The organism is Chryseobacterium sp. CS2K3 (genome assembly GCF_059515185.1).
The window spans coordinates 1-115,343 of record NZ_JCAKRW010000003.1 but is presented as its reverse complement, the minus strand read 5'-3'; the positions used below and the strand labels follow the sequence as shown (position 1 = coordinate 115,343).

The 115,343-nt window shown below is 35.1% G+C and carries 102 protein-coding genes (1 of these 102 running past the window's edge); 53 read left to right on the top strand and 49 right to left on the bottom strand.

What is annotated here, in order from left to right; translation table 11 throughout:
• Positions 1-1,507, top strand: the 3' portion of a protein-coding gene (locus AC5YGG_RS05875; RefSeq protein ID WP_496143544.1) for an alpha/beta hydrolase family protein. 896 nt of this gene lie to the left of the window's left edge; the window shows 1,507 of its 2,403 coding nt (coding positions 897-2,403); its start codon lies beyond the left edge, outside the window; its stop codon occupies positions 1,505-1,507.
• A gap of 61 nt (positions 1,508-1,568) precedes the next feature.
• Here AC5YGG_RS05875 and AC5YGG_RS05870 read toward each other — a convergent pair whose 3' ends face one another.
• Positions 1,569-2,258: an HAD family hydrolase gene (locus tag AC5YGG_RS05870; RefSeq protein ID WP_496143543.1), complete on the bottom strand. Its 690-nt coding sequence runs from the start codon at positions 2,256-2,258 to the stop codon at positions 1,569-1,571.
• 75 nt (positions 2,259-2,333) lie between these two features.
• Between AC5YGG_RS05870 and AC5YGG_RS05865 the strand changes: the two genes are divergently transcribed.
• Positions 2,334-2,894 carry a Crp/Fnr family transcriptional regulator gene (locus tag AC5YGG_RS05865; protein WP_496143541.1) on the top strand — a complete coding sequence of 187 codons (561 nt, stop codon included), beginning with the start codon at positions 2,334-2,336 and terminating at the stop codon, positions 2,892-2,894.
• Positions 2,895-3,172: 278 nt separating this feature from the next.
• On the top strand, positions 3,173-3,676 hold the full coding sequence (locus AC5YGG_RS05860) for a GNAT family N-acetyltransferase (protein WP_496143540.1): 504 nt from the start codon (positions 3,173-3,175) through the stop codon (positions 3,674-3,676).
• A gap of 324 nt (positions 3,677-4,000) precedes the next feature.
• On the opposite strand, the gene AC5YGG_RS05855 is transcribed toward AC5YGG_RS05860, so the two are convergent.
• The 9 genes from AC5YGG_RS05855 to AC5YGG_RS05815 form a co-directional block, all read right to left on the bottom strand.
• Positions 4,001-5,362: an MATE family efflux transporter gene (locus AC5YGG_RS05855; protein ID WP_496143539.1), complete on the bottom strand. Its 1,362-nt coding sequence runs from the start codon at positions 5,360-5,362 to the stop codon at positions 4,001-4,003.
• A gap of 99 nt (positions 5,363-5,461) precedes the next feature.
• Positions 5,462-6,646, bottom strand: coding sequence for a sigma-54-dependent transcriptional regulator (locus tag AC5YGG_RS05850; protein ID WP_496143538.1), 1,185 nt, complete (start codon positions 6,644-6,646; stop codon positions 5,462-5,464).
• Positions 6,647-6,701: 55 nt separating this feature from the next.
• Entirely contained in the window at positions 6,702-7,361 is a 660-nt protein-coding gene (locus AC5YGG_RS05845) for a YggS family pyridoxal phosphate-dependent enzyme (RefSeq protein ID WP_496143537.1), read from the bottom strand.
• 62 nt (positions 7,362-7,423) lie between these two features.
• Entirely contained in the window at positions 7,424-8,284 is an 861-nt protein-coding gene (locus AC5YGG_RS05840) for a polysaccharide deacetylase family protein (RefSeq protein ID WP_496143536.1), read from the bottom strand.
• Between the two features lie 306 nt (positions 8,285-8,590).
• Positions 8,591-9,319 carry a DUF72 domain-containing protein gene (locus AC5YGG_RS05835; RefSeq protein ID WP_496143535.1) on the bottom strand — a complete coding sequence of 243 codons (729 nt, stop codon included), beginning with the start codon at positions 9,317-9,319 and terminating at the stop codon, positions 8,591-8,593.
• 4 nt (positions 9,320-9,323) lie between these two features.
• Entirely contained in the window at positions 9,324-12,185 is a 2,862-nt protein-coding gene (locus tag AC5YGG_RS05830; protein WP_496143534.1) for a heavy metal translocating P-type ATPase, read from the bottom strand.
• A gap of 252 nt (positions 12,186-12,437) precedes the next feature.
• On the bottom strand, positions 12,438-12,998 hold the full coding sequence (locus tag AC5YGG_RS05825) for a helix-turn-helix domain-containing protein (RefSeq protein WP_496143533.1): 561 nt from the start codon (positions 12,996-12,998) through the stop codon (positions 12,438-12,440).
• A complete protein-coding gene (locus AC5YGG_RS05820; protein WP_076553354.1) occupies positions 12,995-13,390 on the bottom strand; it encodes an acyl-CoA thioesterase in 396 nt (131 codons plus the stop codon). Before AC5YGG_RS05820 ends, AC5YGG_RS05825 begins: the two co-directional genes overlap by 4 nt.
• A gap of 97 nt (positions 13,391-13,487) precedes the next feature.
• On the bottom strand, positions 13,488-13,901 hold the full coding sequence (locus AC5YGG_RS05815; protein WP_496143531.1) for a DUF6157 family protein: 414 nt from the start codon (positions 13,899-13,901) through the stop codon (positions 13,488-13,490).
• A gap of 346 nt (positions 13,902-14,247) precedes the next feature.
• Between AC5YGG_RS05815 and rbp the strand changes: the two genes are divergently transcribed.
• A complete protein-coding gene (gene rbp, locus AC5YGG_RS05810; protein WP_065394644.1) occupies positions 14,248-14,610 on the top strand; it encodes an RNA-binding regulator in 363 nt (120 codons plus the stop codon).
• A gap of 32 nt (positions 14,611-14,642) precedes the next feature.
• Here rbp and AC5YGG_RS05805 read toward each other — a convergent pair whose 3' ends face one another.
• Together AC5YGG_RS05805 and AC5YGG_RS05800 are read right to left on the bottom strand one after the other, a co-directional pair.
• Positions 14,643-15,137 carry a BlaI/MecI/CopY family transcriptional regulator gene (locus tag AC5YGG_RS05805; protein WP_496143530.1) on the bottom strand — a complete coding sequence of 165 codons (495 nt, stop codon included), beginning with the start codon at positions 15,135-15,137 and terminating at the stop codon, positions 14,643-14,645.
• Positions 15,138-15,145: 8 nt separating this feature from the next.
• On the bottom strand, positions 15,146-15,748 hold the full coding sequence (locus AC5YGG_RS05800; RefSeq protein ID WP_496143528.1) for a phosphatase PAP2 family protein: 603 nt from the start codon (positions 15,746-15,748) through the stop codon (positions 15,146-15,148).
• A 499-nt stretch (positions 15,749-16,247) separates the two neighbouring features.
• Here AC5YGG_RS05800 and pdhA point away from each other — a divergent pair, with 499 nt between their 5' ends.
• The 11 genes from pdhA to AC5YGG_RS05745 all read left to right on the top strand — a co-directional run bounded on the left by pdhA (position 16,248) and on the right by AC5YGG_RS05745 (position 27,982).
• On the top strand, positions 16,248-17,249 hold the full coding sequence (pdhA, locus tag AC5YGG_RS05795; RefSeq protein ID WP_496143527.1) for a pyruvate dehydrogenase (acetyl-transferring) E1 component subunit alpha: 1,002 nt from the start codon (positions 16,248-16,250) through the stop codon (positions 17,247-17,249).
• A 108-nt stretch (positions 17,250-17,357) separates the two neighbouring features.
• Positions 17,358-18,956, top strand: coding sequence for a dihydrolipoamide acetyltransferase family protein (locus AC5YGG_RS05790; protein ID WP_496143525.1), 1,599 nt, complete (start codon positions 17,358-17,360; stop codon positions 18,954-18,956).
• 112 nt (positions 18,957-19,068) lie between these two features.
• A complete protein-coding gene (locus AC5YGG_RS05785; RefSeq protein ID WP_066699707.1) occupies positions 19,069-19,737 on the top strand; it encodes an ABC transporter ATP-binding protein in 669 nt (222 codons plus the stop codon).
• Between the two features lie 16 nt (positions 19,738-19,753).
• On the top strand, positions 19,754-20,332 hold the full coding sequence (locus AC5YGG_RS05780; RefSeq protein ID WP_496143522.1) for a murein L,D-transpeptidase catalytic domain-containing protein: 579 nt from the start codon (positions 19,754-19,756) through the stop codon (positions 20,330-20,332).
• A 12-nt stretch (positions 20,333-20,344) separates the two neighbouring features.
• Positions 20,345-21,103 carry a DUF6263 family protein gene (locus tag AC5YGG_RS05775; RefSeq protein ID WP_496143520.1) on the top strand — a complete coding sequence of 253 codons (759 nt, stop codon included), beginning with the start codon at positions 20,345-20,347 and terminating at the stop codon, positions 21,101-21,103.
• A 16-nt stretch (positions 21,104-21,119) separates the two neighbouring features.
• The gene (gene radC, locus AC5YGG_RS05770; protein WP_496143519.1) at positions 21,120-21,797 is read left to right on the top strand and encodes a RadC family protein; all 678 of its coding nucleotides are present in this window, start codon (positions 21,120-21,122) and stop codon (positions 21,795-21,797) included.
• Entirely contained in the window at positions 21,794-22,711 is a 918-nt protein-coding gene (locus AC5YGG_RS05765; protein WP_496143518.1) for a hypothetical protein, read from the top strand. Before radC ends, AC5YGG_RS05765 begins: the two co-directional genes overlap by 4 nt.
• Before the next feature lie 105 nt (positions 22,712-22,816).
• The gene (locus AC5YGG_RS05760; RefSeq protein ID WP_496143517.1) at positions 22,817-23,713 is read left to right on the top strand and encodes a phytanoyl-CoA dioxygenase family protein; all 897 of its coding nucleotides are present in this window, start codon (positions 22,817-22,819) and stop codon (positions 23,711-23,713) included.
• A 36-nt stretch (positions 23,714-23,749) separates the two neighbouring features.
• Positions 23,750-24,262 (top strand): DUF7935 family protein, encoded by a 513-nt coding sequence (locus AC5YGG_RS05755; RefSeq protein ID WP_076553366.1) that lies wholly within the window; start codon positions 23,750-23,752, stop codon positions 24,260-24,262.
• A gap of 18 nt (positions 24,263-24,280) precedes the next feature.
• On the top strand, positions 24,281-24,892 hold the full coding sequence (locus AC5YGG_RS05750; protein WP_496143516.1) for an inorganic pyrophosphatase: 612 nt from the start codon (positions 24,281-24,283) through the stop codon (positions 24,890-24,892).
• A 357-nt stretch (positions 24,893-25,249) separates the two neighbouring features.
• On the top strand, positions 25,250-27,982 hold the full coding sequence (locus AC5YGG_RS05745) for a sodium-translocating pyrophosphatase (protein WP_496143515.1): 2,733 nt from the start codon (positions 25,250-25,252) through the stop codon (positions 27,980-27,982).
• A gap of 277 nt (positions 27,983-28,259) precedes the next feature.
• Here AC5YGG_RS05745 and AC5YGG_RS05740 read toward each other — a convergent pair whose 3' ends face one another.
• The gene (locus AC5YGG_RS05740; RefSeq protein WP_496143513.1) at positions 28,260-29,399 is read right to left on the bottom strand and encodes an aminotransferase class I/II-fold pyridoxal phosphate-dependent enzyme; all 1,140 of its coding nucleotides are present in this window, start codon (positions 29,397-29,399) and stop codon (positions 28,260-28,262) included.
• 250 nt (positions 29,400-29,649) lie between these two features.
• Between AC5YGG_RS05740 and AC5YGG_RS05735 the strand changes: the two genes are divergently transcribed.
• The 3 genes from AC5YGG_RS05735 to AC5YGG_RS05725 all read left to right on the top strand — a co-directional run bounded on the left by AC5YGG_RS05735 (position 29,650) and on the right by AC5YGG_RS05725 (position 33,024).
• On the top strand, positions 29,650-30,687 hold the full coding sequence (locus AC5YGG_RS05735) for a M28 family metallopeptidase (protein WP_496143512.1): 1,038 nt from the start codon (positions 29,650-29,652) through the stop codon (positions 30,685-30,687).
• Positions 30,688-30,844: 157 nt separating this feature from the next.
• On the top strand, positions 30,845-31,345 hold the full coding sequence (locus AC5YGG_RS05730) for an endonuclease V (protein ID WP_496143511.1): 501 nt from the start codon (positions 30,845-30,847) through the stop codon (positions 31,343-31,345).
• Positions 31,346-31,722: 377 nt separating this feature from the next.
• Positions 31,723-33,024, top strand: coding sequence for a T9SS type A sorting domain-containing protein (locus tag AC5YGG_RS05725; RefSeq protein ID WP_496143510.1), 1,302 nt, complete (start codon positions 31,723-31,725; stop codon positions 33,022-33,024).
• 85 nt (positions 33,025-33,109) lie between these two features.
• On the opposite strand, the gene AC5YGG_RS05720 is transcribed toward AC5YGG_RS05725, so the two are convergent.
• Entirely contained in the window at positions 33,110-36,445 is a 3,336-nt protein-coding gene (locus AC5YGG_RS05720; protein WP_496143509.1) for a DEAD/DEAH box helicase, read from the bottom strand.
• Between the two features lie 173 nt (positions 36,446-36,618).
• Between AC5YGG_RS05720 and AC5YGG_RS05715 the strand changes: the two genes are divergently transcribed.
• Together AC5YGG_RS05715 and AC5YGG_RS05710 are read left to right on the top strand one after the other, a co-directional pair.
• Positions 36,619-37,416, top strand: a complete 798-nt coding sequence (locus AC5YGG_RS05715) for an SDR family oxidoreductase (RefSeq protein WP_496143508.1) — start codon at positions 36,619-36,621, stop codon at positions 37,414-37,416.
• Positions 37,417-37,491: 75 nt separating this feature from the next.
• Positions 37,492-38,406, top strand: a complete 915-nt coding sequence (locus tag AC5YGG_RS05710) for a helix-turn-helix domain-containing protein (RefSeq protein ID WP_496143507.1) — start codon at positions 37,492-37,494, stop codon at positions 38,404-38,406.
• A gap of 114 nt (positions 38,407-38,520) precedes the next feature.
• On the opposite strand, the gene AC5YGG_RS05705 is transcribed toward AC5YGG_RS05710, so the two are convergent.
• Together AC5YGG_RS05705 and AC5YGG_RS05700 are read right to left on the bottom strand one after the other, a co-directional pair.
• A complete protein-coding gene (locus tag AC5YGG_RS05705; protein WP_496143506.1) occupies positions 38,521-39,222 on the bottom strand; it encodes a hypothetical protein in 702 nt (233 codons plus the stop codon).
• A 591-nt stretch (positions 39,223-39,813) separates the two neighbouring features.
• Positions 39,814-40,659: a helix-turn-helix domain-containing protein gene (locus tag AC5YGG_RS05700; protein ID WP_496143504.1), complete on the bottom strand. Its 846-nt coding sequence runs from the start codon at positions 40,657-40,659 to the stop codon at positions 39,814-39,816.
• A gap of 202 nt (positions 40,660-40,861) precedes the next feature.
• On the opposite strand from AC5YGG_RS05700, the gene AC5YGG_RS05695 reads away from it, so the two are divergent.
• Positions 40,862-42,022 (top strand): MFS transporter, encoded by a 1,161-nt coding sequence (locus AC5YGG_RS05695; protein WP_496143503.1) that lies wholly within the window; start codon positions 40,862-40,864, stop codon positions 42,020-42,022.
• Between the two features lie 319 nt (positions 42,023-42,341).
• On the opposite strand, the gene AC5YGG_RS05690 is transcribed toward AC5YGG_RS05695, so the two are convergent.
• Positions 42,342-42,731 (bottom strand): hypothetical protein, encoded by a 390-nt coding sequence (locus AC5YGG_RS05690; RefSeq protein WP_496143501.1) that lies wholly within the window; start codon positions 42,729-42,731, stop codon positions 42,342-42,344.
• 28 nt (positions 42,732-42,759) lie between these two features.
• Positions 42,760-44,139 carry an MFS transporter gene (locus AC5YGG_RS05685; RefSeq protein ID WP_496143500.1) on the bottom strand — a complete coding sequence of 460 codons (1,380 nt, stop codon included), beginning with the start codon at positions 44,137-44,139 and terminating at the stop codon, positions 42,760-42,762.
• Positions 44,140-44,210: 71 nt separating this feature from the next.
• Between AC5YGG_RS05685 and AC5YGG_RS05680 the strand changes: the two genes are divergently transcribed.
• Positions 44,211-45,059, top strand: a complete 849-nt coding sequence (locus tag AC5YGG_RS05680) for an AraC family transcriptional regulator (RefSeq protein WP_496143499.1) — start codon at positions 44,211-44,213, stop codon at positions 45,057-45,059.
• Positions 45,060-45,074: 15 nt separating this feature from the next.
• Here the strand turns inward: AC5YGG_RS05680 and AC5YGG_RS05675 are convergent, their stop codons facing one another.
• Positions 45,075-45,434: a winged helix-turn-helix transcriptional regulator gene (locus tag AC5YGG_RS05675; protein WP_496143498.1), complete on the bottom strand. Its 360-nt coding sequence runs from the start codon at positions 45,432-45,434 to the stop codon at positions 45,075-45,077.
• Between the two features lie 205 nt (positions 45,435-45,639).
• On the opposite strand from AC5YGG_RS05675, the gene AC5YGG_RS05670 reads away from it, so the two are divergent.
• Positions 45,640-46,272 carry a nitroreductase family protein gene (locus AC5YGG_RS05670; protein WP_496143497.1) on the top strand — a complete coding sequence of 211 codons (633 nt, stop codon included), beginning with the start codon at positions 45,640-45,642 and terminating at the stop codon, positions 46,270-46,272.
• Positions 46,273-46,419: 147 nt separating this feature from the next.
• On the opposite strand, the gene AC5YGG_RS05665 is transcribed toward AC5YGG_RS05670, so the two are convergent.
• The 4 genes from AC5YGG_RS05665 to uvrA form a co-directional block, all read right to left on the bottom strand.
• Positions 46,420-46,653 carry a hypothetical protein gene (locus AC5YGG_RS05665; protein ID WP_496143495.1) on the bottom strand — a complete coding sequence of 78 codons (234 nt, stop codon included), beginning with the start codon at positions 46,651-46,653 and terminating at the stop codon, positions 46,420-46,422.
• A gap of 344 nt (positions 46,654-46,997) precedes the next feature.
• Positions 46,998-48,407: a S41 family peptidase gene (locus AC5YGG_RS05660; protein ID WP_496143494.1), complete on the bottom strand. Its 1,410-nt coding sequence runs from the start codon at positions 48,405-48,407 to the stop codon at positions 46,998-47,000.
• Positions 48,408-48,489: 82 nt separating this feature from the next.
• Positions 48,490-49,263 carry an alpha/beta hydrolase family protein gene (locus AC5YGG_RS05655; RefSeq protein ID WP_496143493.1) on the bottom strand — a complete coding sequence of 258 codons (774 nt, stop codon included), beginning with the start codon at positions 49,261-49,263 and terminating at the stop codon, positions 48,490-48,492.
• Positions 49,264-49,482: 219 nt separating this feature from the next.
• Entirely contained in the window at positions 49,483-52,275 is a 2,793-nt protein-coding gene (gene uvrA, locus AC5YGG_RS05650) for an excinuclease ABC subunit UvrA (RefSeq protein WP_496143491.1), read from the bottom strand.
• A gap of 639 nt (positions 52,276-52,914) precedes the next feature.
• Between uvrA and AC5YGG_RS05645 the strand changes: the two genes are divergently transcribed.
• Together AC5YGG_RS05645 and AC5YGG_RS05640 are read left to right on the top strand one after the other, a co-directional pair.
• Positions 52,915-54,726 (top strand): TonB-dependent receptor plug domain-containing protein, encoded by a 1,812-nt coding sequence (locus AC5YGG_RS05645; protein ID WP_496143490.1) that lies wholly within the window; start codon positions 52,915-52,917, stop codon positions 54,724-54,726.
• Between the two features lie 71 nt (positions 54,727-54,797).
• On the top strand, positions 54,798-55,514 hold the full coding sequence (locus AC5YGG_RS05640) for a DUF2490 domain-containing protein (protein WP_496143489.1): 717 nt from the start codon (positions 54,798-54,800) through the stop codon (positions 55,512-55,514).
• On the opposite strand, the gene AC5YGG_RS05635 is transcribed toward AC5YGG_RS05640, so the two are convergent.
• From AC5YGG_RS05635 to AC5YGG_RS05570, 14 genes are all read right to left on the bottom strand, one after another.
• Entirely contained in the window at positions 55,511-55,957 is a 447-nt protein-coding gene (locus AC5YGG_RS05635; RefSeq protein ID WP_496143488.1) for a phosphohydrolase, read from the bottom strand. The two genes, AC5YGG_RS05640 and AC5YGG_RS05635, sit on opposite strands and share 4 nt — an antisense overlap.
• 79 nt (positions 55,958-56,036) lie before the next feature.
• Entirely contained in the window at positions 56,037-56,372 is a 336-nt protein-coding gene (locus tag AC5YGG_RS05630; RefSeq protein WP_496143487.1) for a YegP family protein, read from the bottom strand.
• A 30-nt stretch (positions 56,373-56,402) separates the two neighbouring features.
• Entirely contained in the window at positions 56,403-56,714 is a 312-nt protein-coding gene (locus AC5YGG_RS05625) for a hypothetical protein (RefSeq protein ID WP_496143486.1), read from the bottom strand.
• A gap of 170 nt (positions 56,715-56,884) precedes the next feature.
• Positions 56,885-57,304 (bottom strand): hypothetical protein, encoded by a 420-nt coding sequence (locus tag AC5YGG_RS05620; RefSeq protein WP_496143485.1) that lies wholly within the window; start codon positions 57,302-57,304, stop codon positions 56,885-56,887.
• Positions 57,305-57,455: 151 nt separating this feature from the next.
• A complete protein-coding gene (locus tag AC5YGG_RS05615) occupies positions 57,456-59,234 on the bottom strand; it encodes an acyl-CoA dehydrogenase FadE (protein ID WP_496143483.1) in 1,779 nt (592 codons plus the stop codon).
• A 59-nt stretch (positions 59,235-59,293) separates the two neighbouring features.
• Positions 59,294-59,656 (bottom strand): four helix bundle protein, encoded by a 363-nt coding sequence (locus AC5YGG_RS05610; protein ID WP_496143482.1) that lies wholly within the window; start codon positions 59,654-59,656, stop codon positions 59,294-59,296.
• A 35-nt stretch (positions 59,657-59,691) separates the two neighbouring features.
• Positions 59,692-60,870: an acetyl-CoA C-acyltransferase gene (locus AC5YGG_RS05605; protein ID WP_066695279.1), complete on the bottom strand. Its 1,179-nt coding sequence runs from the start codon at positions 60,868-60,870 to the stop codon at positions 59,692-59,694.
• Between the two features lie 49 nt (positions 60,871-60,919).
• Entirely contained in the window at positions 60,920-61,273 is a 354-nt protein-coding gene (locus AC5YGG_RS05600) for a four helix bundle protein (protein WP_496143481.1), read from the bottom strand.
• Between the two features lie 39 nt (positions 61,274-61,312).
• On the bottom strand, positions 61,313-63,706 hold the full coding sequence (locus AC5YGG_RS05595) for a 3-hydroxyacyl-CoA dehydrogenase/enoyl-CoA hydratase family protein (RefSeq protein ID WP_496143480.1): 2,394 nt from the start codon (positions 63,704-63,706) through the stop codon (positions 61,313-61,315).
• A 54-nt stretch (positions 63,707-63,760) separates the two neighbouring features.
• The gene (locus AC5YGG_RS05590) at positions 63,761-64,213 is read right to left on the bottom strand and encodes a MarR family winged helix-turn-helix transcriptional regulator (RefSeq protein WP_065394831.1); all 453 of its coding nucleotides are present in this window, start codon (positions 64,211-64,213) and stop codon (positions 63,761-63,763) included.
• 165 nt (positions 64,214-64,378) lie between these two features.
• The gene (locus AC5YGG_RS05585; protein ID WP_496143479.1) at positions 64,379-65,302 is read right to left on the bottom strand and encodes an ABC transporter ATP-binding protein; all 924 of its coding nucleotides are present in this window, start codon (positions 65,300-65,302) and stop codon (positions 64,379-64,381) included.
• Between the two features lie 103 nt (positions 65,303-65,405).
• Positions 65,406-65,783 (bottom strand): GxxExxY protein, encoded by a 378-nt coding sequence (locus AC5YGG_RS05580; protein WP_496143875.1) that lies wholly within the window; start codon positions 65,781-65,783, stop codon positions 65,406-65,408.
• 425 nt (positions 65,784-66,208) lie between these two features.
• Entirely contained in the window at positions 66,209-67,180 is a 972-nt protein-coding gene (locus AC5YGG_RS05575) for a FecCD family ABC transporter permease (RefSeq protein ID WP_496143478.1), read from the bottom strand.
• Positions 67,181-67,204: 24 nt separating this feature from the next.
• On the bottom strand, positions 67,205-67,765 hold the full coding sequence (locus tag AC5YGG_RS05570) for a TlpA family protein disulfide reductase (RefSeq protein ID WP_496143477.1): 561 nt from the start codon (positions 67,763-67,765) through the stop codon (positions 67,205-67,207).
• A 32-nt stretch (positions 67,766-67,797) separates the two neighbouring features.
• Between AC5YGG_RS05570 and AC5YGG_RS05565 the strand changes: the two genes are divergently transcribed.
• The gene (locus AC5YGG_RS05565; protein WP_496143476.1) at positions 67,798-68,922 is read left to right on the top strand and encodes a 2Fe-2S iron-sulfur cluster-binding protein; all 1,125 of its coding nucleotides are present in this window, start codon (positions 67,798-67,800) and stop codon (positions 68,920-68,922) included.
• Positions 68,919-69,536 carry a SanA/YdcF family protein gene (locus AC5YGG_RS05560; protein ID WP_065394598.1) on the top strand — a complete coding sequence of 206 codons (618 nt, stop codon included), beginning with the start codon at positions 68,919-68,921 and terminating at the stop codon, positions 69,534-69,536. Before AC5YGG_RS05565 ends, AC5YGG_RS05560 begins: the two co-directional genes overlap by 4 nt.
• On the opposite strand, the gene tamL is transcribed toward AC5YGG_RS05560, so the two are convergent.
• The gene (gene tamL / locus AC5YGG_RS05555) at positions 69,533-72,133 is read right to left on the bottom strand and encodes a translocation and assembly module lipoprotein TamL (RefSeq protein WP_496143475.1); all 2,601 of its coding nucleotides are present in this window, start codon (positions 72,131-72,133) and stop codon (positions 69,533-69,535) included. The two genes, AC5YGG_RS05560 and tamL, sit on opposite strands and share 4 nt — an antisense overlap.
• Here tamL and AC5YGG_RS05550 point away from each other — a divergent pair.
• A complete protein-coding gene (locus AC5YGG_RS05550; protein WP_496143474.1) occupies positions 72,119-72,844 on the top strand; it encodes a TrmH family RNA methyltransferase in 726 nt (241 codons plus the stop codon). The two genes, tamL and AC5YGG_RS05550, sit on opposite strands and share 15 nt — an antisense overlap.
• Positions 72,845-72,915: 71 nt before the next feature.
• Here the strand turns inward: AC5YGG_RS05550 and AC5YGG_RS05545 are convergent, their stop codons facing one another.
• The 5 genes from AC5YGG_RS05545 to porQ all read right to left on the bottom strand — a co-directional run bounded on the left by AC5YGG_RS05545 (position 72,916) and on the right by porQ (position 75,992).
• Positions 72,916-73,413, bottom strand: a complete 498-nt coding sequence (locus tag AC5YGG_RS05545; protein WP_496143473.1) for a phosphoribosyl-ATP pyrophosphatase — start codon at positions 73,411-73,413, stop codon at positions 72,916-72,918.
• Entirely contained in the window at positions 73,406-73,726 is a 321-nt protein-coding gene (locus AC5YGG_RS05540; protein WP_065394594.1) for a phage holin family protein, read from the bottom strand. Before AC5YGG_RS05540 ends, AC5YGG_RS05545 begins: the two co-directional genes overlap by 8 nt.
• 79 nt (positions 73,727-73,805) lie before the next feature.
• A complete protein-coding gene (locus AC5YGG_RS05535; protein ID WP_065394593.1) occupies positions 73,806-74,156 on the bottom strand; it encodes a YtxH domain-containing protein in 351 nt (116 codons plus the stop codon).
• Between the two features lie 96 nt (positions 74,157-74,252).
• On the bottom strand, positions 74,253-74,927 hold the full coding sequence (gene cmk, locus AC5YGG_RS05530) for a (d)CMP kinase (protein ID WP_496143472.1): 675 nt from the start codon (positions 74,925-74,927) through the stop codon (positions 74,253-74,255).
• Between the two features lie 72 nt (positions 74,928-74,999).
• Complete coding sequence (porQ, locus tag AC5YGG_RS05525) at positions 75,000-75,992, bottom strand: type IX secretion system protein PorQ (protein ID WP_496143470.1); 993 nt, start codon at positions 75,990-75,992, stop codon at positions 75,000-75,002.
• Between the two features lie 168 nt (positions 75,993-76,160).
• Between porQ and pyrH the strand changes: the two genes are divergently transcribed.
• The 3 genes from pyrH (at position 76,161) to AC5YGG_RS05510 (ending at position 78,794) form a co-directional block, all read left to right on the top strand.
• Positions 76,161-76,868: a UMP kinase gene (gene pyrH, locus AC5YGG_RS05520; RefSeq protein WP_068943145.1), complete on the top strand. Its 708-nt coding sequence runs from the start codon at positions 76,161-76,163 to the stop codon at positions 76,866-76,868.
• Positions 76,869-76,983: 115 nt separating this feature from the next.
• The gene (gene frr / locus AC5YGG_RS05515) at positions 76,984-77,538 is read left to right on the top strand and encodes a ribosome recycling factor (RefSeq protein ID WP_496143469.1); all 555 of its coding nucleotides are present in this window, start codon (positions 76,984-76,986) and stop codon (positions 77,536-77,538) included.
• Between the two features lie 194 nt (positions 77,539-77,732).
• Positions 77,733-78,794, top strand: a complete 1,062-nt coding sequence (locus tag AC5YGG_RS05510) for a 3-oxoacyl-ACP synthase III family protein (RefSeq protein WP_496143468.1) — start codon at positions 77,733-77,735, stop codon at positions 78,792-78,794.
• A gap of 191 nt (positions 78,795-78,985) precedes the next feature.
• Here AC5YGG_RS05510 and AC5YGG_RS05505 read toward each other — a convergent pair whose 3' ends face one another.
• The 4 genes from AC5YGG_RS05505 to AC5YGG_RS05490 all read right to left on the bottom strand — a co-directional run bounded on the left by AC5YGG_RS05505 (position 78,986) and on the right by AC5YGG_RS05490 (position 84,569).
• Positions 78,986-80,443, bottom strand: coding sequence for an LptF/LptG family permease (locus AC5YGG_RS05505; RefSeq protein WP_496143467.1), 1,458 nt, complete (start codon positions 80,441-80,443; stop codon positions 78,986-78,988).
• A 108-nt stretch (positions 80,444-80,551) separates the two neighbouring features.
• The gene (gene lolA1, locus AC5YGG_RS05500) at positions 80,552-81,199 is read right to left on the bottom strand and encodes an outer membrane lipoprotein periplasmic chaperone LolA1 (RefSeq protein WP_496143466.1); all 648 of its coding nucleotides are present in this window, start codon (positions 81,197-81,199) and stop codon (positions 80,552-80,554) included.
• Between the two features lie 107 nt (positions 81,200-81,306).
• Positions 81,307-81,789: a hypothetical protein gene (locus tag AC5YGG_RS05495; RefSeq protein ID WP_496143465.1), complete on the bottom strand. Its 483-nt coding sequence runs from the start codon at positions 81,787-81,789 to the stop codon at positions 81,307-81,309.
• 191 nt (positions 81,790-81,980) lie between these two features.
• On the bottom strand, positions 81,981-84,569 hold the full coding sequence (locus AC5YGG_RS05490) for an FtsK/SpoIIIE family DNA translocase (protein WP_496143464.1): 2,589 nt from the start codon (positions 84,567-84,569) through the stop codon (positions 81,981-81,983).
• Positions 84,570-85,187: 618 nt separating this feature from the next.
• On the opposite strand from AC5YGG_RS05490, the gene AC5YGG_RS05485 reads away from it, so the two are divergent.
• The 7 genes from AC5YGG_RS05485 (at position 85,188) to AC5YGG_RS05455 (ending at position 94,211) form a co-directional block, all read left to right on the top strand.
• Positions 85,188-86,876 (top strand): DUF8202 domain-containing protein, encoded by a 1,689-nt coding sequence (locus tag AC5YGG_RS05485; RefSeq protein WP_496143462.1) that lies wholly within the window; start codon positions 85,188-85,190, stop codon positions 86,874-86,876.
• Between the two features lie 10 nt (positions 86,877-86,886).
• Positions 86,887-87,387, top strand: coding sequence for a phage tail-like protein (locus AC5YGG_RS05480; protein ID WP_496143461.1), 501 nt, complete (start codon positions 86,887-86,889; stop codon positions 87,385-87,387).
• Between the two features lie 111 nt (positions 87,388-87,498).
• Positions 87,499-88,149, top strand: coding sequence for a cysteine hydrolase family protein (locus AC5YGG_RS05475; protein ID WP_496143460.1), 651 nt, complete (start codon positions 87,499-87,501; stop codon positions 88,147-88,149).
• Positions 88,150-88,211: 62 nt separating this feature from the next.
• Complete coding sequence (locus tag AC5YGG_RS05470; protein ID WP_496143458.1) at positions 88,212-88,793, top strand: Crp/Fnr family transcriptional regulator; 582 nt, start codon at positions 88,212-88,214, stop codon at positions 88,791-88,793.
• Positions 88,794-89,370: 577 nt separating this feature from the next.
• Positions 89,371-92,646: a cytochrome c biogenesis protein gene (locus AC5YGG_RS05465; RefSeq protein WP_496143457.1), complete on the top strand. Its 3,276-nt coding sequence runs from the start codon at positions 89,371-89,373 to the stop codon at positions 92,644-92,646.
• A 445-nt stretch (positions 92,647-93,091) separates the two neighbouring features.
• A complete protein-coding gene (locus AC5YGG_RS05460) occupies positions 93,092-93,958 on the top strand; it encodes an SPFH domain-containing protein (protein WP_496143456.1) in 867 nt (288 codons plus the stop codon).
• Positions 93,959-94,022: 64 nt separating this feature from the next.
• Positions 94,023-94,211, top strand: a complete 189-nt coding sequence (locus AC5YGG_RS05455; protein WP_076553492.1) for a type II toxin-antitoxin system antitoxin — start codon at positions 94,023-94,025, stop codon at positions 94,209-94,211.
• A gap of 189 nt (positions 94,212-94,400) precedes the next feature.
• On the opposite strand, the gene AC5YGG_RS05450 is transcribed toward AC5YGG_RS05455, so the two are convergent.
• A complete protein-coding gene (locus AC5YGG_RS05450) occupies positions 94,401-94,550 on the bottom strand; it encodes a histidine kinase (RefSeq protein ID WP_068943159.1) in 150 nt (49 codons plus the stop codon).
• 135 nt (positions 94,551-94,685) lie between these two features.
• Between AC5YGG_RS05450 and amaB the strand changes: the two genes are divergently transcribed.
• The 15 genes from amaB to AC5YGG_RS05375 all read left to right on the top strand — a co-directional run bounded on the left by amaB (position 94,686) and on the right by AC5YGG_RS05375 (position 113,888).
• Positions 94,686-96,236, top strand: a complete 1,551-nt coding sequence (gene amaB, locus AC5YGG_RS05445; protein WP_496143455.1) for an L-piperidine-6-carboxylate dehydrogenase — start codon at positions 94,686-94,688, stop codon at positions 96,234-96,236.
• Positions 96,237-96,348: 112 nt separating this feature from the next.
• On the top strand, positions 96,349-97,674 hold the full coding sequence (lat, locus tag AC5YGG_RS05440) for an L-lysine 6-transaminase (RefSeq protein ID WP_496143454.1): 1,326 nt from the start codon (positions 96,349-96,351) through the stop codon (positions 97,672-97,674).
• Between the two features lie 61 nt (positions 97,675-97,735).
• Positions 97,736-97,963 carry a DUF2007 domain-containing protein gene (locus AC5YGG_RS05435; protein WP_496143453.1) on the top strand — a complete coding sequence of 76 codons (228 nt, stop codon included), beginning with the start codon at positions 97,736-97,738 and terminating at the stop codon, positions 97,961-97,963.
• A gap of 410 nt (positions 97,964-98,373) precedes the next feature.
• Positions 98,374-98,886: a GNAT family N-acetyltransferase gene (locus AC5YGG_RS05430; RefSeq protein ID WP_496143452.1), complete on the top strand. Its 513-nt coding sequence runs from the start codon at positions 98,374-98,376 to the stop codon at positions 98,884-98,886.
• A 116-nt stretch (positions 98,887-99,002) separates the two neighbouring features.
• Positions 99,003-99,458 carry a transcriptional regulator gene (locus AC5YGG_RS05425; protein WP_065394571.1) on the top strand — a complete coding sequence of 152 codons (456 nt, stop codon included), beginning with the start codon at positions 99,003-99,005 and terminating at the stop codon, positions 99,456-99,458.
• 1 nt (position 99,459) lies between these two features.
• Positions 99,460-100,644 carry an efflux RND transporter periplasmic adaptor subunit gene (locus tag AC5YGG_RS05420; RefSeq protein WP_496143451.1) on the top strand — a complete coding sequence of 395 codons (1,185 nt, stop codon included), beginning with the start codon at positions 99,460-99,462 and terminating at the stop codon, positions 100,642-100,644.
• Positions 100,644-103,790 carry an efflux RND transporter permease subunit gene (locus AC5YGG_RS05415; protein WP_496143450.1) on the top strand — a complete coding sequence of 1,049 codons (3,147 nt, stop codon included), beginning with the start codon at positions 100,644-100,646 and terminating at the stop codon, positions 103,788-103,790. The genes AC5YGG_RS05420 and AC5YGG_RS05415 overlap by 1 nt, the downstream gene beginning before the upstream one ends.
• 85 nt (positions 103,791-103,875) lie before the next feature.
• Positions 103,876-105,291 (top strand): efflux transporter outer membrane subunit, encoded by a 1,416-nt coding sequence (locus AC5YGG_RS05410; protein ID WP_496143448.1) that lies wholly within the window; start codon positions 103,876-103,878, stop codon positions 105,289-105,291.
• Positions 105,292-105,460: 169 nt separating this feature from the next.
• Entirely contained in the window at positions 105,461-105,949 is a 489-nt protein-coding gene (locus tag AC5YGG_RS05405; protein WP_496143447.1) for a GNAT family N-acetyltransferase, read from the top strand.
• A gap of 1 nt (position 105,950) precedes the next feature.
• Entirely contained in the window at positions 105,951-106,430 is a 480-nt protein-coding gene (locus tag AC5YGG_RS05400; RefSeq protein WP_496143446.1) for a MarR family transcriptional regulator, read from the top strand.
• Positions 106,431-106,759: 329 nt separating this feature from the next.
• A complete protein-coding gene (kdsA, locus tag AC5YGG_RS05395) occupies positions 106,760-107,569 on the top strand; it encodes a 3-deoxy-8-phosphooctulonate synthase (RefSeq protein ID WP_496143445.1) in 810 nt (269 codons plus the stop codon).
• A gap of 43 nt (positions 107,570-107,612) precedes the next feature.
• Entirely contained in the window at positions 107,613-109,853 is a 2,241-nt protein-coding gene (locus tag AC5YGG_RS05390) for a TonB-dependent receptor plug domain-containing protein (RefSeq protein ID WP_496143444.1), read from the top strand.
• 175 nt (positions 109,854-110,028) lie between these two features.
• Positions 110,029-110,409 (top strand): HYC_CC_PP family protein, encoded by a 381-nt coding sequence (locus tag AC5YGG_RS05385; RefSeq protein ID WP_496143443.1) that lies wholly within the window; start codon positions 110,029-110,031, stop codon positions 110,407-110,409.
• A gap of 116 nt (positions 110,410-110,525) precedes the next feature.
• On the top strand, positions 110,526-110,999 hold the full coding sequence (locus tag AC5YGG_RS05380) for a DUF3347 domain-containing protein (protein WP_496143442.1): 474 nt from the start codon (positions 110,526-110,528) through the stop codon (positions 110,997-110,999).
• Between the two features lie 90 nt (positions 111,000-111,089).
• Positions 111,090-113,888: a multicopper oxidase domain-containing protein gene (locus AC5YGG_RS05375; RefSeq protein ID WP_496143441.1), complete on the top strand. Its 2,799-nt coding sequence runs from the start codon at positions 111,090-111,092 to the stop codon at positions 113,886-113,888.
• 108 nt (positions 113,889-113,996) lie between these two features.
• On the opposite strand, the gene AC5YGG_RS05370 is transcribed toward AC5YGG_RS05375, so the two are convergent.
• Positions 113,997-115,115 (bottom strand): FAD-dependent monooxygenase, encoded by a 1,119-nt coding sequence (locus AC5YGG_RS05370; protein WP_496143440.1) that lies wholly within the window; start codon positions 115,113-115,115, stop codon positions 113,997-113,999.
• Positions 115,116-115,343: the final 228 nt, after the last annotated feature.

Sequence of the window (115,343 nt, the reverse complement as noted above, 5' to 3'; positions counted from 1 at the left end):
TAATGAAGTTCCTTTAACGGAAATTATGCCTAAAGGTTTTTCTTCGGTGAGAACAGGAAAGAGAAATATAACCTGGAGAAGTGATGCTCCGGCAACATTGGTTTTTACTGAAGCTCTTGATGATGGAGATCAGTATAAACCCGCAGAATACAGAGATGAAATTTTCACATGGGAAGCACCATTTACGTCCGTTCCAAAGCCTTTCTTCAAATTAAAACAGAGGTTTAAAGATATAACTTGGACGAATGATCATTATGCCGTAGTTTCTGAAGAGTGGTATGATACAAGAAATACAAAATCATTTCTGATTGATCTCAATAATGGGGAGTCAAAGATAATTGATGATAGGAATTCTCAGGATGTATATAATAATCCCGGGAAATTTAACAGGTCAAAAAATCAATTTGGCAGAAGCGTTATTGATATGAAAGGAGGCAAAGCTTATCTGATAGGAGAAGGGTTTACAAAAGATGGGCAGCATCCGTTTATTGATGAAATGGATATTAAATCTTTAAAGAAAAAAAGAGTATATACATCAAATCTTAAGAATGCTAAAGAAACCATTATTGATATTCTTAATCCTTCAAAAGGAGAGATTTTAACCACACAGGAATCTTCAAGTGTTTATCCGAATTTCTATAAGAAAAATATTAAATCCAATAAAGCTAAGGCAGTAACAGATTTTGCCAATCCTTTTGAAAGTATTAAAGATGTTTATAAAGAAGTAATTACGTATAAAAGAAATGATGGCGTTACCTTAAATGGGACACTTTATCTTCCTGCCAATTATGATAGAAAAGCAAAAAAAGAGAAATTACCTTTGCTGATCTGGGCTTACCCTAGAGAATACAAAGACAAAGATACTGCAGGACAAAGCACTCAGAATGATAACGAATTCACCTCTCCGTCTTACGGGTCTTTTGTATACTGGACAACTAAAGGATATGCTGTATTAGACCATGCCGCATTTCCTATTATTGGTGAAGGAAAAACAGAACCTAATGATACATTCATCACTCAGTTGGTGGCTAATGCAGATGCTGCAATCAATGCAGTAGATCATTTAGGATATATTGATAAAAAGAAAGTGGCTGTAGGAGGACATTCTTACGGTGCATTTATGACGGCTAACCTTTTGACACATTCCAAGCTTTTTGCTTGTGGTATTGCCAGAAGCGGGGCTTATAACAGAACTTTGACGCCTTTCGGATTTCAGAGTGAGCAGAGAAACTACTGGGATGTTCCGGAGGTTTATAATACAATGTCTCCGTTTATGAATGCAGACAAAATGAAAACTCCATTACTTCTGATCCATGGGGATGCAGATAACAACCCGGGAACTTTCACCCTGCAGACTGAGAGGTATTTTCAGGCTTTAAAAAACCTTGGAGCTCCGGTAAGAATGGTTCTGCTTCCAAAAGAATCCCACGGATATCAGGCTAAAGAGAATATTTTCCACGTTCTATGGGAAGAGGATCAGTTCCTTGAGAAATGTTTAAAAAAATAAAGATAAAAAGGCTGTCTCCATATGAGGCAGCCTTTTTATAAATTGTACTAAAATTTAATGATTAAAGAAATTGTAATACTTCATCAATGCTTTTCAGTTCCATAAAATGATCATGCTCCAGATGAATATCATGCTGTTCATGGCTCCAGGTAACATGATAAGGAATATGGGCTGCTGATCCTCCTATTTCCAATACCGGCAGAATATCAGATTTGATGGAATTTCCAAGCATTAGGAAGTTTTCTGCCTTGCAGTCAAGATGTTTTAAGAGCTTTTTATAATCACTTTCCTTTTTGTCGCTCATGATTTCAATATGATGGAAATATTCCTGTAACCCTGAGTTTTTCAATTTACGTTCCTGGTCCAGCAAGTCTCCTTTTGTAGCTACAACCAGTCTGTATTTTCCTTTTAAGTTTTCTAACGTTTCAGTAACCCCATCCAGCAATTCGATAGGTTTCTGAAGAAGTTCCTGCCCTAATTCAATAGCTTTATTGACTAATTGTAAAGAGGCTGTATTATTGGAAACTCTGCCGATTGTTTCAATCATACAGAGCATAAATCCCTTTACACCATAACCGTACAAATGGAGATTCTGCATTTCTGTTTTAAACAACTCCTGAGATACGGAATGCTGGGGAAGATAATCCTCAAGGAGCATACAAAACTCTTTCTCGGCTTCCTGAAAATAAGGTTCGTTGATCCAAAGGGTATCATCTGCATCAAAGGCAATTGTAGTAATATGATTATTCATTTTAGTTTTGTAAATTTCTGGTTCAAATTTCAACATAATAAATAAAACAGAAAAGGACAATTGTCCCGAGTGCATATGTTAAGGACCAATCAATCATTTTTAAGCTATCTTGAAGAGCTTTATAAGAAGCAGCATGGAGACAGTATTTTATTACAGTCTTTTTCAAAAGGTCAAAAATTACTGGTTCAGGATACATCTCTTTCCAGCATTTTGCTAATTAAAGAGGGGATTGTCAAATGCTATTTTACCGAAGAAAATGGTAAAGAGTATATTGTTGAATTTTTAGGGAGCGGTGAAATTCTGGGTGAAGTAGAACTCATTAAAAATATCCCATGCCTGTGTGGAATTGAAGCATTAACAGAAGTTGCGGTCTACACGATCAGTCTATCATATTTTAATGAATTGATTCAAAAAGATCTTATCCTGAATAACTTATTGTTAAACTCCTTTGCAGAACGTATTATCAATACTTCGAGCAGAGCTTCCTATCAACAGTTGTATACGGTAGAACATACACTTACGCAGTTGCTTAAAATGCAGTCTAAACAGAATATCCAGATTTCCAAAGAAGATATGGCTGCCTACCTCGGTATTGCAGTAAGAAGTTTAAACAGGATTCTGAAGGATCTAAAATAAATATTGTTGGAAAAGCTAAAACACCAAGAATTATGCAGTATTAAATTTTATCAGCGATAAAATCTTTGCGCCTTAAAGATACCCACTCCTAAAATACAATTGAGCCTTTGCTTATTCCAACACGAATGAATGATTAAATTATTTTATTAAATTTTAATATTGTTTTTATGGGGTTGATTTGGTTGTTTGTTTGTAAAACGACTTAATTATATGAAATAACTAGGGGGTGTGTCTTGAAAATTATTATTTTTGTATCATAAATGTTGAATGTAATATCCATGGGAGATTTAAAATTCAGGAACGCAGAATTAGCCGATTTAAATAAAATTGTAGCCATTTACAACTCTACCATCGCTTCAAGAATGGTGACGGCAGATGTAGAAGAAGTTTCTGTAGAAAGCAAAGAGAAGTGGTTTCACGAACATAATCCTGATACCCGACCACTTTGGATGGTAGAAGATTCTGATGGACATATTGTGGGATGGGTAAGCTTCAGTTCGTTCCATGAACGTCCTGCTTATAGCGGAACTGTAGAAGTAAGTATTTATCTTGATGAAAGCTGTAGAGGAAAAGGATATGGAAAAACAATTCTTCAATATTGTATTGACAATGCCGGAAAATTTGGAGTAATCAATCTGGTAGCCCTTATTTTCCTTCATAATGAGCCAAGCTTGAAGCTATTCAGACATTTTGGTTTTGAAGATTGGGGGACATTGCCGGATGTAGCTGTTTTGGATGGTATTGAAAGAAGTCTGAAGATTTTAGGTAAAAGAATCAAATAAAATAAAATAGAAAAGGTTATCTCATTGGGGATAGCCTTTTTCTTATTGTTTATTAAAGTCTCTCGCAGATTTAGCGGATTACGCAGATATTTATAGTGAATGTCAATGTATGTAAGTACGATTCTTATAAAGTCTAAGTGTATAAAATTTAATAGGGATATTCATCATAAAAGATTTGTCTACCATTGGCTTTTGCCCAAATATATTTAGAAGACAATGAAATTATTTTTAAAAATATTTTCTTCAGTTTACTTTTTGTATTGAAATCAGCTCAATCTAAGAGAAAATAAAAAGGCTGCTTCAGTTGAAACAGCCTTTAGTATATTATGCATTCTGCTTAATTCGTTTCGCAGACATATTTAAGAATCGTTTGACAAGGAAAACAGCAGATACTGTAAGTCCTAAGCCAAGAGCGATCCACATTCCGAAAGCTCCCATTTCCAGTGTTACACAGAAGAAATATCCTAAAGGAATAGTAATAACCCAATACGCAATGAAGGTGTAAATAGATGGTATTTTCACATCCTGTAACCCTCTCAGCATTCCTAAAGCAGTTACCTGAATTCCGTCAGAAAGCTGGAATAGAGCTGCAATGATCATTAGTTTTGAAGCTAAGGTAATAACTTCTACCTCTTCTTTTTTCGTAAAGAAAGTTGGTAAAATGTTTCTTCCCAGAATGAAAATCAATCCGCAGATACACATAAAGATAAAGGCAATCTTTAAATTATTGATCCCGACTTTTCTCAACTCCACAAAGTTTTGTTCACCCAGTTTTCTTCCAATCATTACGGTGGATGCTACACTGAATCCAACGCAAAGGTTGAAGGTAAATGAAGCCATACTAAGAGCGATCTGGTGAGAGGCAATATCATGAGCAGAAATCAATCCACAAATAAATGCAGCTCCGGCAAAAGCAGTTACTTCAAAGAACATTTGTAAAGCTGTAGGTAATCCTAACTTAACCATTTTATCAAACATTGCTTTTGAGAAGTTTTGCATTTTCAATGAGAAATCCTTGATATAACGTCTTGTTCTTTCTTCCTTAAGCAATACGAAATAAAGGAAAACTACCATAAATATTCTGGAAATCAAAGTAGCTAATGCAGATCCTTTAACCCCCATTGGCGGAATTCCCCAAAGTCCCTTTATGAAAACATAGTTTAAAACAATATTGATAACATTCGCAATAATAGTAGCTTTGGTAACCCCGATAGTATAAGATAATCCTTCCGACACCTCACGAAGAGTTTGAAAAGCCATAATTGGAATCATGCTGACCACCATAATACCTAAAAAGTCTACCGTATCAGGAATAATTTTTGCCGGTTGTCCGGTATGATAGAGTAGTGGCATCCCTAAAAGTAATACCATCATGAGGATAATCCCTACAAGCATGTTAATCATAAAACCATGACTGAATACTGAATTAATAGTATGGTGATCCTGTTTTGAATGTGCCTCTGAAACCAATGGAGGTATTGCAAATGAAAACCCAAGTGCAAGTACGAATATGGAGAAAAATACGGCATTCCCTAATGAGACAGATGCTAATGCGTCAGCACCTAAAAGTTTTCCGACAATAATATTGTCAAATAAATTCACTGAAACTTGCCCTACCTGGGTGAGCATCACAGGCAGAGCCAAAGTCAGGCATTCTTTTGTATAGTTTTTGTTTAAAAAATTCATAATATTTTAAGATTCATATAGTTTATAATTCAAATAGTCAAAAAAAAAGATTTGCAGTAACTATACTGCAAATCTTATATATTGTAAATAATAGGGTTATTATTTCCTTACAAAACTTGCAACGTCATCTGCAGAAACAGTATTTCCACCAAGAATAATTAATCTCTCAACAACATTCCTTAATTCTCTGATATTTCCAGTCCATGAAAGCGCTTTTAAAGCATCAATAGCCTTATCATCAAACTTTTTCATAGCAGTACCGTGCTCATCAGCAATCATACCGGAGAAATGTTCAACCAATAATTTAATATCCTCTTTTCTTTCATCCAATGGCGGAACATAGATTTCAATTACAGAAAGTCTGTGATAAAGGTCTTCTCTGAATTTTCCTTCCTCAATTTCTTTCTGCATGTTTTTGTTAGTTGCTGCGATTACTCTCACATCAACTTTTATTTCTTTATCACTTCCTACAGGAGAAACTTTGCTTTCCTGAAGCGCTCTTAATACTTTAGCCTGAGCGATAAGACTCATATCACCAATCTCGTCAAGGAAAATAGTTCCTCCGTTAGCCTGTTCGAATTTTCCTTGCTTATCTTTGATAGCCCCTGTAAAAGATCCTTTTACGTGTCCGAAAAGTTCAGATTCAATAAGCTCAGATGGAATAGCGGCACAGTTTACCTCTACCATCGGACCTCTTGCACGATCACTTTGGTTGTGAATAGCGTGAGCTACCAATTCTTTTCCGGCACCATTGGGTCCTGTAATCAAAACTCTTGCATCAGAAACAGCTACCTTTTCGATCATATCCTGGATCTTTTTCAGACCTGCAGACTCACCGATCATCTGGTATTTCTTGCTTACTTTCTTCTTTAACGTTTTGTTCTCAGTCTGAAGATTCTTGTTCTCTTTCTTCAACGTCTCTTTAGCCAGAGCATTTTTTACACTGGTGATAAGTCTGTTAATGTCAATTGGCTTGGAGATAAAGTCGTATGCACCCTCTTTCAAGCAGGAAACAGCAGAATCAATGTCAGCGTGACCAGAGATCATGATAAAAGTTGTTTCAGGCTTTAAGACAAGACTTTGTTTTAAAAGTTCAGTTCCTGAAAGTTTAGGCATCTTAATGTCAGAAATCACTAGGGCGAAATCTTCTTTTTCTACCTGTTTGTAACCTTCAAGGCCGTCTTCGGCGATAACAAATTCATAATCTGTAAGTTCATCAGACAGAATACTGTGAAGTACTCCCGAGATTGCTTTTTCGTCTTCTACTATAAGGATTTTTTGCATAGTCGCAAATTTAAATTTTTTGTTTCAATTATTAGCAAAAACCGTACCTAAAAATCTATTTAGAGTAGTCTCTTCTCCCGAAAATTGCAGATCCGACCCTCACTGAGTTAGCTCCACACTCAATAGCTACAGGAAAATCATCACTCATTCCCATTGATAAGGTTTTTAATGTTTTTCGTTGATTTAATTCATCGAAAAGACCTTTTAAAGTTAAAAATTCTTTTCTAACCTGTTCTTCATCATCTGTGAAAGTTGCCATTCCCATTAAGCCTGTAATGTCAACATGTGGAAAATTTCCATCAATATATTGTTGGAATATGTATTTTGCCTCTGTAATTTCAAGTCCGAACTTAGTATCTTCTGCCGCAATTTTTACCTGAAGCAAAACCTTGATCGTTCTGTCGTTTTTACCAGCCTCTTTATTGATCTCTGATAATAGTTTTTCAGAATCTACACTTTGTATGGTATCTATAAACGGAGCAATATATTTTACCTTATTAGTTTGTAAATGTCCAATCAGATGCCACTGAATATCGTCCGGCAGGAGTGGGGATTTCTCCATCAGTTCCTGAACCTTATTTTCTCCAAAAACTCTTTGTCCGAGATCATAAACTTCCTGAATAGCAGAAACCGGATGCGTTTTTGAAACCGCAACCAGTTGTACATCTGACGAAATTTGATCCTTTATAGCTTTATAATTTTCCTTAATACTCATAAATGCAAATTTCCGAAAATTCCGTGACAGTTCCCAGCCAAGAATATTTTTTACGGAAAATATTAATTTAAAACTTCGTTAATCTTTGGATATTGAGAGATTTTTCTGAATACAAACTTGTTGCTTTTCTGTAGTTTTTCAATAAAAAGATCTAGCTCGTTGATAGAATCTACATCTCTCAGATATTGATCATGAGTTAAAAATACAAGATGTCTTGAAGTTTTCTCAAGATCGTTCATGAAAATACTGTCTACTTTTTTCAGCATGGCTTCATGACTTCCTTTTAACGTCATTTTTTGAGAAGGTCTCCATTCAAGATCCCAGCCGATTACCTTATAGCCTGCTTTTTTCAGCCCATCTGCTGCTGCAGTAGAGCTTTTAATATCAGTTATATTAATATTATTAAGCCTCCAGATATTTCTTCCCGGAGTTCTCGCAATCATATCATGAAGTTTAAGGCTGTCTTTTGCGATATCAAAATCTCTTACAACAGAATTTGCATTTTTGTAGAAATCTGTGTATTTATTGTGAGCATGGGTAAAACTATGATTCGCCAGCTCAATTAATGGATTCTGTTTTAAAAGTTCAAAATCCTTTTTTTGTCTGTTACTCCCATAGGCATGCTTTCCTACCAGAAATGCAGTAGCGCAGACATTTCTTTTATCGAGGATTTTTAAAAGGTTTTCGGTGCCTTGGTTCGGACCATCATCAAAGGTTAGATAGATCACTCTTTTATCCGGATCTACGCTTTCATCGTCTGTGTTGACGACGGTTTCTGCGGCAGGATGTTCCTGTGAATTGACCTGGTCATTCACATCATTCTTGAAATTACAGCTGTTCAATAAAACCGAAGTTGCACTCATCAATACAACCATCCCGAGAAAAGTCGTATTTTTTGACTTTCCCGCAAAAATTTTTCTCATAAAGATAATGGAATTTTAAATGTTAAAAATCGTTAAAAATAACGCATAAATGTTAACAAATTATATGCCATTAATTGCTATGAACAGCCTTTTTAAGGTTATTTTAAGAAGTTTATTTTAAGGGAGATTTCCACTAAATACTTCATTGTTAGCCAATGTTTTGTTTATTGTTAAATCTTAACATTTATAAATGTGATAACAATAGTTTTTCTCTATTTATGTTAGGGTTTTGATATTCTTCATATAATAGAGAATTAATAAATTTTAAATATTTGCATCTGCTTTTTTGATCTTAACAGGAAGCGATTACTCTATGATACTTTTTAAATACTGAGCATTTTTAATGGCTGAAGTTCCCCAGGTATTATTGAAGAATATGAAAGCCGTTTGTTTAGCTGTTTCTATGTCCTTTGCAAGATGATCAAGAAAATCATTACTGTATTCGGATTTGTAGAGAACAGGCTTGCCATGAAGTCTGTAGTAAAGGATATGAGGATGATTGATGATCAGGTCTTCAGGAAGATTACCAGGAAAACTTACTCCGGAAAAAACAATATTCAATTTTTTTAACATTGTGAAAATTTCCTGAGTCCACCAGGATTCATGACGGAATTCAATGACATTAAAAAAATTAAAGTCGAGATTCGTAATGATTTGATTTAAATTTTCTGTAGTATTTTTAAAGGATGGTGGAAGCTGATACAGAAATCCTGAAAGTTTATGTTGAAGATGCTGCTGAATGTGCTCGCAGAATGCTGTAATCTCTTCTTTTGAATCTGCCAGACGATTGATATGAGTGACAGACTTAGGAATTTTTATAAAGAATCTGAATGAATCAGGAGTTTCGTCATACCATTTTAAGAGTGTTTTTGCGGTAGGTTTTCTGTAGAAAGTAGAATTGATTTCAACAGCATTAAAGGTTTGGGAATATAAAGAAAGAAAATCTTTACTTGGAGCATTTTCAGGATATAAAGACCCTTTCCAGTCATTATTATAAAACCCCGAGCATCCTATGTAAAGATTTTCTTTTTTCATGATGTTATTTTATATCTAAATTTACTGAGTTTAATCTCAATGAATTCAGAATCACGGATAATGAACTTACACTCATGGCTGCAGCAGCGATCATCGGTGATAAGAGAATTCCAAAGAAAGGATACAATAATCCTGCCGCAACGGGAATTCCAAGTACATTATAAATGAATGCAAAGAACAGGTTTTCCTTGATGTTTTTAAGAAGCTTTTCACTTAGAAGTTTGGCTTTTGCTACTCCCAGAATATCTCCTTTTAATAAAGTGATTTCTGCGCTTTCAATTGCAACATCAGTACCGGTTCCCATTGCTATTCCTATGTCTGACTGTGCCAGAGCAGGGGAGTCATTAATTCCGTCTCCGGTCATAGCTACAATTTTGCCCTGTTGCTGTAGTTTTTTGACTTCATTAAGCTTGTCCTCAGGAAGGCAGTTTGCCTTGAAGTGTTTGATTCCTAATTCGTCTGCAACGGCTTTGGCAGTATGTTCATTGTCTCCTGTCATCATCATAATATCAACGCCTTCACTCATTAATCTTTCGACAGCTTTTTTGGAGCTTGCTTTGATCTTGTCTGTAAAACTGATGAATCCCAATACCTGTTGTTCCTGTGCTATATAAGAAATGGTGTGTGCTTTTGATTGTACTTCCACTGCTTTTTGTTTTAATGCATCCGGAATCTGGATCTGATGGGTCGTTAAGAGACTCTCGTTTCCTAGATATGCTGTTTTTCCATTGATGTTTCCTTTTACCCCTTTTCCTGAGATATTTTCAAACTGATCTACTTTTTCAGCGGATATATTTTCATCTTTAGCCCTTTTGATAACGGCATTGGAGAGTGGGTGCTCAGAATTTTGATTCAATGAAAATGCAAGTTTTAAAATTTGATTTTTATCCTCATTGTTTACTGTTTCTATGTATTCTACAGATGGTTTTCCTTCCGTTAAAGTCCCTGTTTTATCTGTAATTAAAACGTTTACTTTGTTCATTTGCTCAAGAGCTTCAGCATTTTTGATCAGAATACCGTTTTTGGCACCTTTTCCAATTCCTACCATTAAAGACATTGGAGTGGCTAGTCCAAGAGCACATGGACACGCCACGATTAAGACTGCCACAGCATTTACAAAAGCGAATAAACTTCTTTTTCCTTCTGGACCGAAAAACTGCCATGCAACAAAGGTAAGAGCGGCAATAAGGATAACTGCTGGAACAAATACCTTAGAAACTTTATCTGTAAGCTTTTGAATAGGAGCTCTGCTTCGGCTTGCTTCATTTACCATTTTGATGATTTGAGAAAGTAAAGTTTCATCACCTACTTTTTCAGCTTTCATGATAAATACCTGATTGCCATTAATGGTTCCTGAGGATACTTTATCGTCTATACTTTTTTCGACAGGAACGGGTTCTCCTGTGATCATACTTTCATCAACGATAGAATTTCCTTCTATGATTTTTCCGTCAACAGGAATTTTTTCACCTGGTTTTACTTTTAATAAATCCCCGATTTTTACTTGGGAAAGTAACACTTTCTTTTCTTCTCCATTTACCATAAGATTGGCTTCATCCGGAGAGAGGTTCATAAGTTCTTTAATGGCGTTGCCTGTTTTTTTGTGAGCAGCAGCTTCCATTAACTGTCCTAAAATAACGAGTGTTAAGATCACACAAACCGCCTCGAAATATAATGGGATTTCATGATTGTGACCACGAATTTCATGCGGAATAATATCAGGAAAAATCAACGCTGCAATACTGAATATAAACGCTGCGGCTACTCCAAGTGCAATAAGGCTGAACATATTAAGATTCCATGTTTTGAATGAAACCCAACCTCTTTTCAACAGAAACCAACCGGAATAAAACATAACCGGAAGAGTGAGGGCAAGCTCAATAAACCCTTGGATTGTATGTGAGAAAGGAAAATCAATAAACATTCCGCCCATGGACAGTATGAAAACAGGAACTGTGAATAGTAACGAAGTAATAAACTTCTTTTTTAGAATATTATAGGTTTCATCTTCTTCATCGTCTCCACTGTCAGGCATTCTTACGAGATCCATTCCGCAGATCGGACAGCTTCCGGGCTCATCGCTGATGATTTCAGGATGCATGGGGCAAGTGTATTTTGCCGTTTTCTTTTCGGGATATTTTACGAGATCCATTCCACAAACCGGACAGCCCACGTTCGAATCATAGGTTTTATCTCCTTCGCAATACATCGGGCAATAGTATCTGCCAGCCATTTCATCTGTAACTTTGGGTGCTTCATGATGGTGATGGTGTGCATGGCTGTGATTATGTTCATGTGAATGATGTTGGTGTGAAGCTGCATTTTTTGCCATATCGCCTGTGATTTCCTCCAAATGCATATGGCAGACAGGGCAATCTCCTTTTTCATCATATGTTTTATCTCCCTCGCAAAACATCGGACAATAATATTTACCAATACTGTCTTTGAAGTTTGCCGGTAGGTTGGTTGCTGAATAAGTAGGTTTATGATTAGGATCTTTGGCTAACTTTTCTTCAATAGGAACCAAATACATATTGCAAACCGGACATCTTTCACCTTGCTTGAAATATACTTTTTCACCTTCACATTCCATAGGACAGTAATATACCGAAGATGGAGATACTCGGTCCTGAGGTTTTACAAAGGTCTTTTCAGGGTTGTTTGGATCTTCCAGTCTGTATTTTCCTATTTCTGCCAGCGCATCATTTAAGGCAGAAAGCGTCACTTCATGATTGGACGTGATTGTTGCAGTGTTATTTTCAAGGTTTACATCGGCGGTAACTCCTTCAATGCTGTTCAGTTGGTTGGATATTTTTTTCTGGCAACCGGAACAGGTCATTCCGAGTATTTTATACTGTTGTTCCATGATTCTTAAATTTATAGTACAAATTTCCAAAATGAAAATGTAAGGCTGTTATAAATTTAAGGATAATAGTTATAGAATTTAGATTTGGGAGTTTGAGGGTGGGAGAGTATTAGAGTATTAGAGTATTAGAGTATTAGAGTATTAGAGTATTAGAGTATTAGAGTATTAGAGTATTAGAGTGGCGGTGTGTAATATCAAACTCTACTACAATCAAATACTCCGACACTCAAACTCTAATATTCTACAACTTCACTATAGGCTGTCAAGAGGTTTCCTGTGATGATCTTTTAATTTCTTGAACTCAGTAGGTGTAAATCCTGTAACGTTACGGAATTGAGTAGAAAGATGCTGTACACTTTTATAGCCTAGTTTTCCTGCAATTTCAGTAAGGTTGAATTCATTATATAAAAGTAGTTCCTTTACCTTTTCGATTTTTTGTAGAATAAAAAACTGCTCCAGAGTGATATTCTCATTCTGTGAGAACGTTTTGGAAAGGGAACTGTAATCTTTATGAAGTTTTGAACTTAAAAATTCGGAAAGAAGGAAATCTTCATCAATGTCAAGTTCACCTACTTTTACAATGATGAGATTCTTAATTTTTTCCACAAGTTGATGTGCGGAATCCATGATTCTTTCAAAACCGGTTTGCAACAGTTTTTCTTCAATAGACTGCATAATTGTTGGAGGAATATCTGATGTAGTCTCTACTTCTCCAAGGATAACGGAGCTTGTCGTTATATCTGCATTGTTGAAGATTGTTTCCACAGCGGCAATGCACCTGGTGCAGACCATGTTCTTTATGAAGATTTTCATAGTTCGCTGTTTAACCTGTCTTTTACAAATTCTATTTGAGTTTTGCCATGTGGTGCTGGGTTTCCATCGCTGTCAAGGTTTACCATTACAATTTTATCAACGGTAATTATGGTTTGATGAGTCATTTTATTTCGTACATCACATCTTAAAGTAATGGAAGATGAACCGAAATGAATGGCTTCAATTCCTATTTCTATAATGTCTCCTTGTTTTGCAGAGCTTACAAAGTTGATTTCTGAAATGAATTTTGTCACCACTTTTGTATTTTCCAGCTGGATAATAGCATATAATGCAGCTTCTTCATCAATCCATTGTAGTAGTCTTCCTCCAAAAAGAGAGTGATTAGGATTCAGATCTTCGGGTTTTACCCATTTTCTTGTATGGTAGTTCATGTTCTTTAATAATTTGCAGTACAAATTTAGTGTTTAAAGCTGTTTATGGCAAAAGAATAATATTTATTGATCAAAATAAAACTATTCATTTTCTCAATCATTTTCTTTTGGAGCGCATTGCTTTTGTTTTTGTGATGGAAGGGTCTTCAGATAACTTTTGGTACTCTTCACTTTCTACAGGGTATATGGCAACCTTACCTTCTTTATTATGATGAATTCCGAAGCCATATCTTTTCGCAAGGGGAGAAGATCGGAGGCATGCCTGTCCCTTAGAAAAAAATAGGATTCTTTCATTTGGTTTTTGGCTTTCCGGAATATCATTTTTAAAAGCATAGCATTCAAAAAGAATATCATCAGAAGAATATTGGTAAGGATTCTTACTTATTTGTTCGTATTGGAGATTGGCAAGTGTTTTCTCTTTCTTTTCAGGTGGAACCTGTGCCTGAGAAACGGGGCAGTCTTCTGCAATTTGAATGAATGTATTAATATAATTGGTGGTGTGTTGTTTCATGATGAATAGTAATTTAAGAGCAAGTTATAAAGATAATGTTATTCTTAGGGAGCAGTTTAGAAATTAAGCTTAGATATTTTTAATATAATTTATTATGTTAACTAACTTTAACTTTTGTTGTGAATATTGTTTTATAGTATTGTTATTCAGTTGTTTATGGTGTGTTTACTTCCTTTTTGTGAAATCAAATTCAAACTAATGTGAGAAACATCTAAAAAAAAGCTTTGATTTGAAATTTTTAATTGTATCTTGCATACGTTTATATTTGGAATCAATATTTGTTCATTAATTTATGTTGTTTTTCTTTTATATACCAAATTTTTATTAATTTTTTAATTTATTTAAAATGAACATTTTTGTTTCAAACATCAATTACGCAACTAAAGAGTATGAGTTGCATGATCTATTTGCAGAATTTGGTGATGTATCATCAGCTAAAATCGTTACAGACAGAGAAACTGGAAGATCAAGAGGTTTCGGTTTTGTAGAAATGGGTGATGAAGAGGGAAAGCAAGCTATTGAAGCTCTTAACCAGAAAGAATTCAACGGAAAAACATTAAACGTATCTGAAGCTAAGCCAAGAGAAGAGAAGCCAAGAAGAAGCTTCGACAACAACAGAGGCGGAGGTTACGGTGGTAACAACCGTGGAAATGGCGGTGGCTACGGCGGTGGAAATCGTGGTGGTAACGGCGGTGGAAATCGTTGGTAAAAAATAATAAAGCGGCTTTTAAGCCGCTTTTTTTATTGTTTCTTTTTCTTCTTCTTTTTGTCTTTGTCTTTTTCTTTTCCTGTCTTGATTTTCTTTTCCTTCTTTGGATTTAATATCTCGTCAGCAAACTCAAACTTCGGATCTTCCACTTTTACTTTAGCAGGCTTGATTTCAATCTTAAGGTCAAAATAACCTTTAAGATCATCTTGCGAGATTAAATTTTCTTTGAATAAAAACTCAAGGATCTCCTTTCCTGAATCATTAAAAAAGTTGTGCGAAAGCTCCTTTAATAAGAATTTTTTATATTCTTCAAACGGAACAAGTACCGTGTACTTGAAGATTCTTCCTTCTTTTACAGTAGATAAATATCCCTTTTCAACCAATATTTTCAAATATGTGGAAACAGTATTCTGGTGTGGTTTCGGTTCAGGATGCTGCTCCATAACGTCCTTCAGATAGAAAGATTCCATTTTCCAAAACAGCTTCATAAAGTTTTCTTCTGCGGCAGTAAGATGATTAATTTTCATGTATTCTTCTAATGTTGAAATTGTATATTGCAATAAAGATAAATAAAAGATATCATAAAAGCTATTCCTGCACCCATAAATACTTCTTTTACGGTATGTCTTTTTAAGATAACTCTGGTAACTCCCACTAAAATAGCGATTCCCATCCAGGCAAGTCCCATTTTCCAGTCTAATGTGAAAAACAAAGCAGCTACGAATACATTAAAGGCAGTATGCATAGAGCTTTTAATAAAAAAATTACTGATCTGTAGTGCAAAAAGTAATATTAAAATAAATAACATTACCAAATCAAGATATCCGTTTCTAACATAATTAAAGATAAGGTAAGTAATAACACAGCCTGCAATGAAAATATATAAAGTTTTTCTCTGGACCCGATTGGAGACATCCATATTGGTATATCTGCCTGTTTTTACATTCCATACCAGCCAGATAATAACAGGTATGATAATCATTAATAATAAAGGAATAAAATAAAGAAAAGATTCCTTAGCAGTATACTGTCTGATGCTCATATAAACAAAAAAGATGATCAGTGACACCAAAGGATTGAAGAAGTCAGAGATGACCTTTGATACTTTGTAGAGAAGTGAAGCCTGTTTTTCTTCCATATAAAAGTTTAAAAGCCAAATATAAGATTATAACCTCAAAAAACAAATGAAGAATGCCTGATAAAGAATGGAAGATAGTAAAGAAAAAACAGCCGGGCTTCATGGCAATTTTGATAATAATATTGAAGCCAGAATCCTTAAACTTGCCACATTTTCACCCGAAAAGAAGCTGTTGAAATAACCAAAAGATATGTTAACAATAATTAAAGATCTAAGAAGTAATAGAATAAAATGTAATAATTTTTTTGATGTATTCTTTTATCTTTTATTCAGTAAAAGCCTTACGGATAGGCTTTTTTCTTAAGGATTTCAATGAGAGAAGGAAAGAATAAATATTGTTTTACAACCGCTTTCAAGGGTCGAAAATTAAGAATAATCCCTTCCGCCTGCAAATAGATTTTAGAGAAAAAACGAAAAGTTATGTATGTATAGAATAAAAACAAAGTTTTTTTCATAATTTTGCTCAACTATTTCATCATAAAAAAGCAAGAGCTAACACATGAAAGAATTTTCTAAAGAGGTATACCTGAAGTGGTATGAAGATATGACAATGTGGAGAAGGTTTGAAGACAAATGCCGTTCTCTTTACCTAAAACAAAAGATCAGAGGATTTTTACATTTGTATAACGGGCAGGAAGCTATCCCAGCCGGATTTACACATGCAATGGATCTTACAAAGGATAGTATGATTACTGCTTACAGATGTCACATCCATCCAATGGCGATGGGAGTAGATCCTAAGAGAATCATGGCAGAACTTTGCGGTAAAGCTACCGGAACTTCTGGAGGTATGGGTGGATCTATGCACATTTTCAGCAAAGAACACCGTTTCTACGGAGGTCATGGTATTGTTGGAGGACAAATTCCTTTGGGAGCAGGTATTGCTTTTGCAGATAAATATTTCGACAGAAAAGCAGTAAACATCTGCTTCTTCGGAGATGGTGCTGCAAGACAAGGTTCATTACACGAAACTTTCAATATGGCAATGAACTGGAAACTTCCTGTAGTATTCGTTGTAGAAAACAACCAATATGCGATGGGAACTTCTGTGAAAAGAACTGCCAACCACGAAGATATCTATAAATTAGGATTAGGATATGAAATGCCTTGCCTTGCTGTAGATGCAATGGACCCTGTAAAAGTAGCTGAAGCCGCTTACGAAGCTATTGAAAGAGCGAGAAGAGGTGACGGACCAACGTTTATTGAAGCCAGAACTTACCGTTACAGAGGACACTCTATGTCTGATGCTGAGCCTTACAGATCTAAAGAAGAAGTAGCTATTCATAAAAATGATGATCCAATTGAGTTAGTAAAACACAGAATCCTTGAAAACGGATGGGCTACTGAACAAGAATTGGAAGCTATGGATAACAAATCCAGAGATTTTGTTGAAGAGTGTATCGAGTTTATGGAGAACTCTCCATATCCGGATCCAGAGAAAATCTACGAGTATGTATATGCTCAGGAGAACTATCCATTCTTAGACAAATTAGAAAACTAAAAGATAATGAGTTAATTTGACAGTTTGAAAATTTGAGAATGTGATATTGTATATCCTTTTTTAATTTTCAAATTTTCAGATTGCTAAATTTTCAAATTAAAAATAATTATGGCAGAAGTAATTACGATGCCTCGCCTTTCCGACACTATGACGGAAGGTAAAGTGGCGAAATGGCATAAAAAAGTAGGAGATAAAGTAAAGGAAGGAGATATTTTAGCTGAAATTGAAACTGATAAAGCAGTTCAGGATTTCGAATCTGAAGTAGAAGGTACCCTTTTATACGTAGGTGTAGAAGAAGGTAATGCAGCTGCTGTAGATTCTGTTTTAGCAATTATCGGTAATGAAGGAGAAGATATTTCAGGATTAACAGGTGGGGCTGCTGCTCCCGCTACAGGTTCTGAAGAAAAAAAATCAGAAGAACAGCCTAAAGCAGAAGCTGTGGAAACTGCTTCAGCAGAAGTTCCGGCAGGAGTAGAAGTAATCACAATGCCAAGACTTTCTGATACAATGACAGAAGGTAAAGTAGCTAAATGGCACAAAAATGTAGGCGATACAGTAAAAGAAGGTGATCTTCTTGCTGAGATCGAAACAGATAAAGCAGTTCAAGACTTTGAATCAGAATTCAATGGTGTACTATTGAAGCAAGGTGTAGAAGAAGGAGGTGCTGCTCCGGTAGACTCTGTATTGGCTATTATTGGTCCTGAAGGAACTGATGTTTCAGCCGTAGGAGCTCCAAAAGCTGCTGCTCAGTCATCAGAAAAACCAGCTGAACAAAAGACAGAAGCTAAAACTGAAGAAAAAGCTGCTCCGGTTGCTAATTCTTCGTCTTCTGACAGAGTGGCAATTTCTCCATTAGCTAAGAAAATGGCTCAGGAAAAAGGAGTTGACATTAATAGCGTTCAAGGTTCTGGTGAAAACGGAAGAATTGTTAAAAAAGATATTGAAAACTATCAGCCAGCTGCAAAATCAGCTGCTTCAGCGCCGGCTGCAAATGCTGCTGCTCAGGTTGCTGTAAGTTTTGTACAGGGAGAAGATACAGAAACTCCAAACTCACAGGTAAGAAACGTTATCGCGAAACGTCTTTCTGAAAGTAAGTTCTCTGCTCCTCACTACTATCTGATGGTTGAAATCAACATGGATAAAGCAATTGAAGCTAGAAAAGAGATCAATTCTATTCCAGATACAAAGATTTCATTCAATGATATGATCATTAAAGCAACAGCAATTGCTTTAAGAAAACACCCGCAGGTAAATTCAAGCTGGGCTGGAGATAAGATCATTCACAGAGGAAATATCAATATTGGTGTAGCTGTAGCTATTCCTGACGGATTAGTTGTTCCTGTATTGAAGAATACAGATCAGATGACTTATACTCAGATTTCTGCATCAGTGAAAGATATGGCTTCAAGAGCTAAGAACAAAGGTCTTAAGGCTAACGAAATGGAAGGATCTACATTCTCTATTTCAAACCTTGGGATGTTCGGAATCGAAACATTTACAAGTATTATTAATCAACCAAACTCTGCGATCCTTTCAGTAGGAGCTATCATCGAGAAGCCAATCGTTAAGAACGGGCAAATCGTAGTAGGAAACACAATGAAACTTTCATTGGCATGTGACCACAGAGTGGTAGACGGTGCTACAGGTGCTCAATTCTTACAGACATTAAGAACATATTTAGAAAATCCATTAACATTGTTACTGTAATTTCTAGAATGAAAATAATAAAACCTCCCAAATCGGGAGGTTTTTTGTTTTAATACAAATAATGTTATTACAATGTGTTGTAAAATCGACAATATGTTACTATTTTTGAATCATGATTAAAGCAAGAAATATCCATAAATCTTATGGGAATTTAGAAGTACTGAAAGGAGTTGATATTCATATCAAAGTAGGAGAGGTTGTTTCTATTGTTGGAGAGTCCGGAGCCGGAAAATCTACATTATTACAGATCTTAGGAACATTAGATCATCCTACGCAATCCGGAAAATATGATACTGAAATTGAAATTGCAGGAGAATCATTTATTAATATGAATGATAAGCAGCTATCTAAGTTCAGAAATCAAAATATTGGATTTGTATTTCAGTTTCATCAACTTTTGCCTGAATTTACTGCTTTGGAAAATGTATTGCTTCCTACAAGAATTGCCGGTGCGAATGAAAGAGAAGCTATTGAAAAAGCATATGCTTTATTTGAAGACCTGAAAATCGAGCAGAGACTGAATCACAAACCGAATCAGCTTTCTGGTGGAGAAGCGCAAAGGGTAGCTGTTGCAAGAGCTTTAATCAATTCTCCAAAAATTATCTTTGCTGATGAACCTACAGGAAATCTGGATTCAAAAAATGCGGATGACCTTCACCGATTATTTTTTGACCTGAGAGATAAATACAATCAGACATTTGTGATCGTAACGCATAACCCCAATCTTGCTGAAATTACAGACCGTAAGCTTGTAATGAAAGACGGAATGATTATCGAATAGAGCAGTACTTACGCAGATGATGAAACACTTTATTTTTCTTTTTATACTTTTAATTTCCTGTTCAAAAGTAGATTCTCAGCAAGCAAAAGTTGAGGAAATTCCTTTTACAAAAATTTCAGAAATTAAAAACTTTATCAAAAATAAAGGATACAATCAGCAACTGGCGATTTTCATCAATTTTAAAATCCCATCCGGAAAATATCGATACTTTATTTATGATCTGAAAAATGAAAAAATAATATATAAAGCTGTTGTATCTCATGGATCTGGTTCTGTAACTCCCGGATCAAATGCTTTAAAATTCAGTAATGTAGAAGGCTCATATCAGTCATCTTTAGGGAAATACGAGATTGGGAAAAGCTATATCGGTCAATTCGGTAAATCTTACCGTTTAAAAGGTTTAGATACCACCAATAGCAGAGCAATGGAAAGAGCGATTGTCCTTCATTCATTACCATGTGTTCCTGATATAGAATCTCAAAATCCTGCATGTTTGAGTTTAGGCTGTCCAATGCTTTCAATAAATGCTTTTAAAGAATCTGCAAAGCATATTGATAAATCAGAACAGCCGATTATGCTATATGCCTTTTATTAAAAACTAATACCTATGAAAAAAATATCTATCCTTTCTATTTCTTTAATGATGATGGTGTCATGCGGAAAAAAAGAAACTCAAAAAGAAAACTTATCACTTAATCTTCAAAAAGGTTTTGAACAGACTTTAATTTATTCTACCTCTACTGAAGGAAATGGAAATGGCGGCATGAATGATGCTACAGAAGTTAAATATACAATAGATTCTGTAGACAAAGATTCAAATTATTATGTGACAGGAGAAATTGTGAGGATGACTTACAACCAAAAAATGTTTGGAGAAGAAATTCATTATGATTCCAGAGAAAGCTCCAGTTCAGATGACGGAATGGGAGAGGAATTTAAGCCAATGCTCAATAATCCGTTTACTTTTAAGATTGGTAAATATGGAAAAATCATTGAAAAACAAAAGTTTAGTAAAGAGATTTCCGGAAATTTGCATATCGATCAATACAATATTATTCCCGTAGTTTTCCCTAAAGAAACAGTACAAAATGGTTTTACATGGCAGGACACCACTCCGAATCCAATTGTAAAAGCAATGTCTGTTTCCAATAATTATACTTATAAAGGAACAAAAGATAATAAGATAGAAATTTCAGTCAACTCAAAACTGAGCGGTGGGGGCGTGATGAAAGATTCCGATATTGATGGAAAGTATATTTTTGATAGTAAAACAAGAACTTTAGTTTCTGCCGAAAGAAATATGCCTGTACAGATAGGAGGAGGAAAGGCTACTTTTACCATTACTCCTAAAATAGACGGTTTTTAATTATTAAATATATTCAATGTCCATAAAATTTCTTGCCGAAGACGATAGACCACGAGAAAAATTCTTACAAAAAGGTAAGAATGCTCTTTCCGATTCTGAACTTCTTGCCATTATTATGGGAAGCGGCAACAGAGAAGAAAGCGTATTGGAATTGGCAAGAAAGATTTTAACCTCAGTAAATAATAACTGGCATCAGCTAAGTCTTCTTTCCGTAAAAGATTTAATGAAATTCAAAGGAATAGGTGAAGCTAAGGCTATTTCAATAATTACAGCACTGGAGATTGGACGAAGAAGAGCCGGACAGGAGATTCCCGAAAGATCCGTTATAGGTAATAGCCACGATGCCTATGATATTCTTAAAAATCAATTATCAGATTTAAGAACTGAAGAATTCTGGGCAATTTTTCTCAATAACAGCAATAAAGTGATCCATGTTTCACAGTTGACACAGGGAGGAATAAGCCAATCCATTGTAGATGTCAGAATTTTGTTTAAAACAGCACTCGAACATTTTTCCACGGGAATTATTATTGCGCATAATCATCCTTCAGGAAACCTTAAACCAAGCAAGGAAGATATTAATATTACTCAAAAAATAAAAGAAGCAGGAAATGTATTAAGCATCCAGCTTCTCGATCATATCATTATTACACAAAACTCATATTTTAGCTTTTCTGACTCGGGATTATTATGATTAGAAGATTGAAATACAATGAAATTGATTTTGAAAAATACTCTCAGTGCCTGGAAAATTCGGAACAGAGAAAATATTCTGCAACCAGAGATTTTTTAGATATTACCGCTAAAGGACAATGGGAAATATTGGTATATAAAGATTATGAAGCAGTAATGCCCATACCTTTTGTTAGAAAATATGGTATCAAGATTGTTCATAATCCTAAACTTTGTCAGCAATTAGGTGTTTTCTCAAAAAAAGATGATTTACAGCTAAACACACAGTTTTTAAATTATCTGGAAGACAATTACCTGATAAGAATTTACTCATTTAATGATGGTAATAAACTAAGTGATGGGTTTAGAACAAAAAAGAATTTTTTAATTTATCCTGAACCTTATGAAAAGGTATCTGCAAGATATTCTCCAAAAAGAAAGAGGAAATTACGTCTGGATCAGGAAGTTTTAGATCATTCAGAAATTAAGGAAGTCTCTTTTCAGGAAGTTAAACCATTCATAGAAGCTAATATCATTGGCTTGGGAAAAGAAACGGATTTGTTAGATTTTTTGGAAATTTTTGAAACTTCTTATCATAAAAATTATCTTAAATTTCTTGCATTCTATTATCATGGAAAAATCATCAATGTTATTGCAACCTATTCAGATTGTGCTACAGTAGCGCTTTTGGGAACCTTCAGTGATAAAGAATACGTGAAACTGTCAGGAGCATCAGTATTAATTGATACAAGAATTAAAGAAATTATTGAAACCAATACCTTCGACTTTGAAGGCGGAGATATTCCAAATATTGAAGAATTTTTCAGAGGATTTCGTCCCGAACTGAAACCTTACGGAATTATTGAAAGAACAAAGAAAGAACTTTTTAAAAAACTAGGTATTCTTTTAGCTAGAGGCAAGTATTTTAAGCCATGAAAACTATTGTTTAGATTGGTTCTAATTAACTAATATTCCCTATCTTTATAAACACTTATAATAACCGTTATGTTAGAGCAAATTCGTCGCTATAAATTATCATATATGCTTTATAACTTTTTCAAAAAGGATAAATTGAAGCACAATATTCCATTATACAAAAAATACGGAATCAAGAAAAGTTATTTCTCAAGCATTTCCAGTAAAGACTTTACCCATCTTCCTCAAACGGAAAGAAGCATTGCGCAGGACAAACTTTCTTCAACCGATTTTTTTAATAATTTATCAGAAGAAAATAAAGAAAGTGCTCTTCAGTATGATGATAACGGCTATATGATCTTAAGAAATTTTATAAGTCCGGATACTGCTGATAAAATCAATGATGAGATTGATAAACTTGTGAATGACGGAACTTTAAAATTTCGTTACGGCGGAAAATTAGTCTTTGCCATTCATCATTCGGAAATACTAAGAAATATTGGAAATGATAAGAAATTATTAGATTTTCTATCTGTTTTATTAGATGGTAATGCTAAGTTATTTCAGAGTATAAATTTTATTAATGGAAGTCAGCAGAAGACCCATTCGGACAGTATTCATATGACGACTTATCCTTTAGGGGGACTTTTAGGAGTATGGATTGCTTTGGAAGATGTAGATGAAAATAACGGAGCTTTACACTATATTCCGGGAAGCCATAAATTACCTTATTTTCTTAATTCTGATTATGATAATGAGGGGACTTCTCTTAAGATTGGAAAGAAAAGTTATAAGGCTTACGAAGAATTTCTTGAAAATAAAGTGAAGGAATTAGGTTTGAAGAAAGAAATATTCAGAGCAAAAAAAGGAGATATGCTGATCTGGCATGCCAATATTCTTCATGGGGGAGAGCCTCACACAGACAAAAACAGAACCCGAAAAAGCCTGGTATATCACTTTTTTGATGAAAACAGTGTTTGCTATCATGAAGTTACACAAAGACCTGCGTTATTTGAACTGTAATATCAGAAAATATTAGTAATTTTGCATCCTAAAATTATGACGAGTTTTTCAGGATATCTACCGTATGCATTTGCATTAATCATTGCAATTCCTTTTTTGGTTTTGCTGAGACAATTTGTACACTCGTATATTACTCTTAAAAATCAGGAAATAAAGCTGCTTACGGTGAAGTCAAACTCAGAGAATAAAGCACATTCCTACGAAAGGATGACCTTGTTTCTTGACAGGATAAAACCATCCAATCTTATTCAGAGATTTGACAGAGGACTTGCTGTTCATGAATTCATTTTCCTTACAGAAAAAGCGATCAACGAAGAATTTGAATATAATTCTTCACAACAGCTCTATGTAACGAAAAACTCATGGAAGAATATCGTAGATTCAAAAAATGCAATTATAGAATTGCTTCACAAAACATATGACGGATTGAAAGGGGAAGTACAACTTGATGAATTCAAGACCATTTTTATCATGAATTATATGGAAAGCAACGATTATATTGCTGAAACGATAGAAGATTTAAGAAAAGAAATTTTAATAATAACTTAAAAAATAACAGATAAAATAATGATTCCAAATTTTAAAGCACATCCATGGCACGGAATTTCTGCAGGAGAAGATGCGCCAAATGTTGTAAACGTATTTGTGGAAATTGTTCCTTCAGATACTATTAAATATGAAGTAGATAAAGAAACAGGATATTTAAAGGTAGATAGACCACAGAAATTTTCTAACATTATTCCAGCTTTATACGGATTTGTTCCAAAAACATATTGCGATAAGGAAGTAATGAAACTGGCAGTAGAATCAGGAGCTGATGATGTAACTATGGGAGATCACGATCCACTTGATATCTGTGTTTTAAGTTCTCACAATATCCATGCTGGAGGTTTATTAATGGAAGCTATTCCAATCGGAGGATTCAAAATGATCGATGGGGGTGAAGCTGATGATAAAATTATAGCTGTAATGATCAATGACCATGCATTTGGACATTTCAGAGATGTTTCTGAATTACCGGAAGCAGAAGTGAAAAGATTAATGCACTATTTCTTAACGTATAAAAACTTACCGGATGAGCCTGCAAAATGTAGAATCCAGGAAGTATACGGAGCAGAACACGCAAGAAAAGTAATCAAAGCTTCTCAAGCAGACTACGCTGAAAATTTCGGAGGATAGTATTCTCTGATTTAAATAATAAAAAAGGATAAACGGGAAACTGTTTGTCCTTTTTTTATTAGAATTATTTTAAAATATGAAATAACAAGTGCAGCAAGCCAATCAAACTCTTTAAAACCAAGATCACCTTAAATAGTCTTACCTCCTAAATAGACTTTAAGAATTCAATGGTAAAATACTCACCAACTCATATTCTAAAGGCTTTTTTCCTGAATTAAATTTTCCGCATTTACTATAAAAAATCTGTTTACATTCTATATTTCCTATATTCAAACTACTAAACTCCTCATTTTTTTAATGCTTTCATGGTAATTATTTATTATATTTAATTTTCTATTACCAAAAAAATATTAAACTATGGATCTATTTGTGTTAGTGCCAATTTTTGGTGTCGTAGCTTTGCTTTACACATTTCTTCAAAGCAGTTGGGTCAATAAACAGAATGCCGGAAATGAAAAAATGAAAACCATCAGTGGTTATATTGCTGACGGGGCGATGGCTTTTTTAAAAGCTGAGTATAAAATTTTAACCTACTTTGTAGTAGTGGTGGCTATCCTGCTGGCAGTAATGGGATCAACCAATGCCAATTCACACTGGAGTATAGGAATTGCCTTTGTAATGGGAGCTATATTTTCAGCTTCAGCAGGTTTCATTGGGATGAAAATAGCAACGAAGGCGAATGTAAGAACTGCAGAAGCTGCAAGAACATCACTGTCAAAAGCTCTTAAAGTTTCATTTACCGGAGGATCCGTGATGGGAATGGGCGTTGCAGGATTAGCTGTGCTTGGCTTAGGAGCTCTTTTTATCATTATTAAACAGATTTTTGCCCCCGATGCTACTGTAGATTCCCACGAAATGGAAAAAACAATTGAAATTCTTACCGGTTTTTCTCTGGGAGCAGAATCTATTGCCCTTTTTGCAAGAGTAGGAGGCGGAATTTATACCAAAGCTGCAGACGTAGGTGCTGACCTTGTAGGAAAAGTAGAAGCCGGAATTCCAGAAGATGATCCAAGAAATCCAGCTACCATTGCTGATAACGTTGGGGATAATGTGGGAGATGTTGCCGGAATGGGTGCCGATCTTTTCGGATCTTATGTAGCAACGGTTTTGGCGACCATGGTATTGGGAAGAGAAACGATCTCGGACGATTCATTCGGTGGTTTTGCTCCTATACTTTTACCTATGCTGATAGCCGGAACCGGAATTATTTTTTCAATGATAGGAACTTTATTTGTAAAGATTAATGATAATGAAGGTTCCTCCACGTCCAGCGTACAAAATGCTCTGAATCTTGGAAACTGGGGAAGTATTGTGATCACGGCTATAGCTTCTTATTTCCTTGTAACTTATATTCTGCCTGATAAAATGATTCTCAGAGGACATGAATTTACTAAAATGGGAGTATTCGGAGCAATCATGGTAGGACTAGTGGTAGGTACTTTAATGAGCATTATCACAGAATATTATACGGCAATGGGGAAAAGACCGGTTTCCAGCATTGTGAGACAGTCTTCAACCGGGCATGCGACCAATATTATCGGAGGACTTTCCGTTGGGATGGAGTCTACTTTGCTTCCCATCATTGTATTGGCTGGAGGTATTTACGGATCTTACTTATGTGCCGGATTATACGGTGTTGCCATTGCAGCAGCAGGAATGATGGCAACTACAGCGATGCAGCTTGCTATTGACGCTTTCGGACCTATTGCAGATAATGCCGGAGGTATTGCCGAAATGAGTGAATTGCCAAAAGAAGTTCGCGAGAAAACAGACATTCTGGATGCAGTAGGAAATACAACGGCAGCCACAGGAAAAGGTTTTGCAATTGCTTCGGCAGCATTAACCGCATTGGCTCTCTTTGCGGCTTTCGTAGGAATTGCAGGAATTGACGGTATTGATATCTACAGAGCTGATGTATTGGCAGGATTATTTGTGGGAGGAATGATTCCGTTTATATTCTCTTCACTAGCTATTACGGCAGTAGGACAGGCTGCAATGGCAATGGTAGAGGAAGTAAGAAGACAGTTCCGTGAAATTCCAGGAATATTAGAAGGCAAAGCCACACCGGAATATGAAAAATGTGTTGCTATTTCTACAGACGCATCGATCCGTAAAATGATGATGCCGGGAGCTATCGCGATCATTTCACCATTATTGATCGGATTTATTTTTGGTCCCGAAGTGCTTGGAGGATTCCTTGCCGGTGCTACAGTGTGTGGAGTTTTAATGGGAATGTTTCAGAACAATGCCGGTGGCGCTTGGGATAATGCTAAAAAATCATTCGAAAAAGGCGTAGATATCAACGGACAGACCTATTATAAAGGTTCGGAACCTCATAAGGCTTCTGTAACAGGAGATACAGTGGGAGATCCGTTTAAAGACACATCAGGACCTTCCATGAATATTCTGATCAAGCTGATGTCTATCGTTTCACTGGTTATTGCTCCTACTTTAGCTGTTTTGCATAAAGATAAGATTGAAGCGAACAGACAAGCTAAAATAGAGAGTTTAACAGGGATTACAAATACAGGTACTTCATCTGAATCATCTACTCTTACAGCTCCGGCTATTCCGGGTGAAATAAAAGGACATCTCAATGAAAGCGGAGATTTTGTTTATGAAACTGGAAGTCTTCGAAAAATAAAGCTAAAAGGAGGAAAAACAATAGAATTGGGAGATACAAGTCAATTGTATCAACTTTATAGTGCTGTTGATAAAAAAGATAAATCTATTTTGGACACCAATAAGTGGTACACAATTGAAAACCTTTATTTTGAAACCGGATCAAGCGATTTGAAAGCAGGGTATGAACTGCAGCTGAATAATCTTGCGGAAATTTTAAATGCCTATCCAGATCTTAAGATAAAACTAGGTGGATATACAGATAATAGTGGTAATGAAGATGGAAATCAACAACTATCCAACCTAAGAGCCCAAACAGCAAAACTTAAATTATTGGAGCTTGGAATAGCAGCCGACAGAGTAGAAGCTGAAGGATATGGCTCACAACATCCAATCTGTGAAGCTAATGATACAGATGAATGTAAGGCTAAAAACAGAAGAATTGATGTAAGAGTTCTGGCTCTTTAAAATGTATAAAATATAAGTTAAAGCACTGCTCATGCGGTGCTTTTTTATTGGGGTAATATGAAGACACTAAGAATTGGGATGTTTTAGTTTTTAAAGCGCGAAGATTTTATTTATAATAAATTGGATATATTTTGCCACTAATGCCTTTTGCAAATCTAAAGGCATTAGTGGCTAATCATAATACTAATGAAATCTTTGAATTTTCTTACACCTAAAACAATATGTTCCTTAAGAAGTTTTACGCTTAATTTTCAACCTGAAAAAGAATTTGTTACCATTATAGATTCTTTCTCAAATGTTCCAAAGCCTGGATAATTAATTCATCCTTTTTTGCAAAGCTAAAACGAATATAATCAGAGTTTTGTCGGGAATTATAAAATGCAGACAGTGGAAGGCAAGCCACTTTTTTATCAATCGTAAGCCATTTTGAAAACTCAACATCTGTCATTGTTCCGGAAACATTCCTGAAATTTACAACCTGAAAAACGCTGCCCTCTGCCGGTTGTTCGATCTGTAATGGAGTTTCTTTAAGCAATTCATTAAAAATGTCCCTTTTCCGCTGCATTGTTTTTTGATTTATATTAGGATCAAATACCTCCAGATACTTTGCCAGAGCATATTGAGCCGGAGCATTGGCACTGTAGGAAATATATTGCTGATGACATCTGAATAAAGCAGTTAATTCTTCGGAAGCAATCATATAACTGACCTTCCATCCTGAGGTATGAAACATTTTACCAAAAGAAAAAATACAAAAAGTTCTGTTTTTCAGTTCAGGATGAATAAACGAGCTGTAATGTTCTGCTCCATCATAACAATAAGTGTCATAGATTTCTTCCGAAATGATATAAATTTCACGGTCTTTGATAAGCTCATACAGCCGGTTCCAATCCTCTTGTTTCCATATCTTTCCGGTTGGATTTTGTGGTGAATTGACAATAATAGCTTTTGTTTTATCAGAAATACATTGTTTAAACAAATCCCAGTTGATCGTAAAATCAATTTCCAGATCATAATAGACAGGTATTCCTCCGTTCATGACTACTGCAGGACCGTACGTATAGTATGAAGGTTGTATCACAATCACTTCATCATCTTGATTTAGAACAGATTTAAGTGCTGTATATAAAGCAAAAGTAGCGCAGGGAACGATGGTTACTTCATTTGTCTTTAAAGAAATACTGTTTTTCCGTTTCGTATTAAAATCAATGATGTTATTGATCAATAACGGATTACCAGCAAGTGGCTCATAATTATGGGTGTCAAAATCTGCTGACTCCTGTAAGAACGTTTTTAACCGTTCATCAATGTCAAAATCAGGAAGTCCCAGAGAAAGATCGTAGCTACCATTCCTTACAGCCAGTTCAGACATCTCTGTGAAAAATGAATAATGAGTAAATTCATGAATTTTTTTCATCAATTTTGTATTTTTCATCAAATGTAATAAAAAATCAATATTATTTTGATGATTTTGTTTTTGAATACTTATTGTTTCTGCATTTATTTTGTCATAAATAGGTCTTTTGTGTTTACTGTTCAATAATTATACATTGAAGTTTTTATGTCTGGCTCAAAGTATGATGGATAAGCATTTATTCTTCTGTAAGATTTTTGTTTTAAATCTCAGGAGTCAATAAAATTTGTTATTTTTAAGAAATTTATTCTGTATGAAAAAACTACTTATTCCGTTATTTTCTATAGCTCTGATGACGAGTTGTAGTACAGCTCAGGTTTCTAACGGTGCTTCTCATCCAATTTCTACCAAACATGACAAAGGTTTTACCCATGCTTATCATATGATTAAAGCTGAGGATTTAAAGAAAAACCTCTATGTAATCGCATCTGATGAAATGGAAGGTAGAGATACCGGAAGCAAAGGACAGAAAAAAGCTGGGGAATATATTGTTAATTATTATAAAAATTTAGGAGTTTCATATCCCAAAGCATTAGGTTCTTATTATCAGAAAGTTCCAGCTGACTTTATGAAGAAAAGAGGTGGCGGAAATCTGCCCGATTCTGAAAATATTCTTGCTTTTATTGAAGGAAGCGAAAAACCAGAGGAAATTGTTGTAGTTTCTGCACACTATGATCATGTAGGAACCAGAGGTGGGGTAGTATATAATGGCGCTGATGATGACGGAAGCGGAACTGTTGCTGTAATGGAAATGGCAAAGGCATTTCAGGAAGCTAAAAACAAAGGAAAAGGTCCTAAAAGATCTGTATTGTTCCTTCATGTAACCGGTGAAGAGCATGGCTTATTTGGTTCTGAATATTATACTGATAATCCTGTTTTTCCATTGGCAAATACGGTTGTAGATCTTAATATTGATATGATTGGACGTGATGACCCGGCAAACAGAGGCAAACAGTATGTATATGTGATTGGTTCCGATATGCTAAGCACTCAGCTTAAAGTAATCAATGAAGCAGCCAATAAAAGAACCAATAATCTGGAGTTGAATTATAAATATGACGATCTTAATGATCCAGAACAATTATATTACCGCTCAGATCACTATAATTTTGCTAAAAATAATGTTCCTGTAGCATTTTTCTTTGACGGTATCCACGAAGATTATCACAAGCCAACGGATGATCCTGAAAAGATTGATTACAATCTGTTGGAAAAGAGAACACAACTGATTTTCACTACAGCATGGGATATTGCCAACAGAGAAGAAAGAATTGTAGTGGATAGAAAATAAATCCAAAATTACCTACACCTGAATTTTAAACCCGGGTTAAAATGATATTTAATGCTACAAATGCACAAATTTATTTTGTTGTATTTGTGGCATTATTTAATTAAACTATAGAAGTTTGCAGATTTTCACCTTAACTTTACCATTTAAATAACCATAGATGATCTACGCGTTCGACAGCTACTATTATGAAGACTATGCGAATACTGTTTGTATCGCATTTGAAGATTGGACTTCTAATCAGGAAATTGAAACTTTTACTGAACAAATGCCAATCAGTTCAGAATATGAAAGTGGTGCTTTTTATAAAAGAGAACTGCCTTGTATTCTGAGTTTATTGCAAAAAATCGTATTAAAAGAAGGAGATATCATCATTGTGGATGGGTATGTGACTCTTAATAACGAAGGTAAGATAGGCTTAGGAGGATATCTTTATGAAGCTTTGGAAGGTAAATATCCGGTAGTTGGAATCGCTAAAAATGAGTTCACTTCTCCGGATTCGGAAAGGAGGAATGTACTTCGTGGAGAAAGCAAGACACCATTATTTGTTACAGCTAAAGGAATAGATGTAGATCATGCCAGTCTGAATGTTGAAAATATGCATGGATCTTTCAGAATTCCTACTTTACTAAAAAAGCTTGATCAGCTGAGTAGGGAATGATTGACTATCGATACTTTGCCTATTATTTAATTTACATTTCGGGTTTTATTTAAAGTAATTAATTAGATTATTTGATTTAAATTGTTGTTTATAAGTTTTTTATTTATATTACATTAAGGTCTTATTGTTATAACTATTCGTATAATTCTTTTATGAAAGTTTTTGAACGGGCGTTTTAATGATGTTTATAAAGTAAATTATTATTACTGAAGGATGATTCAATTAAAGTATTGATATTTATTAATTTAAGCTGATATTATTTTAATTTATTAGGTTCTATTCCATCTTAATTTTATTAAACTGATAAAAATCATCACATTCTTATTTTTATTGATTCTAAATAAATATAAATTTGTCTCAATCAAATTAAGAATTCAATGAAAAAACTAACTACCTTTTCTACTGTCATTCTCTGGTCATTGATGGGGGCACAATATTGTACACCCACCTTTCAATACGGAGCTGACAGTAATATGATCACCAATGTCATTTTTGGAAGTATTAATAATACATCACCATTCCAGTCTGGAGTAACGCCAGATTACGAAGATTTTACTTCGATGTCTACAGATCTGTCCGCAGGAAATAGTTATCAGATCTCTGTAAAAGGTCCATCCAGCTCATTTCCAAGTGATGTTATGGTTTTCATAGATTTCAATAGAAACGGAAGCTTTGATGATGCCGGAGAGCGTTTTTACATAGGAAAACTGAATGCGGCAACACCAGCGAATGCATTCACTATTGACGGAACAATTACCGTACCTACCAATGCGGCTTCAGGTATCACGAGAATGAGAGTTCTTAAAAACAGTAATCTGGCTGCATTTTCAGATCCTGATGCTCCAAGTTCGATCAATTCAGCATGTGATCATTTAAGGACTGGACAAACAGAAGATTATACGGTGAATATAATTGGAAATACAGCCGGTTTCCCATCACCTTACTGTGGTGCCGAGAATATAACCAGCTTTACAGTAAGTGAAATAAGCCGGGTAGATTTTGACGGTTTAAGCAATGATAGCCCTATTGATGGCAGTTCAGCAACCATTGAAGACTTTACGGGATTTATTTTCAATGCAAACAGAGGAAATACTTATCCTGTTTCCGTCACCGGGGGAACTCATGGACAGGAAACGGTTTCTGCATATGCCTATATTGATTTTAATCATAATAATCAGTTTGAGGCTGATGAAAAATTCAACCTGGGCTATCTGGATAATTCAGATCCGGTTTCCGGACATGCATCGGGAATTACTTCCGGTATGATTACAATTCCCGGGAATGCTTTATTAGGAAATACTCGGTTAAGAGTGGTAAAAGCTTATGAGTCAGATTCATGGATGGGAACACTGGAAAACCTGCCATGCCCTTCAGGATGGTTTATTGGTCAGGTGGAAGATTATACGATCAATATTCAGCCGGAAAGCCTTTCTACATCAGAGATAACCAAAGATTCTTCCATAAAAGTAAAAGTATATCCAAATCCTACGACGGGTATTGCAACGATCAAAATGAAAGAAGGGTTGGAGAAGTATGAAATTTATAATATTTCAGGACAAAAGCTTTCGGAAGGAAGCTCGGAAACTGTTAATATGAGCAATTTCATTCCAGGAACTTATCTGATAAAGATTCTTACAAAAGATAAGAAATTAACGACTGAAAAGGTGATGAAAAAGTAAAACATATCTAATCATATCCATATCAATTTTTGTTTTTTTGACCGGCAGATTTTATCTGTCGGTTTTGTTTGTAAAGGGCTGGATATTAATGCGAATCAAGAATATTTAGTAAGTCCTGTTTTGATAGCCCCTGAAATTTACTGCCATCTGTTTTAAGAAGATTTTGAGCCAGTAGGGTTTTCTTTTTTTGTAATGTAAGAATTTTTTCTTCCACTGTGTTGGAGCAGATCATACGGACGGCAATGACGTTTTTAGTCTGTCCGATGCGGTAACTACGGTCTATAGCTTGGTTTTCTGTGGCAGGATTCCACCATGGGTCGATAAGGTAAATATAATCTGCTTGCGTAAGGTTAAGCCCCACACCTCCGGCTTTTAAGCTTATTAAAAACACCCGGATATCTTCATTATTCTGGAAATTAGCAACCTTCTCACCTCTGTTCTTAGTTTGCCCTGTTAGATATTCAAAAGGAATTCCGTGGCGTTCTAATTCCGGTTTCAACAAATCAAGCATACCTACAAACTGTGAGAATACCAGAATTTTATGATCTTTGGATTTTCCGAGGATCTGTTCCATTAGAATTTCTATTTTTACGGCATTTTCACCCGAATACCCCTCTTTAATAAGCACGGGTGAATTACAGATCTGTCTGAGTCTTGTAAGCCCTGTAAGCACATGCATACTGTTCTTATGAAGATCATCATCGTCATTGGCTGCTATAAATTCCCTAAGTTCCTTTTCATAAGCGTCATATATCTTGCGCTGTTCGGAATTCATTTCACAATAAATAACAGTTTCTGTTTTCTCAGGAAGTTCTTTGGCAACCTGTTTTTTTGTTCTCCGAAGGATAAATGGTTTTATCTTTTGCTGAAGCTCCATAGCGCGCTTGCTGTACTCAAACTTATCAATAGGAATGGCATAAATATCTTTAAAAGACTGTTTGCTGCCTAATAATCCTGGGCAGGCGAATGAAAGCTGGCTGTAAAGATCAAAGGTGCTGTTTTCTATGGGAGTTCCTGTCAATACAAATCTGTTTCTTGATTGAAGCAGGCGTGCTGCTTTGTATCTTTCAGAATTTGGATTTTTAATGGTCTGAGATTCATCAAGGAAAATATAATTGAAATTGAATGTTTTTAAAAATTTAATATCCGAAAGAAGCATTCCGTAACTGGTTAAAACGACTTCATACTCTGTAAAGTGAGAGACTGATTTCTGCCGGTTGGCGCCATAATGCAATAATACTTTGATAGAGGGAGCAAATCTACTGATCTCATCCTGCCAATTGAAAAGAAGGGAAGTGGGAACTATAATAAGGTTGGTTGTATGACCGCGTTTTTCCCTTTGAGATAAGATAAAAGCAATGATCTGAAGTGTTTTTCCCAGTCCCATATCATCAGCAAGACATCCGCCGAAGTTATAGGTATCAAGAAAATTAAGCCAATTGAGTCCTTCATGCTGATAATCCCTTAATTCAGCGTTTAATTCAGTCGGGATATCTACTTCAGGTATGTTTTTATCTGCTGAAAACGCTGAAGAATACGTTGAGATTTCATTTTGTATTTCAGTGCTCAGGACTTCTTTTTCGAAAAGGGAAGATACTTCCGTAAAGTTTATCTTTGGAATTTTTAATAGTTCTTCATCTATTTCTCCAGCCTGAAAGTAAGCAGCGATCTTATCAATCCATTCTTCGGGAAGAATTCCAAGGGTTCCGTCATCAAGCTGTATGAATTTACTCTTATTTCGCATTGTTCTGTGAAGCTGTTTAAGAGTGGCTTCCTTTTGTCCGAAACTTACCTTTAATTTCGCATTAAACCAATCCAGTCCGCTGGTAATCTGGATGTTGATTTTAACTCGATGTGGGTTGAGCTTATTGTTTTTCAATTCATTAAATCCGAGGATGGTGATGCCTTCGTTTCTCCATGTTTCAAATGCTTCAAGGAACCAGTTCTCATCCATGAATTTATCTCTGTGAAGGTAAAAATATTGGTAGCTTTCCATTTGCTCTTCAAAGTCCGGATGCTGTTTCATCACCAGAGAAGTAAAGCGTGCTTCTGCGGCATCATTTCTTTCTATTTTAAATACATTTCCATTTTGGTCTGTATCAAAAATTTGCTTTCTGGAATAGACGGGAACTTCAACTTCTCCATATTTCATGACGGGGGTGATGCCAATATAATTTTCCTGCTGACGAAGATAAATTACGTTTTCAACACGGAAATTCTTATCTTTAAGTTGTGCTTTCGTTGCGGGTTGTATGTAGCTGTAATTGATATGGATAAGCTCCTCAATATTATGTAAAATATTAGTCATAAAATCCTCATATTTGGACGAATGCACTAATAAAATCTCATTATTTGATTTAAAGAATCTGATTATTCTGAGCAGATCAGGATGGTCTACAAAGCTGAAAGTGTTTGAGTTATATACAAAATATTCATTTCTCAGGATCACATTTTTAAAAGGAACGGAAGTATCATTAAATTGTAATTCTCCGGTTATTTCATAAAAAGGATCTTTCTTAAATACAGATAGTTGTACCTCTGCATCTAAAGTGTTAAGTTTAACAGGAAGAAGAGACTTGGAAGAGACTGTTTCTGCAATATTCCGGTCATGATAATAGACCTCTAAATTCAGAGGATTGTGTACAATAAGTTTTAAAGCTTCCAGTTCTGAAGCATTATATTCTTCATTATAATTATTCTGAAAAGAGGTAATAGCCGTATAGAATTTTATCTCCTGAGGTTTTTCTGCTTTCCAGATCAATTGCATTGCATCCACAGCGTTTACCGGATTTTTAATCTTACCATTCTGTGTAATTTCGGCTTCCATAAGGGAAAAGGTAAGGTGGTTGTAATACCGGTGCTTTCCGATGACCAGAATCTGTTTTTTTCCCGTTTCCTGAGTCGCTAGTTCATCCAGTTTAGAAGGAAGTGCAGGAAGAAGATCTCTTTTAAGCATGAGATTATCAATAGCCAATATTTCTTTGATTTTTGGTGAAATTTCAAGCTTTCCGTTTACCCATTCAAGTTGTAAGTATGCATCTAAGTCGGATTCGTTTTCCAAACCATATGTCTTTGCCTTAGAGATCAGGGTTTTTCTTCGAAGCGTATCATCAAAGAAAATCAGGTAATTTTTATCCTCAAGAATACAGTGAATGATTTCTGCCTGATGTGAACAAAGTTTGTCTTTAGGATGATTACAGGTACACGAACAGAGTAGTGAATTGCCTATCCGGCTGATGGTGACCATTGGAAATTCCTGCAAAGAGTTTTTGGTAAAGATTCCGGTATTGATTTCAATATTCACCGGATAAACCTCCCGAAAGTCCTTGATCGCAACAAATGAACTTTCTGTAGTATGCTTTAAGAGATCATATACGGAAAGTGTACTGATATTGATGTTTTCAAGGATGTATTCTGCCATAAAAATTAATAGAGACAAAACTACAAAAAAACAGGAAGATATTTTTAATGCAACGGGGCTTGAAAGATGATATATTTAATAAATCCATTTTGGATACAGCTTTCTCCGTTTTGGCAACTTCATTCTTTTTTCTGATGCTGAACTTTGTCCTGTAATTATTAAACAACAAAAAAATGAAAACAATTTTTATAACAGGGGCTTCCACAGGACTAGGGAAAGCAACTGCGCAGTTATTTCAGCAAAATGGATGGAAAGTAATAGCAACAATGAGAAATCCGGAGGCAGCATCTGATCTTAATGCTCTTGAAAATATAACGGTACTTCCATTGGATGTAACGAATCCGGAACAGATACAGGCTACAGTGAAACAGGCATTGGAATTGGGGAATGTGGATGTGGTTTTCAATAATGCCGGTTATGGACTTCTGGGTCCTCTGGAAGCTTTTACTGATGAACAGATTGTAAGACAGTTTAATACGAATTTATTGGGTACAATCCGCGTTACCCAGGCATTTGTTCCTTATTTTAGAGAGAGAAAAAATGGAATGTTTATTTCTACGACTTCTATTGGTGGACTGATTACTTTTCCTCTGAATTCAATTTATCATGCGACAAAATGGGCGTTGGAAGGCTGGAGTGAAAGTATGGCTTTTGAACTGAACAAATTTGGAGTAGATATTAAAACGGTTTCTCCGGGAGGGATTAAAACTGATTTTGTAAGTCGTTCTCTTGATTCCGCAACAAGCCCTGCTTATGAAGAAATTATGAACTCTCTCTATGCTGGTATGGAAGGAATGATGGATGCCGCCTCTACACCGGAACAGATTGCAGAAGTAGTTTATGAGGCTGCTACAGACGGCAAAAAACAGTTACGATATGTGGCGGGTGAAGATGCGAAAGGTCTGTACGCCCAACGTTTGGAGTTAGGCGATGAATTGTTCCGAGAGCAATTAGGAAAAAGGTTTTTATAATTGTTTACCTTGTAGGTGATTGATTCGCAGGGTTTTTGTTATATTTTTTAATCAGAAAAGTGATATATTTATAATATGGAAAAGAAAGAAAATATTCCTTTGAAAATTTCATCCATATCGGAGCTGCATAGCTTATTACAGCTTCCGGGTCCGCTTCATCCATTGGTAAGTCTTGTGGACAATACAAAGTTGTCTGTGAGTAAAGAGATGCTAAATAGAAGTTTTCTTCTGAATTTTTATAAAATATCTTACAAATATTCCCGAGTAGGAAAGATGGGTTACGGACAGGGGTATTATGATTTTAATGAAGGAGGAATGATGTTTACTGCACCAGGTCAGATTCTTTCGACGGATGAAAACGCAGAATATTGCGGATATACATTACTGGTACATCCTGATTTTATAAGAAGTTATCCGCTGGCAAAAAATATTAAAAATTTTGGATTCTTTTCATATGATACCAATGAAGCCCTTCATTTATCTGATCAGGAAAAGAATATTATAACCGGATTATTGGACAGTATTCAGAATGAACTGAATACCGCTATTGATGAAGTAAGCCAGGATGTTGTGGTTTCATATATTGAAGTACTTCTGAATTACAGCAACCGGTTCTACAAAAGACAGTTTATTACCAGAAAAGTGGTACATAATGACCTGCTTGCTAAAATGGATGTGGTTTTGGAAAACTATTTCAATCAGGAAGAAACATTAAGGAACGGACTTCCTACGGTTGAATTTCTTGCTTCTGAACTCCATTTTTCACCACACTATCTGAGTGATATGTTAAGGAATCTCACAGGGCAGAACGCTCAACAGCATATTCATGAAAAACTGATTGAAAAAGCGAAGGAGTATCTTACTTCCACCAGTCTGTCTGTATCAGAAGTAGCTTATGCACTAGGATTTGAGCATCCACAGTCATTTAATAAGTTGTTTAAAAAGAAAACAGATCAAACTCCTTTAAGTTTCAGACAGTTATTTAATTAAATATTATAGTGCCCAGCCAAAACGGTTGGGCATTTTATATAAAACAGTTGATAAAAGCAATAAAAGAGTAGATAAGTTTATCATCAGGTCTGATTTTTTACAGATACAATCTGATTAGCTTATGTTTTCAATGGAATCAATCTGCCAGTAATCTTTTTTGCTGAGCGTATATTTATAGGTCATCCCACAGTTTTTAAGATGGAATTCTACAGTGCATTCCTGATCACTGATTGATTTTACAGTGAATTTTATACTGTCAATATTCTTTAAATCAGATTGGTAATCTTCCTGGGTTTTAAAGAAATAATCATAATCAAAACCGAATGGCGGACCGTCATTAACGGGATCTTTTTTGAAATGCTCGTCACCTTGTACGTAATTTTGCTTGTATTCTGAGAGGAATTTTTGTGAAAACAGATTACTGCTTTTCATCAATTGAATCTCTTGTTCCACTGCGTCAAAATCTACATAATAATTTGCCGGGTTTTCATTTTGTTCCGAAATTCCACCTTTTATCGTATTGAAACTGTAGAGTTTTTCTTCGTTATCTCTGTACCATTTCAAAAATGATTTTACTGTTTCAACTTGAGTGTGATCTTGTGTTTTTTGATGAGAAATGACCGTTTTTTGTTGTTTTATAGTGTCTTGGATAATATTTTGTGGGTTTGTTTCTTCTTTTTTGCAATGTAAAAACAACAAACAGGCAGTAGACAACAAGAGTGTTTTCCTTGGCATAAATAGTTTCTTTTCTGTCGTCAAAATTACAAAATTAGGATCAGGTGCAAAAGTCGGGAGTTGAGCAAAAAACATCTGCATCCTTTTTTTGAAGAAACACATTTTTTTAATCGCAAAGAAAGATGATTCAAATGTTTATTTCAGGAACCTAAGAAGAGTCACTTTATCGTTGAAAAAGCGTGGTGGATAAACATTCGCTTAAAAAGAATCAATGAAATTGATTCCATCCTTTGCTTTTTTAAGAATATGAGATAAGATTATAAAACTTTGCGTAAAATTAAATTCCATAAGCCTTGTGATCCCCAGTTTTTAAGGTTGATCCCAAAAAACTCACCTTACTTTGGCTCAAGCGCAAAAGTTGTGGGGCTTAGAATATTTAGATCATTTTAATTTTAAAATTTAACGCAAAGGATTTCTATTATCTGATGTTGTATTTTAGGAAGCAAAGCTTGAATCAATTGTATTGATTCTTTCTAAGCGTACGCGTATCTACATCGCTTCATCAGCGACTTTTGTCGCTTTCTTAGCTCCCTTATCAATAATCAATTCCATCATGTCTTTGCGTTTAAATAAAATTTAAGTATAAAGCTTAGAGGAGTAAAAAGATAATTTATTTTTTTCTTCAGATTAACGAAACTTTTTGCGTAGCCCTCAACTTTTGCTTCTGATCCCTTACTTTTTGATTTTATAATTTTCTCTGTAGGTATTGGCTGTGATTCCTGTACAACGTCTGAAATACCTGCAGAAAAGGGAAGAGTCTACAAATTGTAATTGATTACTGACTTCTTTAATGGAAAGAGAGGTGGTTTTAAGAAGTTCTTTGGCATTTTTTATTACAATATAGCTGACCCATTGCTTAACGGGCTTACCTGTTTCTTTTTTGATCAGGCTGCTGAGATATTGCGGTGACAGATGAAGATGATCGGAATAGAATAGTACACTTCTCTGAAGATGACCATGTTCATTGAGTAATTCAAAGAAACGTTCAATAATATCCTGGCTTCTGGTCTGTAAAAGACTGTTGTTCCGGATCACAGGAAGATAAAGCTTTGAAACCAGATCAAGAAGAGCATAAAGAAGATATTGTACAGATTCCGGAGTAGTTTCTTCTTTTATTTTTGAGTTGTAATCCTGTATAAGTTTTACGGTAGACCAAATAAGCCTTTTGGCAGAGCTGTGTAGCTGTATGGCAGGGTTAAATTTAATTTCATCACTTGCAAGAAGAACTGTTAAGAAACTGTATGTGCTGATGAAATCCAGAGAAATATAAAATACTGATAGTTCAAGGTCTTTACTGCAGGAAACGTTCACCAGATCTGTATCAGGCAGAAGCATAATTACAGAGTGTTCCTGAATATGAAAAGAAAGTCCGTTGATATGAAGATCCAGTTTACCTTCTGATACAAAGCATAAAAGGAGTTTATTCAGCTTATTGCTTCTGTTCTGAAACTCATCAACTTCATCAGCTTTATATTTTTCAATATATAATCCTTCAAATTTTGGCTTAATATCTATCATTTCACAGGTGGATGGCTTCTTGGTGTATGTTTAAAGTTTGTCAATAATATTTCCTCATTAACTCTCCGACAAATGTAAGCAGTAAATTTTTCTTTTTTAAAGTCTTGTTTAAAATGGAATATAAAATAGCAAAAATGGAATATCTTTTTTTGGAATACAGTACCTAACTTCGCAGCGGAAATTTTAATTAAATACTGTTATAATGAACGACAGAGAATCATACAACGTAAGAATGCCTACCGCCTGCTTTTTACTTTTTTTTGCACATGGACTTGTTTTTTCGTCCTGGGCGAGCCGGATTCCCATCATTAAAAATGCACTTTCCATTAATGAGGCGCAGTTAGGAACGCTCTTGCTGCTCATGCCGATAGGACAGCTTTCTACAATGGTTTTATCAGGTAAGCTGATCAGTAAATATGGAAGCAGCACAATTATTAAATACTGTTTTTTATTGTATCCTGCTTTTCTTTTGCTTATTGGTCTTTCTTCATCTTACTGGATGTTGGGCACAGTATTGTTTTTCTTCGGGGTGTTCGGAAACCTTTGTAATATTGCTGTCAATACCCAGGCGATTGAAATAGAAACGATGACCAGAAGAACACTACTTTCCTCTTATCATGGCGCCTGGTGTTTTGCGGGACTGATTGGTGCGGTTGTCGGATTGTTTGTGATCAGCTTAAAAATGGAAACGTTTCATCATTTTGTGCTTATTTTTATCCTTGTTACGCTGATCTGGTTATATAGTAGAAATCATCTTACGAATATTATTCATAAAGCTGAACCTAATACCCAATCGATTTTTAAATCCGTGAATCCTACATTGGTGGGATTGGGAATTATCGGATTCCTGAGTATGGCTATTGAAGGGGCAATGTTTGACTGGAGCGGGGTTTATTTTCAGACTATAGTAAAAGCACCGGAAAATCTTGTAATACTTGGTTATACAAGTTTTATCTTAATGATGACTTTAGGTAGGTTTCTTGGCAATCGTATTATAGAAAAATATGGTAAACGAATCGTATTACAGTGCTGTGGGTTAATGATGAGTGGAGGTTTATTCCTTAGTATTTTCTTTCCAGAGCTGTGGATATGTGTGATTGCATTTATGATCATCGGATTGGGAGGCTCTTTAAGTGTCCCTTCTGTTTACAGTACAATTGGTAAGGTAAATACGGTAGCTCCAAGTATTGCGCTGTCCTTTGTTTCCAGTATATCGTTTTTAGGATTTTTAATAGGACCACCAATGATCGGTTATATTGCTGAAGCTTTTGATCTCCGATATTCGTATGGACTGTTTGCCTGTTTTGGAATTTTATTAAGCATTATGGCTGGAAAGATGGAAATATTTAAGAATAACAATTGATCTTTTACCAATAAAATATGACTTATAAAGTGGTCTATTTTCACAAGAATACTGAAAACAGACCATTTATTTTATAGGATCAAGTGCAAAAGTTAGCAGCTAAGCAAAAAAAAACATTTACCTGCTTTTCAAATGTTTATTCAGGAGCTAAGAAGTGCGACTTTGTCACTGAAAAGCATTGTAGATAGGCATTCGCTTAGAAAGAATCAATTTCATTGATTTAATGCTTTGCTCTCTTAAGAATATGAAATAAGGTTATAGAAACTTTGCGTCAAATAAATTCCAACAATGTGATCCCAGTTTTTAAGACTGATTCATTTTATATCCAGTTCTCTACAAGATGGAACCAAAGTGCTTTTTCTTCTGTTAAAACAAAAACCGCAGAGGATTGTCTTTTATTTGCTATCCCTTCTGTTGTCTGAATTTCTGTATAAGTAGCCAATCCGTGATGATCGGAATGATGGATTTCAAGGTTTTCCATCCGAACACTGCGTTCTGGAAACTTCCCGAATACAGTCGGAAGCCATTCTGATAACATAGCTAAGTTAACATGATTTCCATCACCATTGATCATAATGAATTCTGGTGAAAACCCTGAAAGGATCTTTTTTAATACTATTTCCTGATTTTGCGTTTCACCCCGAAACCATTTTTCAATGTTGCTGCAAAAGTCATTCAGTTCTGTGATCATTTTTTCTTTGTTGTTCATATATTTTAAATTTATAATTTTCTCAAGATTAAGGTTGAATATATTTTCTCAGTCTGCTGTTTCCCAAAATTCCAATGATCTGTATAGCTCCGATTATTCCAATAGCGAGAGAAAAAGCTTTTGGGAATCCAAATGTTCCGATCATATTGAAAAATAAAGTTCCTACTACAACGCCGCCTGTTACACTTCCTATCTGTATCCCAATGCTTACCAGACCTGAAGCCTGTCCTGCTTTTTCTCTGGTTGTAAAAGTGATCGCTGTACGCATCATTACCGGCATAATGATACCATGTCCCAAACCTGCCATAAACAAAGCAATACTACTGATGAAAGAAGGACGCTCCTGAAAGTAAAAAACCAACGCACTGAACATAAAACCTCCCATTAATAATGTAAGACCAATGTAGATAAGTACAGAAGTGGATAATTTTATTCTAGATACAGCCAATGGTCCCAGGAAAAAGGCAATTCCATAAGGAATAATGGCAAAACCCGTCTGCATTGAGTCTTGATGTAAAAACTGCTGCAAATAATAAGGATAGCAAATAAACAATCCGGCTGTAAAATTGTAAAAAAAGATGATCAAAAGACATAAAGCGAAAGGTTTATGCTGCAATAAGGTAGGATCTATAAGGATTGGCTGGTTATTTTCCAACAGGTACATTTCGTATTTTAAAAATCCTGTTAATAAAGCCATCCCAGCCAGTATAATACCAAATAACCACCATGCCCAATGATATTTCTGTCCGAAAATAAGCGGGAAAATAAGCATCAGCAAGGCAATAATCAGGAGTAAAGATCCTTTAAAATCTATCCCGGAATTCATTTCTCTATGATTGTTGTCCATGGTGAAGTGTATTCCTGTAATGCATATAATGGTAATAGGTACATTAACAAGAAATACCATTTCCCATGAAAAATTTCCCCAATGCATACTGAGTAATATCCCGCCCAACAGTTGTCCGATTACGGAAGCAAGTCCAAAAACAGAACTGAATAGACTGACCGCTTTAGGTTGCTCCTGACTGGTGAATAAAACCTTTATTGAAGCTAAAACCTGAGGAGCAAGTAATGCCGCTCCAACCCCCTGAAACAGTCTTGCTGTAATAAGGCAGATAATAGTAGGAGAGAACGCACAGGCAAGAGAAGCAATCAGGAAAGTATAAAGCCCTAGTGTAAAGATCTTTTTACGTCCATAGAGATCACCAAGGCGCCCACCACAAACAACCAATGCTGCATAGGTAAGTCCGTAGATCGCAACTACCATCTGTAGCTGATGATCATTTGCTTTAAAAGCATTCTTTATAGACGGAAGCGCCATATTGACGATAAAATAATCCAGCGGAGAAAGAAAGGCGCCGGCAATCAGAAAATTGAGTGCCTGCCACCGTTTCGGATTGATATTCATATTTTTTTATGCAAAATTAACCTCTATATGTTCTGGTTAAATTGTACTTTTGGAGGAAAATATAGTGTTGTATGAAAGGACTGTACCTTGAAGGGATCAAAGTGAAAGAAATAAAACTAAAAGGAGAGAAAGTTCTTTTCAAATCTCAATCATTTCTTACCTTCATTTATATTGTAAAAGGAAAGGGTAAACTGCTGTACGATGAGCGTAATATTGAATTTACCCAGGGAAAGCTTTTTATCATTCCGCAACAGGAGTCCTACTGCTTTGAAAGTGAAGATGCTGTTTTGATCACAATAGAATGCCCTATCGAATTTATTGATAAGATCCGTTTGGAAGCAGACCGAATTGAAAGTTGTGAAAATCTCTATAAGTTACAATACATCAGTAATAATTACCATGCAAGAGCCGGATGCGTTTTTCGCAATAAAAATGATGAAGATTTTGCAGAAACACTTATTTTCCAGATTGCCAGAGAATACAAAAATAAAGCGGAAGATTATCTGATTATTCGTAATTGTATTTCAATTCTGCTTAATTTAATCGCTCGTAATATCATTCAAAGTGAAACTTCGGATCTTCAGGAAAATAAAAAAGCTTTCTCCATTATGAAGATCATTGCCTACATCCAGCAAAATATAAAAGACAGAGAAAAAACCGGAATTCAGGTTATCGCGGATCATTTTGGAATCTCAGGAAATTATTTCGGAGAATATTTTAAGCAGCAAACAGGTGTTTCCTATCAGGACTATTTACTGGATTATCGTCTGAAACTGGTAGAAACTTATTTAACGTATAGCAGTGTACGTTTAAGTGAGATTGCCTACGAGCTTCAGTTCAGCGATGAGAGTCATTTGTCTAAATTATTCAAAAAATACAGAGGGATTACTCCCGGAGAATATAGAAAAAGAAATAAATAAAGTCGTTGAAAGGTATTACTCGCTCTGTAACAACTGTTTTCTGTATTTTATTCCCCATTCTCCCATTGTATCTATGATGCCCTGCAAACTTTTCCCAAATTCCGTAAGCTCATAATCAACAGTTACCGGCATTGTATTATTTTGTGTACGTTTTACCAGATTGTTCATTTCTAATACTTTCAATTCTTTTGAAAGGGTTTTTGCAGCAATACCATCCACTTGTCTTTTCAAGTCCATAAAGCGCATTTTTCCCGTGTAATACAAATGACTGATAATGATGGTTTTCCATTTTCCGTCAAGCAAATAAATGGTGTCTCTTACTCCACGGATATGGTTTTTACATTCCGGATCCAGCTCAATCTTTTCTTTTTTCATACTTCGAAAATTATATTTCAAAATTACAAATTTGATCTGAAAGAAATACCCTAAAAGCTACTTGGTTACTTCTGGGTAACTGGTTACTGAAAGGTAACAGGTATCTTTTTGCCACTAAAACCTAGTAACTTTGCAGAGTGGAAATAAAGAAGAGGATCTGTAAATAAGACCGGCTTCAAAGTACAATAAGTAAAATATTAAAATTATGTCATTACAGGAAGCTCTCCATTGGAGATCTGCTACAAAAAGTTACAACGGAAAAACGATTGATAAAAATAAAATAGAACAAATATTAAATGCGATTCGTCTGGCACCGTCAAGTTCAGGTTTGCAGCCTTACAAGGTTTTTGTGATTACCAATAAAGAATTGAGAGAAAAGCTGCAACCCATATCCTGTCAGCAACAGCAGATTGTTCAAGCTTCTCATATTCTGGTCTTTGCAGCATGGGATGAGTACACTCCGGAAAGAGTAGATTCTTTCTTTGAATTCAGTAATAAGGAAAGAAACTTACCATCTGCAGCTACGGACGATTATCGTTTAAATTTATTGGATCTGTTAAGTAAGAAAACAAAGGCAGATCATTTTATGAATTCCTCACAACAGACTTATATTGCATTAGGGTTTGCTTTACTGGCGGCGGCTGATTTAAAGATTGATGCCACACCTTTGGAAGGATTTGATAATAATGCGGTGGATGAATTACTAAATCTTCATGAGCAGGGATTAAAGAGTTCCGTAATGATGGCATTGGGATATAAAGATGAAGACAGTGACTGGTGGGGAAAACTGAAAAAAGTAAGAAGATCCAACGAAGAACTTTTTATTGAGCTTAATTAATACAAAATGAATTATTAAAAAGGAGGTTACTAAGACTTCCTTTTTATATTCAATAGATAGTTTATAGATATAAAGAACAGTATTATTCGTGCATTCGTGGCATTATTATGGTTATTAAGCTCAGAACCAGAAGTAAAGCTTATAAGCTTACAACGAGTTGCTGAAAACCTCAATAATAGCTTCAATGAGTCCTTTTTCTATTGCAGTATCGGAAGTATCAGGAACAAGTGCCCGTAAATTTCCTTCATCATCCCGCTCAAAAACGACTTCATTGCCATCTACGTCTACATAAAATTTGTATCCATAAGTGAATGTGGCTAATCTTACATTGAAAAGCAGCTCTTTACCTTTATAAGTCACAGGTAATTCAAATTCTTCCATTACTTTAAGTTCTGTACATTAATTCGTGTGGGCAAAGGTCGGAAATTATCGTTGTTTTACAGCATTTGATAGCATTAAAATAAAAGAATCCGCTCTTTAGAAGCGGATTCAGTAGATAAGACATCTCATTTTTTTAATTAGACAACAATAAAAAGCACAGCCGACAATGCTGTGCTTAAATTTTTATTTCAAATTTAATTGCAATTTCAATAGTAGTAAGAAAAGCAAATAAAGTTTCCACTTCGATGTTTATTACATAGTAAATGTAGTGATATTTTTAATACGATATATGAATTTAATGTTAAAATTTATAATTTTTCTGCTTTTATTAAATATATCTGAATTTATTCGGTGATCCATTTTTTTGCGGTTTCAAGGTCCATATCTTTATCAGGAACCTGTTCTACGATAATATCAGGAGTTATTTTACCTGTATAAATCTTTCCGTTTCTGTCCATTTCATAAGAAGTAGCAAGGGCAAGATTTTTTCCGTCACTTAATGAAAAAGGTTCATTGGCTGAGGTAAAACCTGCTGAAGGTTGTCCTATCATTTTTACATTATTTTTGCCAATAAATGCAATTGCGGTAGCTTCTCCCGAACTTGCTGTATCAGGACCTATCAATACGGCTATTTTTGACTGGGGATTTTTTATCCTGTACTTGTCTTTTTGTGCAATGTAAGTCCAAGCTTGTTTTTTATCCTTCTGAACAAAATAACCTAACGTGCCTTCACCAATAAGGTAACGTAGTCCTGTGATCATGGGATACATATTTCCCCCGGTATTGTTTCTTAGATCTACAATCCAACCTTTGATATTATTTTCCGAATCCAGTTTTTTGATCATATCCTGAATTTTAGAAGTGAAATCACCACCTACTTTTGTATTCAGGGAATTAAAGCCTGGAATGCTGATATAACCAATGGAATGATCTATAAGTTGAGATTCCGGTTCTATAGCTGGAGGACGGGTACTATTTTGCTTGTCGGAATGTTCTTTACTACTGATAAAAGAATGACGGTCTCCCGCTTCCTGTAAAGTCAGCATCAGATATCTTACAGCAGGATCAGTATCTTTAATGGTTTTCATTCCCTTTGATATCTTGCTGAGATCAGAATCTATAACATTCCAGTCTATTTTATCTGCGACAATAGAATTCTTTTTTATGATACTTTTGATATCTTCAATATATTTTGCTGAGGTTTTTGAAGCTTCCTCATTGGAGAAATTTATTTTTTGGATTGAAAAATCGTCAAACCAAGCAGTTCCGGCTCCTAACAGCACGCCCCCAAGTTTAATGCTCTTTGTGTTTTTGTCAATAATGAACGTTAATGAATACTTTGTCCAGTCTTTATTTAAGGTAATGCTTTGTTCCTGAACATCTGAATTTCCAAAATCGATCATTTCACCTTTAGAATCCATTACCTGAGCCCATAGATTAATGCTTCCATTGGTGGCTTCGGATTTTACATAAGCACTGATCTCTATTTTCTGAATTTCTTTTGCATCCAGAGAAACTACTTGTGAAAAACTTTGAAAAGGAGAATCATCAGTTGATTTACCGCTTAGCTTTATAGAAAATTTCCCTTTATAGGCTTGGGTGTTATCTGATTGTATATCAAAAGATTCAGCTTTTTTTATATTCCAGTGACTCATTGTTCCATTTGATGAGTCTTCAAAGCCTGAGTTTTGTATCTGGGCAGTCAAAGAAGTGAACAAAAAAGCTCCTATAGCAGCATAATGCAGTTTATTCATTAATTATTACTTTTAGCTAAAATAAGGACTTCTCAAATGCAAAATCCAATATTAACTTTTTTTAAGAGAAAAACTCTCAATCCTAATGTTCATCAAGATATTTCAAGATAAATTCATTTAATACTTTCTTTTCCTCATCATTTCCTTTATTGTCCATATGGCTATGATTGATAGAAGTAGCTTGTATGGTCATTTTGTATTTTTCCTGTTCCTCCTGAGTTGGTAATACGCCTTCATCGGCAGGATAATCATTAGAGCGTAGTGAATAAATCTTAGGAACAGAAGTTCTTGGAAGAAACATTCTCCGATTATCCATTGTAATGATTTTGTAGACTAGGTTTGGGTGCTGATTTCCGAATAATGCTGCCATGTCACCACCATTGGAATGACCGATCAGAGTAAGATGTTTATAGTCAAGATCCGGCTTTGCTTTTTTTAGCTCGTTTAAGACAAAAAGAATATTGTCAGAACCATTTTGCCAGAAAGGTCTTCTTACAACCTGAAGATTTCCTTCTGTAGGTAAGGGAAGATCAGTGGTCTGCTCATGTTGGATGCTTACTGTAAAATATCCTTTTGAAGCCAGTTTCTCCGTCAGATAGGAATAGACAAAATAATCTCCACCTTTATTAAAGCCGTATCCATGATTAAAGATAATGACCTGCTGATTCGGGATTTTTTTATTTGTTTTAGGTAAATAATAAGCAACGGGAATCTTACGGTTTCTGCTTTGGTCAAATAAAGTTAAAGTATCCAGCTTCACTTCATATGCATTCTCTAAGTTGATAGTTTTCTTTACTGAGCAACTGACAAGGATTAAACAGGTAGAAAATGGAATGATTATCTTAGAATATTTCATGTTTGAATGGATATACAGTTTTATAATTCTTGATAGGGAAGTCTAGAAAGAATTTTAATTTTCTCTAAGATACAAACTTTATTAATGGGCTGTGCTAGGAGGTTTACAAATTTAGTTGGATGAAATTATATTTAATTGCCACGGATGCACAAATGAGAAAATAATACGTGTATTTGTGGCAAAATAAAAACAGAGAGCTCATTGGCTCCCTGTCAGTATTTATTTTTCAAGTTTTTCCTTGATATATTTTGCTGTATAAGACTTTTTATTTTTCGTCAGATCTTCAGGAGTTCCCGCGAAAACTACTTCACCACCATGCTTTCCGGCTTCCGGACCAATATCAATGATATAATCGGCACATTTGATAATATCCGGCTGATGTTCAATAACGATCACTGAATGTCCCAGATCAATCAATGCCTGTAAAGACTTCAATAGCTTTTGAATATCATGGAAATGAAGTCCTGTAGAAGGTTCATCAAATATAAATAATGTCTTATCCGTTGTTACTCCTTTTACCAGGAATGAAGCAAGTTTCACACGTTGAGCTTCACCACCGGAAAGGGTAGAAGAGCTTTGCCCCAACTGTAAATACCCTAATCCTACTTCCTGTAAAGGTCTTAATTTGGTAACAATCTTTTCTTCATTATTATCTTTAAAGAATGCCAGTGCTTCATCTACAGTCATATGAAGGATATCGGAGATGCTTTTCTCATCAAATTTCACTTCAAGGATCTCGCTTTTGAATCGTGTTCCTTTACAAACTTCACATTCAAGCTCAATATCAGCCATGAACTGCATGGATACATTGATTACTCCTTCTCCTTTACATTCGTCACATCTTCCTCCATCTACGTTGAAAGAGAAGTGCTTAGGCTTGTATCCCATCATTTTGGCAACTTTCTGCTTTGCAAAAAGATCACGGATGTCATCATACGCCTTCAGATAAGTTACCGGATTGGAGCGGGATGATTTTCCAATTGGATTCTGGTCAATCAGCTCAATATTTTTGATCAGCTTTTTCGGGAATTCTACAGAATCGTAGTCTCCTTTTTTACCCCCCATTCCTAATTGAATCTGAATGTCATTCGTAAGAATTTCTTTCATTAAGGTAGATTTTCCACTTCCTGAAACTCCGGAAATAACAACCAGACTTTCTAATGGAACATCTACATCTATATTTTTAAGGTTATTCTGACGGGCTCCTTTGATGTGAATCCATTCTTTAGCCTTTCTTCGTTTCTTTGGAACTTCAATTTCGAGTCTTCCTGTAAGATATTCTGAAGTAAGTGTATTGGCTTTCTTTAAATCCCTATAATCTCCGGCAAATACAAGTTCGCCACCAAGATAACCTGCTTCCGGACCAATATCAATGATATAATCTGCAGCATGCATTACATCTTCATCGTGTTCTACCACGATAACCGTATTTCCCAGGTCCCTAAGGTTTTTCAGTACTTCGATGAGGTTTTCGGTATCTTTAGAGTGTAATCCAATGGAAGGTTCATCCAATATATAAATGGAACCTACCAAGGAACTTCCTAAACTTGTCGCCAGGTTAATTCTCTGACTTTCTCCTCCGGAAAGTGTATTGGAAGTTCTGTTTAAGGTTAAATATCCTAAACCTACCTTTAATAAGAATTCCAGGCGGGTTGTAATTTCGTATAAAAGTCTTTTGGCAACTTCTTTATCATGATCTGATAATTCTAAGCTGTTAATCATCGGAGCCAGTTCATCCAACGGAAGTTCAATCATAGATTGAATATTATGTCCGTCTACTTTTACCCAGCTTGTTTCTTCGCGTAATCTCAATCCTTCGCAGGTAGGACAAAGTGTTTTTCCTCTGTAACGGGAAAGCATTACTCTGTACTGAATCTTATAAAGGTTTTCTTCAAGCATTTTGAAGAAATTGTTGATACAAGGGAAGCTGCTTTTTCCATCACCTTTCCAAAGGAAGTTTTTCTGTTCTTTGGTTAATTGATGGTAAGGCTTATGAATAGGAAAGTCACCTGCTTTTTTAATGAAATCTTTTTTCCACTCGCTCATCGTTTCACCTCTCCAGCAAACGACAGCATCTTCATAAACGGATAAAGTTTTATTGGGAACCACAAGATCTTCATCAATTCCGATTACTTTTCCGTATCCTTCACAAGCCGGACAAGCTCCATAAGGGTTATTGAAACTGAAGAAATGAACATTAGGTTCTAGGAATTCCATTCCGTCAAGTTCAAACTTATTGGAGAATTCTTTTACTTTTTCAGTATCTGTATTTTTTAAGGAACAATAGCCGCGTCCTTCATAAAATGCCATTTGTATAGAGTCGGCAAGTCGCTGTAAGAAACTTTCATCTTCTTCATAAGCAAAACGGTCAATCACAAGATTAATCGCCATCCCTTTTTCAGGAGCGAAGCCAAAGCTTTCAAGATCCTCAATACCTGCTACATTTCCATTGATTTCAAGTCTTGTGAATCCGGCAAGTTTTAAGACATTCAACGTTTCTTTAAAATTATCTACATCATATTCCAAAGGAGCTGTTAATAGGAAAGAAGTATCCTTTTTAGACGCTTTAATGAAATCCACCACATCAGAAACTGAATCTTTTTTCACTTCTTCACCAGAAACCGGTGAAAATGTTTTTCCGATCCTTGCAAACAAAAGCTTCATATAATCATAGATCTCAGTGGAGGTTCCTACTGTAGAACGAGGATTGGAAGAAATTACCTTTTGTTGTATTGCAATAGACGGGGCAAGCCCTTTAATGTCGTCAACTTTAGGTTTTTCCAATTTACCTAAGAACTGGCGGGCATAAGAACTCAAACTTTCTACATATCTTCTCTGTCCTTCGGCATAAATAGTATCAAAGGCAAGAGATGATTTACCACTTCCAGACACTCCTGTAATCACGATCAGTTTATTTTTCGGAATCAGGACATCTATATGTTTCAGATTGTTAAGGTGTGCATTCTTAACGAAAATCTGTTTTTTTATGTCTATTTCTGTAGTATTAGCCATATTTTGTTTATTCATAAAAGTAACTGAGCAGTATTCATAAACTGTCAGTATAATGGTGTTTTGCTCTGGAATATTCCAGAACATGTCATCAATTGAACTTGTACATCAACTTCTGAATTCACCTGATTAAAGACAATATCCTTACAGAATGTTTATCTAAAAGCATAGTGCAAAGTGAATGCTTTCATCGTAAAATTAAGACCCACAAAATTACGAAATTTTACTGAAAAATTTTATGCTTGTCATATTTCTAAAATTATATATGTTGAATAGAAAAATAAGATGTAAAGTGTAAATTATTACCTTCAAAAAAGCAAAATACAATTAAATTTTGTGGACTTATTTTGTTAATTGTTCTTATTATAAATGGTTCAGAGAATGTGATTATGTTTTTTTATCGAGGTATTGTTTTATGTTTTAAAATTATTTAAAATTGCATTCATAAATATGTAATATAGAAATGAGAAAATTATTCAGAGATCTAGTTACACATTTAATGAGAAAAAGATAGAATTAATCCCTCAAAGAACATAGACACGGCATTCACACTGTGTCTTTTTTTATGACAAGTATCATTTGCCTGTCTTGGTGAACTCTCTTACTTTTGAATCCTGTTAAAAGAAAACTACGGAAACGATTATGATCAAAAAGATAGGAAGTGCTTTTTTTCTGGGATCTTTACTTTGGGTAAATGCACAGGAAAAGACTACAGATATAGAAAGCATTGAATTTCAGGGGAAATTTATTTCTACACCATATAAAAGTGCCAATCAAAATATTACGGTAATCACCCAAGAAGAGATTGCAAATTCTCCTTCTAAAAGTATTGATGAGATTCTTCAGCAGATTCCGGGAATGGATATCAGAAGGAGAGGAGCAAATGGGGTGCAGAGTGATATCGGTTTCCGCGGAAGTTCTTTTGAACAGGTTTTGTTACTGCTGAACGGGGTAAGAATGAATGATTCGCAAACAGGACATAATTCCATGAATCTTCCTGTTGACCTTGAAGATGTAGAAAAAATTGAGATTATAAAAGGTCCTGCAGCACGACGTTTCGGACAAAACGCTTATGCCGGAGTAATCAATGTTATTACAAGGACGCATACCGGAAAAAGAGTTAAGATAAGCGCTGAGGGTGGTGATAACGGCTCTTACGGTCTGGGTTTTAATGCGCAGATGGGAAATGAAAAATTCTCCAATACTCTTCAGGCAAATTCTTCTGCTTCACAAGGATATATGTATAATACAGATTATGAGATCAGAAATGTATTCTACCAGGGAAAGCTGAATATTAAAAATGGAGATCTTAGACTTCAGGCAGGATTTTCTGAGAAAAAATTCGGGGCTAATGGTTTTTATGCTTCCAGTAAGGCAAGAGATCAATATGAAGAAATGCAGGCATCTATTGTGAGTGTGGCACACCAGCAAACTTTTGGGAAATTAAAGCTTAATTCTAATGTATACTGGAGAAGAGGACAGGATATGTATCTTTATACAAGGCAAAATCCTAACGGGTACAGAAATATGCATATAGGAAATAATGTGGGTGGAGAAGTGAATTCCAGTTATCAATGGGGATTAGGGACAACCGGAGTCGGCGTAGAATTGAGAAAGGAGCTTTTGGTGAGCAGCAATCTTGGAAACCCTAATCGCTTTGTATCTCAGGTTTTCTTTGAGCATCATTTCTCATTATTTGATAAAAAATTAAATATCAGCCCGGGAATTTCGTGGGCAAATTATTCTAAAGAAGGAAATTTTTTCTATCCCGGATTGGATGTAGGGTATAACTTTACCCCTAATAGTAAAATCTATGGAAATATAGCAAAAGTACACCGTGTTCCAACTTTTACAGAACTTTATTATATCAGTCCAACTGAACATGGAAATCCGAATTTACAACCTGAAAACGCAATTTCCTCAGAAATAGGATATCAATATCAGAATAAAAATTTATTAGCAAAAGTAAGTGGATTTTTAAGGGATTCAAAAAACTCTATCGACTGGGTTAAAAATGATATTAATGATACTACTTGGTTTGCCGGAAATGTAGGAGATATAAAGGTGAAAGGAATAGAAGCAGAAGTTAATCACAGAGTACTAAACTGGCTGAAATATACCGTTGGCTATACTTATATTGACAGTAAATATAATGAGCCAAATGAGGCTGTTTCAAGATATATCCTTGATAATCTGAGACATCAGTTCATTGCAAAACTTGAAGTTAAGTTTCTTAAACACTTTACCAATGAAGTGGCTTACAGATATAATGAAAGGGTGAATTTAGGAACTTATCAGCTGGTGGATGAGAAACTTAGCTTTGCTAAAAAAGATTATTCCGTATATGTTTTGATCAATAATCTAACCAATACAAATTATACAGAAGCGTTTGGAGTACAAATGCCACAAAGATGGTTCCATATTGGGTTTTCTTATACTATTGATATTAAGTAGTTGTTAATTCAATATTAATGAAAGTTAATATTAACAAATTGTTAAAAAATATACATTTGCAAAAATTTTGTATGAAACGTCTTTTAGGAATAAGTCTACTTTTAAGTTTATCTTTATGTAAAGCACAAGAGCACATTTCCAGCTTCAATGCCGTGACTTTAACTTATAAGTTTCATCCAAAATTTTTCCTTTATGGAGAAGGGCAGTTACGAGGCAATGAAGATTACTCTTATCCGGATTATTATGAATTAAAGGGAGGAATTGGGTATAATCTTACCAAAAACCATAAACCGTTTGTAGGTCTTGGAAGATATGTCAACTACAAAAATCACAGTTTAAGCAAGGAGGAATTCAGAGTTTGGCTTCAGGATGTTATTGACATTAAAAAAGGAATTGTAAAATTTGAAAACCGTTTCCGTGTTGAAAAAAGCTGGTTCTACGAGCCACAAACTGATCAAACTTCGCAAAGAATGCGTTACCGTTATCGTTTGAACGTAAGTGTTCCTTTGAACTCGAAAACCATTCAGAAAGGAACTGTCTTTGCTAATGCCTACGACGAAATATTCCTGGTAACCCCGATGAAGCCTACTTTTGCCAGAAACAGAGTATATGGCGGTTTCGGCTATCAGATCGATGATTATTTTGGTATTGTAACCGGTTACCTTTGGCAGCGTGAATTTGAAGCAAAAGGAAACAAGAACCTTCATTTTATTTATCTTGCCTTAAACATCAATATCGATGGTACAGATCATCATGTAAAAACCTATGATTTCCCGGGCGCGGATTAATATTTTTCTACCAGATAACGATAAGCTTTAAGATATTTATTAAATCTTTTGATGTCCTTAGGAGTAAGCTCTCTGTTTACTCTCCTAAGGTCCATATTATCGCGAAGATCATTAATTTTTACAGCAACAGACAGAAGAGATCTCTCCGTTCTTTTAATGAATTCATCATAATCTTCCTCCGGATCAAATTTTGTCAGGCAGCTGATTGCAAAAATGATATATTCCGGAAAACCTTCGGACCTTAAATAGTCCAGGCTGAATTCTAAGGGGTGATCTTCTACGACATCATGCAGCACACCAACAATTTTTTCATCAATTGTTTTACCATATTCCATCACACGCATAACGTGCCCGATATATGGAGCGTGGTATTTGTCCGTTTGTCCTTTATGCGCCTTATCAGCGATTTTGATTGCTTTATTTAGTAATTCTTCTTTTGTCATTTTTCTAAGAAAATAGAGTACAAAAATAAAAAATGCCTTAAAAAGTAAGGCATTTTTATCAAGATTATTTTAGGTGAATTTACATATTTGCTTCATCCTCTACAGAAGCATTTGGAGCGTTGTTTTTTACAGATTCTATTCCGTTTTCCATGCTATTGTCAGATTCATACATTTGGCTGGTTCCTATAATCTGTCCGTTTCCCGCTTTAAGGTTAAAGTAACATCTGCCATCTTTAGCTGTATTTCTCTCAAATTTAGAGTCTTCCTGAGCATTTGTTTTTACAGAATTGATACCGTTTTCGCAAGATGGTTTTGTGCTGTAACCCTGGCTGGAAAGAATTACCTGTCCGTTTGCTGCTTTAAGGTTGAATTGAAAATCACCGTTTGTTCTTTTTGAAATAACAAATTTTCCCATAGTAAATAGTCTTAGATTGTTTTTTGGTTATTATTTTGGAGTGATAGCCTCCTTTATATTCTTGTCTGAATTCTTAGGGGTGGCTCTATTTAAGATTTTATATTTTGAATAGTCCTTTTTAGGTTCTTTTAAAGCAAGATAGTTAGTGTCTTTAGGTTTTAGAACCATTATTTTATAACATTCATCGGATTTCTGCTTTGAAACGGGGACTGTTTTTTGAGAAGCCTGTTCTTTATTATTATTCTTGAGAGTATCAGATTTAAAGAAAGATTTGTTTTTTCTCTTTTCCTGTGCTGTAATAGCAATAGAAAAGAGGAGCAATGGAAATAATATTATTTTCATGATTTGGTTAATGAGTTTTTTTACATATAATAAAATTAATAAAAAAAAATAAATATTCCGCAATTTGATTATCAATTGAATTTACTTTCGGTCATTTTTCTTTAAGAGATTAAAAATTGATAAACTATTCAATATTTTGTTAAAAAAATGAAGTATAGTGATATTGAACTTTAATGGATGTTCAGCTTTGAAATAGATGTGATTTTCCTTTCAGAATCTAATGTCAGTTCAAAATAACTGTTTTCTTTATTTTGTAATTCCTTGAAAAAAATGTCTTGTGGCTGCATAACATCGGTGAAATATTTAAAATTTTCAGATAGTTGCAGAGGAGTATCTTTAGACGAAACACATTGAACATCATACATATCTTCACAGTGTTCATTATTTCCATTAAGATCACTCACTGAAGCAATTCCGGTGATAATAGTGGCACAATGAAACATCAAAATCATTTTATTTTTTTCTTTTTCTATCTGTATATCAGTTGCGTAAATAATTGAGTCATTTTTGCTCATCTTATCACAAGCACAGCCATCTGTAGTACACGAAGAAAATACTAAGGCAATTATAAAAAGAAGAATAGTTTTCATGGATAATAAAGTAAAATATCTATTAAATATACAGAATAAATTATTTCGAACTCGTGTATTTTTATCTGGCTTCCATTTATTGACATTTAAAAATAAAAAAAGCGCCTCAAAAAATATGAGACGCTTCAATCAAATTTATGTTATTAAAAGACTAATAAGCTCCTTTGTCGATATAGTGAGCAGCTACTTTTTCAGTTAATGCCACTACATTCGGGTTGTTGGTATATTTTGTAAATCTTCTTAATCCTGAAAGCATCATTCTCTGCTCATCTCCTTCAGCGAAAGAAATAATTCCTTCTTTAGCTGCTACAGTGATTTTCTCAACAGCTTTGTAAAGGTTTAACTGAGCCATAGCTGCTTCTACAGAATCAGGAGAGAAATGTTTCTCAGCTCTTAATACAGCAGATTCTGCCATATAGATCTGGTTAAGGATTTCAGAAGCGTTTAACAATAAATGCTGTTGCTTTTCAATATCCATCATATATTTTTGAAGAGCAGCACCTGAAACCATCAGGAATACTTTCTTAAGATTGGCAATGATAGCCTTCTCTTCACTCATGAATTCAGAATAATCAGGAACTTCAAATGAAGGAATACCCATTAACTCTTTGCTGATTGCCATAGCAGGAGATAAAAGATCTAATTCACCTTTCATTGCTCTCTTAATAAGCATTCCTACCGCTAATAATCTGTTGATCTCGTTAGTACCTTCATAGATTCTTGAAATTCTAGAATCTCTCCATGCAGCTTCCATTGGAGTATCTTCAGAGAATCCCATACCTCCGTAAACCTGAATTCCTTCATCAGCAGTATGCTGAGCAAGATCAGAAACGAATACTTTAAGGATTGAACATTCTACAGCGAATTCTTCAACACCTTTAAGCTCTGCAGCCTGGTGATCCATTCCGCCTGCTACCAATTCATCAATTTTATCCTGAACATTTTTCGCCGCTCTGTAAGAACCAGCCTCACTTACGAAAACGCCTGTTGCCATTTCAGCAAGTTTCTTTCTGATCGCTCCAAATGTAGCGATAGAAACTCCAAATTGTTTTCTTTCGTTAGAATATTGAAGAGAGTGGTTTAAGATTCTTCTCTGAGCATCCAAACATGCAGCCGCTAATTTGATACGACCTACGTTCAGTGCATTTAAAGCGATTTTAAAACCATTATTTCTTTCTCCTAAAAGATTCTCTACAGGAACTTTCATGTCATTGAAGAAAACCTGACGGGTAGAAGAGGCACGAATACCCAATTTGTGCTCTTCCTCACCGAAAGTTAAGCTTTCAGGGTTTTCCAATTCAGATCTGTTGATTACAAATCCTGTGATATTTTTATCATCATCAATTTTAGCAAATAAGGTGAAAGTATCTGCAAATCCTGCATTAGAAATCCACATTTTCTGACCATTGATGATATAATGTTTCCCGTCTTCGGAAAGTTTAGCTCTTGTTTTTCCAGAGTTTGCATCAGAACCTGCATCCGGCTCCGTTAAGCAATAAGCCCCGAATTTTGTTCCTGTTGCCAAGTCCGGAAGATATTTTTTCTTTTGCTCTTCAGTTCCGTAAAGAACGATTGGCAAAGTTCCGATTCCGGTATGTGCTCCATAAGCTGTCGCCAATGAACCTGTAGTTCCCGAAAGATAATCACAGGCAAGCATTGTTGTCACAAATCCCATTCCAAGACCTCCGTACTCTTCAGGAACGGCAATTCCAAGCATTCCCATTTCACCAAGCTTACGCATTGTCTCTTCTGTGAATGCATAATCTTTCTTTTCAAAACGCTCTCTTTGAGGTACAACCTCTCTATCAATAAACTCCTTCGCAGAATCACGAAGCATTTTTTGCTCTTCATTCAGTTCTTCAATGCTGAAAATTTCGTTTGCAGGAATTTGTTTGATTAGGAATTCCCCGCCCTTAACTATGTTGCCCATTTGTTATTATTTTAAATTTTTAATTATTTAATTTTGAATTCTTGATTATGGATTTTAAATTATGCTTTCAGTTTTATTTTATCTTGAAGTGTTTTGACGATTGATGTTAAAATATTTACAATACTTTGTATTTCTGTTTTATATTTAATTTCATCAAACTTTACTAATTGGGATTGTGATAATAAATCAATCCAATATTGTGTTTCTCTGGCTTCTTTACTTGCAATTGACATTTTGTGGAGAAAGTCTTTTTCTGAAAACCCAGCTAAAGCCTCCTGTACATTCGCTCCAATAGAAGTTCCACTTCTTAATAACTGTTTTGAAAGGATAAATTCATTTTGAGATTTACAGATTTTATACAGCTCGATAATTGCTAAAGCAAAATTGAATGTCTTTTCTTTGATTAAATTTTCTTTTTGCATTAATCCAAAATTTAAAATCCATAATTCAAAATTTCTTAAAGTAGTTCAAAAATACTCGCTGCACCTTGTCCTGTTCCTACGCACATAGAAACCATACCATATTTATTGCCACGTCTTCTCATTTCGTCAAGAAGTTGAACTGTTAGTTTCGTTCCTGTACATCCAAGTGGGTGACCTAAAGCAATTGCGCCTCCGTTTACGTTTAAGATATCCGGGTTTAAACCTAGTTCTTTTTTGATTGCAACAGATTGTGATGCGAATGCTTCATTTAGTTCGATCAAATCGATATCTTTTAATTCAAGACCTGCTTGTTTTAGAGCTTTTGGAATAGCGTAGATTGGTCCCATACCCATGATTCTTGGTTCAAGCCCTGCAGCTGCATAAGCTACTAATCTTGCTTCAGGCTCAAGTCCTAATTCTTTTACCATTTCTTCACTCATTACCATTACGAAAGCAGCTCCGTCACTCATTTGAGAGGAGTTTCCGGCAGTTACACTTCCTCCGTTGGCAAAAACAGGTCTCAGCTTAGCTAAACCGGCAAGGGAAGTATCTGCTCTTGGACCTTCATCTACTGAGAAGTCAAATTTCTTAGTCTGAAGCTTTTGATTTTCATCAAGGAAGTTATATTCTACAGGAATTGGAACGATTTGATTAGCAAATTTTCCTTCCTGATTCGCCTTTAAAGCTTTCATATGAGATTCAAATGCAAACTGATCCTGTTCTTCTCTTGTAATATTGTATTGTTTCGCTACTTCTTCGGCAGTATAACCCATTCCCCAGTAATAATCAGGGTTTGTCTTTGCAATATCAGTTTCCGGAACAGGTTTATAACCTCCCATCGGAATATAGGACATAGATTCTGTACCGCCAGCGATGATACAATCTGCCATTCCAGCCTGAATTTTTGCAGAAGCAATAGCAATTGCCTCACTTCCTGAAGCACAATATCTGTTTACCGTAACGCCTGGAACTTTGTCTGTATTTAACCCCATCAGAGAGATCAAACGTGCTACGTTTAATCCTTGCTCAGCCTCAGGCATTGCATTTCCAACGATAAGGTCATCAATTCTGTTTTTATCTAATTGCGGAAGCTCAGCCATTAATTTTTCAATTACTGTAGCTGCCATAACGTCAGGACGAGTAAAGCGTAGGGAACCTTTTGGTGCTTTTCCTACGGCTGATCTGAATCCTTTTACGATGTATGCTGTTTTCATTTTTTTTTGTATTAAAGTATTTATGTAAAATGTATTTATGACTAAAATGTTAAGTATTAAATTTCTGCTTTAACTTTGCCAGCATATTTTGTATATGCTTAATTTCTGAATAAATAATATTAAAATCATGATCTTTAAAGAAACCTAAATCACTTGCAATTAATATCTGGGTTTCAAATTCAAATGAAGAGCCTAATGCTATATTTAAGAAATGTGAAAACTGAGCATCTGTATCTCTGCCTGCACCTTCAGCAATATTAGAAGGAATTGAATATAAACTTCTTCTTGACTGGGAAGTTAATCCAAACATTTCATCTTTTGGAAAGCTGTTTGAAGCGAGATAAAATCTTTTACAAAGCTTCATTGATTTTGCCCAAACTTCTAAATCTCTGAAATTATGCATCGTGAATACATTAATACTTTTTACATTTTACAAAAAAATCTAGTTTCTTAGTGGTTTCCCGTTTTGTAACATATACTGAATTCTCTCTAAAGTCTTTCTCTCACCACAAAGCTGAAGGAAAGTTTCTCTTTCAAGATTCAGTAAATACTGTTCAGTAACGACAGTTGGCTCAGATAGGTTACCACCCACCATTACGTTGGCTAGTTTATCTGCTATTTTTTTGTCGTGTTCAGAAATGTATTTTCCAGTTAGCATCTGGTCTGTTCCTACATAGAACATTCCCAATGCATCTTTACCAAGAACTTTTACTTTTTGCTCAATCGGCTGAGTATATCCTTGTTCTGCTAATAATTTTGCTACTTTTTTAGCTTCAGCAATCTGTCTGTTTTTGCTTACAGAAACAATATCTTTTCCTTTTTCAAGAATTCCCATATCGTAAGCTTCATAAGCAGAAGTAGCTACTTTACCCATAGCGATGTTCATGAAAGCATCACGAAGTCTGTTGTTTTTGACATCATCACTGTGGAATTCTCTGGAAGTTCTTAAAGCAAGTTCCTTCGTACCGCCACCACCAGGAATAACACCCACTCCGGTTTCTACCAGTCCGATGTAAGTTTCTGCTGCGGCAACCACTCTGTCTGCATGCATTGTCATTTCGCAACCACCACCTAAAGTCATTCCGTGAGGAGCCACCACTACAGGGATAGAAGAGTAACGAACTCTCATCATAGATTTCTGGAAGTAAGCGATAGCCATATTTAAATCATCCCAATCCTGCTCGATAGCCATCATAAGGATCATAGCAAGGTTAGCTCCTACAGAGAAATTAGCTCCCTGGTTTCCAACTACCAATCCATCATATTCTTTTTCTGCTAAATCAATCGCTCTGTTTAATCCGTCAAGAACTTCACCTCCAAGCGAGTTCATTTTTGAGCGGATCTCAAAATTGATGATACCATCACCTAAATCAAGAATTGCAGAACCTGAATTGCTCCAAAGAGTTTTGTTTTTTCTGATATTATCAAGGATAATGAAAGCATCCTGCCCAGGGATTTTGTTGTATTCACCTGAATTTTTATCAACATAGATACTTTGTCCTTCCTCGTTTACTTTATAGAAAGTCTCTACATTTTTAACCCAGTCAGAAACCTGATATCCTGCATCCTGAGCCAATTCAATTCCTTTTTGAACACCTACAGCATCCCAGATTTCGAACGGTCCGTTTTCCCATCCGAAACCAGCTCTCATTGCATCATCAATTTTGTAAACTTCATCAGAAATTTCCGGAACTTTATGAGAAACATAAGCGAATAATGCACCTAATGATTTTCTGTAGAGTTCGCCTGCTTTATCTTTACCTGCGATTAAAAATTTGAATCTGTCAATCGGCTTATCAATCGATTTTGTTAATTCAAGAGTAGGGAATGATGATTTACCTTGAAGCTCGTATTCTAAAGTATCAAGATTTAATCCGTGAATTTCAGATTTACCTTCTGCATTTTTCACTTTTTTGTAGAACCCTTGCTCAGTTTTTGAACCTAACCATTTATTATCCATCATTTTCTGGATATAGTCAGGAAGAGCAAATACATCGTTAAAGTCATTCGCTTCGGCACCGCTTTGACGAACACCGTTGGCAACCATTACCAATGTATCAAGACCTACAACATCAGCAGTTCTGAAAGTTGCAGATTTTGGACGTCCAATTACGGGACCTGTTAATTTATCAACATCAGAAACAGTAAGTCCTAATTTTTGTACATTATGAAGGAGATCCATCATAGAGAACACACCGATTCTGTTGGCGATGAAAGCAGGAGTATCTTTTGCTAAAACTGTAGTTTTACCTAAGAATTTAGCTCCGTAATTCATATAAAAATCTATGATTTCAGGATTTGTATCGTTAGTTGGAATAATCTCAAGAAGAGGAAGATATCTTACCGGATTGAAGAAGTGAGTTCCGGCAAAGTATTTTTTGAAATCTTCGCTTCTTCCTTCTGTCAATAAATGGATTGGAATACCGGATGTATTAGAAGAAATTAATGTTCCCGGCTTTCTGAACTGTTCAATTTTTTCGTAGACAGACTTTTTAATATCCAGTCTTTCTACAACTACTTCAATAATCCAGTCTGTATTTTTTATTTTCTGTAAATCATCATCGAAATTTCCGACTTTGATTCTGTCTGCAAACTTTGGAGAGTAAAGAAGTGCAGGGCTTGATTTCTTAAGTTTTTCAAAGTTTTCGGTAGCAATTCTGTTTCTTACTGCCTTATCTTCTTTGGTCAAACCTTTTTTCTGTTCAGCTTCAGTCAGTTCAAAAGGTACAATATCTAAAAGAGACACTTCCACACCAATGTTGGCGAAGTGAGCTGCGATACCGCTACCCATAATTCCTGAACCAAGAACCGTTACATGTTTGATTCTTCTTTTCATATGTAAATTTTAATTATTTGAAAGGTTAAATATCACCTTACGGTTTCATTGTATTTATTTCCTGTTATTTAAGAGCTCATTGGCTATTTTCATGATCTCTGTCATCACATCCTTAAAGGTGTCCATCTTTTCCTGAGAAATCTTTTCCATAACCTTTTTATTAAAGTTAACTACGACTTCTTTAGACATATTTCTGGAGTTTAATCCTTTATCTGTAAGTTTGATGATCACTTCTCTTTTATCAGTAGTGGTTTTTTCCTTATAGATATATCCATTGTCTTCAAGAAGTTTGATGATTCTTGTGAGGGAAGTGGGTTCTATAGCCATCTTAGGTCCAAGATTTGTACTTCTGGTTCCTTCTTTGGGATCAATTTTAAGAAGGGTGAGGGCTTGTACAGCTGTAGAGTCATGCTCCTGAGCTAATTCTGTGTACATTTTAGAAACAGCCAACCAGGTCTGTTTTAAAATTAAGTCTACGTTTTCTATTTTTTCCTTGTTATTATCCATCATTTTTGCGCTAATGGTTTTACCCAAATTTAGTAAATATTATGCATGCATAGTATTTATTAACGTTAAATTTTGTTAATAACCTGAAAATAAATGGATTAAATTGTATGATTTGCATAATACTATGCATGCATAGTATATGAAATAATTAAAGAAAAGTGCAGATTAATAAATGTTTACAATGAAATTGATGATTTCTTCAAAAGATTCGCATTGGTGTTTTAAAGAACCGTTAGAAATTACCCAAAAGTTGTTCTGAAACTCAAAATTAAGTGTTGAAAGGTCTTTTGAGAAGTTTTTCTGAAGTAAAGAATACAACATTTCCTTCTGAACCGGAGGGGCAGAAATATGAGGCGGAACAAAATTTTCATGCATTTGAAATAAGTAAGCATTAGTAAGCTCATCATGCTGAAGCAAAATATCCTCTACAATTCCTATATGCAGCTGTGTATTTTTTACATACCATATTTTATCAGCAAATTCCTTGGCAAGTCTCCAGTCATGGGATGAAAATAAAATAAGTTTATTCTGTTCCTTAGCAAGCTTTCTTAATGTTTTAAGGATAATAATCTTATTTTTTTCATCCAGATGGGTTGTTGGCTCATCAAGAATAATAATAGGTGAGTTTTGGGTGATAGCACGTCCTATAAAAGCTTTCTGGAGATTTCCATCCGAAAGATTTTTGAGAAGGGTATATCTGTATTGATTTAAATCCAGTTCATCTATAATATGGGCTACTTCTTCACGATCTTCTTTTTTCAGCTCAAAATAAAAAGGGTAGTAGATGTATTTTCCTAATGAAATAAGATCCTCAACTGTATAATGCTGCGGAATCATAAATTTAGAAAAGACAATAGCAATATTTTCAGCAATTTCTTTTACAGAAAGATTCTTTACATTCCTATCATTGATCAATATTTCACCATTTAATAAAGGAATCTGATGCAGAATAGATTTGATTAAAGTTGTTTTTCCTACACCATTATTTCCGATCAATAAGCAAACATCACCAAGTTTCAAGTCAGCATTAGCATTTGAAATTAATGTTTTACTATATCCGATATTAGCTTGTTTGATTTGTAGATGCATTCCTGATATTGACTAAAACGCAATGGCGCAGATTGTTTTACAAAAGTACTACTTTTAAGGTGCAAGGAATTGTACTTTAAGAAATTTTTATACTGTTTTTTAATTATAAATGATTGACGACTCTTGTAACTCCATTTTTGAAAACATCAGATTGAAAATTGAGTAATAGCCCTAGCTTACATCCTGTCATTTTTAAATAGGTTAAAAGTTGAGCTTTATGAATAGGACTGATATAGTCAACAGTTTTGATTTCTAAGATAACTTTATTTTCTATAATCATATCGAGTCTGAGCGCATTTTCAATTTTTAAATCCTCATAAATAATAGGAAATAATTTTTGTTTTTCTACTGAGAAACCTGATTTTGTTAGTTCATAGAAGAGACATTCTTCATAAACATGCTCAAATAATCCTGATCCAAGTTTTTTATGAATTTTCAGTCCTGTCTCAAAAACAATTTTTGATATTTCATTTTCTGTCATTTGTTGTGTTTTTGCTCTTAAATATACGGATTGTTGGATAAACGCTAAGGCGCAAGGGTTATAAAACATTGTGCAAATTTTTAAGGCGCAAGAAAATCAAAGATTTTCAGCAAGTGTGATGTTTTATGTGCGTTGTTAAATTTTATCGGAGAGAAAATCTTTGCGCCTTAAAGCAGAATGAAAGGATTAAAACTTGCGTCTTTGCGCTTTCCAACGTAGTAGAGAAATAATATTTTATTCTTATTTAGAAAAGTCGGGATAAAATTGTTGGATAAACGCTAAGGCGCAAGAAAATCTAAGATTTTCAGCAAGTGTGATGTTTTATATCCGTTGTTAAATTTTATCGGAGATAAAATCTTTGCGCCTTAAAGCAGAATGAAAGGATTAAAAACTTGCGTCTTTGCGCTTTCCAACAAAACAGAAAACTATACTTTATTCTGTTTTAAAAGCATCAATAAGATCACAGGAATTCCAAATACAGAGCTTATTACATTCAAAGGAATCTGAGTTTTTTCTGCAATGATAGAGAAAAACAGCATGATCAACATTCCCAAAAACATATTCAATATCCATTGTTGCCATAATTTTGACGGATTATAAACCAATCTACAAAAATGAGGAACAATAATTCCAATAAATAAAATAGGTCCTAAAAATGCTGTTATGGATGCGGAAAGTAGGGAAGAGGATACAATAATTAAAAGTTTTAAGTTCTTTAAATTAACCCCTAAACTTTGGGCATAAGAGGTTCCTAATGAGTTTCCTATCAACGGTTTTATAGATTTGAAACAGAAAAACAATCCGATCAATAATAATCCTGATAAAACATAGATCTGATTTCTGGTGACCATATTGTTGGCTCCAAAGGACCAAAGAATATAATTCTTTAAGCTTTGATTTTCAGCGTAAAACTGCAATAAAGAAACAATTGCACCCGCAAAAGCAGAAACAAGAAATCCGAAAATAATAAGATAAGATTTGTCCTGAAATTTACTGGACATTGATAGCAGAACCAACATCAATAATAAACTTCCTCCAATGGCTGATAAACTCAGAAAACTGTTTTGCAGAAATTCAGGGAGCAGAATATTATGGGAAAAGAAAATATAAAATGCTACGGATAAACTGGCTACAGAAGTAATTCCCAAAATATCAGGACCAGCTAATGGATTTTGAAAATATTCTTGCATCAGAAATCCCGAAGTAGGAATAGAAATACCCGCCAATAGCATAACTAATACCCGGTTAATACGAATTTCCGCGATCTGACTTTGAGCGGTATTCTGGAAGAAATCCTGAAGGTTTAAGCTCAAAAATCCTGTGTTCAGATTAATGATGGCACCTGCAATAATTGCAATCGTTAATAATAAACACAGGATTTTAAATCTTTTTGACATTATTCAGAAAGAGTTCTGTATATTTTACTTTAAGAAAGAATCAATTTTTGAATTCAGGACTTCTTCAGTCATCATCCCAAGATATTCATCAGTCTTATCACCTTTTCTCATGAAAGTAAACGGAATTGAACCGCCATCCCATTGCTTGAAATTATTGGAAAAAAAGTTTTGATCCAATTTCTGTCCGTCCAATAATATAACATTACCACCAAGATTATTTTCTACAACAAAATCTTTTACGGCACCATCCCAATCTGCTTTGTCATCAAGATTGATAAAGGTGAACTTTACAGGCTTACCTTTTAATTCCTGCATTTTGTTTTTAAAGCTTGGAATTTCTCTCATACATGGACCGCACCATGTTGCAAAAAAATTAGTGACATATAAAGTATCGTTATTTTTAGCAAGGTGCTGACCTACATTTTCAGGAGAAAGTTCTTTAGGGACATACGTACCTCCTTGTGCTGTTGTGGTTTGAGTCACAGAAAGTGAATCTGCAGCAGCTGTGTCACCTGTTTTCTGACCATCTTTTTTGCAGCTGTAAAGTGCAGTAAGGAGTAACGTTGATAAAATTATCTTCTTCATAAATTATTTTTTATCTATTTTTGAATTGAAGTATGGAACAACAAATCTATAAAGGGAAACTTATAAAGTTTCATCCGTTAAAAATAGCGAAAAAGGAACAGCTGACCAAAAATACTTTTTCTCTGGAGTTCGATATTCCCGGGAATCTGAAAGAAAATTTTAAGTTTGAAGCTGGGCAATATGTAAGTGTGAAATTTCAATCACATGGGAAAGAGGTGATTAATGATTACTCAATGACGTCTGCGCCTTATGAAGGTAAAATATGTTTAGGGATAAAGGTGAATTCTCCTGATGGAGCTACTTCTCAGCTCTTTCAAAACTATAATGAAGGAGATTTACTTTGGATCAGTGAACCCGCCGGAAGATTTACATTGGTAACCAAACCTAGTGAATTCAGAACTATTGTTGCTTTTGCAGCCGGAATAGGGATTACTCCGATTTTAAGCCATTTCAAAAATATTCTTCATAATGAGCCAAGAACGAGACTATTTTTGTTTTTTGGGAATAAGAGTTCTGAGGAGCTTGTATATCGTGAACAATTGGATAACCTTGCCAGAACTTGTGGTGACAGGCTTCAGATTTTTTACTTCTTTTCACAGGAAAAAACAGCAGATCAGTTTTTCTATGGCAGATTAGATGAAAAGAAATTAAACTTAATCATCAATCAGATTCTCCACCTTGATGATACCGATGAGGAATCTACCATCTGGGACGCTGTGGACGAAGTTCTTATCTGCGGAAAGGGAGAGATGATTAAAACACTTGCCAATGCCTGTTATCACCACGGAATTCCGAAAAGAAATATTCACTTTGAACTTTTTGAAGAATTTAATGATGATATTTATCCTGTAGAAAAAGAATTTCCGCTTATTGAAAATATCGAGGTAGAATTTACAATGCTAGGAAAAAAATATACGACTCAACTTCCTGATAACAAGGATAAAATATTACAGCAGCTTTTGATTCAAAAGTTTCCTGTGCCTTACTCATGTAAGTCCGGAATTTGTGGAAGCTGCGAATGCTCATTGGAAGAAGGTGAAGTAGAGTTGATTGAAAATGAATATCTTACCGAAAAAGAGGAAAACCAAGGACATATTTTAGCATGTATGTCAATAGTGAAAAGTCAAAAAATAAAGCTTAACTTTGATCTTAGTTGAGAATTATTAAGAACATATTTAATCTGGGTTTTGTATCATTAGAATTGGGAATTTTAATGATCTGCTTTTGTAATGTCTGGGTTTTCGGACTTACGAATGGACGTACCTATACTAAAATTTCTAAAATTCCACCCAGAGAGATTGCGCTGGTACTTGGAACATCTCCCAAGATGAGATCAGGGCTTTCTAATCCTTATTTTACCAAGAGAATGGATGCTGCGGCGCTTCTTTATCATCATGGAAAAATTAAAAAAATCCTAGTAAGTGGTGAGAAGAGTAAAGGTTATAATGAACCTGCCGCTATGAAAAATTATCTGGTGTACCAGGAAGGTGTGCCTGAAGATATCATTATTGAAGATCCGAAAGGCTTTAATACCTATAAAAGTATCCTGCGTTGTAAAGATGTTTATAAGAAGAAAAATGTAATTATTGTTTCTCAGGGATATCATAATCTCCGAGCTCTGTTTTTTGCAAGAAATAATGATATGAATGCATTGGGTTTTGATGCACAGGATGTCACAAAACCTGAAAGTTTCTACAGAAATCAGGCGAGGGAAATCCTCGCCCGTGTTATAGCTGTAGTGTATTTTATTTTAGGAGTTTCCCCAGATTAGAAAGGATATCCGAATGCGAAATTCACAGTAGGTTTGAAAGGCTGGAAGGTTTTAAATCTCCATCTGTCACCTTCAGGTTTGTTCGGATCATAGATTTTATAGGCAAGATCTAATCTCAATGTTATATAAGCGATATTTACTCTTAACCCGAATCCGCTACCTACACCTACTTGTCCTAAGAATTTATTAAACTTAAATTCATCACCGTACCCATCATTGTGATCACGAAGACTCCATGTATTACCAATATCTGTAAATAAAGCCCCTTCATACATTTTGTTGAATGGAATTCTATATTCAATATTGGTTGTAAGCTTTACATTATCGGTCATATATGTACGAACTCTTTCGTCTACCTGAGAGTCTGCGGGACCTAATCCCCCAAATGCCACCCAAGCTCTGATATCATTTGAACCTCCATTAAAGTACGACTTGATAATCGGCATATTTTCAGAATTTCCATAAGGAATACCCACTCCGACAAACTGACGAAGAACTAAAGTCTGATTTCCATTAAATTTGAAATACTTTCTTGCATCAATATCAAACTTTACAAACTGTGCGTACGGAATTCCAAAAATTGTTCTCTGTGGAGAAGTTAAAATTCCGCCACCATCATCCTTTTTATTGAATAAACTCAATATATTACCTGCAAGTTCAACTTTTCCGTTAAAATAAAAGGCATTAGGATATTCTTTTTTACCAATTTCATTATAAACAAAATTGTAGATCATGGAAGAAATCAATACATCCTGAGTCTGTCTGTCTTTGTTCACCAAAGCACCTCTGAATGCTGTTAAAAGATCAGTTCCGCTCTGGTTAAGAGACTGGCGGTAGGTTTCATCCTCAACGATTTCTTTCGAAACGTAGTCAATATCTACTTTACCATCCCTAAAATCCTGTCCCAGCTGAGAATGGGAAAGAAAATAATCTTTAAAGATATCATCCCTTATTTTTTCATCATTAGGGAAGTATGAATAATAAGCATCTTTATTTTTCGTTAAGCTGATTTGTGTATTGAATAAGGTAAGTTTATGATATACCTGATCATTAATATTAGCCTGATAATTCAGCCCGGTATTGAAATTTAATCTACCTAAACCAATATTATTCTGTATAGACGCTCCCAACAAAATGGATGATGTAGGGGTATATCTCTTAGGGAAGAATTTATAATAATTAAAAGGTAACAGCAATCTTGGGAAGTTCAGTGACGCCTGAGCAGAAATCTCATATGCTGTCGTTCTCTTGTCGATATCCTTTGTGCTTCTGATAGAACCAAATGTTCCCGAAATACTTGTAAAAAGGTTTTCTGCGCCTCTGAAGACATTTCTTGTCGTAAGATCTACAGAAGGAGATACCCCAAGATTTAAGACCTGAGAATAGTTAATATCGGTACCTACTTTAAGTTCATATTTCGGAAGAGGTTTTAATACGTACAAAACATCCACAATACTGTCATTAGGAGAAGACATACCTCCTTGTCTCAGAGAGTCTCTGGCTTTTACAATGCTAAAGTTATTCGTAGACAAAAGATTTCTTTTTGTTACATCGAGCTGTTTTTGATCAAATATCTTTTTGCTATCCGGAATAATTGTTCTCCACAAAGAAGATGATTTATAATTTTCATTCATTTTATGGAAACGAATTCTTCTTAAACTGTCTTTTTTTGTATTTTTAGGATAATCTCCGGGTTCATCTACAATGGCAACGTCAATATTTCCAAAGGTTGCCACTTTATAAGGACTGTCAAGAGAATCTTTATGGATTTCTAAGGTTAAAGGGACGTTTTTTTTACTTTTTAATGAGTCAGCAACAAAATAAACTTCATCATTCGATGCGTTAAACTTGTAATATCCAAATTCTCTCATTAATTCTGTGATTCTTGCCACTTCTTTTTCAAGAACGGTCTGATCCAGAACCTGACCTGATCTTACAAAAGTCTTATTAATATTATAATTGTAGTATCTTTTAATGCCGGGATCAGTAATATTGTAATAATAATCTTTAATATAAGTAGGCTCATTATGCTTAATGAAATACTTTACGGCAGCTTTTTTTGAAGCAGAATCAATATCATGTCTGTACTTTACTTCTGCATCCCAAAAACCTCTGTAAGTAAGTCTTTTTTTGATAGACTCTGCACTTTTTTCACTCCTTGTCTGATCCAGAATCACAGGTGGAGACCCCCAGCTATGTAATAAACGATCAAAGAAAAGATTTTTCCCGACACTGTTTTTCATATTATATTTAATGAATAATGAATCTCTCAATTTCTGATTTCTCATCTCACCGGGATAGGTCATATATTCATTAAGAATAGTGTCATACTTTGGATTTGCCATATTGTAGAACATAAGTCCTAATGGCATAAATAAAACCTGCTTTTTGTTAGGTTTTTGCTGAACGTATTCCTTCAGTTCTTCATCGAAGAATTCTTTCTTATCCTCGAACTCAAAGCTGTTCTTAGTAAGGAGATATTCACCTTCCGGAACTTTTTTTGTTGTACTACAAGCATAAAGGAGACCAACAAATGTTGCAAATGAGATAATTTTATAATATTTTTGAGGAGAATTCTTATAATGCTTACAGCTCATACAATAAAAGTTTTACAATCTTTAGATAAAAAGAAGTTCAGACAAAAATACAATTTGTTTTTGGTTGAAGGTAATAAAATCATTTGTGAACTTTCCAATTCTAACTTTAAAGTTAAAGAAATATTATCAACCGATCCGCAAAAATTGGACCGTAGTGATATCCCTGTGACTCATATCTCTGAAAATGAGTTAAAAAAAATCAGCTTCCTTAAAACCCCGAAAGATTCCGTTGCCGTCTGTTATCTGGCAAATGAAGAAAAGATGGAGGATAGGAATATTCAACTGGTTTTGGATGGGATTCAGGATCCGGGAAATTTAGGAACCATTATCCGATTGGCAGATTGGTTTGGAATAGAACAGATCATCTGTAGTGAAGATACCGTTGATTTTTATAATCCTAAGGTGATTCAGGCTACGATGGGATCATTTACACGAGTAAATGTGGTTTATACTGATCTTGTTGAATACCTTTCAACTACAGAAAACGTAAATATCGGAACAGATATGGATGGGGAGAACATCTATACGTTTGATAAACCTGAAAAAATAAATCTAATTCTTGGTAACGAAGGAAACGGGATGAGACCGGAGACAGAAAAACTTTTACAGAAATGTATTACCATTCCAAGGTTTGGAAAATCTCAATCTACGGAAAGTCTTAATGTATCAATGGCAGCCGGGATTATTTTAGGACAATTGTTTTCAAAATAGAGTAAAATGTATAAAAATTAAGGCTTAGAATGTGAGAGTAAATTGTTTCTCAAATTCTAAGCCTTGATTACTTATATCAATTGTTCCAAACTGGAAACACTTTTATTTTTCTGGTATACTTCCAGCTTTTTTCTGACATACTTAAGCGCAATAGGAGCAAGATAAATCAGAGCGGCTCCCACAAGTTTATTCTTCCAGTTAGAGCTTTTCATATTCTTTTTTGCATAATTGCCTACTATAGCCGTAACCCCGAGTTTAACAATGCTATCTGTTATATTCCCTTTAAATGCAGAACTGGCAAGTCCAACAGCCGTATTTTTACTGATCAAAAGATCTTTAACCTCCGAAGTAAGCTGCTTGGCAATGACATCCTTTCTCAGAACAACTTTCTCATCACCGTCTTCATCTACTTTTTCCTGAAGATACTGATCACTTAAACCATTGGTAAATGCACTTAAACTTTCTTTTGTATTTTTAAAAGTAAGAAGGTTTTCAAGATCGCTAATCTCGCCTTGGAGCAGTTTTTTCTTTCTTCTTAATTCTTCTATGCTTTCATATCTTCTACTCATGGCTTGAATGATTTAAAAATTTAATAACCTGATCTGCAACAGTATTTACAATCTTATGTTTGAATGCAATGACAAAAGCCATTACTAACGCATAAAATGCAGCAACAATTAAGAATCCGTAGGAATAATTATCCAGTGCTTTACCAATAAGAAAAGCGATTCCAAAATTGAAAAGGATAATAAAAAAAGCAAAAGCAACAAGCAGTACTACAAAGTAGGTAATGAGCCCGGCAGAAAGAGACGACTTTTCAGTAGCTTCAATTTTAAGAAGGTCTATTCTCTTTGATGCGTATTCTTTAATAGTTTCTATCATTGTTTTTTTTTAAAGTTACAAAAAAAGGAACTTTCGCACAAAAGTTCCTTTCTGTAATTTACTTAAGAAGATAAATTACTTATTTTTTTAGATCGTTCAATTCTGCTTCTACATCTTTTACTACATCTGCAGTTTTAGAAACAATTTGATCCTTGTATTTGTCATACCCATCTTTCATAGTATGTGCTACGTTGTTTGCCGTTTCTTTAAAAGTAGAAGAAATATTGCCATATTGGTCTTTCACTTTTTCAGAAACCTCTCCGTATTTGTTTTTAGCCTGATCTTTAAGATCGTTTGCCTTATTCTTGATCTTTTTTCTTGTTTCTTTTCCTTCCTCCGGTGCGTATAACATTCCTAAGATTACACCTGCTGCAGCACCTGCAAGAAGTCCCGCCAATATACCTGCTGTATTTTTTCCGTTTTTAGACATTTTAAGCTTTTTAATAGTTAATAATAGATTAGTTTTTTATACTAATAAAACTTACAATTTGTATACCAAAGGAGGCTTTATGCCTATTAAAAATTGTTAAATCTTTTCGATGTAAGAAAGAATAAGTTCTATTGTTTCTTCTTTAGTAAGGTCTGAATTATCGATCACGGTAGCGTCATCAGCTTGCCTTAAAGGGGCTATTACACGCTCACTGTCGATCTTATCTCTGTCAATAAGGTTTTGTCGTACCTGTTCTTTATCTGCTTCTATTCCCAGTCCTTTTAATTCAAGGAACCTTCTGTTTGTTCTTTCATCAATGCTGGCTGTAAGAAAGAACTTATAGTCTGCATTTGGCAGAACTACTGTCCCAATGTCACGTCCGTCCATAATGACACCTCCTTTTTCTGCCAAAGAACGCTGAGACTGTAATAAAAAGTCTCTTACTTCCTTTTGTTTGGCTACAAGGCTTACGTTATCGGAAACCGAATTGGTACGAATTTCTTTTGAAATATCAGTATTATTAAGATAAAGAACTAAAGTTCCGTCATTATTTTTAAATTCAAGATGAATCTGATCAAAAGATGAAAACAGGGTATTCAAATCAATCTCGCCGTCATTATTCAAGCAGTGCTGTAAGGCAAACCAGGTAACTCCTCTGTAAAGCGCTCCTGTATCCATATGAATAAGTCCTAACTTATCAGCAATGATTTTAGAGATAGAACTTTTTCCGGTAGACGAGTACCCATCGATAGCTATTACAGGTTTTTTCATACTGCAAATTTCAAGATTTTTTTTAGAAAATCAAGGAATAATAAGAAATTTTAAGAGGTATTTAAGAATTTTCTATTCTCCTGCGTGGCTGGAAAGGTCCATGGAAACTCCTATCTGATTGACGTTCGAAGAGTTGTGATATCTTATGTGCGCATAATCTATACGGAATCTGGATACCTTGATCCCAAATCCTCCGGAAAGTCCTGAGAAGTTTCTTTGATCTGCCACAGCCATATCATTACCTCTTTTTACATTATATCCTAATCTGATATTAAAGTTTTTTTCCGGGAACAATTCTGCTCCTAGAGAGAAATGGTCTGCAATTTTTCTTCCTGCATTTACTTTTTGTCCTTCTGAATTATATTCTGAAGAAATATTGAATTGCTGAAGATCGTGAGCCGTAATGGTAATGGCAAGAGGAAAGTTTTTTAAAATCTTGGTATATCCCACATCTACTCTGAAAGGGAGATTTTCACGGGTTCCGTTGAAAGATTTCAGCTGAAAACCAAAATTTCTTAATACAAGGGAAAGAACTTCTTTATTCTTTTTATTATGATAAGTAATCCCCGCTGTTCCAGAAATTGCGGAAGAGGTATAGTTGTCTATTTTTGAGGTAACGAAGTTTAATCCTCCACCAATTGTCCAGTCTTCTTCAAACTGATAGGCGTATCCGGCACCGATGGCAACATCTGACGCTTTAAACTCACCATCCTGAAAACCGCTTTCATCCGTTCTAGGAATGCTTCCATAGCTCATATACCTGGCATTGATGGTTGCCATATGACCGTTATCAAAGTCTTTGGCATAAGCAATGGTTCCGTATTTGGAATCGGCAAGATAAGCAGTAGCGTTTACAGAAAGCTGTTTGTCTGAATCTTTATTTAACAGGGCTGGGTTTGCAATAGCAAAGGAAACATCATAATCTCTTATCGAAATTGCATCTCCACCCAAAGCAGCCTGTCTTGCAGATACAGGTACATTTAAGAACGGATACACATTTGTTCCTGTTTGCGCATAAGAAACAATTCCTGATAGAAATAATGAAAAAATGATAATTTTCTTCAACTCAATTTATAATTAATGCAAAAATAATCCTTTTTCGTACTTTTCAAAATATTTATGACATTATTTGTAATTAAATATTTTTCTCATATCAATATTTTTAATGATTATATTTGCAAAATCAAATTTTTTGAGAAACCAACACTAGTAAAAAGTTATTAAAAATAAAAGATGAAATATAAAAGAATCCTTCTGAAACTAAGCGGTGAGGCCTTAATGGGGAACAGACAATACGGTATTGACAACGAAAGACTGCAGGAATATGCTGCTGAGATCAAAAAAGTAGTTGAAAAAGGCTGTGAAGTAGCCATCGTCATTGGAGGAGGAAACATTTTCCGTGGTGTTGCAGGGGCAGCAAAAGGAATGGATAGAGTGCAGGGAGATTACATGGGAATGCTGGCAACTGTAATCAATGGTATGGCGTTGCAGGGAGCATTGGAAGATGCGGGAATTAAAACGAGACTTCAGTCTGCCATCGAAATGGATAAGGTAGCTGAGCCATTCATCAAAAGAAGAGCGGTAAGACACCTTGAAAAAGGAAGAGTAGTGATCTTCGGAGCAGGTACAGGAAACCCTTATTTTACTACAGATACAGCTGCTACATTGAGAGCAATCGAAATCGGGGCAGATGTAATTCTTAAAGGAACAAGAGTAGACGGAATCTATGATAGTGACCCGGAAAAGAATGCTGATGCAGTAAAATATAATTCATTATCTTTCGATGAAGTATTTGAGAAAAACCTTAAGGTAATGGATATGACTGCATTTACTTTAAGCCACGAAAATAAATTACCTATTATTGTATTCGATATGAATAAAGACGGGAATTTAGTAAAAATCGTGGAAGGAGAAAATGTAGGTACTCTGGTTGATTTGTAATCAAATGATAGGTAAGAGATTATAATCTCATTGCTTATTATTAATTACTTATCCTTTATGGTTTATCAATCATCATTTATCACTAATGTGCAATTTATCAAACTTTAATATAATAATGGAAGAATTAGATTTAATATTAGAATCTGTAAAACAGGACATGGACGCAGCTGTAAAGCACCTTGATCATGCATTTCAAAGAATCAGAGCAGGACGTGCTTCTACAACGATGGTTCAGGATGTAATGGTTGAATACTACGGAGCGATGACTCCTATTAACCAGGTTGCGAACGTTTCTATTCCAGATGCAATGACCATCTCTATTCAACCTTGGGACAGAACGGCAATTAACGCTATTGAAAAAGCGATTATCAATTCAAACTTAGGTTTTGCTCCTTCTAATAATGGAGAAAACATTATTCTTAACGTACCACCTTTAACAGAGGAAAGAAGAAAAGAATTAGCAAAACAAGCTAAAAGTGAAACTGAGCAGACAAAAATCGTAGTAAGAAACGCGAGACAGGAAGGTTTGAAAGAACTTAAAAAGCTGGAAGGAGTTTCTGAAGATGTTGTAAAGGGTGTGGAAGAAGAAATCCAGACTTACACTGATAAGTATGTAAAGCTTTGCGATGAGCATCTTAAGACAAAAGAGGCTGAAATTATGAAAGTATAATTTTCAGTTTTTGAAAATATGATCAAGAGGATTCCGTTTTGGAGTCCTCTTTTGTTTGGGCAAAACAGGAATTTTATAAATTGTTTTAAAATTTACTTTATTAAGTCGATTTGTTATAATATATTGATAGGTATTATCGTTATATTTATCAATTATTCCTGCAAAAATAAAAGAACAGGGAAAAAAGCATAAAAATGATAGCTAAAATTATTGGTGTAGGGAACTACATCCCATCAGAAACGATAACAAATTTGTTTTTTGACCAACATATTTTCATGAATGAAGAAGGTGTTTTATTAAAAGAAAATAATGCTTCTATTACAGAGAAATTAAAAAAAATAACGGGTATTGAAGAGAGACGATATGCTCACAATACACAGGTTACGTCAGATTTGGGACTTATTGCGGCTCAGGAAGCCATAAAAAATTCAGGAATAGATCCTGAAACGTTGGACTATATTATATTTGCTCACAACTTTGGTGATGTTCGTTTTGGGACTGTTCAGTCAGATATGGTTCCCAGTCTTGCGGCAAGAGTAAAGCATCTATTAGGAATACGTAATAACTTCTGTGTCGCATATGATGTCTTATTTGGATGTCCCGGCTGGATTGAAGGGGTGATACAGGCTAATGCATTCATTAAATCCGGTATTGCTAAGCGCTGTCTGGTAGTAGGTGCAGAAACGCTTTCGCGTGTTGTAGATATTCATGATAGAGACAGTATGATTTATGCAGATGGAGCAGGAGCAGCTATTCTGGAAGTAAATACTGATGATGATGCCGGTATAAAATCTCATTTGTCAGCTTCTTATACATTCACAGAAAAAGATTATTTATATTTTGGAAAATCCTATAATAATGAAAGGTGCCCAGATACCCGATATATTAAGATGGATGGAAGAAAGATCTATGAGTTTGCTTTATCGCATGTTCCGGAAGCAATGAAAAAGTGTTTGGATAATAGTGGCTATTCTATCGGAGAATTAAATAAAATCATCATCCATCAGGCAAACGAGAAAATGGATGAAGCAATTGTGAATAGGTTTTATCAGCTGTATAATACTCCGGTTCCTCAAAATATTATGCCTATGGTTATTCATAAGCTTGGCAATAGCAGTGTTGCCACTATTCCTTCTTTACTTGCCATGATTGTAAAGGATGAATTGGAACATCATAAAATTAATAAAGGTGATATCGTTCTGTTTGCTTCTGTAGGTGCCGGAATGAATATTAATGCCTTTGTTTATAAATTTTAATAATTATTATTCATCATAGAAAAGACTCCTGATTCGGAGTCTTTTCTTATGATTATAATCTTGAAAAATATCCGAATCATAATATTTAATTGTAAACTTATTTATCTTTAAACTATACAGATGTATTAATTTCCAAACTTTAAATCTTCCTGTAAAAAACAAAAGCCTCGATTTCTCGAAGCTTTTGTTTTTTATTGATATCTCTGATGTTCTTTACTTTTTGAGAATCTTTTTGTAATAGGTTTGAGGAGTGTTTTGTATTTTTCTGCATCAAACAATTGTGAATCTGTAAGCGCTTTATAGGTCATCCATATTCCAAACGGGAAAAGAATAAAGTTAGGTGCCCATGCTGCCAGATATGGGTTCAGTTTTCCGCTCCAAGACATGTTTTCTACTGCAACGTTCATTACATAGAAAATAATGAAAATAACGATGGCTATAATTACCGGAAGTCCCATTCCTCCTTTTCTGATAATGGAGCCTAAACTTGCCCCAATCAGGAAGAAAATAATACAGGTTACAGAATAAGATATCATTCTCTGCTGATGAATAACAACTTTACTGAAATACTTTACATTAGAACTGAACTCGTTCTTTTTAGATTCCAAAGTACTTTTCATAGTCTCCAGCCTGTTATAGGAATTGTAAATAAGCTCAAGTTTTTTCTCACCTTTTACAGAATCCAGCTTTATCTGCTGTTTTGCTGCTGCCTTAGGTTTATTAGGGGTATCCATATAAGGAATGGTAGAACTTGTCTGGCTTAAAACTTCATTTCCTACATTTTTAAAAAACAGCTCGTTTTCTTTTTTACTTCTGTCAATGGTTTTATTCAGCTGATTATAAGTTTCAAAACGGAAATCATCCGTAATCTGTTCCTTTTCAATAGCTTTATTAATGATTTCACTGATGTCAAAGTGATTGACAAGAGTATCAAATTTAATAGACTGGTCAGGCTGTTTTTGTCTTACATTATCACCTTTACCTTCAATGGCATCTTCAAATACGTAACCGTTATGCAAAACAAGTTTAAGGAAGTTTTTATTGGCGGCAGGCACGAACTTTCCTTTTTCAGCTACAACAGTTCTCTGGTTTTCATAAATGCTGGCTTTTCTGTGAACAAATACTCCTTCAATGTTTTCTCCGTTTTCTCCATAGATCTTATCAAACTTTACCATATATCCTGGAATCTGATCAATAAACTGTCCTGGAGTAAAGTTAATTGCCGGCTTAGTCTGAGCAATGTTGAACAACATGTTCTTTGCCTTTTTCTGAAAGTCCGGAATGATATTATTGGAAAAGAAAAATAGCATGATCGCAAGTGCCGTAGCAATTCCCAATAAAGGCGTCATTACTCTGGTTAAAGGAATTCCTGCTGCTTTCATAGCAGCAAGTTCATAACGTTCCCCAAATTCCCCGAATGACATGATACTTGCCAAAAGAATTGTCAGCGGAAGAACCATACTGATAACATTTACCCCCAGGTAAAAAAGAAGTTTAAGGATTTGCCAATAGCTTAATCCTTTTCCCATAAACTGTCCCATTTGAACCCAGATAATGTTTACAATAAAAATGAAAAACAATACGCTGAATATAAAGAAAAACGGTCCAAAGAAGGTTTTTATGATATATCGATCTAGTATTTTTAACATGCGCCAAAATTAATCAAAAAGCCGCAAACTTGCGGCTTTTATATTTTGTTATTTTTTTTCTGAAGCGAAATCTTATAAAGGCAGATTTACCTTTTTGATTTACAGCTTTTAAAGTTCTGTAATTACGTAGTTTTTAAACTTATTTTTGTCAAAAACAAACATGTTTGCATCTAAGTCCTGGTTTTCCTTATATTCTTTGATGGCAATTACGGCAACATCTTTATTGCTTCCGTGCTGTTCAAGTTTTACCATTTGTTTCTTTGCAGAGTCTACAAAAATATAAACATACTGGATTCCGTTTGCTTTTACAGGAGTCAGTTTAATGAAGTCAGCATTCACACCATTTACTGTTTTCTTACCATTATAAGTTACGTTATACTCATTTCTGTAAGTAGAAAGATAGTTGATAGGGGAGAACATAGTCGCGCTTCCGTTTGGTTTTGCAATGGTTACTTCCATATCGTCAGCATTAATGTTGTATATTTTACTACCATCAAAAATCTGTTCCGTATCCATGATCTTTAATTTATACTTTTCTCCTGCAGTATAATAAATACCGGGTTCAGTTTTGTTTACCTGTCCGTTCAGCCCGGTTCCAAAAGAAAATTTGAAGTAGGAATTCTTTTTGGATTTGTAGTTAGCGGTAATATCATCCAATATTTTTTTCGCTTTTGCATCTATTTTCTGCGCACTTGTCATTCCTATTGCACCTACAACAAAACTTCCTAATATAACTTTTGAAATAATATTTTTCATTTTTCTTATTTAATAATCTTTAGATAATTTTAAACTTTCAAGGTTAAAGCAATTGAGCTTTTCCCTTTATTAATGCTGTTCTTCCAAAAAGTGTTCCAAAAAAAAACTTATTTTTGATACTCAAGTAAAAAATTATAGATTGAGTTTTTTAAAGCTTTCTTGAGATTTTTTCTTTCAGAACCTCCGCCCATATTTTTAAAACTTCCGGTACTCATATAATTCTGGTTATTGACATTAAAATTTACTTTTGTGGTTAGCTCCGCACTAAAAAGTTGGAACTGCCATGTAATATCCAGTATTTTTGAATCTATATGATCTGAACCTGAATCAACACTATTAATTAAATTGATTTTGGTTTCTTTTGCCATTTCAGAAACTGCTTCTTCAAATGTTTTTTTTACATCAGGCTGATTAAACATTCCTGCATGAGGACCTTCTACATTAAAATTTTCAACACTTGAGGTGTTGTAATTGAAAATCAGTGTTTTATCTTTATAATAGTCCGTATTAATGTTTTTCGAAGAGGAATTCTGAGCGGAGAGGCAAACAGTAACTGAAGTGAGGAATAACCCCAATAATAATTTTTTCATATAAGTTTTATGGTTATTGTTTTATGAATTATCTTACTTCCGGTCTTTCAATATACTTATCAAAGTTTTCTGGAAGAATATTAGTTATCGTTGAAATTTTCATGATTATTTTTAAATTGAATATGATTTATATTACTCGGGCATATTTAAAGAAATATGCCCGAGATTTTTTATATTAATAATTTTTTACGTTAGCTTCTTAAATCCTCAAGAAACTGTTCCAAAGAATGCAGATCACTAATCAGAACTTCTCTTGCTTTAGCTCCATTAAATCCTCCCACAATACCACTTGCTTCCAGCTGATCCATAATTCTTCCGGCTCTGTTATATCCCAATTTCAATTGTCTCTGAAGCATTGAAGTAGATCCTTGCTGTGTAGAAACAATGATTCTTGCAGCGTCTTCAAATAATGCATCCTTTTCATTAGGATCAAAAGCACCTACAGAAGAACTATTGGCATCTTCAGAAACGTATTCCGGTAGGATGAATGCGGATGAATATCCTTTTTGTTCTCCAATGAATTCTGCAAGTCTTTCTACTTCCGGAGTATCTACAAAAGCACACTGAAGTCTTAAGATTTCATTTCCGTTGAAATAAAGCATATCTCCTTTACCAATCAACTGATCTGCTCCCGGAGAATCAAGAATTGTTCTTGAGTCTACACTTGAAATTACTCTAAAAGCTGCTCTTGCTGGGAAGTTGGCTTTAATCATACCTGTAATTACGTTTACAGATGGTCTCTGTGTAGCAACAATTAAGTGAATTCCTACGGCTCTTGCAAGCTGTGCCAGTCTGGCAATTGGTAATTCAACTTCTTTTCCTGCTGTCATGATCAAATCTGCAAACTCGTCTACTACCAATACTATATAAGGAAGGAAACGGTGTCCGTTCTCAGGATTTAATTTTCTTTCTGCAAACTTCTTGTTGTATTCTTTAAGGTTTTTACAGAATGCATTTTTAAGAAGATCATATCTGGTGTCCATTTCAATACAAAGCGAGTTCAGTGTATTGATTACTTTGTTGGTATCTGTAATGATGGCTTCTTCAGCATCCGGTAACTTTGCTAAATAATGTCTTTCGATTTTTGAATATAAAGAAAGTTCCACTTTTTTCGGGTCTACCATTACGAATTTCAATTCGCTAGGGTGTTTCTTGTAGAGTAGGGAAGTAAGGATCGCATTAATCCCGACTGATTTACCTTGCCCTGTTGCACCCGCCATCAGTAAGTGAGGCATTTTTGAAAGGTCTGCCATGAAGATCTCATTGGAAATCGTTTTCCCGAAAACTACCGGAAGATCCATATCTGTATTCTGGAATTTTTGAGAAGCGATCACAGAACGCATTGAAACCATGGTTGGATTTTTTCTTGGAACTTCAATACCGATGGTTCCTTTCCCTGGCATTGGAGCAATAATTCTGATTCCTAAAGCGGAAAGGTTTAACGCAATGTCATCCTGTAATTTTTTGATGGCTGCTACTCTGATTCCTGCTTCCGGAACAATTTCGTATAACGTAACTGTAGGACCAATTGTTGCTTTGATCTCTGCAATTCCTACGTTGAAATTTTTCAGAAGTCCAACGATTTTGTTTTTATTTTCTTCTAATTCTTCTTTATTAATGGAAATTTCTTCACTACCGTAATCTTTAAGAAGCTCAACAGGAGGCATCTGGAAATTGGCAAGATCTAATTTATGATCATATAAACCATGTTTTTCAACCAATTCCAGAGATTTTTTGTCAGAATCGTCTAAAATGTCAATTACAGGAGCTACTTCTACGTTAAATTTGATATCTTCTTTCACCGATGTCGCAGGAGCTACAGGAGCCGGAGTAGCAGGTCTGATATCAAATGCTTCTTCCGGAGTAGAAACCGGAACAATTGGTTTGGTTGACAGATTTAGGCTTACAGGCTGAGAAACTTCTTTAGGCTCATCATCAAATGAAGTATGATTAGGTGTTGTAATTGTTTCTATATTGCTTGATGCCTGTACCTCAGGGAATCCTTTGGTAATATTTACCGGTTCTGGCTCTTTAACTTTATTAATAGTGATATGGGAAGGAGAGCTTGTCACTTCACTTACGGTAACGTTAGGAGCTGTTTCATCCTCTGCTTCTATTTCTTCTGCCTCTTCTTTCAATTCTTCATCAGCTTCAAAATCTTCATTAGAATCCGGCATCATGGATTTTACTTTTCCAATTGTATTTTCATTGATCTTATTCAGTTTTGCTTTAATAGAGCTTGGACGAAGATTAAATTCAAGAATGAAATATAAAAGGATACTTGCTGCTAATACCGTCCATAAACCTGCCGTTCCGATAATAGCATTAAGGTAATCCATAATCTGATATCCGTAAACTCCTCCAAGTACACCTTGTCCTTTTGTAAGAGCGCCCATGAAAATAGGAAGCCAGCAAATGAAAAACAGGGAATGCCCGATTGTTTTCCAAGGTTTGAAGGTTTTTTTCTTAAGAACCAGGGTTCCTACTACTAAAAACAGAAACGCAATAATGAATGATGCTATACCGATGCTTTCGAATATAAAGATATTCCCAAACCAGTCTCCGGCTTTACCGAAAATGTTTGAGGATTTGATACTCTTATCAAGCATAGTTCCTGCCTGGCTTTGATCTGCTTTCCAATTCATCAGATAGGAAATAAAAGATAGAGCAAGTACAGCAGAGAAAAGTATTAAAGTAAGCCCTAAAAATATACGAGGCTTAGATAAAATTCTGCCTTTTTCAGGCGATTCAGTCGGTTTTTTTTGTGTCTTTTTATCCATAAATATCAATGTGGCAAATTTAATGTTTTTTCGATACCAAAAAGAATCTTTTTTCTTCAAAAAACATTTTGTAATCGCCGCTTTTTACTACAATTATTTAATACCGATTAAAAAATATTTTGTGTTACAGTATTGGCTGAAATAAAAATAAGGTTATTTTTTTTGTTTATCCAAATGCAGTGCTGTTAAATTATATTAATTGGCTTTTGTTTTTTTAATATAAAGCTCAGGATGCTTAATAATTTTTAGTTTAAAGTGTATAAAAAAGAATGAAAATAACCTTATTAGATATTGAGGTGCATATCATAAAATTTGAATTTATTTATTGTTAATGATTATGCTTTTTTTAGACTCAATAAGTGAAAAATATTCATATTTACGGGTGTATTGTTGTTGTTAAATTAAATAAATATATTATATCTTTGTAATTCATATAGAATGAATATCGTTTTTTATTATATTATTCTACCGTTTTGGCTGATTTTGTACATAATATGGAAAGAGCTTTATCCATTTTACTTTTTTAATCGATTTCCATATTCCACTTTTCTTCATGATTGGCATTTCTTTATTTGATCTGTCAATTTGAAACAGACTATAAATATTAAAAATACATCAATGAGAAAGCAACTATTTTTTGTGTTCTTGTTGGGTAATTGTACACTATGGGCGCAATCTCCGGGTGGTGTTTCCAATAATCTGCAGATATGGGTAAGAGCTGATGCAGGTACAGGTACTTCAACAGACAATACACAGGTCTCGATATGGGAGAATCAAAAAACCGGTGGAGTGAACGGAATTGCCAACCAGGGAATGCCGGGATATTATGCCGATCCGGGAGTTGGAGCAAAACCTGTTTATCGTTCTGCAACATCTATTCCTAGTTTTAATTTTAATCCTGCTATAGAAATTGTCAGCACTAATGGGTATAGATCAGGGTACAAATTCCCTTCAGGTTTTCCTGACAATACTACAAAGTCACTTACCTCATACACTCATCTTACCAGAACTACGTCCGCTACCTACAGAACTGTTTTTGTAATGAATGGAACGGCACAAAGTTCAAACCTTACAAGTATTGCTGGCGTATGGCAGTCTCCTTTTTTTGGAACGAGAACAAATCGTCCTGAATTTTATAATGAAAAAGAATCCGGAGATGTTTTTTTTGGAACCGATGTTATTAATACGGTAGGAAGTAATGTTCCCAGCATTCAATCATATTACAATACTGTAGTAGGGGCAAATGTTAAATATTTTTTTGATAATAACGGTCTTGTTTATGGAGGCCCATCGAATGATGTCTCATCCCTTAATAATTATCCCGGATTAGTTCTTCTGATGGATAATGACGGGGGATCTGGCTCTACTTCTTTAGCTGGGGACCGGATAGGAGAGTTTATTTTATATTCAGAAACACAAACGCCTGTGGAGCGTCAGCGAGTAAATTCTTATCTGGCAATTAAGTATGGGATCACTTTACAGCAACCTCAGAATTACCTTAGTTCAGATCAGATTGCTACATGGAACTCAAGCCTGAATTCTACTTTTAATAATAATATTTTTGGGATAGCAAGAGATGATATGTCGGTTTTAAACCAAAAAGTAAGTAATAGCATTAATGATGCAAATAATATTATGCTGACACTGGCTACAGTCAATAATTTTATCACACCCAATGCTGATGCCGGCAGAACTTCTTTTGCTCAGGATAAAACCTTTCTGGTAATGGGGGACAATAATGAGCAGGCTCTTCCTTTAGTGAATTTTGGAACGACTTCCGGTAAGGTGATTCAAAGAAGATGGCTCGCTCAGAAAACAAATGATACAGGTGCGCTATGGCTGCAGGCAGATCTTTCAAGATATACCGAAATATTAGCTACAGATAAAATATTTATGGTGGTGGCGGATGATTCAGGATTTACGCAAAATGTACAGATGATTCCTGCAACAAGTTTTGTGGCTGGTAAGGCGATATTTACCTATACATTTCCTGCTAATAAATATATTACTTTCGGAACCAATCTCCAGACTTATTGTACAAAAGATCCGGCAACAGGGACTCCTGATAGTGTTACGAAAGTTGGAATTTCAGGGCATACTCAGATACAAAACAGATGGCCCGGAAATATTCCTAATGGCTTTTTGGCTCTTGAGTCAATCAATAAAGGAATGGTCGTTACGAGAACTACTTCTTCAAGCATAGCTTTGCCTGTTGAAGGAATGTTGATTTATGATACAGCTGATAAGTGTTTTAAGCTGTATAACGGAACAACGTGGAACTGTATTGTAAGATCCTGTAACGATTAAAACATAAATAATGAAAAAAATAATCACAACAATCACCATATTCTGTGTAGGAATGATTTCTGCACAAATCGCTATTGAAAAAACTCAGGCAGACGGAGACGGACTTTTAGATTTTCCATCCAATACGACTAAAGGAATTCTGTTACCTATTGTGGAAACATTACCCACTAATGCTTCATCAGGTACTTTATTGATGGATAAAAATGATAGAATCTTAAAGATGAATGTAGAATCGGCATGGATTCCTTTGAGTGATCCGGGCTCTGTATCCGGAGCTGTTTTTAATACAAATGGAGAGGTTTCCGGACAAAACAGAGTTATTATGGGAGCTTCCACAACCAATGTTCCGGGGGTGTTGGTGTTGGAATCTTCGGATAAAGCACTTATTCTCCCTAAAATAGCTTCTCCTCACCTCAATGTTAAAAATCCATATCCAGGTATGATCTGTTATGACACAACCAGTAAAACAATGGCTGTGTTTGATGGATTAAAATGGAATTACTGGAAATAATATAATACGAACCGAAGGACAAACCTTCGGTTTTTTTATTGTTTGATTTTTTGAACTAGTTCAAAGGTTAAGAATGGGATGCTTTATAATTTTGTCTCATAAAGTTAATCAATGAAAAATATATTAAAGAACATCCTGACCTTAAGTCTTGTTTTATTATCAATGGTACACATGAACGCACAACAGAAAAGAAAAATGGAAAATACAGCATTATTAATTATCGACGTACAAAATGATTATTTTCCGGGAGGGAAAATGACATTGGAAGGAAGTGAAAAAGCAAGTAGAAATATTCAACAGATATTGGCGCATTTTAGGAAAAATAATCTCCCTGTGGTTCATATTAAACATATTTCAACCAATGAAGGCGCAACTTTCTTCTTACCGAAAACCTCGGGTGCTGAAATTCATCCTTCGGTTTCGCCTTCCGGAGATGAAAAAGTTATCGTAAAGCATTTTCCCAATAGTTTTAGAGAAACTGAACTTTTGGAGTATCTTCAGTCTAAAAATATCAAGAATCTGGTTATTACAGGGATGATGACTGATGTCTGTGTAGAATCTACCACAAGAGCCGCTTTTGATTTGGGTTTTAATAATACCATTATCGGAGATGCAACCGCAACAAGAGACAGAGAGCTTCACGGAAATGTAGTGAAAGCTGCTGATGTGCAAAAATCCTTTTTAGCAGGAATATCAGCATTGGGAAATCTTTATGCAGCTATTGCAAGCACCTCTGAATTTTTAATCAGAAAAGAAGATTAATAGAATGTCATCACAATAAAGATATCGGTAATATTGATATCTTTATTGTGTTAAATAAAATCATGTTCGATCAACTTTATAAAAACATCAAAAAGTATATTGATCTTTCGGAAGAAGAATTCAGGCAGTTTAGTGCTCCATTTCAGCTAAAATGTTTTAAGAAAAAAGAAACTGTTCTTAAAGAAGGAGATTATTGTCTTTTTGAAGGGTTTGTTCTGGGCGGATGTTTCAAAGTTTATTATCTCAATGAAAATGGTTTTGAACAGACGCTCTATTTTGCCGTTGAAGGATGGTGGATTACTGATATTGACAGTTTAATCAATAACGTACCAACTATATTGAATATTGAAGCGCTTCTGGACAGTGAAGTATTAATGATTTCAAAAAAAGACAAGGAGCATCTGTATGAAACAATGCCACAGATTGAAAAGCTCTTCAGAATCATGAACCAGCAGTCATCTGTTGCATTGCAGAGAAGGATCTTATCCTTGACGGGTAAAACAGCAGATAAACGATATTTAGAATTCCTTCAAAAATATCCTGGATTAGAACAAAAAATCACCCAACAGCAGGTTGCTTCTTATCTTGGAATTACTCATGAATTTTTAAGTAAAATCAGGAAAAAAATATCTTTGAACGGATAGTTTTATGCTGAGCTTAAAACATATGACTAACGCCATCAGAAAATGTTTACATTCTTATCTCTTAAACGAAAAAAAATGTAACAAAATATTCTAAGTTGATATTGAAAAGCAATTGTAAGGTGGAAAATGCTCTTAGAGCATTTGTGTTTTTGTGTATTTAAACGAAAATATTTTACTTTTTATAAGATAATATGGGTTTTTAAGTCTTCATTTTTGAAGCGATAAAAAAGAATACATTTCCAATTTTACCAACCAAAATGTAGTTTTTTTCTACCGTAGAAAAATAGTTTTATAAATTCTTAACTTTTTAATTTTAAACAGTTGTTTTTAATGTGTTGTATATCAGTATTTTAATTGTTAAATAAGTTTAATTATATAGAAGACTTCAATCACTGATATAGTCATTATAAATCTGTATTCTTTCGCTTTTAAAAATTGAATTTTTCATAACAACTTCGATGTTATTAAGAATGATTCAAAATAGATGAAACAGGCTTCAAAATGACAAAAAACAGCTTTTTTTCAGCACTTTGTGGTTTATCATCCTTATTTTTGCATGTCAAGTATATATCATATCATGAAGAAGCTCCAAGATATTATTATCTCAACCAGGACAATGGCTGTATTGTTACTGGTCTACGCATTTGCTATGGCTTATGCAACGTTCTTAGAAAACGACTACGGAACTCCTACAGCAAAAGCATTAATTTATGAGGCAAAATGGTTTGAACTCATCATGGTGCTGCTTATTATCAACTTCATAGGAAATATCGAAAGATACAGACTATGGAAAAAAGAAAAGTGGCCAGTTTTAGTTTTTCACCTTGCCTTTATTTTTATTTTTATCGGTGGTGCCATCACAAGATACATCAGTTTTGAAGGACAGATGCATATCAGAGAAGGTGAGACGTCTAACGAGATCGTAACTGATAAAAATTTCCTTAAAATTCAGATCGAAGAGAAAGGTGATGTTCTTAATTATCAAGACATTCCTTATCTAATGTCTCCGTTGCATAAAGACCTGAATGCTACTTACGACTTTCATGGAAAAGAAGTGAAAGTTTTCGCAAAAGAATATATTCAGAGAAAGAAGGACAGCTTATTGGCTGAACCTAACGGAACTGAATATCTTCACCTGGTTTCTACAGGAAAAACAGGAAGACAAAACGTTTACATCAAAGCCGGAGAGACAAAATCCATCAACGGAACTTTGGTAACTTTCAACAGGGCTATCGATGGTGCTGTTGAATTCAAAAATGAAGGAGGTAAGCTTTTCATCAAAACTCCGGTAGATGCAAGTTACATGACCATGGCAACACAGGCTACGGGAAGTACTGTAAAAGATGAATTTCAGCCTTTGGCATTGAGAAGTTTATATACCATCAATGAATTAAAGCTTGTAATTCCTGAAGGGCTTAAAAAAGGAAAATTAATGGCAATTGAAGGCGACAGAAAGAAAGATGCTAACGTGCCGGATATGCTTCAGATTGAGCTGCAGGGTCCAAAAACAAAACAATTGGTAGATCTTTCCGTTGAAAGAGGAAATCCAAATGCTTACAAGCAAATTACAATGGATGGATTGAACATTATGGTTGGATACGGTCCAAAAGTGTACAATACACCATTTGCATTGAAACTGGATGATTTCGTAATGGAAACATATCCGGGAAGTAACTCTCCAAGTGCTTATGAAAGTCACGTTAAAATTGTTGACGAAGGAAAAGAAACTCCTTATAAAATCTATATGAACCACGTTCTAAACTATAAAGGATACCGTTTCTTCCAGTCTAGCTTTGATCCGGACAGAATGGGAACTGTATTATCTGTAAACCATGATTACTGGGGAACTTTAATTTCTTATATCGGATACGGATTATTATTCCTGGGAATGTTTGTGATTTTCTTCTGGAAAGGAACACACTTCTGGAAATTAAATAAAATGCTGAAAGACGCTAATAAAAAGAAAGCGGCTGCAGTACTTTTAGTGTTTTTAAGCTTAGGTTTAAATGCGCAAAAAATTGAAACTCACGGAACAACAGACGGAAGCAGAGAGCATGTACACGTAGAAGGTGACGGGCATACACACGCAGCACCGGCTCCTGCAGCTCAGACAAATCAGGACAGTGAGATCAAACAAAACTCATTAGCTTCTCCAATGGGGAAAATGAGAACGATTTCACCAGATGAAATTATTGCGAGAAATAAAATTGATAAGGAACACGCAGAGAAATTCGGTTATCTTTTAGTTCAGAACTTTGAAGGAAGAATTGTTCCAATGAATACACAGGCTTTAGAGGTTTTAAGAAAACTTTATAAGCATGACCGTTTCAAAGGTACAGACGGAAAATCTCTGGATGCTAACCAATGGTTTCTTTCAATCAATACAGATACGGAAAGCTGGACATCAGTTCCTTTAATCAATGTTGGAGAAAAAGGAGGAAAAGCACTTCTTGAAAAAACTAAAGCTAACGAAGAAGGGTACACTTCTCTATTAAATCTTTTCCCGGTTGATAAGAAAACAGGAATGTTAACGTACGTTCTGGAAAGAGATTATAACGCTGCTTTTGCTAAAAAACCGGCAGATCAGTCTGAATATGACAAGCAGGTAATTAAACTTAATGAAAGAGTTCAGATTTTCAATGAATTTTTCAGTGGTCAGTTCTTAAGAATTGTTCCTGTGAAAAATGATGCAAACCACACTTGGCACTCTTGGCTGGATCAAAAATTTGAACCGGACATGGAGTCTCAGCAGGTAATGGGACCTTATTTTGCCAATGTTATCGGTGCACAAAAAACCGGTGATTGGAGTAAAGCTGATGCTGAATTGGCAAAGCTTTCAGACTATCAGAGAAAATGGGGGAAAGCAGTTGTTCCTGATCAATCGAAAATCGACCTTGAAGTATTCATGAATAAGGCAGATATCAATTTTAAATTATTGATTTTCTATACCATTATCGGAGGACTTCTTTTACTTTTAGGATTTGTAGAATTATTCAAACCGAAAAAAGTATTAAATAAAGCTATTAAAGTAATTATAGCAATTGGCTTAGTAGGATATTTATTCCATTTCATGGGGCTTGTTGCAAGATGGTATATTTCAGGGCACGCTCCTTGGAGTAACGGTTATGAAGCGATCATCTTTATCTCTTGGGTGGGTATTACAGCAGGTTTAATTCTTTATAAAAACTCAAACGCATTGATTCCTGCATCAGGATTTATGGTTGCCGTTATCATGATGGGATTTGCACACGGAGGTTCAGCGCTTGATCCACAGATTACGCCGCTTGTTCCGGTATTGAAATCTTATTGGTTAATTGTTCACGTAGCGATTATCACATCAAGTTATGGTTTCTTTGCTCTGTCCATGATTATTGCTGTACTATCTTTAGTATTCTATATTATTTCAAACAAAGAGACTTATAAAATTCACCATGATACAACACTGAAGGAATTGGTGATTGTTTCTGAAATGTCTTTAACAATCGGTCTTTTTGCCTTAACGGTTGGTAACTTCCTTGGAGGTATCTGGGCAAACGAATCTTGGGGTAGATACTGGAGCTGGGATCCAAAAGAAACCTGGGCTTTCATCTCGATCATGGTATATGCTTTTGTTTTACACATGAGATTAGTTCCGGGATTAAGAAGCAGATGGGCATTCCATGTAGCAACTATGTTTGCATTCTGTTCAATGGTAATGACCTATTTTGGGGTCAACTATTACCTGAGCGGACTTCACTCATATGCTGCAGGAGATCCGGTACCAGTACCAGCTTGGGTATACATCGGAATTGCTACCATGATTACTTTAGCAGCCGTTTCTTATTTCAAGTTTAAAACCTTAACAAAGAAATAATCTTTTAAATATATTATTTATTAAATCCCGGAATTCGTTTCCGGGATTTTTTTTGCCTAAAGTGAAAGATTATGTATGTCAGTAGAGGGAGTAATGGAATAATCTGAATTGTATTCTGAGGTTATTTTTAACGTTAGGTTCGCAAGGGAAATAATATAATATGCTTTAATTTTCGTTCGCAACGGCACTTCGTTCAGCAAGGTGTATTCTTCTTAGCTGAGTGAAACGCCTTTGCGATATTTTTCATGATAATTTATAAATTCTTAGCGAACATAGCGTTTATAGCTTTTAATCTCAACTCCTCGATGCTGTAAAAAATTACAATCACAGACCTTATAAATAAATTCCGAAATCCAGTTTTCAAAAATTCAAAATTTATCATTCAAAATCCAAAATTTAATACTATCTTTATGATATCAAAATAATATCAAATTAAAATTAAATCATGGAAAAAACATTAAAACCTATGTCAGGCTATATTACCTTAGTCATTTGCCTGATTCTCTTTGTTGCGGCAGTTTACCTCTTCATTTCAGGAGTAGACCAAAGCGTTACGTTTGTTGTATTGGCTATGCTTTGTTTTCTGCTTTCGTGCTTTTTCTTAAAAGGCTTAATGATTATTCAGCCTAATCACTCAAGAGTATTGAACTTCTTCGGAAAGTATGTAGGAACCGTAAAAGATAACGGATTATTCTTTATCAATCCATTATATTCATCTCAGAAAATGTCATTGCGTTCAGAAAACTTACAGGGACAGACATTGAAGGTAAACGATAAAATGGGGAACCCTATCGAAATTGCTGTAGTAATAGTATGGAAAGTAGGAGATACCTATAAAGCTGCATTTGATGTAGAACGTTATTCTGACTTTGTGAGAATGCAGAGTGAAGCAGCAGTACGTCATTTGGCAATGAGTTTCCCTTATGATAATCTGGAAGACGATCATGCGCCGATCACTTTGAGAGAGGGAGGAGATAAGATCAATTCAATTTTGGAACAGGAACTTACAGACCGTCTTTCAAAAGCTGGAATTGTTATTCAGGAAGCAAGAATCTCTCACCTGGCGTATGCATCAGAAATTGCAGGAGCAATGCTTCAGAGACAACAGGCAACCGCAATAGTAGCGGCGAGAACAAAAATTGTTGAAGGAGCTGTAGGAATGGTAGACCTTGCGCTGAAAAAACTTTCGGAAGATAATATCGTTGAACTTGACGATGAAAGAAAAGCCGCAATGGTAAGCAACCTAATGGTAGTTCTTTGTGGTGAAAAAGCGGCAACACCAGTATTGAATGCAGGAACACTTTATAATTAAGAATAATAATCAATATTTGAATGCGAAGGTAAACGTATTTAAATCTTTTAGATAAACTTAAAAAATGAAATCAGAAAAAGCTCAGAACACTTCGGAAAACAAAGGCAAAAAATCCTTTGTCATAAGGATAGATGAGTCTACCTATAAACTCATCGAAAAATGGGCAAATGATGAGTTCAGAAGTGTAAACGGTCAGATTGAATACCTGCTGCATCAGAGTCTTGTCAATTCAGGAAGGAAAAAGAAAGAGTGATTAGGAAGACAAATTTTAAGGATTAAAAGGCGTTTTCGGAAGATTCAGACATTAAAATAATTTGTTTTCATTAAATTTCAAATTATAGAAAATGCAAAAAAGAAGTAATTTTTGAACGCTTCAATGAAAAAATAACAATTCGATTAATCTTACCCAAAAAAGAAAGCAGAGAAATTTTTCTCTGCTTTTTTATTTCATACAACTCTGAAGCGAATCTGCCCCAAAGTAGAATATTACGAGCCAAATCAAGCCTTTAATGGTAAAGAAAGCAAATCCTGCCCATCCTACACGCTTGAACCATTTTTTAAACTTTGAGTTGTTTTCTTGTGAATTTTCCATTGGTGAATGTCAAAATTATTACCCTACAAAGATAAGCATGTTTATAATTAGTCCAAATAAAAAACAAGATAAAAATTAAAGTTTTGAGGTTCGCATAATATTTTTATCTTTAGAGAGAACGAAAAGTAAGATTTTATGTCAAAAAAAGTAAAGGATTTCGGAATCGAAAAGACACTCAAAAACCTTGGTATTAAAGAAGAGAATAAAGGGACTTCAGTGGGCGGTAAATATTTCGCTTCAGGAAAGACGATAGAAAGTATCTCTCCTGTAGATGGAAAGCTAATCGCAAAAGTAAAGACTTCCGGAGAAAGTGATTATGACAAAGTAATTGAAACAGCTCAAAAGGCATTTCAGGAATTCAGGCTGATCCCGGCTCCTAAAAGAGGAGAAATTGTAAGGCAGCTTGGCTTAAAATTAAGAGAATATAAAGACGATCTTGGAAAACTTGTTTCTTACGAAATGGGTAAATCATTACAGGAAGGTCTTGGAGAAGTTCAGGAAATGATCGATATCTGCGATTTTGCAGTAGGACTTTCCAGACAGCTTCAGGGATACACTATGCACTCGGAAAGACCTGGTCACAGAATGTACGAACAATATCACCCGCTTGGAGTGGTAGGTATCATTACAGCGTTCAACTTCCCGGTAGCAGTATGGTCTTGGAATACAGCTTTAGCATGGATCTGTGGTAACGTTACCATTTGGAAGCCATCAGAAAAAACTCCGCTTTGTGCCATTGCATGTCAGAATATTATGAATGAAGTTCTAAAAGAAAATAACCTTTCAGAAGGAATTTCAAGTGTATTGGTTGCAGATCACGAGATCGGACAAAAATTAGTAGATGATAAGAGAGTAGCGTTAGTATCTTTCACAGGTTCCACAAGAGTAGGAAGAATGGTTTCTTCTAAAGTAGCAGAAAGATTCGGGAAATCTATCCTTGAATTAGGAGGAAACAACGCTATTATTATTACAAAAGAGGCAGACCTAAATATGTCTATCATCGGAGCTGTTTTCGGAGCGGTAGGAACTGCCGGACAAAGATGTACTTCTACAAGAAGACTGATCATTCACGAAGATGTTTATGATGAAGTGAAGTCAAGATTAGTAAAAGCTTACGGGCAATTAGAGATTGGGAATCCTTTGGATGAAGCGAACCACGTAGGACCGCTTATCGATGTGGATGCTGTAAACCAATATGAAGAATCTATCAAGAAATGTAAAAAAGAAGGGGGTAAATTCGTCGTTGAAGGCGGTGTTTTAACCGGAAAAGAATACGAATCAGGATGCTATGTGAAGCCATGCGTTGCAGAAGTAAAGAACTCTTATGAGATCGTTCAGCATGAAACATTTGCACCTATCTTATATTTAATCAAATACAAAACGTTGGAGGAAGCTATCGCTATTCAGAATGATGTTCCACAGGGACTTTCCTCTGCAATCATGACTCAAAACCTAAGAGAAGCAGAATTATTCCTTTCTCACGCAGGTTCAGATTGTGGTATTGCCAACGTAAACATTGGTACTTCAGGAGCTGAGATTGGAGGAGCTTTCGGTGGTGAAAAAGAAACCGGCGGAGGAAGAGAATCCGGATCAGATGCTTGGAAATACTATATGAGAAGGCAAACTAATACTATAAATTACACCGCGCAACTTCCTTTAGCACAAGGGATTAAATTTGATTTATAAAAGCTTTACTTAAAGCACTAAAAAAACTACAAAACTTAATAACCTGAATGATTGGACGCTCAGCTTTTGATCGTATAAACCATTCACTTATTAAATCACACAACAATTTATTATGGAACACACATTAGATATACAAGCAAATAAAGTAAAAGAAACAGTTGGAAAACATGTGTTGGCAGACGGTTTCGATTTCGTGATGGATATTGAAAAATCTCACGGATCATGGCTTTATGATAAACTTACAGACAGAGAATACCTGGATATGTTCTCTATGTTTGCATCAGCTTCCATCGGGTACAACCACCCGTATCTTTTAGAAAGATCAGAATGGTTGGGAAGAATGGCTGTTAATAAGCCAACGCTTGCTGACGTTTATTCAGAAGAATATGCTCAGTTTTTAGAAGTATTTGAAAGAGTAGTTATTCCTGAAGAATTACAATATGCCTTCTTTATCGAAGGTGGAACTTTAGGGGTTGAAAACGCTATGAAAGCTTGCTTCGACTGGAAAACACGCAAGAATTTCGCCAAAGGAATAGAAACTGAAGCAGGAATCTGTATTCATTTCAAACAGGCTTTCCACGGAAGAAGCGGTTATACTTTAAGTTTAACAAACACTTCAGACCCAAGGAAATACCAATATTTTCCAATGTTCAAATGGCCAAGAATTTTAAATCCAAAATTATCATTCCCGATTACTGAAGAGAACCTTGCCGAAACAATCAAAAACGAACAATTAGCGTTAGTACAGATTGAAGAAGCGATCCTAATGAACCCTGATAAAGTAGCTTGTATTATCATTGAACCTATTCAGGCAGAAGGAGGTGATAACCATTTCAGAGATGAATTCCTATTAGGATTAAGAAGAATCTGCGACGACAATGAAATCTTACTAATTTTTGACGAAGTGCAGACCGGAATCGCTATTACAGGAAAAATGTGGGCGTTCCAACACTTTACTGCTAAGCCGGATATTATTTCTTTCGGTAAAAAAGCTCAGGTTTGCGGTGTGCTAGCCAATAAAGAGAAATTTGACGAAGTTCCAAACAATGTTTTCAGAGAAAGCTCAAGAATCAACTCTACATTCGGAGGGAATTTTATTGATATGCTTCGTTTCCAATTGGTAATGGAAGTGATTGAAAAAGAAAACCTTGTTGAAAACGCAAGAGTAGTTGGAGATTTCTTATTAGAAAGCTTAAAAGCACTTGCTGAAAAATATCCTGAGAAAATCTCTAATGCAAGAGGAAGAGGATTGATGTGTGCTATTGATTTGCCATCAGGCGCAGATAGAAATAAGATGATGACCGAATTATTCAATGATGGATTGATCATTCTTCCATGTGGAGATCAGTCTTTACGTTTCAGACCACACCTGAACGTTACCAAAGAAGAAATTCAGCTGGCATTAGACAAAATTGAAAATAATATTAATAAAATTTAAAACCAAAGATTTGTAATTTCCAAAAAAACATTGTAAATTTAGATACTCAAACAATTAGAATATGGAAAGAAGTACGAGAGTATCAGTTTATGAAAGTGATAACCCTTCAGAAATTCAGTTGGTTAAGTCTAAATTGGATGACGCGCAAATTACAAATACCGTTGAAAATAACTATCTGACATTTACTACAACACCTACTGCTACATCGCTAAAGGTAATGGTAGATTTGCTAGATGAGAAGAAAGCATTTGAAATTATTGATGCTTATCTTCAACAAAATGAAAATTAATAAAACAATTTCATAATTTTAAATTTTACTACTTCGAACCGAAAATTAATTTTAATTAGTTTTCGGTTTTTTAATTAAATCAATCATTAAATTATTAAAAAACTAAATATTGTAAAGATGACTTGAAGAACTATTATCTGATAAATACAAGCTTATATTGGGCGAATTTAAATTTGACTCCAAATTTTAATAACTCTATGTTATATTTTTAAGGGCGCAAAGCATCAATTGTTTTCATTAAACAACTGCATAGCAGCTTGCTTATTCAACAATGAAGTCGAAATCTTTACTCCAAAATTTTAAGCCATATAAATAAACCTTCGTATTAAGGTTTTAGTTCAGATAATTAAAGATAATAGTTCAGAATTTCAGCTTTTTAACTTTATATTTTTTTAATTAAAATCAACAACATGAATCCAGAAATCGAACTAAGAAAAGCGGAAATTGAAGACAGAGACATTATTTGGAAAATCATCCAGCAGTCCATTGAAAGAAGAAGACAGGACGGAAGCACACAATGGCAGAATGGCTATCCCAATCTTGATACGGTAGAAAGTGATATTGCTAAAGAATTCGGATATGTTCTCACAGTAGACGGAGAAGTAGCGGTGTATGCAGCTTTAATCCTTAATGATGAGCCTGCCTATAGTAAGATTGAAGGGGCATGGTTGAGTACTGGAGAATTTGTAGTGGTTCACAGAGTTGCTATAGATGAAAAATTTGCAGGACAGGGAATGGTAAAAAAACTTTTCGATCACATTGAGGATTTTACGAAATCACATGGAATTCAGAGTGTAAAGGTAGATACCAACCACGACAATATTGCGATGCTAAAGATCCTTGAAGGAAAAGGATATTCCTATTGTGGAGAGGTTCTTTTAAAAGACGGAATGAGAAAGGCTTTTGAGAAGATTATTATTTAGGCAAAAAGTTAAATCAACTTTCATTGAATTTTTAAAACGCCCTGTATTTATAATGTCTATCAGCTTTGTTCGTTTGGTTCTGAACTAATTTTTACATTTGTTAAAATTTTTATATTATGCACCAAAGTATAGAAATTGATGAAAAAATTTTTCAGGATGCCGTAAAGTTTTATGGCACCGTGTTCAGCTTACCTCCTTTAGCTTCAAAAATCTATTCCTACCTTCTTTTTGATTATGAGAAAGTAGGAATTACTTTTGACGAGTTTGTTGAAGTGCTGTCCGCTAGTAAAAGTTCTGTTTCCACAAGTATTTCATTACTATTAAATGCACAGCTCATCGTAGACCACAATAAGATGGATGAGCGGAAACGGTATTTTTTCATCAATGATGAATACAAGAAGATTCGATTCGAAAAAATTGTCCAGAAAATGCAGGACGAATTAAAACTATTAGATGATTTAAACAATTTTAAAAAAAGTAAAGACGATGGATACAATGAAAGAATAGAAGTTTACAAAGCACTCTTAAATAAAAACATAGAAAATATTCAGGAATCTCTTAATAAACTATAAAATGAATAATAAGCTAGTTATACTTTCGATTGCAGCGCTCTCACTCACAGCCTGCAAAAAAGAAGCTCCGAAACAGGATGGTGCCAAGCCATATCCTGTTGTTTCTGTGGAGTCAAAAAATATAGTAGGTTATCAGACTTTCCCGGCAACCATTCAGGGTAGGGTAAATAATGATGTACGTGCTAAAATACAGGGATATATAACCCAATTATTAGTAGATGAAGGACAATACGTTACCAAAGGACAGCCATTGTTCCGTTTGGAAACCAATATCCTTACTGAAAATGCTGCCGCTTCCAAAGCCGGAATCGGAGCTGCCGAATCTAATATTGCTGCCGCTCAGGCTTCTGTAAATGCCGCACAGGTGGAAGTAAATAAACTGAAGCCGCTGGTTCAGAAAAACATTATCAGTAATGTTCAGTTACAATCTGCACAGGCTCAACTGGCACAGGCACAAGCTCAGCTGCAACAGGCGTATGCTGCTAAAAGACAGGCTGAAGCAAACTATAAAGGAGTAGAGGCAAATATTGAATATTCCATTATTCGTGCGCCTATTTCCGGAGTTATCGGGAAGTTACCTTTAAAAGTAGGAAGCTTAGTAGGACCATCTGATCAGATTCCTCTGACAACAATTTCTGATACTTCTCAGATCTTTGCTTACTTTGCCATGAATGAAAAAGAATATTTTGATTTCCTTGAAAAAGTTCCGGGAGCTTCTGTACCTGAAAAGATCAAAAACCTTCCGATGGTAGAGTTACAACTTGCCAATGGTAGCCTTTATCCTGAAAAAGGTAAAATTGAGGCTATTACGGGGCAAATTGATCCTACAACGGGAACAATTCAGTTCAGAGTGGGATTCACCAATGCTCAAAGACTATTAAGCAATGGAAACAGTGGAACTATCAGATTCCCACAACGATATGATAACGTATTAGTGGTTCCGGAAAGTGCCACTTATGAACAGCAGGGTATTGTTTATGTGTATAAAGTAGAAAAAGATACTGCTAAAAACGTTGTGGTAAATGTTATCGACAGAATTGACAATCTGGCTCTTATTAAATCTGGTGTAAATAAAGGAGAAACCGTTATTGCAGCCGGAATTGGTGGTCTTAAATCGGGAACAGCCGTGAAGCCGAAACCAATCAAAATGGATAGTCTTGTTCAATCAATAAAACCGAAATTCTAATGATAAAAAACTTTATTAACAGACCGGTTTTATCCACTGTAATCTCAATTCTAATTGTGATTCTCGGTGTTTTAGGACTGATCGCGTTACCGGTTACACAGTATCCGGACATTGCTCCGCCTACGGTAAGTGTTACCGCAAACTATACGGGTGCCAATGCCGAAACTGTAATGAAAAGTGTGGTTGTACCTTTAGAAGAACAGATCAACGGGGTAGAAGGAATGGATTATATTACTTCTTCTGCTGGAAATGATGGTTCTGCCAATATTCAGATCTTCTTTAAGCAAGGAGTAGATCCGGATATTGCGGCGGTAAACGTACAAAACCGTGTGGCTAGGGCGACACCTTTACTTCCTGCCGAAGTAACACGTTCTGGGGTTGTAACGCAAAAGCAGCAGACGAGTGCCCTGATGTATATGTCTTTCTATTCTGAAAATAAGGATTTAGATGATGTGTATCTTCAGAACTTTTTGAATATCAACGTTATTCCGAACCTTAAAAGGATTAATGGTGTAGGGGATGCTAACGTTTTCGGGGGTAAAAACTACTCCATGAGAATCTGGCTGGATCCTGCAAAAATGGCTGCTTATGGAGTAACTCCTACAGACGTTACCAATGCTATCAACGAGCAGAGTAGAGAAGCGGCTGCGGGTTCTATCGGACAAAACAGCGGAAGTTCTTTCGAATATATCATCAAATATGTAGGGAAATTCAACGATAAGAGTCAGTATGATAATATCATCATCAAAGCTCTTAAGGATGGGCAAAACCTTATGTTAAAAGATGTTGCTAAAGTAGAACTTGCCGGACAATCTTACTCAGGAATCGGGGAAAACGGAAACAGCCCTTCCATCAGTATGGGTATTTTCCAGACACCGGGATCCAATGCGCAGGAAATTATTAAGAATATTAAAGATTACCTTAAATCAGCAGAAAGTACTTTCCCACAAGGTGTAAAGTATACGTATAACTTTGATACGAATGAATTCCTTGAAGCTTCTATTGAGAAGGTAGTACATACGCTGATTGAAGCATTTATCCTTGTATTTATCGTTGTATATATCTTCCTTCAGGATTTCAGATCTACTTTGATTCCGGCGATTGCAGTTCCGGTATCTATTGTGGGAGCATTCTTCTTCCTGAATTTATTTGGATATTCATTAAACTTATTAACCTTGTTCGCCCTTGTACTGGCAATTGGTATTGTAGTGGATGACGCCATTGTGGTCGTAGAGGCTGTACATGCCAAGATGGAACACGGTATTTCCGATGCGAAAAAGGCGACGGTAGAAGCAATGGATGAGATCACGGGAGCGATTATCTCTATTACATTGGTAATGGCATCGGTATTTATTCCGGTAACGTTTATCAAAGGTCCTACAGGGGTATTCTACCAACAGTTTGGTATTACATTGATTGTAGCGATTGTGATTTCAGCTATTAATGCATTGACATTGAGCCCTGTTTTATGTTCATTATTCTTAAAGCCACACACAGAACATCATAAGGAATATCAAAGCATGAATTTCCTGCAGAAGTTCTTCTATAAATTTAACATAGCCTTTAAGACAACCACAGAACGTTACGGAAGAGGATTTGTATTCTTATTAAGACATAAATGGGTTACCTTGGTTATCTTTGCTGTAACAGGAGGTATTCTATATTGGGCAAGCGGTACGATGAAGAAAGGTTTCGTACCTACAGAAGACAGAGGGATTATCTTTACCGATGTTCAGCTTCCTCCGGGTGCTTCTATGGAAAGAACTTATAATGTTCTGAAAACTCTTCAGGCAAACGCAATGAAAGTTCCGGGAGTACAGAACGTTACTATTTCTACCGGTAGAGGTTTCTTATCTGGAAATGGAAGTAATAACGGTCTTGCCTTCATCAAATTAAAACCATTTGAAGAAAGAAAATCCGGCGGACAAACTTCCGAAGATATTACTAAAAAACTCTTTGGTATTTCAGGGTCTGTTCCTGATGCTAAAGTCGTTTTCTTCCAACCTCCAAGTGTACCGGGATTTGGTAGTAGTGCAGGTTTTGAAATGGTATTACTTGATAAATCAGGAGGTGAATATGCAGATCTTGATGCAAAGACAAACGAATTTATCGGAAAACTGATGCAGAGACCGGAAATTGAATTTGCTCAGACCTCATTCAATACAAAATATCCGCAGTATCAAATGGATATAAACGTTCCATTAGCTAAGCAGCTTGGAGTTTCTGTAAGTGATATCCTTGCTACAATGCAGGGGTATATCGGAGGTATCTACACCGCTGACTTTACGAAATACGGAAAACAGTTCAGAGTAATGGTTCAGGCTCTTCCTGATAACAGAAAAAGCATTGATAATCTGAATGAATTGTATGTAAGAACAGGTTCAGGAATCATGTCTCCAATCTCTCAGTTTGTAACTTTGAAAAAAGCATATGGACCACAATCAGTAAGCCGTTACAACCTATTTACCTCGGTGAAAATTACTGGAGCTAACTCTGCTGGATTCAGTTCCGGAGATGCCATTGCTGCTGTACAACAGGTAGCGCATGATGCATTGAATCAAAATTACTCTGTAGAATTTACAGGATTATCAAGAGAGGAATTGAATTCAGGATCTCAGACTTTATTAATCTTTGCATTGAGTTTAATCTTCGTATACTTTATCCTTTCTGCACAGTATGAAAGTTATATTCTTCCGCTGATCGTTGTAATTTCTCTTCCTTTAGGGGTAATGGGAGCTTATTTCGGACAGAAGATCATGGGATTGGAAAATAATATTTACTTCCAGATTGCATTGATCATGCTGGTAGGGCTATTGGCGAAAAATGCCATCCTTATTGTTGAGTTTGCCATTCAGAGAAGACATCACGGGGAAACCATTGTAATGTCTGCAATCAATGCGGCAAAAGCCAGATTAAGACCTATCCTGATGACATCATTTGCTTTTATCTTCGGTTTATTACCATTGGTACTTGCTAGTGGAATCGGGGCTGTAGGAAACAGATCAATTGCTACTGGTGCTGCTATTGGATTATTGATAGGAACCATCTTAGGACTTTTTGTAATTCCGGTATTGTATGTCATTTTTGAAACCATACAGGAGAAGATCAAGCCTATTAAAAAAGAAGAAATCAATTTAGCCGAGTAAAAATTAAAAATTTGGGAAATGGAAGTTGAGTGATCAACTGTTGCTCAACTTCCATCCTCAAATTTCTAACTTCTAATTTTAAACAATGAAGAGTTTATTAAACATCATAAAAGGAATAACTTTCTCAGCAATCATATTGGGAGCCATTACATCTTGTATGGCTAGAAAAGAATATGAAAGACCGAAAAACGTTGTTGACGAAAAGCTTTTCCGTACCGATATGCTTCCTTCAGACAGTGCTACTATTGCAAATGTTTCCTGGAAAGAGATCTTTACAGATCCTGTACTTCAGGGGCATATTTCTAAGGCTTTGGAGAACAATCTGGATATCAGAATTGCATTAGAAAGCATCAATTCAGCAGAAGCTTATCTGAAACAAAGTAAAGCAGCCTATCAGCCGACACTTTCCATCGGTCCCAATTATACTTTCCAAACGCAGTCTATCAATACCCAGTTTGGTCAGATCATTGGAGAAAGACGATATGTTAATCAGTTTGATATTACAGGAAACATTACCTGGGAAGCAGATATCTGGGGCAAGTTAAGAGCTCAGGAAAAAGCACAGCTTGCTACTTATCTTGGAACTGTTGCAGCTCATAAAGCGGTAAAAAGCAGCCTTGTTGCATCCATTGCTTCTGCTTATTATCAATTGCTGACATTTGATGCGCAGAAAAAGATCATTACGGAAACCATTGCAGTACGTGAGAAAAACCTAGAGACGACAAAAGCATTAAAAGCTTCCGGAACCCTTACAGAAGTAGCGGTACAGCAAAGTGAAGCCCTTGTTTTCAATGCAAAATCTTTATTGATTGATATCGATACCCAGATTCAGCTGCTTGAAAATACAATGAGTCTTCTAATGGGAGAATCATCGCATTCCATTGAGAGATCCACTTTAGAAGGACAAAATCTTCCAATCGATCTTAAATTAGGTTACCCAACTCAATTGCTAGCCAACAGACCGGATGTAATGAGAGCGGAATACAACCTTATGAATGCTTTTGAATTAACAAATGCTGCAAAAGCTCAGTTTTATCCTACGTTGAAGCTTACCGGAACAGGAGGGCTTCAGTCTGTGGATATTGATCATTTGTTCAGTGTAAATTCATTATTTGCAAACGTGGTGGCTGGATTGGCACAACCTATCTTAAACAAAAGAACGATCAAGACGAATTACGATGTAAGTCTTGCTAATCAGGAAACGGCTTATTTAAACTTTAGAAAAACCGTTCTTACAGCAGGAAAAGAAGTTTCTGACGCCATCAGGGTTTTCTCCGTTCAGGATTCATTTATTGACTTAAAACAAAAAGAGCTGGATGCCTACAAAAAATCAGTTGACTATTCTCAGGAATTGGTAAACTATGGGATGGCAAACTATCTTGAAGTATTGAATGCAAGTGTGAATTCATTGAATGCAGAACTTAATATTTCCAATGCACGATACAGTAAAATGAAAGCTGCCGTTGAGCTTTATCAGGCTTTAGGCGGAGGCTGGAAGTAAATATATTTTGCAATAAAAATAAAACCGTGTATCAGTAATGATGCACGGTTTTGTTTTTTGTCACCTCTTTAATTTCTGTTAAAAGTCAAAAAAAATAATTGATAATTTGCATATATGTATTTAACTACGTAGTTTTATACTTTAATAAAATGTTTAAAAATTAAAAACGATGAAACTGCAAATACAATCTTTAGACAATTCCTACTCAGCACAGGCAATTGATTTGATTCTGAGTATTCAGCAAAAAGAATTTAATATTCCTATTACCATAGAAGATCAGCCGGATCTTATGCAGATTGAAAGCTTTTACCATGAAGCGGGAGGCAATTTTTGGGGTGCTTTTATAGGTGGAGAACTTGTGGGCTCTATTGCTTTAGTAAAGTTTGATGAAAGAGGAGGAGCGATCAGGAAGATGTTTGTGAAAAAAGAGTTCAGAGGTAAAGAACTGAATATTGCTCAGATCCTTCTTGAAATATTAATATCTTTTTGCCGGGAAAAAGGCATTGATGATCTATATTTGGGAACAATAACGGTTTTGAAGGCAGCACAACGTTTTTATGAAAGAAATAATTTTGTGAAAACTGAAAAAGAAAAACTTCCGGTACGTTTCCCATTAATGAGTGCTGACGATATTTTTTATCATTTACATATTAACTGATATGAATGTAATTAACGAGGCAGGAATCCTTGCCATATCTACAAGAATGCACCGTCTCAGTGAACAGTTGAGAAAAGATGGTGCAATGATCTATAAAGCTTTCGGAATTGATTTTGAGCTTAAATGGTTTCCCGTCATTTTTACCATTTATAAAAAAGAGTTGGTAAGCGTAGTGGAAATTGCCAATGAAATAGGATACACCCATCCTTCAACGATCACTTTACTCAAAGAACTGGAAAAACTGGAGCTGATAGAATGGAAAAAAGATAAAAAAGATGAACGTAAACGGATGTTTCAACTCACTTCTAAGGGCAGTGAGCTTATCGAAAGCATGAAACCAGTCTGGGAACTGATGTCTCAGGTATTGGGAGATATTGCAGACAATCAGAATAATCTTCTGAAAGCTCTTAATGAAGCAGAAGAGAAAATTGCAACCCAATCATTTTATCAAAGAGCTTTGCAGATTAAAAATTCAAAGTAGCCGTATTTATATAACAAAACTATTAAACAATGACAATAGGATCAGGAATGTCCCATCAGATTTGATGCTTTTTCTTAATGATACAGCAAATATTGTTTATACTAAAAAGGGATATGATCTTGTAGGATTGTTCGTTTCCGGAAAGGGATCTTTAATTGTTATGAAAAAGCCGTGGAATAGTTTTGCAATTGATCTTTATTGTAAAAAATTAATTAAATCAAAATGATATATCATTTTTCCTTACCCCCCTAAACTTAAACTCGAAACCAAATAATTTCCATTTCTAAAACTTTCTCAGTATTTTTACTGAACTTTTTAATTACAACAAAATGATTCAGTATTTAGATAATATTCAGCACAAAGATTCAAAGAACTTTTTCCTTATTGCAGGACCTTGTATTATTGAAGGAGAAGATATGGCTTTGAGAATTGCTGAGAAAGTGATTAATATTACAGACAAATATAATATTCCATATATTTTTAAAGGAAGTTTCAAAAAGGCAAACAGAAGCCGTGTAGATTCTTTTACCAGCATCGGAGAAGAAAAATCTCTTGGAATTCTTAAAAAAGTAGGAGAGACGTTCAATATTCCTACCACTACGGATATTCACGAAAATGAGCACGCTGCATTGGCTGCGCAATATGTAGATGTTCTTCAGATTCCTGCATTTCTTGTACGTCAGACAGACCTATTGGTGGCTGCTGCAAAAACAGGAAAATGTGTGACTTTGAAAAAAGGACAATTCCTTTCTCCGGAAGCTATGAAATTTGCTGTTCAGAAAGTTACGGATTCTGATAATCAGAAAGTAGCAATCATTGAAAGAGGAAATTCTTTCGGATATACAGATTTAATCGTGGATTACAGAGGTATTCCTACGATGAGAGAATATGCGCCGGTAATTTTAGATGTTACTCACTCTTTACAACAGCCTAACCAAAGCTCTGGAGTGACAGGGGGAAGACCAGAACTTATTGAAACTGTAGCCAAAGCTGGTATTGCAGTAGGAGCAGACGGAATTTTCATTGAAACACATCCGACACCGGAAACAGCACTTTCTGATGGAGCTAATATGTTAAGGCTGGATTTATTAGAAGATTTATTACAAAAATTAACAAGAATTAGAGAATCGATTTTGTAATTGTTAAAAAAACATTAATTTTAGAAATTCTAAAATATTTCTTTTGAAAAAACTAGTTTTACCGCTAAGCCTTATGGTCCCAATGCTTATTTTCTCTCAACAAAGAAAAAAAGATACGGCGACCACTAAAGTGAACGATATAGAGGAAATTGTATTCCAGAAAAAAACAACAGGAAGAACCAATGACCTTACCAATGTGAAAATTTCTGCGAAAGAGGCTAAAGCTGTAGCTTCAATCAGTGGAGGAATTGAAGGATTGCTTAAAACATTACCTTCCGTAAATTCCAATACTGAGCTTTCTTCCCAATATATGGTGCGTGGTGGAAACTATGACGAAAACCTTATCTACATCAATGATATAGAGATTTACAGACCTTTCCTGATTAGAAATTCTCAGCAGGAAGGGATGAGTATCATTAATCCGGATATGGTTTCAACAGTAAATTTTTCAGCTGGAGGATTTGAAGCTAAATATGGCGATAAAATGGCTTCAGCTTTAAATGTTTACTACAGAGAACCTGAAAAATTTGAAGTTTCAGGAGAAGCAAGTTTAATTGGTGGCAGACTAACTTCAGGATTGGCATCAAAAAATAAAAAATTTACTGCTTTATTCTCAGGAAGATACAGAAATACCAATCTTGTTCTTAATACTTTAAAGGAAGATACCAATTTTAATCCTAGTTATTGGGATTTTCAGTCGTATCTGAATTATCATGTGAATGATAAACTTTCCATGTCGTTTATTGGATACTATTCCAAGAATGATTACGAAATGATTCCTAAAGAAAAAAAGATTGAGTTCGGAAGCCAATTGCAACCCATGTCTGTTGATATAAGCTATTGGGGAAAGGAGAATGACCAATATAAAAATATGATGGGAACTTTCTCACTGAACTATAAGCCTTCGGATCAATGGAAGTTTACAATGGATGCCTTTGCCTATCAGAACAGAGAAAGAGAATACTATACTATACAATCTGGTTATCAGTTACAGGTAATCGATCCTATTACAAAAGAGCCGGTTTCATCTTATGATGGAGGTAGCCAGATAGATCATGCCAGAAACGATTTATTTGTAAGAACTTATGGAACACAGTTCAGAGCGAAATTTTCGCCTAGTGTGAACAGTGATATTGAAGTTGGATTTAAATATGAAAAAGAGAATCTAAAGGATCTTACCAATGAATGGAGAGTGGTAGACTCTGCCGGATATAGCCTTCCAAGACCTGAAGTAATTGATCCAAGAACAAATCCTACATCAGGAAACCTTCGTCTGTTCTATTACATCGCAGGGAAGAATAATATTGAGCCTACAAGATTATCAGCATACGCACAATATTCACATAAATTCTATTGGGGAGCGAGCAAAATGTTTGTGAACGCTGGGGTAAGAGTGTCAAACTGGAGCTTCAATAAAGAAACTATTTTCTCACCAAGATTCCAGGTAGCGTTAAAACCAGATTGGGATTCAGATATGCTATTCAAACTTTCCGGGGGAATTTATTATCAGGCACCTTTCTATAAGGAGATCAAAGATCTGAATGGTGACTTCAATTCCAATATAAAATCACAACGTTCCATGCAGTTAATTCTTGCTAACGACTACGAATTTTATATGTATGACAGACCATTCAAGCTTACAACAGAGCTTTATTATAAAAAAATGGATAATCTGATTCCATACTATATGGATAATGTAAGAGTCCGTTACTCAGGTCAAAACAATGCTAAAGGATATGCTTATGGGATAGACACAAGATTGTTTGGAGAATTTGTTCCGGGGGTAGATTCTTGGTTATCTGCAAGTTATGCCAGAGTGTACGAAAATATTGATGGAAAAGGAAACATTCCAAGATCTACCGATCAAAGATTAAGAGTTGCGATGTTCTATCAGGATTATATGCCGCAGTTTCCTTCCATGAGGGTAAATCTTACCCTAACTTATGCTATGGGATTACCAACAGGTTCACCAGTATTATTCAATGAGAATGGACAACCAGACTTTAATGCAGCATATAATTATCAAAAAACGCTTACTTCTTATAAAAGGGTAGATATAGGATTATCAAAAGTCTTTATTGATCCAAAAGATAAAAATAAGAGATCCGGTTTTTGGGGCAATTTCCAGGAATTGACGTTAGGAGTGCAGGTTTTCAATGCCTTTAATATTAATAATGCCGTGGCAAACCAGTGGATTACAGATTATAATTCAAACAATATTTATCCTGTTCCCGTATATCTTACAGGGCGTTTCTTCAATGTGAAATTAGAATTCAAACTGTAGAAACAAAAATTACAAATTAAATTTTTCTGACCACATTTTACAATATAATCAGCGAAATAAAGATAAAAAGCTTTTGGATTTTTCCGGAGGCTTTTTTTATTTACCTGAATTTTATAACAACATTACAAAATTTTATAACAACGATATCCCGGATATTTTTAACTTTGCCTTATCAATGAAAAAGATTCTTGCCATATTATTCTCTATTTTCTACTTCGGATTCTCTTCCGGAGCTGCATTTAGCGTTCATTATTGTATGCAGGAATTCGTTTCTGTAAGCCAGAAAGTTGATGATATTTGTGGCAAATGTGGTGTTAAAGATAAAAAAGGATGCTGCAAAACAGAGATCAAAGTTGTAAAAGTTGATGATTCCCAAAAATCTGATCTGCTTAAAATTGATTTTTTAGGTCAGATTTCGGAAATTCCGGTGAAACATCAGTTTGTTTTTACAGACAAATCTTTCTCTGCAACAAAATTTACCCAAATTCAGATTAATGGACCTCCGGAATACCAACCGGTCCCTATCTATATCAATCATTGTAATTTTAGAATTTAGAATCCGTCAGTCGTTTCCGGTGTTTAAAAACATCGTGAAATATGACATGCCTTGGCGCATTACCTGTGCGTTACATTATTCTTTATTAAAAAAAATTAATTCTAAAATTTAAAACAATGAAAAAGTATATCATTACAGCAGCACTATCTTTATTTTCAATCATCTCACTTTCAGCACAGTCTAAAAAAGATGCTCAAGTTTCAAAACTGTATCAGAACTATATTGCGATCAAATCAGCTTTAGCGTCAGATGATGCGGATAAAACTTCAAAAGCTGCTACAGAATTCATTAAAACAGCTTCTACAATTGATTATAAGCTAGTTTCAGAAGGAAATCTTAATATTCTTAGAAAAGATGCTTCCGTTATTTCTGAGGCAAGAACAGTGGCTGCTCAGAGAGAAACATTCTTTAACCTTTCAGACAATATGATTGCTCTTACAAAAGAATTTAAACTTTCTGAAAAACCGGTATATGTACAATATTGCCCAATGGCTGATGGTAGCTGGCTAAGTGATGAAAAACAGATTATGAATCCTTACTACGGAAAATCTATGCTTTCATGTGGAAGTGTAAAGTCAGAAATTAAATAGTAAATGTAATATTCATTAAAACAATAAGTTGCGCGATTTACTTTATATTTGAATTTAAGTCGCGTAACTTTTAAAAAAGTTCGAAATATTATGAAAAAACTAATAATGTTTCTGGTGCTTTTATTCTCTGTTTTTACCTTCGCACAGACAACGAAAACTTATTATACCTGTCCCATGCACCCTGAGGTAGTATCTTCAAAACCGGGAGACTGCCCAAAATGCAAGATGACATTGGTAAAGAAAACCGTTGCAGTACAGCCCAAAGTTGTTGCAAAACCGGCTGTAAAGCCTGTACCTAAAATAGAGCCCAAAGCAAAACCAGTAGAAACTAAAGTCAATAAAGCTAAAGTTGATGTTAAAAAGATCAATAAAGTTGAAGAAGTCAAGAAAGCAATTCCTGTTAAAAAAACTGAAAAACTTCAGAGTGGAAAGCCAGCTTTAAAATCTGAAAATAAATCTCGATCTGCCTCTCAACCTCAGATCTCATACACTTGCCCGATGCATCCTGAAGTGATTTCAGATAAGCCGGGAAAATGCCCAAAATGCGGAATGGAACTGGTTGAAAAAGAAGATTATAGACAAGCAATCGTTGACAGCCCAAAAGAAGAAAAATCTATCTTAAAAAGAAACTCAGAAAACGGGAAGGTTACTTTTGGAGGTAAAACTGTACGATATGATCTATATGTAAAAGATACTATTGTCAATTTTACAGGTAAAAATAGAAGAGCACTCGCTATCAACGGTAAACTTAAGGCTCCGACATTATATTTTACAGAAGGAGATACAGCAGAAATCTATCTGCACAATATGTTAAAAGAAAATACAGGACTTCACTGGCATGGGGTAATTTTACCTAACGAACATGATGGTGTTCCTTATCTTACAACAAAACCTGTAAAACCTGGAGAAACACATTTATACAAGTTTAAAATCTCTCAAAACGGAACATATTGGTACCATTCACATGAAGCTTTGCAAGAGCAGATAGGAATGAACGGAATTCTAGTATTTAAGAAGAGAGAAGGAGAGCCAAAACCAGAATATAATGCGGATATCCCTGTATTATTGGGTGATTGGAGTGACGATGATCCAATGCAGATTGCAAGAAGACTTCATATGGCAAATACCGATTGGTATGCTGTGAAAAAAAATGCAGTGCAGAGTTATTGGGAAGCCATTAAATCCGGTAATTTTGGAACAAAAGCTTTAAACGAATGGAAAAGGATGGAAGCAATGGACGTAAGTGATGTTTATTATGATAAATTCTTAATCAACGGAGTTCCAAGTTCTGATTATTCTAATTTGAAAGCTGGCGATAAAGTAAGGCTAAGAGTTGCCAACGGAGGTTCATCCACCTATTTCTGGCTAAATTATGGTGGCGGAAAAATAAAAGTTGTGGGAAATGATGGAAATGACGTAGTTCCGGTGGAAGTAGACCGTTTGATTGTAGGTGTTTCCGAAACCTATGATATTGAAGTTACCATTCCTGAAAATAAAAGCTTTGAATTCCGTGCCACATCAGAAGACAGAATAGGGCACGCTTCACTCTGGCTAGGCTCAGGAGATAAAGTGGAAGCTCCCAATTTGCCAAGATTGATGCTCTTTGAAGGAATGAAAATGATGAACGGAATGATGGAAATGAGTGGTAATATGAAGCCAATGACCATGACGATGGGAAATCAGATGATGGATATGAACGAGGTAATGTATCCGGAAATTCCAGAAAGTCAAAGAAAAATGACTGCGAAACACATCAACGAGATGATGGGTGTGAAAACTAAGGAAGATAATAAGAAAGAAGATCATTCTCAACATTCAGGAATGGATATGAAGGAAGAAAAAACGATCAAAAGACTGTCTTATAATATTTTAAAGTCCCCTGAAAAAACAATTCTTCCGGAAGATAGCGTTCGAAATATGAAGTTTACCCTGGAAGGAAATATGAACCATTATCTGTGGACACTGGATAACAAAACCGTTACAGAAACAGATAAAATTTTGATTAAGAAAGGAGAAATCCTTAGAATCAAATTATATAACAATTCCATGATGCGTCATCCGATGCACCTTCATGGACATGATTTCAGACTGATTAATTCAAAAGGAGAATATTCACCTTTGAAAAATGTAGTAGATATTATGCCGATGGAAACTGTAACCATTGAATTTGCCGCTAATCAGGATGGAGACTGGTTTTTCCATTGTCATATTCTATATCACATGATGGCAGGAATGGGAAGAATCTTCAGTTATGAAAATTCAAAACCGAATCCACAGCTTCCGAACAGAAAACTTGCCTGGAAAAACTTTTTGAAAGACAATAAAATGGTAAGCTCCATGGCAATGCTGGATGTTGCAAGCAATAAAATACATGCAGAAACAATGACGATGTTCGGACCAAGATGGGCAAACTTAAATGAATTTCATACCAACTGGAACTTCGATCATTTTGAAGGAAGCGTAAAAGCAGGAAGATTTTTAGGTAAATTCCAATGGGCACTTCCTTATGCAGGATTCAGATTTCAGAAAAATCATGAGATCATGGAAAGACAGATGGCAGAAGATATGGGAATGGATTTTCACGGTAAGAAAACATGGTTTGGACAACAGAAAGCTTCAAAAAGTAGATATTCATTCATTGTCGGTATGCAATATGTATTGCCAATGCTGATCACAGCAGATGCCAGTGTAGACCATAACGGAAAAGTACTGTTGGAACTGAGCAGAGAAGATATCCCGATTTCCAGAAGATGGAGAGGAAACTTCAGTGTCAATTCTGATGGTGAGTTTTCTACAGGCTTGAGATATATCGTTCAGAAATGGTTATCGCTATCCGGAAATTATGATAATGAAATGGGCTGGGGAGCCGGTGTTACCTTAACCTATTAAACATAAAAACGTCTCACTTGTGAGGCGTTTTTTATTACATATCAAATGATTCAGGCTTTAATCAAATTTTATTTAAAAATTTATTTTTGGCTTTAGTCGAGACATATATTACATTTCCAATTCAATAATTTTTTGCGCCATTTTCCGATTGACATTCTCAGGAATCAAACTCATCAGAAAATTTCGAATCGAATTTCCATGCTCCCATTGAGAAATTTTTCCAATTGTCCGGCTTGTATTCACAATATAATCTACCTTTTTTCTCCTGATTTTTTGAAACTCGGCAAACACTGAATTAAAGTTTTTATTTTGAGCCAATAATCGACCAATGATATAAGCGTCTTCAATTGCCTGGCACGCACCTTGCCCCATGTTGGGTGTTGTGGCATGAGCTGCATCACCGATCAGACAAAGATTTTCAGAATACCATGTAGGAATAGGAGTAAGGTCTGAAATCTCATTACTGATGATATTCTCTTTTTCGGTTGCTTCAATAAGATTTAAAACTAAAGAGTTATAATCCCTAAAAATATCCCTAACTTCTAAATACCTGCTAAAACTTTTTTCATTAATACAGGCATACCAATATACTTTTTTATCGGAAATCTTTACAAACCCAAACCGTTTTCCTTTTCCCCACATCTCAAAAGCTTCATGATGATATCCTTCCGGTAATTCAAAATCTACAAGACCACGCCAACACTTTTGACCGGAACTTCGTATGCTCCCAGTTTTTAAGATCTGATTTCGTACTTTAGATTTAATACCATCAGCTCCAAAAATTATTTTACTTTCTATCTGATCTCCATTTTCAAAATCCAGAATATAGTTTTCCTTTTTTTCTATTTTCTTTAAAGAATGATTAAGTTTAATGGATTCCGAATTCAGATTTTCAGCAAGAATTCTTTGCAGTTCTGCTCTGTGAATTGCCACATTACAGGATTTATATTTATGCTCAAGCTCAAGGATTTCCGTTTTTGAAAATGGCTTTAATGATTCATTGGACAGAGTAATTTTGTGAATTTTATTTCCTGCATTTTCAATTTTCTCTTTTAATCCCAATGTATCGAAAACCTGCATAGCATTTACAGCCATCATAATTCCTGCTCCCACGGGTTTTATCTCCGGTGCAGATTCATAGATGGTGAAATCATATCCATATTGTTGAAGGACATTTCCAAGTGTGAGTCCGCCAATTCCGGCTCCGATGATTGATATGGTATTCATTTTTTAATTTTTAAATTGATTTTCAGGAAAAGCAATTTTGTGTTTTGCTACTAATGCACGAATAAAATTCTTATGTTTTATAATATGCTTCATATCAATAATTTATTTTTTTAAACCACATGTATTAAGGTATAATAAAATAATTCGTGCATTAGTGGCGATTATAATATGCCTCATATCCCCAAATTCACTTTTTAAAAACCACATAAATTAAGGTATAATAAAATA

Excerpts from the sequence above, each read along its gene's own strand:
- AC5YGG_RS05415 (WP_496143450.1), top strand. The coding sequence starts at position 100,644 with ATGATAAAAAACTTTATTAACAGACCGGTTTTATCCACTGTAATCTCA.
- AC5YGG_RS05685 (WP_496143500.1), bottom strand. The coding sequence starts at position 44,139 with ATGAATATCAATCCGAAACGGTGGCAGGCACTCAATTTTCTGATTGCC.
- AC5YGG_RS05645 (WP_496143490.1), top strand. The coding sequence starts at position 52,915 with ATGATCAAAAAGATAGGAAGTGCTTTTTTTCTGGGATCTTTACTTTGG.
- AC5YGG_RS05590 (WP_065394831.1), bottom strand. The coding sequence starts at position 64,213 with ATGGATAATAACAAGGAAAAAATAGAAAACGTAGACTTAATTTTAAAA.
- AC5YGG_RS05800 (WP_496143528.1), bottom strand. The coding sequence starts at position 15,748 with ATGGAAGAAAAACAGGCTTCACTTCTCTACAAAGTATCAAAGGTCATC.
- frr (WP_496143469.1), top strand. The coding sequence starts at position 76,984 with ATGGAAGAATTAGATTTAATATTAGAATCTGTAAAACAGGACATGGAC.
- AC5YGG_RS05475 (WP_496143460.1), top strand. The coding sequence starts at position 87,499 with ATGAAAAATATATTAAAGAACATCCTGACCTTAAGTCTTGTTTTATTA.
- AC5YGG_RS05630 (WP_496143487.1), bottom strand. The coding sequence starts at position 56,372 with ATGGGAAAATTTGTTATTTCAAAAAGAACAAACGGTGATTTTCAATTC.
- AC5YGG_RS05600 (WP_496143481.1), bottom strand. The coding sequence starts at position 61,273 with ATGCATAATTTCAGAGATTTAGAAGTTTGGGCAAAATCAATGAAGCTT.
- AC5YGG_RS05585 (WP_496143479.1), bottom strand. The coding sequence starts at position 65,302 with ATGCATCTACAAATCAAACAAGCTAATATCGGATATAGTAAAACATTA.
- AC5YGG_RS05660 (WP_496143494.1), bottom strand. The coding sequence starts at position 48,407 with ATGAATAAACTGCATTATGCTGCTATAGGAGCTTTTTTGTTCACTTCT.
- AC5YGG_RS05485 (WP_496143462.1), top strand. The coding sequence starts at position 85,188 with ATGAGAAAGCAACTATTTTTTGTGTTCTTGTTGGGTAATTGTACACTA.
- AC5YGG_RS05690 (WP_496143501.1), bottom strand. The coding sequence starts at position 42,731 with ATGAACAACAAAGAAAAAATGATCACAGAACTGAATGACTTTTGCAGC.
- AC5YGG_RS05820 (WP_076553354.1), bottom strand. The coding sequence starts at position 13,390 with ATGAACTACCATACAAGAAAATGGGTAAAACCCGAAGATCTGAATCCT.
- AC5YGG_RS05655 (WP_496143493.1), bottom strand. The coding sequence starts at position 49,263 with ATGAAATATTCTAAGATAATCATTCCATTTTCTACCTGTTTAATCCTT.
- AC5YGG_RS05465 (WP_496143457.1), top strand. The coding sequence starts at position 89,371 with ATGAAGAAGCTCCAAGATATTATTATCTCAACCAGGACAATGGCTGTA.
- rbp (WP_065394644.1), top strand. The coding sequence starts at position 14,248 with ATGAACATTTTTGTTTCAAACATCAATTACGCAACTAAAGAGTATGAG.
- AC5YGG_RS05760 (WP_496143517.1), top strand. The coding sequence starts at position 22,817 with ATGCTTTATAACTTTTTCAAAAAGGATAAATTGAAGCACAATATTCCA.
- amaB (WP_496143455.1), top strand. The coding sequence starts at position 94,686 with ATGTCAAAAAAAGTAAAGGATTTCGGAATCGAAAAGACACTCAAAAAC.
- AC5YGG_RS05375 (WP_496143441.1), top strand. The coding sequence starts at position 111,090 with ATGAAAAAACTAATAATGTTTCTGGTGCTTTTATTCTCTGTTTTTACC.
- AC5YGG_RS05550 (WP_496143474.1), top strand. The coding sequence starts at position 72,119 with ATGCTTACAGCTCATACAATAAAAGTTTTACAATCTTTAGATAAAAAG.
- AC5YGG_RS05470 (WP_496143458.1), top strand. The coding sequence starts at position 88,212 with ATGTTCGATCAACTTTATAAAAACATCAAAAAGTATATTGATCTTTCG.
- AC5YGG_RS05805 (WP_496143530.1), bottom strand. The coding sequence starts at position 15,137 with ATGAAAATTAATCATCTTACTGCCGCAGAAGAAAACTTTATGAAGCTG.
- AC5YGG_RS05755 (WP_076553366.1), top strand. The coding sequence starts at position 23,750 with ATGACGAGTTTTTCAGGATATCTACCGTATGCATTTGCATTAATCATT.
- AC5YGG_RS05700 (WP_496143504.1), bottom strand. The coding sequence starts at position 40,659 with ATGATAGATATTAAGCCAAAATTTGAAGGATTATATATTGAAAAATAT.
- AC5YGG_RS05855 (WP_496143539.1), bottom strand. The coding sequence starts at position 5,362 with ATGAATTTTTTAAACAAAAACTATACAAAAGAATGCCTGACTTTGGCT.
- AC5YGG_RS05775 (WP_496143520.1), top strand. The coding sequence starts at position 20,345 with ATGAAAAAAATATCTATCCTTTCTATTTCTTTAATGATGATGGTGTCA.
- radC (WP_496143519.1), top strand. The coding sequence starts at position 21,120 with ATGTCCATAAAATTTCTTGCCGAAGACGATAGACCACGAGAAAAATTC.
- lat (WP_496143454.1), top strand. The coding sequence starts at position 96,349 with ATGGAACACACATTAGATATACAAGCAAATAAAGTAAAAGAAACAGTT.
- AC5YGG_RS05765 (WP_496143518.1), top strand. The coding sequence starts at position 21,794 with ATGATTAGAAGATTGAAATACAATGAAATTGATTTTGAAAAATACTCT.
- AC5YGG_RS05710 (WP_496143507.1), top strand. The coding sequence starts at position 37,492 with ATGGAAAAGAAAGAAAATATTCCTTTGAAAATTTCATCCATATCGGAG.
- AC5YGG_RS05535 (WP_065394593.1), bottom strand. The coding sequence starts at position 74,156 with ATGTCTAAAAACGGAAAAAATACAGCAGGTATATTGGCGGGACTTCTT.
- AC5YGG_RS05740 (WP_496143513.1), bottom strand. The coding sequence starts at position 29,399 with ATGAAAAAAATTCATGAATTTACTCATTATTCATTTTTCACAGAGATG.
- tamL (WP_496143475.1), bottom strand. The coding sequence starts at position 72,133 with ATGAGCTGTAAGCATTATAAGAATTCTCCTCAAAAATATTATAAAATT.
- AC5YGG_RS05455 (WP_076553492.1), top strand. The coding sequence starts at position 94,023 with ATGAAATCAGAAAAAGCTCAGAACACTTCGGAAAACAAAGGCAAAAAA.
- AC5YGG_RS05385 (WP_496143443.1), top strand. The coding sequence starts at position 110,029 with ATGAAAAAGATTCTTGCCATATTATTCTCTATTTTCTACTTCGGATTC.
- AC5YGG_RS05580 (WP_496143875.1), bottom strand. The coding sequence starts at position 65,783 with ATGACAGAAAATGAAATATCAAAAATTGTTTTTGAGACAGGACTGAAA.
- AC5YGG_RS05505 (WP_496143467.1), bottom strand. The coding sequence starts at position 80,443 with ATGTTAAAAATACTAGATCGATATATCATAAAAACCTTCTTTGGACCG.
- AC5YGG_RS05715 (WP_496143508.1), top strand. The coding sequence starts at position 36,619 with ATGAAAACAATTTTTATAACAGGGGCTTCCACAGGACTAGGGAAAGCA.
- AC5YGG_RS05640 (WP_496143489.1), top strand. The coding sequence starts at position 54,798 with ATGAAACGTCTTTTAGGAATAAGTCTACTTTTAAGTTTATCTTTATGT.
- AC5YGG_RS05605 (WP_066695279.1), bottom strand. The coding sequence starts at position 60,870 with ATGAAAACAGCATACATCGTAAAAGGATTCAGATCAGCCGTAGGAAAA.
- AC5YGG_RS05845 (WP_496143537.1), bottom strand. The coding sequence starts at position 7,361 with ATGAGTATTAAGGAAAATTATAAAGCTATAAAGGATCAAATTTCGTCA.
- AC5YGG_RS05575 (WP_496143478.1), bottom strand. The coding sequence starts at position 67,180 with ATGTCAAAAAGATTTAAAATCCTGTGTTTATTATTAACGATTGCAATT.
- AC5YGG_RS05705 (WP_496143506.1), bottom strand. The coding sequence starts at position 39,222 with ATGCAGATGTTTTTTGCTCAACTCCCGACTTTTGCACCTGATCCTAAT.
- AC5YGG_RS05405 (WP_496143447.1), top strand. The coding sequence starts at position 105,461 with ATGAAACTGCAAATACAATCTTTAGACAATTCCTACTCAGCACAGGCA.
- pyrH (WP_068943145.1), top strand. The coding sequence starts at position 76,161 with ATGAAATATAAAAGAATCCTTCTGAAACTAAGCGGTGAGGCCTTAATG.
- AC5YGG_RS05790 (WP_496143525.1), top strand. The coding sequence starts at position 17,358 with ATGGCAGAAGTAATTACGATGCCTCGCCTTTCCGACACTATGACGGAA.
- AC5YGG_RS05370 (WP_496143440.1), bottom strand. The coding sequence starts at position 115,115 with ATGAATACCATATCAATCATCGGAGCCGGAATTGGCGGACTCACACTT.
- AC5YGG_RS05665 (WP_496143495.1), bottom strand. The coding sequence starts at position 46,653 with ATGGAAGAATTTGAATTACCTGTGACTTATAAAGGTAAAGAGCTGCTT.
- AC5YGG_RS05750 (WP_496143516.1), top strand. The coding sequence starts at position 24,281 with ATGATTCCAAATTTTAAAGCACATCCATGGCACGGAATTTCTGCAGGA.
- AC5YGG_RS05620 (WP_496143485.1), bottom strand. The coding sequence starts at position 57,304 with ATGAAAACTATTCTTCTTTTTATAATTGCCTTAGTATTTTCTTCGTGT.
- cmk (WP_496143472.1), bottom strand. The coding sequence starts at position 74,927 with ATGAAAAAACCTGTAATAGCTATCGATGGGTACTCGTCTACCGGAAAA.
- AC5YGG_RS05865 (WP_496143541.1), top strand. The coding sequence starts at position 2,334 with ATGTTAAGGACCAATCAATCATTTTTAAGCTATCTTGAAGAGCTTTAT.
- AC5YGG_RS05815 (WP_496143531.1), bottom strand. The coding sequence starts at position 13,901 with ATGAAACAACACACCACCAATTATATTAATACATTCATTCAAATTGCA.
- AC5YGG_RS05680 (WP_496143499.1), top strand. The coding sequence starts at position 44,211 with ATGAAAGGACTGTACCTTGAAGGGATCAAAGTGAAAGAAATAAAACTA.
- uvrA (WP_496143491.1), bottom strand. The coding sequence starts at position 52,275 with ATGGCTAATACTACAGAAATAGACATAAAAAAACAGATTTTCGTTAAG.
- AC5YGG_RS05450 (WP_068943159.1), bottom strand. The coding sequence starts at position 94,550 with ATGGAAAATTCACAAGAAAACAACTCAAAGTTTAAAAAATGGTTCAAG.
- AC5YGG_RS05565 (WP_496143476.1), top strand. The coding sequence starts at position 67,798 with ATGGAACAACAAATCTATAAAGGGAAACTTATAAAGTTTCATCCGTTA.
- AC5YGG_RS05780 (WP_496143522.1), top strand. The coding sequence starts at position 19,754 with ATGATGAAACACTTTATTTTTCTTTTTATACTTTTAATTTCCTGTTCA.
- AC5YGG_RS05745 (WP_496143515.1), top strand. The coding sequence starts at position 25,250 with ATGGATCTATTTGTGTTAGTGCCAATTTTTGGTGTCGTAGCTTTGCTT.
- AC5YGG_RS05420 (WP_496143451.1), top strand. The coding sequence starts at position 99,460 with ATGAATAATAAGCTAGTTATACTTTCGATTGCAGCGCTCTCACTCACA.
- AC5YGG_RS05490 (WP_496143464.1), bottom strand. The coding sequence starts at position 84,569 with ATGGATAAAAAGACACAAAAAAAACCGACTGAATCGCCTGAAAAAGGC.
- AC5YGG_RS05670 (WP_496143497.1), top strand. The coding sequence starts at position 45,640 with ATGTCATTACAGGAAGCTCTCCATTGGAGATCTGCTACAAAAAGTTAC.
- pdhA (WP_496143527.1), top strand. The coding sequence starts at position 16,248 with ATGAAAGAATTTTCTAAAGAGGTATACCTGAAGTGGTATGAAGATATG.
- AC5YGG_RS05495 (WP_496143465.1), bottom strand. The coding sequence starts at position 81,789 with ATGAAAAAATTATTATTGGGGTTATTCCTCACTTCAGTTACTGTTTGC.
- AC5YGG_RS05540 (WP_065394594.1), bottom strand. The coding sequence starts at position 73,726 with ATGATAGAAACTATTAAAGAATACGCATCAAAGAGAATAGACCTTCTT.
- AC5YGG_RS05595 (WP_496143480.1), bottom strand. The coding sequence starts at position 63,706 with ATGAAAAGAAGAATCAAACATGTAACGGTTCTTGGTTCAGGAATTATG.
- AC5YGG_RS05675 (WP_496143498.1), bottom strand. The coding sequence starts at position 45,434 with ATGAAAAAAGAAAAGATTGAGCTGGATCCGGAATGTAAAAACCATATC.
- AC5YGG_RS05635 (WP_496143488.1), bottom strand. The coding sequence starts at position 55,957 with ATGACAAAAGAAGAATTACTAAATAAAGCAATCAAAATCGCTGATAAG.
- AC5YGG_RS05830 (WP_496143534.1), bottom strand. The coding sequence starts at position 12,185 with ATGGAACAACAGTATAAAATACTCGGAATGACCTGTTCCGGTTGCCAG.
- AC5YGG_RS05860 (WP_496143540.1), top strand. The coding sequence starts at position 3,173 with ATGGGAGATTTAAAATTCAGGAACGCAGAATTAGCCGATTTAAATAAA.
- AC5YGG_RS05460 (WP_496143456.1), top strand. The coding sequence starts at position 93,092 with ATGGAAAAAACATTAAAACCTATGTCAGGCTATATTACCTTAGTCATT.
- AC5YGG_RS05410 (WP_496143448.1), top strand. The coding sequence starts at position 103,876 with ATGAAGAGTTTATTAAACATCATAAAAGGAATAACTTTCTCAGCAATC.
- AC5YGG_RS05735 (WP_496143512.1), top strand. The coding sequence starts at position 29,650 with ATGAAAAAACTACTTATTCCGTTATTTTCTATAGCTCTGATGACGAGT.
- AC5YGG_RS05435 (WP_496143453.1), top strand. The coding sequence starts at position 97,736 with ATGGAAAGAAGTACGAGAGTATCAGTTTATGAAAGTGATAACCCTTCA.
- lolA1 (WP_496143466.1), bottom strand. The coding sequence starts at position 81,199 with ATGAAAAATATTATTTCAAAAGTTATATTAGGAAGTTTTGTTGTAGGT.
- AC5YGG_RS05825 (WP_496143533.1), bottom strand. The coding sequence starts at position 12,998 with ATGAAAATCTTCATAAAGAACATGGTCTGCACCAGGTGCATTGCCGCT.
- AC5YGG_RS05400 (WP_496143446.1), top strand. The coding sequence starts at position 105,951 with ATGAATGTAATTAACGAGGCAGGAATCCTTGCCATATCTACAAGAATG.
- AC5YGG_RS05695 (WP_496143503.1), top strand. The coding sequence starts at position 40,862 with ATGAACGACAGAGAATCATACAACGTAAGAATGCCTACCGCCTGCTTT.
- AC5YGG_RS05835 (WP_496143535.1), bottom strand. The coding sequence starts at position 9,319 with ATGAAAAAAGAAAATCTTTACATAGGATGCTCGGGGTTTTATAATAAT.
- AC5YGG_RS05720 (WP_496143509.1), bottom strand. The coding sequence starts at position 36,445 with ATGGCAGAATACATCCTTGAAAACATCAATATCAGTACACTTTCCGTA.
- AC5YGG_RS05480 (WP_496143461.1), top strand. The coding sequence starts at position 86,887 with ATGAAAAAAATAATCACAACAATCACCATATTCTGTGTAGGAATGATT.
- AC5YGG_RS05725 (WP_496143510.1), top strand. The coding sequence starts at position 31,723 with ATGAAAAAACTAACTACCTTTTCTACTGTCATTCTCTGGTCATTGATG.
- AC5YGG_RS05430 (WP_496143452.1), top strand. The coding sequence starts at position 98,374 with ATGAATCCAGAAATCGAACTAAGAAAAGCGGAAATTGAAGACAGAGAC.
- kdsA (WP_496143445.1), top strand. The coding sequence starts at position 106,760 with ATGATTCAGTATTTAGATAATATTCAGCACAAAGATTCAAAGAACTTT.
- AC5YGG_RS05380 (WP_496143442.1), top strand. The coding sequence starts at position 110,526 with ATGAAAAAGTATATCATTACAGCAGCACTATCTTTATTTTCAATCATC.
- AC5YGG_RS05730 (WP_496143511.1), top strand. The coding sequence starts at position 30,845 with ATGATCTACGCGTTCGACAGCTACTATTATGAAGACTATGCGAATACT.
- AC5YGG_RS05870 (WP_496143543.1), bottom strand. The coding sequence starts at position 2,258 with ATGAATAATCATATTACTACAATTGCCTTTGATGCAGATGATACCCTT.
- AC5YGG_RS05425 (WP_065394571.1), top strand. The coding sequence starts at position 99,003 with ATGCACCAAAGTATAGAAATTGATGAAAAAATTTTTCAGGATGCCGTA.
- AC5YGG_RS05840 (WP_496143536.1), bottom strand. The coding sequence starts at position 8,284 with ATGAGAAAAATTTTTGCGGGAAAGTCAAAAAATACGACTTTTCTCGGG.
- AC5YGG_RS05850 (WP_496143538.1), bottom strand. The coding sequence starts at position 6,646 with ATGCAAAAAATCCTTATAGTAGAAGACGAAAAAGCAATCTCGGGAGTA.
- AC5YGG_RS05510 (WP_496143468.1), top strand. The coding sequence starts at position 77,733 with ATGATAGCTAAAATTATTGGTGTAGGGAACTACATCCCATCAGAAACG.
- AC5YGG_RS05615 (WP_496143483.1), bottom strand. The coding sequence starts at position 59,234 with ATGGGCAACATAGTTAAGGGCGGGGAATTCCTAATCAAACAAATTCCT.
- AC5YGG_RS05785 (WP_066699707.1), top strand. The coding sequence starts at position 19,069 with ATGATTAAAGCAAGAAATATCCATAAATCTTATGGGAATTTAGAAGTA.
- AC5YGG_RS05570 (WP_496143477.1), bottom strand. The coding sequence starts at position 67,765 with ATGAAGAAGATAATTTTATCAACGTTACTCCTTACTGCACTTTACAGC.
- AC5YGG_RS05545 (WP_496143473.1), bottom strand. The coding sequence starts at position 73,413 with ATGAGTAGAAGATATGAAAGCATAGAAGAATTAAGAAGAAAGAAAAAA.
- AC5YGG_RS05610 (WP_496143482.1), bottom strand. The coding sequence starts at position 59,656 with ATGCAAAAAGAAAATTTAATCAAAGAAAAGACATTCAATTTTGCTTTA.
- AC5YGG_RS05625 (WP_496143486.1), bottom strand. The coding sequence starts at position 56,714 with ATGAAAATAATATTATTTCCATTGCTCCTCTTTTCTATTGCTATTACA.